Annotated in this window: 109 protein-coding genes, 2 tRNA genes and 2 pseudogenes (1 of these 113 only partly in view); 62 read left to right on the forward strand and 51 right to left on the reverse strand. The window is 67.8% G+C overall.

The window, feature by feature from the left end; translation table 11 throughout:
- The 3 genes and pseudogenes from K2F54_RS08690 to gabT all read right to left on the reverse strand — a co-directional run.
- Positions 1-233 (reverse strand): annotated as a pseudogene (locus tag K2F54_RS08690) (hypothetical protein); the annotation flags it as partial.
- A 127-nt stretch (positions 234-360) separates the two neighbouring features.
- Complete coding sequence (locus K2F54_RS08695) at positions 361-1,398, reverse strand: asparaginase (RefSeq protein WP_220605481.1); 1,038 nt, start codon at positions 1,396-1,398, stop codon at positions 361-363.
- Between the two features lie 2 nt (positions 1,399-1,400).
- Positions 1,401-2,783 (reverse strand): 4-aminobutyrate--2-oxoglutarate transaminase, encoded by a 1,383-nt coding sequence (gabT, locus tag K2F54_RS08700; RefSeq protein ID WP_220605482.1) that lies wholly within the window; start codon positions 2,781-2,783, stop codon positions 1,401-1,403.
- An 89-nt stretch (positions 2,784-2,872) separates the two neighbouring features.
- Here gabT and K2F54_RS08705 point away from each other — a divergent pair, with 89 nt between their 5' ends.
- A complete protein-coding gene (locus K2F54_RS08705) occupies positions 2,873-3,361 on the forward strand; it encodes an OsmC family protein (RefSeq protein WP_220605483.1) in 489 nt (162 codons plus the stop codon).
- On the opposite strand, the gene K2F54_RS08710 is transcribed toward K2F54_RS08705, so the two are convergent.
- Positions 3,358-3,894, reverse strand: a complete 537-nt coding sequence (locus K2F54_RS08710) for a MarR family winged helix-turn-helix transcriptional regulator (protein WP_220605484.1) — start codon at positions 3,892-3,894, stop codon at positions 3,358-3,360. The two genes, K2F54_RS08705 and K2F54_RS08710, sit on opposite strands and share 4 nt — an antisense overlap.
- 86 nt (positions 3,895-3,980) lie before the next feature.
- Between K2F54_RS08710 and K2F54_RS08715 the strand changes: the two genes are divergently transcribed.
- Positions 3,981-4,571 (forward strand): NAD(P)H-dependent oxidoreductase, encoded by a 591-nt coding sequence (locus tag K2F54_RS08715; protein WP_220605485.1) that lies wholly within the window; start codon positions 3,981-3,983, stop codon positions 4,569-4,571.
- Positions 4,572-4,679: 108 nt separating this feature from the next.
- On the opposite strand, the gene K2F54_RS08720 is transcribed toward K2F54_RS08715, so the two are convergent.
- Positions 4,680-6,023, reverse strand: a complete 1,344-nt coding sequence (locus K2F54_RS08720) for an aminotransferase class III-fold pyridoxal phosphate-dependent enzyme (protein WP_220605486.1) — start codon at positions 6,021-6,023, stop codon at positions 4,680-4,682.
- Positions 6,024-6,074: 51 nt separating this feature from the next.
- Here K2F54_RS08720 and K2F54_RS08725 point away from each other — a divergent pair, with 51 nt between their 5' ends.
- Positions 6,075-6,728 (forward strand): IMPACT family protein, encoded by a 654-nt coding sequence (locus K2F54_RS08725; protein WP_220605487.1) that lies wholly within the window; start codon positions 6,075-6,077, stop codon positions 6,726-6,728.
- Between the two features lie 51 nt (positions 6,729-6,779).
- Here K2F54_RS08725 and K2F54_RS08730 read toward each other — a convergent pair whose 3' ends face one another.
- The 3 genes from K2F54_RS08730 to K2F54_RS08740 form a co-directional block, all read right to left on the reverse strand.
- Entirely contained in the window at positions 6,780-7,247 is a 468-nt protein-coding gene (locus tag K2F54_RS08730) for an SRPBCC family protein (protein WP_220605488.1), read from the reverse strand.
- On the reverse strand, positions 7,244-7,618 hold the full coding sequence (locus K2F54_RS08735) for an ArsR/SmtB family transcription factor (protein WP_220605489.1): 375 nt from the start codon (positions 7,616-7,618) through the stop codon (positions 7,244-7,246). Before K2F54_RS08735 ends, K2F54_RS08730 begins: the two co-directional genes overlap by 4 nt.
- Positions 7,619-7,681: 63 nt before the next feature.
- Positions 7,682-8,512: a lysophospholipid acyltransferase family protein gene (locus K2F54_RS08740; protein ID WP_374107277.1), complete on the reverse strand. Its 831-nt coding sequence runs from the start codon at positions 8,510-8,512 to the stop codon at positions 7,682-7,684.
- A gap of 66 nt (positions 8,513-8,578) precedes the next feature.
- Here K2F54_RS08740 and dxr point away from each other — a divergent pair, with 66 nt between their 5' ends.
- Positions 8,579-9,667 carry a 1-deoxy-D-xylulose-5-phosphate reductoisomerase gene (dxr, locus tag K2F54_RS08745; protein WP_220605490.1) on the forward strand — a complete coding sequence of 363 codons (1,089 nt, stop codon included), beginning with the start codon at positions 8,579-8,581 and terminating at the stop codon, positions 9,665-9,667.
- Positions 9,668-9,683: 16 nt separating this feature from the next.
- Here dxr and K2F54_RS08750 read toward each other — a convergent pair whose 3' ends face one another.
- The 3 genes from K2F54_RS08750 to K2F54_RS08760 are packed head-to-tail and all read right to left on the reverse strand — an operon-like array spanning position 9,684 to position 12,600.
- Positions 9,684-10,598, reverse strand: a complete 915-nt coding sequence (locus K2F54_RS08750; protein ID WP_220605491.1) for an NAD-dependent epimerase/dehydratase family protein — start codon at positions 10,596-10,598, stop codon at positions 9,684-9,686.
- A gap of 59 nt (positions 10,599-10,657) precedes the next feature.
- Complete coding sequence (locus K2F54_RS08755) at positions 10,658-11,266, reverse strand: prolipoprotein diacylglyceryl transferase (RefSeq protein ID WP_220605492.1); 609 nt, start codon at positions 11,264-11,266, stop codon at positions 10,658-10,660.
- Positions 11,263-12,600 (reverse strand): serine/threonine-protein kinase, encoded by a 1,338-nt coding sequence (locus tag K2F54_RS08760; RefSeq protein ID WP_308287596.1) that lies wholly within the window; start codon positions 12,598-12,600, stop codon positions 11,263-11,265. Before K2F54_RS08760 ends, K2F54_RS08755 begins: the two co-directional genes overlap by 4 nt.
- A gap of 94 nt (positions 12,601-12,694) precedes the next feature.
- On the opposite strand from K2F54_RS08760, the gene K2F54_RS08765 reads away from it, so the two are divergent.
- From K2F54_RS08765 to K2F54_RS08775, 3 genes are all read left to right on the forward strand, one after another.
- Positions 12,695-14,074, forward strand: coding sequence for a M50 family metallopeptidase (locus K2F54_RS08765; RefSeq protein WP_220605494.1), 1,380 nt, complete (start codon positions 12,695-12,697; stop codon positions 14,072-14,074).
- 84 nt (positions 14,075-14,158) lie between these two features.
- Entirely contained in the window at positions 14,159-15,319 is a 1,161-nt protein-coding gene (gene ispG, locus K2F54_RS08770; RefSeq protein ID WP_220605495.1) for a flavodoxin-dependent (E)-4-hydroxy-3-methylbut-2-enyl-diphosphate synthase, read from the forward strand.
- Between the two features lie 82 nt (positions 15,320-15,401).
- Complete coding sequence (locus tag K2F54_RS08775; protein ID WP_255576918.1) at positions 15,402-17,171, forward strand: proline--tRNA ligase; 1,770 nt, start codon at positions 15,402-15,404, stop codon at positions 17,169-17,171.
- A 109-nt stretch (positions 17,172-17,280) separates the two neighbouring features.
- On the opposite strand, the gene K2F54_RS08780 is transcribed toward K2F54_RS08775, so the two are convergent.
- The gene (locus K2F54_RS08780) at positions 17,281-18,114 is read right to left on the reverse strand and encodes a DUF1206 domain-containing protein (RefSeq protein WP_220605497.1); all 834 of its coding nucleotides are present in this window, start codon (positions 18,112-18,114) and stop codon (positions 17,281-17,283) included.
- A 164-nt stretch (positions 18,115-18,278) separates the two neighbouring features.
- Between K2F54_RS08780 and nusA the strand changes: the two genes are divergently transcribed.
- The 4 genes from nusA to rbfA all read left to right on the forward strand — a co-directional run bounded on the left by nusA (position 18,279) and on the right by rbfA (position 23,210).
- Positions 18,279-19,289 (forward strand): transcription termination factor NusA, encoded by a 1,011-nt coding sequence (gene nusA, locus K2F54_RS08785; RefSeq protein ID WP_220605498.1) that lies wholly within the window; start codon positions 18,279-18,281, stop codon positions 19,287-19,289.
- Between the two features lie 8 nt (positions 19,290-19,297).
- Positions 19,298-19,555: a YlxR family protein gene (locus K2F54_RS08790; RefSeq protein ID WP_110126028.1), complete on the forward strand. Its 258-nt coding sequence runs from the start codon at positions 19,298-19,300 to the stop codon at positions 19,553-19,555.
- 76 nt (positions 19,556-19,631) lie between these two features.
- Positions 19,632-22,490 carry a translation initiation factor IF-2 gene (gene infB, locus K2F54_RS08795; protein WP_220605499.1) on the forward strand — a complete coding sequence of 953 codons (2,859 nt, stop codon included), beginning with the start codon at positions 19,632-19,634 and terminating at the stop codon, positions 22,488-22,490.
- A 186-nt stretch (positions 22,491-22,676) separates the two neighbouring features.
- Positions 22,677-23,210, forward strand: coding sequence for a 30S ribosome-binding factor RbfA (rbfA, locus tag K2F54_RS08800; protein ID WP_220605500.1), 534 nt, complete (start codon positions 22,677-22,679; stop codon positions 23,208-23,210).
- A gap of 174 nt (positions 23,211-23,384) precedes the next feature.
- Here the strand turns inward: rbfA and K2F54_RS08805 are convergent, their stop codons facing one another.
- The 3 genes from K2F54_RS08805 to K2F54_RS08815 are packed head-to-tail and all read right to left on the reverse strand — an operon-like array spanning position 23,385 to position 26,563.
- The gene (locus K2F54_RS08805) at positions 23,385-24,365 is read right to left on the reverse strand and encodes an aldose 1-epimerase family protein (protein WP_220605501.1); all 981 of its coding nucleotides are present in this window, start codon (positions 24,363-24,365) and stop codon (positions 23,385-23,387) included.
- A complete protein-coding gene (locus tag K2F54_RS08810) occupies positions 24,358-25,629 on the reverse strand; it encodes a D-arabinono-1,4-lactone oxidase (protein WP_220605502.1) in 1,272 nt (423 codons plus the stop codon). The genes K2F54_RS08805 and K2F54_RS08810 overlap by 8 nt, the downstream gene beginning before the upstream one ends.
- Positions 25,630-25,663: 34 nt before the next feature.
- Positions 25,664-26,563, reverse strand: a complete 900-nt coding sequence (locus tag K2F54_RS08815) for an HhH-GPD family protein (RefSeq protein ID WP_220605503.1) — start codon at positions 26,561-26,563, stop codon at positions 25,664-25,666.
- A 23-nt stretch (positions 26,564-26,586) separates the two neighbouring features.
- Here K2F54_RS08815 and K2F54_RS08820 point away from each other — a divergent pair, with 23 nt between their 5' ends.
- Positions 26,587-27,189 (forward strand): nucleoside/nucleotide kinase family protein, encoded by a 603-nt coding sequence (locus tag K2F54_RS08820; RefSeq protein ID WP_220605504.1) that lies wholly within the window; start codon positions 26,587-26,589, stop codon positions 27,187-27,189.
- On the opposite strand, the gene K2F54_RS08825 is transcribed toward K2F54_RS08820, so the two are convergent.
- On the reverse strand, positions 27,173-28,174 hold the full coding sequence (locus tag K2F54_RS08825) for a ketopantoate reductase family protein (RefSeq protein ID WP_220605505.1): 1,002 nt from the start codon (positions 28,172-28,174) through the stop codon (positions 27,173-27,175). The genes K2F54_RS08820 and K2F54_RS08825 overlap by 17 nt on opposite strands.
- A gap of 125 nt (positions 28,175-28,299) precedes the next feature.
- Here K2F54_RS08825 and truB point away from each other — a divergent pair, with 125 nt between their 5' ends.
- From truB to K2F54_RS08845, 4 genes are all read left to right on the forward strand, one after another.
- Positions 28,300-29,310 (forward strand): tRNA pseudouridine(55) synthase TruB, encoded by a 1,011-nt coding sequence (truB, locus tag K2F54_RS08830; protein ID WP_308287584.1) that lies wholly within the window; start codon positions 28,300-28,302, stop codon positions 29,308-29,310.
- Positions 29,307-29,675 carry a hypothetical protein gene (locus K2F54_RS08835; RefSeq protein ID WP_220605507.1) on the forward strand — a complete coding sequence of 123 codons (369 nt, stop codon included), beginning with the start codon at positions 29,307-29,309 and terminating at the stop codon, positions 29,673-29,675. The genes truB and K2F54_RS08835 overlap by 4 nt, the downstream gene beginning before the upstream one ends.
- A 69-nt stretch (positions 29,676-29,744) precedes the next feature.
- On the forward strand, positions 29,745-30,209 hold the full coding sequence (locus tag K2F54_RS08840; protein ID WP_220605508.1) for a hypothetical protein: 465 nt from the start codon (positions 29,745-29,747) through the stop codon (positions 30,207-30,209).
- 20 nt (positions 30,210-30,229) lie between these two features.
- Positions 30,230-31,171 carry a bifunctional riboflavin kinase/FAD synthetase gene (locus K2F54_RS08845; protein ID WP_220605610.1) on the forward strand — a complete coding sequence of 314 codons (942 nt, stop codon included), beginning with the start codon at positions 30,230-30,232 and terminating at the stop codon, positions 31,169-31,171.
- On the opposite strand, the gene K2F54_RS08850 is transcribed toward K2F54_RS08845, so the two are convergent.
- On the reverse strand, positions 31,168-31,851 hold the full coding sequence (locus tag K2F54_RS08850) for a maleylpyruvate isomerase family mycothiol-dependent enzyme (protein WP_220605509.1): 684 nt from the start codon (positions 31,849-31,851) through the stop codon (positions 31,168-31,170). The two genes, K2F54_RS08845 and K2F54_RS08850, sit on opposite strands and share 4 nt — an antisense overlap.
- 23 nt (positions 31,852-31,874) lie before the next feature.
- Between K2F54_RS08850 and K2F54_RS08855 the strand changes: the two genes are divergently transcribed.
- Positions 31,875-33,101: an MFS transporter gene (locus K2F54_RS08855; protein WP_220605510.1), complete on the forward strand. Its 1,227-nt coding sequence runs from the start codon at positions 31,875-31,877 to the stop codon at positions 33,099-33,101.
- An 88-nt stretch (positions 33,102-33,189) separates the two neighbouring features.
- Complete coding sequence (locus K2F54_RS08860; protein ID WP_220605511.1) at positions 33,190-34,137, forward strand: sugar-binding transcriptional regulator; 948 nt, start codon at positions 33,190-33,192, stop codon at positions 34,135-34,137.
- 18 nt (positions 34,138-34,155) lie between these two features.
- Here K2F54_RS08860 and K2F54_RS08865 read toward each other — a convergent pair whose 3' ends face one another.
- Positions 34,156-35,523, reverse strand: coding sequence for a zinc-dependent metalloprotease (locus tag K2F54_RS08865; RefSeq protein WP_374107278.1), 1,368 nt, complete (start codon positions 35,521-35,523; stop codon positions 34,156-34,158).
- A 141-nt stretch (positions 35,524-35,664) separates the two neighbouring features.
- Between K2F54_RS08865 and K2F54_RS08870 the strand changes: the two genes are divergently transcribed.
- The 3 genes from K2F54_RS08870 (at position 35,665) to K2F54_RS08880 (ending at position 40,009) form a co-directional block, all read left to right on the forward strand.
- Positions 35,665-36,768, forward strand: a complete 1,104-nt coding sequence (locus K2F54_RS08870) for a YlbL family protein (RefSeq protein WP_220605512.1) — start codon at positions 35,665-35,667, stop codon at positions 36,766-36,768.
- Positions 36,769-36,877: 109 nt separating this feature from the next.
- Positions 36,878-39,796: a UPF0182 family membrane protein gene (locus tag K2F54_RS08875; RefSeq protein WP_220605513.1), complete on the forward strand. Its 2,919-nt coding sequence runs from the start codon at positions 36,878-36,880 to the stop codon at positions 39,794-39,796.
- Between the two features lie 139 nt (positions 39,797-39,935).
- Positions 39,936-40,009 (forward strand) — tRNA-Met (locus tag K2F54_RS08880).
- 57 nt (positions 40,010-40,066) lie between these two features.
- On the opposite strand, the gene arsA is transcribed toward K2F54_RS08880, so the two are convergent.
- Positions 40,067-41,902: an arsenical pump-driving ATPase gene (gene arsA / locus K2F54_RS08885; protein ID WP_220605514.1), complete on the reverse strand. Its 1,836-nt coding sequence runs from the start codon at positions 41,900-41,902 to the stop codon at positions 40,067-40,069.
- Positions 41,902-42,300: an arsenite efflux transporter metallochaperone ArsD gene (gene arsD, locus K2F54_RS08890; RefSeq protein WP_220605515.1), complete on the reverse strand. Its 399-nt coding sequence runs from the start codon at positions 42,298-42,300 to the stop codon at positions 41,902-41,904. The genes arsA and arsD overlap by 1 nt, the downstream gene beginning before the upstream one ends.
- 205 nt (positions 42,301-42,505) lie before the next feature.
- Between arsD and K2F54_RS08895 the strand changes: the two genes are divergently transcribed.
- The 3 genes from K2F54_RS08895 to K2F54_RS08905 are packed head-to-tail and all read left to right on the forward strand — an operon-like array spanning position 42,506 to position 45,052.
- On the forward strand, positions 42,506-42,940 hold the full coding sequence (locus tag K2F54_RS08895) for an arsenate reductase ArsC (RefSeq protein WP_220605516.1): 435 nt from the start codon (positions 42,506-42,508) through the stop codon (positions 42,938-42,940).
- Positions 42,941-42,971: 31 nt separating this feature from the next.
- Complete coding sequence (locus tag K2F54_RS08900; RefSeq protein ID WP_220605517.1) at positions 42,972-43,640, forward strand: arsenate reductase/protein-tyrosine-phosphatase family protein; 669 nt, start codon at positions 42,972-42,974, stop codon at positions 43,638-43,640.
- A 38-nt stretch (positions 43,641-43,678) separates the two neighbouring features.
- Positions 43,679-45,052, forward strand: a complete 1,374-nt coding sequence (locus tag K2F54_RS08905; RefSeq protein WP_220605518.1) for an arsenic transporter — start codon at positions 43,679-43,681, stop codon at positions 45,050-45,052.
- Between the two features lie 97 nt (positions 45,053-45,149).
- Here the strand turns inward: K2F54_RS08905 and adhE are convergent, their stop codons facing one another.
- The 9 genes from adhE to K2F54_RS08950 all read right to left on the reverse strand — a co-directional run bounded on the left by adhE (position 45,150) and on the right by K2F54_RS08950 (position 56,886).
- On the reverse strand, positions 45,150-47,903 hold the full coding sequence (gene adhE, locus K2F54_RS08910) for a bifunctional acetaldehyde-CoA/alcohol dehydrogenase (RefSeq protein WP_220605519.1): 2,754 nt from the start codon (positions 47,901-47,903) through the stop codon (positions 45,150-45,152).
- Between the two features lie 205 nt (positions 47,904-48,108).
- On the reverse strand, positions 48,109-49,251 hold the full coding sequence (locus tag K2F54_RS08915) for a cysteine desulfurase family protein (protein WP_220605520.1): 1,143 nt from the start codon (positions 49,249-49,251) through the stop codon (positions 48,109-48,111).
- A 43-nt stretch (positions 49,252-49,294) separates the two neighbouring features.
- Positions 49,295-50,170: a carboxylating nicotinate-nucleotide diphosphorylase gene (gene nadC, locus K2F54_RS08920; protein ID WP_220605521.1), complete on the reverse strand. Its 876-nt coding sequence runs from the start codon at positions 50,168-50,170 to the stop codon at positions 49,295-49,297.
- On the reverse strand, positions 50,164-51,780 hold the full coding sequence (gene nadB, locus K2F54_RS08925) for an L-aspartate oxidase (RefSeq protein ID WP_220605522.1): 1,617 nt from the start codon (positions 51,778-51,780) through the stop codon (positions 50,164-50,166). Before nadB ends, nadC begins: the two co-directional genes overlap by 7 nt.
- 2 nt (positions 51,781-51,782) lie before the next feature.
- On the reverse strand, positions 51,783-53,114 hold the full coding sequence (gene nadA, locus K2F54_RS08930; RefSeq protein WP_220605523.1) for a quinolinate synthase NadA: 1,332 nt from the start codon (positions 53,112-53,114) through the stop codon (positions 51,783-51,785).
- Positions 53,111-53,854 carry an NUDIX hydrolase gene (locus K2F54_RS08935; protein ID WP_220605524.1) on the reverse strand — a complete coding sequence of 248 codons (744 nt, stop codon included), beginning with the start codon at positions 53,852-53,854 and terminating at the stop codon, positions 53,111-53,113. The genes nadA and K2F54_RS08935 overlap by 4 nt, the downstream gene beginning before the upstream one ends.
- A gap of 124 nt (positions 53,855-53,978) precedes the next feature.
- Positions 53,979-54,734 (reverse strand): polyprenol monophosphomannose synthase, encoded by a 756-nt coding sequence (locus K2F54_RS08940; RefSeq protein WP_220605525.1) that lies wholly within the window; start codon positions 54,732-54,734, stop codon positions 53,979-53,981.
- 84 nt (positions 54,735-54,818) lie between these two features.
- Positions 54,819-56,198 carry a HAMP domain-containing sensor histidine kinase gene (locus tag K2F54_RS08945; RefSeq protein ID WP_220605526.1) on the reverse strand — a complete coding sequence of 460 codons (1,380 nt, stop codon included), beginning with the start codon at positions 56,196-56,198 and terminating at the stop codon, positions 54,819-54,821.
- Between the two features lie 13 nt (positions 56,199-56,211).
- On the reverse strand, positions 56,212-56,886 hold the full coding sequence (locus tag K2F54_RS08950) for a response regulator transcription factor (RefSeq protein WP_220605527.1): 675 nt from the start codon (positions 56,884-56,886) through the stop codon (positions 56,212-56,214).
- A gap of 106 nt (positions 56,887-56,992) precedes the next feature.
- Here K2F54_RS08950 and K2F54_RS08955 point away from each other — a divergent pair, with 106 nt between their 5' ends.
- Positions 56,993-57,823: a carbon-nitrogen hydrolase family protein gene (locus tag K2F54_RS08955; RefSeq protein ID WP_220605528.1), complete on the forward strand. Its 831-nt coding sequence runs from the start codon at positions 56,993-56,995 to the stop codon at positions 57,821-57,823.
- A 24-nt stretch (positions 57,824-57,847) separates the two neighbouring features.
- Here the strand turns inward: K2F54_RS08955 and K2F54_RS08960 are convergent, their stop codons facing one another.
- Both K2F54_RS08960 and K2F54_RS08965 read right to left on the reverse strand, forming a co-directional pair.
- Positions 57,848-58,243 (reverse strand): DUF7882 family protein, encoded by a 396-nt coding sequence (locus K2F54_RS08960; RefSeq protein ID WP_255576894.1) that lies wholly within the window; start codon positions 58,241-58,243, stop codon positions 57,848-57,850.
- Positions 58,244-58,393: 150 nt separating this feature from the next.
- Positions 58,394-59,356 carry an alpha/beta fold hydrolase gene (locus tag K2F54_RS08965; RefSeq protein ID WP_220605529.1) on the reverse strand — a complete coding sequence of 321 codons (963 nt, stop codon included), beginning with the start codon at positions 59,354-59,356 and terminating at the stop codon, positions 58,394-58,396.
- A 188-nt stretch (positions 59,357-59,544) separates the two neighbouring features.
- Between K2F54_RS08965 and K2F54_RS08970 the strand changes: the two genes are divergently transcribed.
- Complete coding sequence (locus K2F54_RS08970) at positions 59,545-60,618, forward strand: alkene reductase (RefSeq protein ID WP_220605530.1); 1,074 nt, start codon at positions 59,545-59,547, stop codon at positions 60,616-60,618.
- Positions 60,619-60,702: 84 nt separating this feature from the next.
- Here K2F54_RS08970 and K2F54_RS08975 read toward each other — a convergent pair whose 3' ends face one another.
- Complete coding sequence (locus tag K2F54_RS08975) at positions 60,703-61,893, reverse strand: aminotransferase class I/II-fold pyridoxal phosphate-dependent enzyme (RefSeq protein WP_220605531.1); 1,191 nt, start codon at positions 61,891-61,893, stop codon at positions 60,703-60,705.
- Between the two features lie 288 nt (positions 61,894-62,181).
- Between K2F54_RS08975 and K2F54_RS08980 the strand changes: the two genes are divergently transcribed.
- The 7 genes from K2F54_RS08980 (at position 62,182) to K2F54_RS09010 (ending at position 69,861) form a co-directional block, all read left to right on the forward strand.
- A complete protein-coding gene (locus K2F54_RS08980; RefSeq protein ID WP_220605532.1) occupies positions 62,182-62,724 on the forward strand; it encodes a hypothetical protein in 543 nt (180 codons plus the stop codon).
- A gap of 95 nt (positions 62,725-62,819) precedes the next feature.
- Positions 62,820-63,644, forward strand: a complete 825-nt coding sequence (locus K2F54_RS08985) for a PKD domain-containing protein (protein ID WP_220605533.1) — start codon at positions 62,820-62,822, stop codon at positions 63,642-63,644.
- Between the two features lie 181 nt (positions 63,645-63,825).
- Complete coding sequence (locus K2F54_RS08990) at positions 63,826-65,544, forward strand: S1C family serine protease (RefSeq protein WP_220605534.1); 1,719 nt, start codon at positions 63,826-63,828, stop codon at positions 65,542-65,544.
- Positions 65,545-65,687: 143 nt separating this feature from the next.
- Positions 65,688-66,761 (forward strand): glycosyltransferase family 2 protein, encoded by a 1,074-nt coding sequence (locus K2F54_RS08995; protein ID WP_255576895.1) that lies wholly within the window; start codon positions 65,688-65,690, stop codon positions 66,759-66,761.
- Complete coding sequence (locus K2F54_RS09000) at positions 66,758-67,570, forward strand: CDP-alcohol phosphatidyltransferase family protein (protein WP_220605535.1); 813 nt, start codon at positions 66,758-66,760, stop codon at positions 67,568-67,570. The genes K2F54_RS08995 and K2F54_RS09000 overlap by 4 nt, the downstream gene beginning before the upstream one ends.
- A gap of 8 nt (positions 67,571-67,578) precedes the next feature.
- Positions 67,579-68,475 carry a glycosyltransferase family 2 protein gene (locus tag K2F54_RS09005; RefSeq protein WP_220605536.1) on the forward strand — a complete coding sequence of 299 codons (897 nt, stop codon included), beginning with the start codon at positions 67,579-67,581 and terminating at the stop codon, positions 68,473-68,475.
- 102 nt (positions 68,476-68,577) lie between these two features.
- Positions 68,578-69,861 (forward strand): hypothetical protein, encoded by a 1,284-nt coding sequence (locus K2F54_RS09010; protein WP_220605537.1) that lies wholly within the window; start codon positions 68,578-68,580, stop codon positions 69,859-69,861.
- Positions 69,862-69,866: 5 nt separating this feature from the next.
- Here K2F54_RS09010 and K2F54_RS09015 read toward each other — a convergent pair whose 3' ends face one another.
- The 4 genes from K2F54_RS09015 to K2F54_RS09030 form a co-directional block, all read right to left on the reverse strand.
- A complete protein-coding gene (locus K2F54_RS09015; RefSeq protein ID WP_374107279.1) occupies positions 69,867-70,694 on the reverse strand; it encodes a hypothetical protein in 828 nt (275 codons plus the stop codon).
- 216 nt (positions 70,695-70,910) lie between these two features.
- Positions 70,911-71,657: an ABC transporter ATP-binding protein gene (locus K2F54_RS09020; RefSeq protein ID WP_220605538.1), complete on the reverse strand. Its 747-nt coding sequence runs from the start codon at positions 71,655-71,657 to the stop codon at positions 70,911-70,913.
- Positions 71,657-72,457, reverse strand: coding sequence for an ABC transporter permease (locus K2F54_RS09025; RefSeq protein ID WP_308287586.1), 801 nt, complete (start codon positions 72,455-72,457; stop codon positions 71,657-71,659). The genes K2F54_RS09020 and K2F54_RS09025 overlap by 1 nt, the downstream gene beginning before the upstream one ends.
- Before the next feature lie 70 nt (positions 72,458-72,527).
- A complete protein-coding gene (locus K2F54_RS09030; protein WP_220605539.1) occupies positions 72,528-73,220 on the reverse strand; it encodes a phosphocholine cytidylyltransferase family protein in 693 nt (230 codons plus the stop codon).
- Between the two features lie 303 nt (positions 73,221-73,523).
- Between K2F54_RS09030 and K2F54_RS19545 the strand changes: the two genes are divergently transcribed.
- Genes K2F54_RS19545 through K2F54_RS09045 form a run of 3 tightly spaced genes read left to right on the forward strand, consistent with a single transcriptional unit; the run spans position 73,524 to position 77,587 of the window.
- A complete protein-coding gene (locus K2F54_RS19545) occupies positions 73,524-75,722 on the forward strand; it encodes an ABC transporter ATP-binding protein (protein WP_308287588.1) in 2,199 nt (732 codons plus the stop codon).
- A 47-nt stretch (positions 75,723-75,769) separates the two neighbouring features.
- Positions 75,770-77,272, forward strand: a complete 1,503-nt coding sequence (locus K2F54_RS09040; protein WP_308287589.1) for a hypothetical protein — start codon at positions 75,770-75,772, stop codon at positions 77,270-77,272.
- Positions 77,273-77,290: 18 nt separating this feature from the next.
- Positions 77,291-77,587 carry a DUF3039 domain-containing protein gene (locus K2F54_RS09045; RefSeq protein WP_220605540.1) on the forward strand — a complete coding sequence of 99 codons (297 nt, stop codon included), beginning with the start codon at positions 77,291-77,293 and terminating at the stop codon, positions 77,585-77,587.
- A 136-nt stretch (positions 77,588-77,723) separates the two neighbouring features.
- On the opposite strand, the gene K2F54_RS09050 is transcribed toward K2F54_RS09045, so the two are convergent.
- Together K2F54_RS09050 and K2F54_RS09055 are read right to left on the reverse strand one after the other, a co-directional pair.
- Complete coding sequence (locus K2F54_RS09050) at positions 77,724-79,058, reverse strand: nicotinate phosphoribosyltransferase (RefSeq protein WP_220605541.1); 1,335 nt, start codon at positions 79,056-79,058, stop codon at positions 77,724-77,726.
- An 81-nt stretch (positions 79,059-79,139) separates the two neighbouring features.
- Positions 79,140-80,441, reverse strand: a complete 1,302-nt coding sequence (locus tag K2F54_RS09055; RefSeq protein WP_220605542.1) for a beta-ketoacyl-[acyl-carrier-protein] synthase family protein — start codon at positions 80,439-80,441, stop codon at positions 79,140-79,142.
- Positions 80,442-80,550: 109 nt separating this feature from the next.
- On the opposite strand from K2F54_RS09055, the gene murI reads away from it, so the two are divergent.
- From murI to K2F54_RS09075, 4 genes are all read left to right on the forward strand, one after another.
- Positions 80,551-81,423, forward strand: a complete 873-nt coding sequence (murI, locus tag K2F54_RS09060; RefSeq protein ID WP_220605543.1) for a glutamate racemase — start codon at positions 80,551-80,553, stop codon at positions 81,421-81,423.
- Positions 81,420-82,154: a ribonuclease PH gene (gene rph / locus K2F54_RS09065; RefSeq protein WP_308287590.1), complete on the forward strand. Its 735-nt coding sequence runs from the start codon at positions 81,420-81,422 to the stop codon at positions 82,152-82,154. Before murI ends, rph begins: the two co-directional genes overlap by 4 nt.
- 1 nt (position 82,155) lies before the next feature.
- Positions 82,156-82,746 carry an RdgB/HAM1 family non-canonical purine NTP pyrophosphatase gene (gene rdgB, locus K2F54_RS09070; RefSeq protein WP_220605544.1) on the forward strand — a complete coding sequence of 197 codons (591 nt, stop codon included), beginning with the start codon at positions 82,156-82,158 and terminating at the stop codon, positions 82,744-82,746.
- Positions 82,747-82,832: 86 nt separating this feature from the next.
- Positions 82,833-83,753, forward strand: coding sequence for a cation diffusion facilitator family transporter (locus K2F54_RS09075; protein WP_220605545.1), 921 nt, complete (start codon positions 82,833-82,835; stop codon positions 83,751-83,753).
- A gap of 27 nt (positions 83,754-83,780) precedes the next feature.
- Here the strand turns inward: K2F54_RS09075 and K2F54_RS09080 are convergent, their stop codons facing one another.
- The 4 genes from K2F54_RS09080 to K2F54_RS09095 form a co-directional block, all read right to left on the reverse strand.
- A complete protein-coding gene (locus K2F54_RS09080; protein ID WP_374107281.1) occupies positions 83,781-84,512 on the reverse strand; it encodes a DedA family protein in 732 nt (243 codons plus the stop codon).
- Between the two features lie 110 nt (positions 84,513-84,622).
- Positions 84,623-85,300: a DedA family protein gene (locus tag K2F54_RS09085; RefSeq protein WP_220605547.1), complete on the reverse strand. Its 678-nt coding sequence runs from the start codon at positions 85,298-85,300 to the stop codon at positions 84,623-84,625.
- 2 nt (positions 85,301-85,302) lie between these two features.
- Complete coding sequence (locus tag K2F54_RS09090; protein ID WP_220605548.1) at positions 85,303-85,983, reverse strand: biliverdin-producing heme oxygenase; 681 nt, start codon at positions 85,981-85,983, stop codon at positions 85,303-85,305.
- Between the two features lie 128 nt (positions 85,984-86,111).
- Positions 86,112-86,193: transfer RNA gene (locus K2F54_RS09095), tRNA-Leu, on the reverse strand.
- Positions 86,194-86,334: 141 nt separating this feature from the next.
- Between K2F54_RS09095 and K2F54_RS09100 the strand changes: the two genes are divergently transcribed.
- The 8 genes from K2F54_RS09100 (at position 86,335) to K2F54_RS09135 (ending at position 91,300) form a co-directional block, all read left to right on the forward strand.
- Positions 86,335-87,567 (forward strand): TadA family conjugal transfer-associated ATPase, encoded by a 1,233-nt coding sequence (locus K2F54_RS09100; protein ID WP_220605549.1) that lies wholly within the window; start codon positions 86,335-86,337, stop codon positions 87,565-87,567.
- Positions 87,564-88,424 carry a type II secretion system F family protein gene (locus K2F54_RS09105; RefSeq protein ID WP_220605550.1) on the forward strand — a complete coding sequence of 287 codons (861 nt, stop codon included), beginning with the start codon at positions 87,564-87,566 and terminating at the stop codon, positions 88,422-88,424. Before K2F54_RS09100 ends, K2F54_RS09105 begins: the two co-directional genes overlap by 4 nt.
- Positions 88,421-89,356, forward strand: a complete 936-nt coding sequence (locus K2F54_RS09110; RefSeq protein WP_220605551.1) for a type II secretion system F family protein — start codon at positions 88,421-88,423, stop codon at positions 89,354-89,356. The genes K2F54_RS09105 and K2F54_RS09110 overlap by 4 nt, the downstream gene beginning before the upstream one ends.
- A gap of 61 nt (positions 89,357-89,417) precedes the next feature.
- Complete coding sequence (locus K2F54_RS09115; RefSeq protein WP_220605552.1) at positions 89,418-89,603, forward strand: hypothetical protein; 186 nt, start codon at positions 89,418-89,420, stop codon at positions 89,601-89,603.
- A 6-nt stretch (positions 89,604-89,609) separates the two neighbouring features.
- Complete coding sequence (locus K2F54_RS09120) at positions 89,610-90,017, forward strand: TadE/TadG family type IV pilus assembly protein (protein WP_220605553.1); 408 nt, start codon at positions 89,610-89,612, stop codon at positions 90,015-90,017.
- On the forward strand, positions 89,986-90,519 hold the full coding sequence (locus tag K2F54_RS09125; RefSeq protein ID WP_255576900.1) for a hypothetical protein: 534 nt from the start codon (positions 89,986-89,988) through the stop codon (positions 90,517-90,519). The genes K2F54_RS09120 and K2F54_RS09125 overlap by 32 nt, the downstream gene beginning before the upstream one ends.
- Positions 90,516-90,977, forward strand: a complete 462-nt coding sequence (locus K2F54_RS09130; protein ID WP_220605554.1) for a pilus assembly protein TadG-related protein — start codon at positions 90,516-90,518, stop codon at positions 90,975-90,977. Before K2F54_RS09125 ends, K2F54_RS09130 begins: the two co-directional genes overlap by 4 nt.
- 38 nt (positions 90,978-91,015) lie before the next feature.
- Positions 91,016-91,300, forward strand: coding sequence for a hypothetical protein (locus K2F54_RS09135; protein ID WP_220605555.1), 285 nt, complete (start codon positions 91,016-91,018; stop codon positions 91,298-91,300).
- A 335-nt stretch (positions 91,301-91,635) separates the two neighbouring features.
- Here the strand turns inward: K2F54_RS09135 and K2F54_RS19135 are convergent, their stop codons facing one another.
- Positions 91,636-91,794 (reverse strand): hypothetical protein, encoded by a 159-nt coding sequence (locus K2F54_RS19135; RefSeq protein WP_255576901.1) that lies wholly within the window; start codon positions 91,792-91,794, stop codon positions 91,636-91,638.
- Between K2F54_RS19135 and K2F54_RS19140 the strand changes: the two genes are divergently transcribed.
- Positions 91,780-92,265 carry an EamA family transporter gene (locus K2F54_RS19140; RefSeq protein ID WP_308287591.1) on the forward strand — a complete coding sequence of 162 codons (486 nt, stop codon included), beginning with the start codon at positions 91,780-91,782 and terminating at the stop codon, positions 92,263-92,265. The two genes, K2F54_RS19135 and K2F54_RS19140, sit on opposite strands and share 15 nt — an antisense overlap.
- Before the next feature lie 409 nt (positions 92,266-92,674).
- Here K2F54_RS19140 and K2F54_RS09145 read toward each other — a convergent pair whose 3' ends face one another.
- Together K2F54_RS09145 and K2F54_RS09150 are read right to left on the reverse strand one after the other, a co-directional pair.
- Complete coding sequence (locus tag K2F54_RS09145; protein ID WP_220605556.1) at positions 92,675-94,000, reverse strand: DNA recombination protein RmuC; 1,326 nt, start codon at positions 93,998-94,000, stop codon at positions 92,675-92,677.
- 64 nt (positions 94,001-94,064) lie between these two features.
- Complete coding sequence (locus K2F54_RS09150) at positions 94,065-94,682, reverse strand: exonuclease domain-containing protein (protein ID WP_220605557.1); 618 nt, start codon at positions 94,680-94,682, stop codon at positions 94,065-94,067.
- A 154-nt stretch (positions 94,683-94,836) separates the two neighbouring features.
- On the opposite strand from K2F54_RS09150, the gene ychF reads away from it, so the two are divergent.
- Complete coding sequence (gene ychF, locus K2F54_RS09155) at positions 94,837-95,910, forward strand: redox-regulated ATPase YchF (RefSeq protein ID WP_220605558.1); 1,074 nt, start codon at positions 94,837-94,839, stop codon at positions 95,908-95,910.
- A 57-nt stretch (positions 95,911-95,967) separates the two neighbouring features.
- Here the strand turns inward: ychF and K2F54_RS09160 are convergent, their stop codons facing one another.
- The 3 genes and pseudogenes from K2F54_RS09160 to K2F54_RS09170 form a co-directional block, all read right to left on the reverse strand.
- A complete protein-coding gene (locus K2F54_RS09160; RefSeq protein WP_158052323.1) occupies positions 95,968-96,402 on the reverse strand; it encodes a hypothetical protein in 435 nt (144 codons plus the stop codon).
- A 193-nt stretch (positions 96,403-96,595) separates the two neighbouring features.
- A pseudogene (locus tag K2F54_RS09165) lies at positions 96,596-96,970 on the reverse strand (tetratricopeptide repeat protein); the annotation flags it as partial.
- 269 nt (positions 96,971-97,239) lie between these two features.
- Positions 97,240-98,420, reverse strand: a protein-coding gene (locus K2F54_RS09170; protein WP_374107280.1) for an IS3 family transposase whose coding sequence is annotated in 2 segments (ribosomal slippage) — positions 97,240-98,151 and positions 98,154-98,420 — 1,179 coding nt in all. Because the reading frame shifts where the segments join, the coding sequence is not laid out codon by codon here.
- 477 nt (positions 98,421-98,897) lie between these two features.
- On the opposite strand from K2F54_RS09170, the gene K2F54_RS19695 reads away from it, so the two are divergent.
- The 4 genes from K2F54_RS19695 (at position 98,898) to K2F54_RS09190 (ending at position 100,635) form a co-directional block, all read left to right on the forward strand.
- Positions 98,898-99,263: a DUF2695 domain-containing protein gene (locus tag K2F54_RS19695; protein ID WP_374107282.1), complete on the forward strand. Its 366-nt coding sequence runs from the start codon at positions 98,898-98,900 to the stop codon at positions 99,261-99,263.
- A 209-nt stretch (positions 99,264-99,472) separates the two neighbouring features.
- Positions 99,473-99,925: a hypothetical protein gene (locus K2F54_RS09180; protein ID WP_220605560.1), complete on the forward strand. Its 453-nt coding sequence runs from the start codon at positions 99,473-99,475 to the stop codon at positions 99,923-99,925.
- A 183-nt stretch (positions 99,926-100,108) separates the two neighbouring features.
- The gene (locus K2F54_RS09185) at positions 100,109-100,312 is read left to right on the forward strand and encodes an antitoxin MazE family protein (RefSeq protein ID WP_220605561.1); all 204 of its coding nucleotides are present in this window, start codon (positions 100,109-100,111) and stop codon (positions 100,310-100,312) included.
- On the forward strand, positions 100,309-100,635 hold the full coding sequence (locus K2F54_RS09190; protein WP_220605562.1) for a type II toxin-antitoxin system PemK/MazF family toxin: 327 nt from the start codon (positions 100,309-100,311) through the stop codon (positions 100,633-100,635). The genes K2F54_RS09185 and K2F54_RS09190 overlap by 4 nt, the downstream gene beginning before the upstream one ends.
- Positions 100,636-100,716: 81 nt before the next feature.
- Here the strand turns inward: K2F54_RS09190 and K2F54_RS09195 are convergent, their stop codons facing one another.
- Positions 100,717-101,301, reverse strand: coding sequence for a DapH/DapD/GlmU-related protein (locus K2F54_RS09195; RefSeq protein WP_255576904.1), 585 nt, complete (start codon positions 101,299-101,301; stop codon positions 100,717-100,719).
- Positions 101,302-101,521: 220 nt separating this feature from the next.
- On the opposite strand from K2F54_RS09195, the gene K2F54_RS09200 reads away from it, so the two are divergent.
- The 6 genes from K2F54_RS09200 (at position 101,522) to K2F54_RS19550 (ending at position 108,555) form a co-directional block, all read left to right on the forward strand.
- Positions 101,522-102,016, forward strand: coding sequence for a hypothetical protein (locus K2F54_RS09200; RefSeq protein ID WP_220605563.1), 495 nt, complete (start codon positions 101,522-101,524; stop codon positions 102,014-102,016).
- Entirely contained in the window at positions 102,016-103,047 is a 1,032-nt protein-coding gene (locus K2F54_RS09205; protein ID WP_220605564.1) for a DUF6545 domain-containing protein, read from the forward strand. Before K2F54_RS09200 ends, K2F54_RS09205 begins: the two co-directional genes overlap by 1 nt.
- Positions 103,028-103,498 (forward strand): hypothetical protein, encoded by a 471-nt coding sequence (locus K2F54_RS09210; RefSeq protein WP_255576905.1) that lies wholly within the window; start codon positions 103,028-103,030, stop codon positions 103,496-103,498. The genes K2F54_RS09205 and K2F54_RS09210 overlap by 20 nt, the downstream gene beginning before the upstream one ends.
- Before the next feature lie 468 nt (positions 103,499-103,966).
- The gene (locus K2F54_RS09215; protein ID WP_220605565.1) at positions 103,967-104,383 is read left to right on the forward strand and encodes a nitroreductase/quinone reductase family protein; all 417 of its coding nucleotides are present in this window, start codon (positions 103,967-103,969) and stop codon (positions 104,381-104,383) included.
- 28 nt (positions 104,384-104,411) lie between these two features.
- On the forward strand, positions 104,412-106,007 hold the full coding sequence (locus K2F54_RS09220) for a cryptochrome/photolyase family protein (RefSeq protein ID WP_220605566.1): 1,596 nt from the start codon (positions 104,412-104,414) through the stop codon (positions 106,005-106,007).
- Positions 106,008-106,077: 70 nt separating this feature from the next.
- Positions 106,078-108,555, forward strand: coding sequence for an AAA family ATPase (locus tag K2F54_RS19550; RefSeq protein WP_220605567.1), 2,478 nt, complete (start codon positions 106,078-106,080; stop codon positions 108,553-108,555).
- Positions 108,556-108,727: 172 nt separating this feature from the next.
- On the opposite strand, the gene K2F54_RS09230 is transcribed toward K2F54_RS19550, so the two are convergent.
- On the reverse strand, positions 108,728-109,303 hold the full coding sequence (locus K2F54_RS09230) for a GNAT family N-acetyltransferase (RefSeq protein ID WP_220605568.1): 576 nt from the start codon (positions 109,301-109,303) through the stop codon (positions 108,728-108,730).
- A 70-nt stretch (positions 109,304-109,373) separates the two neighbouring features.
- A complete protein-coding gene (locus K2F54_RS09235; RefSeq protein WP_220605569.1) occupies positions 109,374-110,252 on the reverse strand; it encodes a LysR family transcriptional regulator in 879 nt (292 codons plus the stop codon).
- A gap of 115 nt (positions 110,253-110,367) precedes the next feature.
- Between K2F54_RS09235 and alsS the strand changes: the two genes are divergently transcribed.
- On the forward strand, positions 110,368-112,134 hold the full coding sequence (alsS, locus tag K2F54_RS09240) for an acetolactate synthase AlsS (protein ID WP_220605570.1): 1,767 nt from the start codon (positions 110,368-110,370) through the stop codon (positions 112,132-112,134).
- Positions 112,131-112,716 carry the 5' portion of an acetolactate decarboxylase gene (gene budA, locus K2F54_RS09245; RefSeq protein ID WP_308287592.1) on the forward strand. The gene runs 161 nt beyond the window's last position, so 586 of the gene's 747 nt are visible here — the first part of the coding sequence; its start codon is at positions 112,131-112,133; its stop codon lies beyond the right edge, outside the window. The genes alsS and budA overlap by 4 nt, the downstream gene beginning before the upstream one ends.

The following is a 112,716-nucleotide window of genomic DNA, read 5'->3' on the forward strand; positions in this document are numbered from 1 at the left end:
GCTTTCTCCAGCGCACTGCGCTTACCCGGTGGAATAGTCATACGACCATCTTCGCGCGGGATCAGGCCACGTTCGAGGTCACCGTCATACACCGCGGCGCTCCACCGCCTCAACCTGTTCCGTGAGATATCCCGCTCAAGCAACCACACGGCTTTCCGCCCGTACGAAAGCCCGTGGTACTCGTGGACCAACTCGCGGATCTCCACCGCCGTGAACCCTGGCGTAATCGACATGTTCCTGCCTCCTGCTGATCGTGAACTGACTCACAACCAGATTGACGCAGAGGGACTGCGGACAAATGGTCCCGGTGTGCCGGACGCAATTGTCCGCAGCGGCAACAGTTACGGGCGCAGCGGGCGGCTACACGTAGCTCGCGCGGATCTGGCCGATGGGCTTACCGCCGCCGTGCACAGCGAGCTTGAGCTCTGGCGCGATGGCGTCGACATCGGCGCGACGCACGGCACCGGCATCCGCCAGCAGGCTGAGCGCCACAATGCTGGCCGCCCGGAGGTTGCCGTCGAGGATCTTCAGCGCCACCGTGGTGCCGTTCTCGGCCGAGGCCACCATGATGCCCTCCGCACCACCCTTGACGAACAGGCCCAGGCGTTCGATGGCGATCGAATCGGGCAGGCCAGGCCCGGCGATGACCCAACCGTTTTCCCGCACCGCCTCGGCCAGGAAACCGGCCTCCCGGTAGATCGCGAACGGGGAGCTGGACTTCGACGTGGCGATGCGGGCGATGCCGCGGGCCAGCGCGGTCAGTGACAGCGCGTGCACGGGGGCGCCGCAGCCGTCAACACCGCTGGCGGCAGGCCGTTCACCGGTGAACCTCTCGACGACGTCGAGAATGCGCTTCTGCAACGGATGTTCGGGGTCGAGATAGCCGTTCGTCACCCAGTGATTCTGCACGCAGGCGGCGAGCATGGCCGCGTGCTTGCCGGAGCAATCCGAGTAGATCGGGGCGGGGCCCAGGCCCTGACGCACCAGGGCATCCCTGGTGCCGGAGTCGCCGGGCCAGGTCGGCGTGCAACCCAGGTCGGCCTCGGAGAGGCCGGCGCGGGCGAGCAGCCCGCGCACCAGGTCGGTGTGCTTCTGAGTGCCGGAGTGGCTCGACGTCGCTATCGCGGCATCCTCACCGCGCAGCACCACGCCGCTGGCCATCACCGCGATCGCCTGGAATGGTTTCATCGACGACCGCGGAAACACCGGAGCGGTCACGTCGCCGAGCGCGCGCAGCACAGCGCCGTCGCCGCTGAGGACGACGGCCGCACCGGCGTGGCGGGACTCGATGAAGCCGGAGCGTTCCACGACGGCGAGTTCGACGGCGTCGATGACCTCGATGGTGCCCGCGGTGGCGGGGGCTGCCGCGCTGAAAGCGGCCGGAGTCGATGTCGTCACGGTTACAGGGTCGCCATCGCGTCGTCGATGACCGACAGGGCGTCGGCCAGCAGCGCATCCGTCACGGCCAGGCTGGGCAGGAACCGCAGCACATTGCCGTAGGTGCCGGCCGTGAGCAGCAGCACGCCGTGCTGCGCCGCGTACGCGGCAATCGCGGTGACCGCTGGGGCGTTGGGCACCTTGGCGGTGTCCTTGGTGCCGGACTCCACAAGCTCGATCGCGATCATGGCCCCACGACCGCGGATGTCGCCGATGATGTCGTACTTCTCGGCCAGGGCGGTGAGGCCGGCCCGGAGGGTCTTCTCGATGCGGGCGCCCTCGTCGAGCAGGTTGTTGCGTTCGATCGCCTCGAACACCGCGATCGCGGCGGCACAGGCGACCGGGTTGCCACCGAAGGTGCCGCCGAGCCCGCCGGGCTGGGACGCGTCGAGGATCTCGGCGCGGCCGGTGACAGCGGCCAGCGGCATTCCGCCGGCGATGCCCTTGGCCACGAGCACCAGGTCGGGCTCCCAGCCGAAGTGCTCGCTGGCGAAGTACCGGCCGGTGCGGGCCATGCCGCTCTGGATCTCGTCTGCGATCATCACCACACCGTTGGCGGTGCACCATTCCTGCAGCAGCACCAGGTAGCCCTCGGCCGGCACCATGAAGCCGCCCTCGCCCTGGATGGGCTCGACGACCAGGCAGGCCAGGTCGCTGGCACCGATGACCTTCTCCAGATACGCGATGGTGCGGGCCGCGGCCTGCTGGCCGGTGAGGCCGTCGTGATAGGGGTACGAGTTCGGGGCGTGGTAGACATCGCTGGCCAGCGGGCCATACCCGGTGGCGTACGGGGCGGCCTTGTAGTTCATCGCCATGGTGAGCACCGTACGCCCGTGGTACGCGTGATCGAGCACGGCCACGGCGCGACGGCCGGTGTACTTGCGGGCGATCTTGACGCCGTTCTCCACGGCCTCGGCGCCCGAGTTGATCAGCACGGTCTTCTTCGGGAAGCTGCCAGGGGTGTGCGCGGCCAGGAGTTCGGCCACCCGCACGTACTCCTCGTATGGCGTGATCGTGAACAGGGTGTGCACAAAATCGTTCAGCTGCCCGGTCGCCGCGGCGACGACGCTGGTCTCGGAGTGGCCGACGGTGGTGACGCCGATGCCCGCGCCGAGGTCGATGAACTGATTGTCGTCGAGGTCGACGACGATCGCCCCGCTGGCCTTCGTGATGTACACGGGCAGGGCCGAACTGACACCCGTGGACACCACCGCCAGGCGTCGCTCGTGCATAGCCGTGGATCGCGGGCCCGGAATGGCCGTGACGATCTTGCGTTCCTGGGTCACCGAATAGACCGGGGACGAGGGGGAGGAGGCGGCTGCGGGATCAGTCAACGTGTCAGTCATGATCCGGCCAGTTTACCGCCAGCCCGGCGCGGCACCCGGGCTATTCCCTGCGAGAATTGACAGTAAGCGTGAAACCCGAAGGAGACACCATGATCGGCGCACATCACTACGCGGTGCAGATCCAATGGACCGGCAATCGGGGAACCGGCACCAGCAGCTATCGGGCCTACGGACGCGAGCACACCCTCTCGTCACCGGGCAAGCACCAGATCCTCGGTTCGGCCGACCGAACCTTCCACGGCAACGCTGACCGGTGGAATCCGGAGGAACTGCTGCTGGCCGCCCTCAGCCAGTGCCACCTGCTGTCCTACCTGCACGTGGCCGCGAACCACGGGCTGGTCGTTCTCGGCTACACCGACAATGCCATCGGCACCATGGCCCAGACGACGGATGGCGGTGGCCACTTCACCGCCGCCACCCTGCGTCCTCGGGTCATCATCGCCGATCCCGACCAGGTCGAGCTGGCTCAGTCCCTGCACGCGGAGGCCGCCAAGGCCTGCTTCATCGCCGCATCGGTCAATTTCCCGGTCGGACACGAGCCGGTGACCACCGTCGCCGAGCCGGCCTCGCTGCTCTAAGCGGGAGCCTGCGGGCCGAGTGTCGCGCCGGTGGCGGCGAGTGCCTCGCCCAGCTTCGTCGTTGTCGTCACCGCACGGTCCAGCTCGGTGCGGGTGAACCGCGCGGCCGTCTGCAGCTGGGCGGCGCAGATCGCGTCGTCGGCCGCACGAACCGTCGAGCGACCGGCATCGGTCAACCGGATGCGTCGCTCCCGCCGGGAATGCGGCGCCGGGTCCGGTTCGACCAGCCCGTCTGCCAGGGCGGCATCGACCAGCCGGCTGATGGTGGACTTCGTCAGGTTGAGGAGTGTGGCGATGTCCTGCTGCTTGAGGCAATCGTTCTCGGCGTCAAGGGTGCGCAGCACCGCGAACTGGCTTAGATTCAGCCCGGTGGAGCGCCTGACTGCATCTTCGGCCTGGCGGTCCAGCAGGGCGGCACTGTGACGCAGGGCCAACCACCACTCGACGAACGGGTCGCTGTTCGTCGACGCGGCCGGCTGGGCCGGCGGGTCCATCGACCCTGGATCCTGAGGTTCGGCTGCGCTGTTCGTCACCGGGCCAGTCTACGCCGCGAGCACCACTAAACAGTTGCGCATCGAATGGTTGCACATCGAACGGTTGCGAGTGTAACGTTTGCTGCATGCGAACACTTTTCATCATCGATCATCCCTATCAGGGCAGTTTCTCCCGAGCGCTCTTGGCGGCGGCGATGGCCGGCGCGGAGCAGGCCGGTCATGACGTCGACCTCATCGACCTCGCCGCCGACAAGTTCAACCCGGCGATGACGGCGCCGGAATTGAACGCGTGGCGATCGGGGGAGTCACTGGATCCGCTCGTGCTCGACTACCAGGCCAAGCTCGGTCGGGCGGATCACGTGGCCTTCGTCTTCCCGATCTGGTGGATGAACATGCCGGCTGGCACCAAGGGGTTCCTCGACAAGGTGCTGCTGCCCGGTGTCTCGTACGACGAGCCCAAGCCAGGCGGCCGGCTGGTGGGGCGCTACGGGTCGCTGACCTCGGTGACGTTGCTGACCACCAGCACCACGCCGACGCTGTGGTATCACCTCTTGTTCGGGCGTCCGGCGGTGCGTGCGCTCTTCGCCGGCACCTTCGGGCTGATCGGCGTGCGCAGGCTCCGGTGGCTCAGCCACGGCAACATCTCCCGCTCCGACGCGCTCACCCGCACGGCCTGGTTGCGCCGAGCCTCCCGCCGCTTCGCCAGGCTCGCCTGACCGGCTGCCCCGCCCCGCGCCCGCCCGCCCGCACAAACCGCCAAAGCGGCCCTGTGGCTGCCTCCGCAAGCGGAGGTGACCACAGGACCGCTTTCGCGAGATATTGAGCTACTTCTGGGCGGCCGCGAACAGCGTGAAGGCCTCTTCGAGCACCGAGGCGGCGTCGTCGATCAGGGCTTCGGAGATGACCACGGACGGCATGATCCGCAGCACGGAGTCCCAGCTGCCGGCATCCAGCGCGATCACGCCGTTGGTGGTGGCGTGCTTGAGCACGAACGCGAGCGCCTCGGGGAACGGCTTCTTGGTGCCGGGGTGCACCAGCTCGACGCCGAACATGGCGCCCTTGCCGCGCACGTCGCCGACGATGTCGAACCTGTCGGCCCAGTCGCCGATCCGGGCCCAGAGGGCCTTCTCCACCCGCTTGGCCTCGTCGAGCAGGTTGTCGCGTTCGATGATGTCGAATACCGCCAGGGCCGCCGCGGTCGAGACCGGGTTGCCGCCGAAGGTGCCGCCGATGCCGCCGGGCTGCACGGCATCCATGATCTCGGCGCGGCCGGTGACGGCGGCCAGTGGGAAGCCGCCGGCGATGCCCTTGGCGGTGGTGACCAGGTCGGGCACCACACCGTGGTGCTCGATGGCGTACCAGGCTCCGGTGCGGGCGATGCCGGCCTGGATCTCGTCGGAGACGAAGACGATGCCGTTCTCGGTGCAGAACTCGCTGAGGCGCTTGAAGTAGCCGGGAGCGGGGATGACGATGCCGCCGTCGCCCTGGATCGGCTCGACGAAGAACGCCGCGATCTCGGAGGCGCCGATGTGCGTCTGGATGTAGTCGATGGTCTTCTCGGCCGCTTCCTCGCCGCTCAGGCCGTCCTGGTATGGGTAGCTGGTGGGCACGCTGTAGATCTCACCGGGGAACGGTCCCATTCCGGCGCGCTCCGGCCAGGGGCGGTAGGTCATCGCCATGGTGAGGTTGGTGCGGCCGTGGAAGGCGTGGTCCAGGCTCACGATGGCGCGACGGCCGGTGTACTTGCGGGCGATCTTGACCGCGTTCTCGACGGCCTCTGCTCCGGTGTTCACCAGGATCGAGTGCTTCTCGAAGTCACCCGGGGTGATCTCTGCAAGCTTCTCGGCCACGCGCACGTAGTTCTCGTACGGGGTCACGGTGAACAGGGTGTGGGTGAGCTTGCCGGCCTGCTCGGCGGCGGCAGCGGCGACCTCCGGGTGGGCGTGGCCGATGGTGGTCACGCCGATGCCGCAACCCAGGTCGATGATCTGGTTGCCGTCCACATCCACCAGGATCGCCCCGGCGCCGTGGTCCATGTAGATGTTGGCGAGAGTGCCGGCACCGGCAGACACGGCGCGAACGCGTCGTTCCTGCAGCGCGATTGACCGTGGGCCCGGGAGGGCGGTGACGAGCTTGCGCTCCTGGCTGATCGAGAAGGAAGAAGACATGGCCCCAGCTTACGGACGTCGGCTGGGTCGGGCATGCGAGAGACTGGGCCCATGCCGGATCTCACATTGCGCGGCGGCGTCGGCAGCCAGGTCACGGCCGAGACGGACGTGAAGAGATCCCGATTCCTCTGCCGGCTGGTCAGGGTCGACACCGAGGATGCGGCGCGCACCGTGATCGACACCGCGCGCTCTGAGCACTGGGCCGCCCGCCACCACTGCTCGGCCTTCGTGGTCAAGCCGAACGGCAGCCCCGATCAGGTGCGCCGATCCAACGACGACGGCGAGCCATCCGGAACCGCGGGCCGACCGATGTTGGAGGCACTGTCCGGGCGTGGGCTGGTGGACTGCGTGGCGGTGGTCACGCGCTATTTCGGCGGCACGCTCCTCGGTGCCGGCGGCCTCGTGCGCGCATACTCCGACGCCGTTCTCAGCACGATCGACCTGGCCCAGTCCCGCAGGCTGCTGGTGGCGCGTGAGCGCCGTGAACTGTTCCGGCTCGCCCTCTCCCACGCGGATGCCGGTCGTATCGAGGCCGAATTACGCCAGCGCGGGGTGCTCATCCTGGGCACGAGCTACGCCGAGAAGGCAATGCTGAGCATCGCCGGCGACGATGCGGAGAAGCTCGGCGCGATCGTCGCCCAGGTGACCGCGGGGGCGACAGAGTTGCAGGCTCTCGGGCACGAGTGGGTCGACGTCGAGCGGTAGTGGCGAGACGGCCGTCAACATGTTCACCGGGGGATGACGGCGGGCAGGCCGCTATTCGACGAGTTCGGCGAGCTGACGGATGACCGTGCCCCAGCCGTCATGAAAGCCGAGGTCGGCGTGCTGGTCGCGGTCTGCGACGCTGCGGTGCATCGCGGTCGCGGTGTACTCGGTGCCGTCGGGGTGGTCCGCGAAGGTCATCACGGCGGTCACGAACGCGGTTTCGGCTGGGCGCCAGCCGGCGACGAGGGCATCCGTGAAAACTATCCGCTCGAGTTCGTCGACGGCGAGGAAACAGCCGGTGATGTGCGAACCGAAGGCGAGACCGTCCTCGCTGATCTCGGTGCGGAAGGAACCGCCGGCATGCAGTTCCATCGCGCGCACCTTGCAGGCCGTGGGCGCAGGCACCCACCACTTTTCGAAGCTGGCGGGGTCGGCCCAGGCGTTCCATACCGCGGCGCGCGGGGCCTTGATGATGCGGGAGACGGTGAGGTCGAGCTCGGGGTGAACGGAGGCGGTCATGCGGGGGACTCCTTGTCAGGATCGGTTTCGAGATTGTCATGGCCGGTTTCGAGGGCGGATGCGACGAACTCCTCGAGCCGGTCGGTGCGGCCCGTCCAGATGCTGCGCTGCTCGCCCAGCCACTTCTCGATCAGCGTGAAGGTGTCGCGCTCGAGGGTGCAGATGCGCACGCGTCCGGACTTTCGGGTGCGTATCAGCCCACATCTCTCGAGGTGGCCGATGTGCTTCATGAACGACGGCAGCGCCATGTCGAAGGGTGCGGCCAGCTCGCCGATGCTGGCCGGGCCTGTGCCGAGGCGGCCAATCACGGCCCGGCGGGTGGGATCGGACACGGCCTGGAAGACACCGTCAAGGGTTGAATGCTGAGCCATACGGCTAAGTTAGCGGGCGCTGTCACTAAGCGCAACGGCTAAGTGACGTGTGATCGATCGTCGCTAGCGCAGCTCACGCCACCAGATGGCCCGCTTCACCCGCTGTACCACGGTCGTCGGCGGGGATTCGTTGTAGCTGTGCGCGAGTTCCTGACCGGTCAGAGCGTGAATCGCGGTCATGATCTCGTCGGTGGCCTTGCGCCTTGCGCGGCCGGAGTCGGCCGTGCCGTGCACGCTCACGTCGATCGGCTCGCCGAACTTCACGCTGATGCGACGGATGCGCGGCATCTTCGAGCCCACCGGCATGATCTCCTGCGTACCGATCAGGCCCACCGGCACCACCACGGCTCCCGTGGTCAGCGCCAGCCAGGCCACGCCCGTGCGGCCACGATAGAGGCGGCCGTCCAGCGACCGGGTGCCCTCGGGGTAAATGGCGAAAGCGCCGTCAACGTCGAGCACTTCCTTGCCGGCGTCGAGGGCCACCTGGGCGGCCTGACCCGCGCCACGCTCCACGCCGATGGCGCCGATGGACGTGAAAAACTGCTTCGACACCCAACCCTTGAGACCGGTGCCGGTGAAGTAGGTGGACTTGGCCAGGAACTGCACGCGGCGCGGCGCGGTGAGGGGGATGACGATGCTGTCGATGAAGGACAGGTGGTTGCTGGCGAGAATCACCCGGCCCTCGCGGGGGATGTTCTCCTTGCCGGTGATGCGCGGTCGGAACACCAGACGGGCGATCGGGGCCATGATGCCGTAGCCGAGGAAATAGACGAAGCCCGGCCGCTTGGGTTTTGCGGGCAGCTCGACGATCTCGTCGGCGGCCGGCACATTCTCGACCGGAACAGCCGGCGTGGATTCGGGCTCGGCTGCTGGGTCGTGCTTGGCTCCGGTCACTCCACGACCCTACAGCGCAGGTAAGTCGCACCCGGCATATATCGACGGTGCGCCTAGCATGGGCTCGTGCAGCGAATCATCATTCTCGGGTCCACGGGCTCGATCGGTACCCAGGCGCTCGACGTCATCAAAGCCAACCCCACCCGGTTCGAGGTGGTCGGCCTCTCGGCGGGCAGTAACCGCGACCTACTGGCCGAGCAGGCCGCAGAGTTCCACGTCGACGACACCGCCATCGGGGCCGCAGAGGCCGAGCAGTTGGTGCGGGATGTCGATGCCGACGTCGTGCTCAACGGCATCACCGGTTCGGTGGGCCTGGGCCCGACCCTCGCCGCGCTCACGGCCGGCCGCACCCTGGCGCTGGCCAACAAGGAGTCCCTCATCGTCGGCGGCGACCTGGTCAAGGCCCTCGCCGCCCCCGGTCAGATCGTGCCGGTCGACTCCGAGCACTCCGCCATCGCGCAGGCGCTGCGCTCTGGCACCGCAGACGAGGTGCGCCGGCTGGTGCTCACGGCATCCGGTGGCCCGTTCCGCGGCCGGTCCCGTGCCGAGCTGACGGATGTGACGCCCCGCGAAGCCCTCGCCCACCCCACCTGGGACATGGGGCTGGTCATCACCACCAACTCCGCCACCCTGGTGAACAAGGGCCTGGAGATCATCGAGGCGCACCTGCTCTTCGACGTGCCGTACGAGAGCATCGACGTCGTCGTGCACCCGCAGTCGCTCATCCACTCGATGGTCGAGTTCATCGACGGCTCCACCATCGCCCAGGCGTCGCCGCCGAACATGCGCCTGCCCATCTCACTGGGCCTGGACTGGCCGAACCGGGTGGCCGCCGTCGGCGTCCCGATCGACTGGACCACCGCGCACACCTGGACCTTCGAACCGCTCGACGATGAGGCCTTCCCCGCGGTGGAGCTGGCCAAGGAGGTCGGCCGCGCCGGCGCCACCTACCCGGCCGTGTTCAACGCGTCGAACGAGCAGGCCGTTCTGGCCTTCCACGCCGGCCGGATCGGCTACCTCGACATCGTCGACACCGTACAGCGGGTGGTGGAGGCGCACGAGAGTCAGGGAAAGCTCACCCTCGAGTCCCTCGCCGAGGCCGAAGACTGGGCTCGCGCCGCCGCAGACACCATCATCGACCGAATCGCCCGGTGAACCGGGCCCGCCGGCGTCACCGGCGGTAACTCTCCGCCACGGTGACCAGGGCCTCATCCCATGCGGTGGCGGCCACGCCCAGTTCCCGCTCGGTTTCGAGGGAATCGATCACATAGGGCACCTGGAACTGGTAGCTGGACCGGTAGACCTCGCGCATCAGTGGGCTGACCGCGCCGAGCGAGCGCAGCATCCAGTCGGGGTAACCGGCCACGACACCGTGGCTGGTGTAGCGGGCGTTCAGCTGGGTGGCGATCTCGGTGCGGCTGTGTGCGCCGCTCGGCACGTGCCAGATCCGACCCCACGATCCGGTGTACCCGGCCGCGGCGATCAGGGTGGCGGCGATGTCCGGGATGTAGCTCCAGCTGTGCACGAGGTCGCCGCGACCGACGACCCTGGCGGTCTTGGAGGCCAGCACCGCGCTGAAAAACGCCTGACCGAGGTGGGCGGTGCCGCTGACACCTGGGCCGAAGTAATCGCTCGCGCGCACCTCGACGGCGCGGATCTCCCCACGCTCGTGGGCGTCCAGCATCCGTCGCCAGCCGGCGCGGCGGATCAGGCCCTTCGACTCCGTCGTGGTCTCGGGGGAGTGCTCCGTCATCGGGCCGGTGGGTGAACCGTATGGATAGAGGTTGCCCATCGACACCAGCGTGGCTCCGGTGACGGATGCCGCGGCGATCGCCGCAGCGAACACCGGCGGCCACCGCCTGGCCCAGTCCGGGTACGGCGGATTGGTGCACAGGAAGATGGTGTCCATGCGTTCCGCCGCGAGGACGAAGGCCACCGGATCGGATGCGTCGAGCATCCGGGCGGTGCCGCCGGCAACGGCCGTACCCGACCGCGTGGCCACGGTCACGTTGTCTCCTCGAGCAACGAGCTGGCGGGCCAGTTCGCGCCCGATCCAGCCGGCACCGACGATGAGATGTGTGGGCATTGCGGCCTCCGGCTCTGGTGTGACGGGTATGGCTGGTGCGGGGTGGGGCGCCGAAGCGCCTACTCGCAGGTGTCCTTCTTGCCGCAGGGGCCGGTCTTGTCCTTGCCGGGCTTGTCCTTGCCGGGCTTGTCGGAGCCGGGCCCTGGCGCGTCCTCGACGTCTTCGGAGTCCTCGGAGTCCTCGGAATCTTCGGAGTCCTCTGGGTTTTCGGAATCCTCCGAGTCCTCAGGAATCGCGGGGTCTTCGGTGACCACAGGGGTGGGCTCGACGGGTTCCTCCGTCGGAGTGTCGACGGGCTCTGGAGTCACCGGGGCGTCCTCTGGTGTCTCCACCGGCGTCTCTGCCGGTGCTTCGGTGCCCAGAGCGGCCGCGAGGTCGGCGGCGACGAGGTCGATCGCGGACTGGATCTGCGTGGCCTTGGCCTCCGTGACTCCCTCGGCGGCGCTCGCCGCGGTCAGGTCGGCCTGAACGTCCGCGAGCGCGGCCTGTGCGCCGGTGAAGTCCGCGGCGGCGGCGGCCGTGCTCACCGCGAGCACGCCGTCCTGCAGGCCGGCAGCCGTGTCGGCGTTCAGTCCGGATGCGGCGCAGCCGGTGAGCATGCCGCCGACCAGTCCCATGCCGGCCACGGCCAGCACAACCCGGGTGCGGAAGGTGGAGGTGTTACTCACGGGTTCACGCTTTCCTGAAGCTGCTCGAGGTGGGTGCCAAGGTCGCCCTCGACCGCCGGGTAGTCCGGAGGCGCCGTGGCCGGATCGGTCGGCTGGACGAAGAACACCAGAGCGATCACCGCGGCCACGGCCAGCAGCGCCCCGATGATCAACGGCCGGCGGCCGACACGGGGCCGGGATCGGTCGGTGGACGAGGGCCGTTCAGCGCTCAGCCCGCGGCCGGAGGGGGCGGGCGTGGCCGGAGCCGGCCGGGCGAACCGTTCCGTCTGGGCGGTCTGGGCGGTCTGGGCGGTCTGTGCCGTCTGGCCGGCGTGTGCCATCACCCGGGTGGCTTCGTCGCCGGTGGCGGTCGGATACACCTGGGTCTCTGCGGTGCCGGCGGCGGGGGCGGCCATCAGAGCGGTTGCCTGATCAACGGGCCGTGCCACGGGTGCGCCCTGGTTCCCACCACCGGGAACGAGGTCGCGCAGGAGCACGGCGGCATCCGCAGACGACAGTCGCTCGGCCGGGTCGCGGGCGGTCATGCCGGCCAGCACGGCCTGCCAGTCGGGGCCGAGCTCTGCGGGAATCTCGGGCTGACGCTGCAGCCTGGCCATGGCCGACTCGACTGCAGTACCGGGGTAGCTGCGGACGGCGGTGAGGCTCTCCAGCAACACCAGGCCCAGCGAGTACACATCGCTGGGCGGGCCGATCGGGTGGCCCAGGGCCTGCTCGGGGCTGAGGTAGCCGGCGGTGCCGAGTACGGCACCCGTGCGGGTGAGGTGAGTGGCGTCGAAGAGCCTGGCGATACCGAAGTCTGCCAGTTTCGCGTGCGACACCCGGCCGGGAAAGTCCGACGGCGCCAGCAGCACGTTGGCGGGCTTGATGTCGCGGTGGATGATGCCCTTGGCGTGCACGTAGTGCAGCGCCTCGGCAAGGTCTGCGCCCATTCTCGCCACCTCGACGGAGGCCACCGGACCGTCGCCGATTCGGCTGCGCAGGTCGGAGCCGTCGATGTACTCCATCACGATGAACGAGCGCGAGGCCCCATTCACGTACTCGGCGCCGGCGTCGAAGAGGGTGACCAGGGCGAAGTGGTTGAGGCTGGCGAGCACCATGACCTCACCGCTCTGCCGCTCGGGTCCGGAGTCGTCTGAGGTGTCCATGCGGAACAGCTTCAGCGCGACAGTGCGGCCCAGGGCCAGATCGGCGGCCTGATACACCGTGGCCATACCACCGGTGCCGATCAGCCGGTCGAGGCGGAAGCGGTCGGCGAGGACGAGTCCGATCAGGCCGTCGGTCCGCGTCGAATCATCGGCGGGCTCGGTTGGAACAGACAGGGAATCCTCCTGGATTGGGCGATGCGCGGGTAGTGGGCCAGTCTTGCGCCTGCCTCGCTGCCGGTCAACGACCAGCAGCCTTGCAGCTAGAGAAGGATAATCTACGACTGTGGAAAACGTGCTGCTGTACATCTTGGGCGTCGCCGTGGTCGTCGTGGGCCTGGCGCTCTCTATCGGCCTGCACGAGATCGGCCACCTGGTGCCCGCCAAGCTGTTCGGGGTCAAGGTCACCCAGTACATGATCGGCTTCGGGCCCACCCTCTGGTCCAAGCGCAAGGGCGAGACCGAGTACGGCGTCAAGGCCATCCCCATGGGCGGTTACATCTCCATGATCGGCATGTTCCCACCGGCCAAGGACGGCGCGGTCGCCCGGTCCAACAGCACGGGGTTCTTTCAGCAACTGGTGCAGGAGGGTGAACCGGAGAAGAAGCCCGGCGCACTGGGCACCCTGGTCGAGGATGCCCGCCAGGCCAGCGCAGACACCATCGGCGAGGGCGAGGACCACCGCGCCTTCTACAAGCTGCCGGTATTCAAGCGTGTGATCATCATGCTCGGCGGCCCGTTCATGAACCTGCTCATCGCCGTGGTGATGTTCACCGTGCTGCTGACCGGGTTCGGCAGCACCCAGGCCACCACCACGGTCGGCAGCGTCAGCGCCTGCGTGCTGCCCGCGACCAGCGACCGGCAGACCTGCGCCGACGGTGACGAAGCCGCGCCGGGCGCCGCCGCCGGCCTCGAGCCCGGTGACCGGCTGGTGAGCATCGACGGCACCACCATCACGACGTGGGAGCAGTCCACCGCGATCATCCGCGAGTCCGCCGGCACACCGCTGCAGGTCATCGTCGACCGCGACGGTGCCGAAGAGAACCTCGTCATCACCCCCAAACTCACCGAACGCTACGTCACGGATGACGCGGGCGAGACCGTCATGAACGCCGACGGAACGCCCCAGACCGTGGATGTCGGCTTCGTGGGCATCGGCCCCGCCGGTGAACTCGTGCCCCAGCCGATCACCGCGGTGCTGCCCGCCATCGGGGAGAACATCGCCGGGGTCGTGCACATGATCCTGAACCTGCCCGAACGGCTCATCGACGTGGCCAACGCCGCGTTCGGGCCGGGGGAGCGCGACCCGAACGGGCCGATCAGCGTCGTCGGCGTCGGCCGGGTCGCCGGCGAGATCGCCAGCATCGACACCATCCCGCTGGCCAGCAAGACCGCCAGCCTGCTCGGCCTGCTCGGTTCGTTGAACATCGCCCTGTTCGTGTTCAACCTGGTGCCTCTCATGCCCTTGGACGGCGGCCACGTCGCCGGTGCGCTGTGGGAGGGCATCCGCCGCTGGTTCGCCAAGCTGTTCAAGCGCCCAGACCCCGGACCCATCGACACCGCCAAGCTGATGCCGCTCACCTTCGCCGTGGTCATCGTGCTCGGCGGGATGAGCCTGCTGCTGATCTACGCGGACATCGTCAAGCCGGTCAACCTCTTCGGCTGACCCGGCGCGGGCTGATCCGGCGCGGCGGCAAACCGTTCGGGAAGGGTTCAGCTTCACTGGATCGACGACGCGTAAGCTACATCCGTGGCCGCTATAAACCTGGGTACGCCCAAAGTCCCCGTAATCCTCGCTCCCCGACGCAAGTCCCGCCAGATCAAGGTCGGCAAGGTCCTTGTCGGCGGAGACGCGCAGGTCAGCGTGCAATCGATGACGACGACGCCGACAACGAACATCAACGCGACTCTGCAGCAGATCGCCGAGCTCACCGCCTCCGGCTGTGACATCGTGCGCGTCGCCGTACCGAGCCGTGACGACGCCGAGGCGCTGCCGATCATTGCCAAGAAGAGCCAGATCCCGGTGATCGCCGACATCCACTTCCAGCCGAGCTACGTGTATCAGGCCATCGACGCCGGCTGCGCGGCCGTGCGGGTGAACCCGGGCAACATCCGCAAGTTCGACGACCAGGTCGGCAAGATCGCCGCCGCCGCGAAGGCCGCCGACGTCTCCATCCGCATCGGCGTCAACGCCGGTTCGCTTGAGCCCAGCCTGCTGCAGAAGTACGGCAAGGCCACCGCGGAGGCCCTCGTCGAGAGCGCCGTCTGGGAAGCCAGCCTGTTCGAAGAGCACGACTTCCACGACTTCAAGATCTCGGTCAAGCACAACGACCCTGTGGTCATGGTCAAGGCCTACCGGATGCTCGCCGAGCGCGGCGACTGGCCGTTGCACCTCGGTGTGACCGAGGCCGGCCCGTCCTTCCAGGGCACCATCAAGAGCGCCACGGCGTTCGGAATCCTGCTCGGCGAGGGCATCGGCGACACCATCCGGGTGTCGCTGTCGGCACCGCCGGCCGAAGAGATCAAGGTGGGTCTGCAGATCCTGCAGTCGCTGAACCTGCGCGAGCGCAAGCTCGAGATCGTCTCCTGCCCCAGCTGCGGCCGGGCCCAGGTGGATGTCTACAAGCTCGCCAACGACGTCACCGACGGTCTCGAGGGCATGACCGTGCCGCTGCGCGTGGCCGTGATGGGCTGCGTCGTCAACGGACCGGGCGAGGCCCGCGATGCGGACCTGGGCGTGGCATCCGGCAATGGCAAGGGCCAGATCTTCGTGCGCGGCGAGGTCATCAAGACCGTGCCGGAGTCCGAGATCGTGCAGACCCTGATCGAGGAGGCCAACCGCATGGCCGCCGAGATGCCGCCGAGCGAAGACAGCCTCGGCGCCCCCGTGGTCACGGTCGGCTCCCGCTAGCGAGATCTCGCCGCGGGCGGTGAGATGCCGCGCGCCGACGGGCGACCGGCGCGCGCCGTAAAGTAGGTGCGTGCCTATTCGTATGTCGAACTACTTCCTCCGAACCCTTCGCGAAGACCCCTCTGATGCCGAGGTCACCAGCCACCGCCTGCTCGTGCGGGCCGGCTACATCCGCCGTCAGGCTCCTGGCATCTTCGCCTGGCTGCCGCTTGGCCTCAAGGTCAAGGCGAAGATCGAGACCATCATCCGCGAGGAGATGGCCGCAGCCGGCGCCTTCGAGGTGCACTTCCCGGCGCTGCTGCCGCGTGAACCCTACGAGGTCACCGGCCGCTGGGAGGAATACGGCGACGGCCTGTTCCGCCTGCAGGACCGCAAGGGCAGCGACCTGCTGCTGGCCCCCACCCACGAAGAGGTCTTCACCCTCATGGTGAAGGACCTGTACAACAGCTACAAGGACCTGCCGCTGTCGATCTTCCAGATCCAGGACAAGTACCGCGACGAGGCCCGTTCCCGCGGTGGCCTGCTGCGTGGCCGCGAGTTCACCATGAAGGACGCCTACTCCTTCGACATCAGCGACGCCGGACTCGACCTGAGCTACCAGGCCCAGCGCGACGCCTACGAGCGCATCTTCACCCGCCTCGGCCTCGAGTACGTTGTGGTGCAGGCGGATGCCGGTGCCATGGGCGGGTCCAAGAGCGAAGAGTTCCTGCACCCCACCCCGGTCGGCGAAGACACCTTCGTGCGCAACGACGCCGGCTACGCGGCCAACGTCGAGGCGTTCCGCACCCTGGTTCCTGAGGCCATCGACTTCACCGGCGTCCCGGCCGCCGAGGTGCACGACACCCCGGACACCCCCACCATCCAGACCCTGGTCGACTCGGCCAACACCAACCACCCGCGCCCCGACGGTCGCGAGTGGACGGGAGCGGACACGCTCAAGAACGTCGTGCTCGCTCTCGTGCAGCCGGACGGCACCCGCGAGATCGTGGTCATCGGCCTGCCGGGCGACCGTGAGGTCGACCTCAAGCGCGTCGAGGTGGCCGTCGCTCCCGCCGAGGTGGAGGCCGCCAATGACGGCGACTTCGCCAAGCTCAACAAGATCGAGGGCCGCCCCGGCCTGGTCAAGGGCTACATCGGCCCGTGGGCCGCGGCCGGCGCGATGCTGGGCGAGAAGTCGGCCACGGGCATCCGATACCTCGTCGACCCGCGCGTGGTCGACGGCACCGAGTGGATCACCGGCGCCAACGAGGCCGGCCGGCACGTCTTCGGACTCGTCGCCGGGCGCGACTTCATCGCCGACGGCACCGTCGAAGCCGCAGAGGTGCGCGCGGGTGACCCCGCCCCCGACGGCTCTGGCCCGGTGGAACTGGCCCGCGGCATGGAGATCGGTCACGTGTTCCAGCTCGGCCGCAAGTACGCCGAGGCGCTGGGGCTCAAGGTGCTCGACGAGAACGGCAAGCTCGCCACCGTCACCATGGGTTCGTACGGCATCGGCGTCACCCGCGCGCTGGCCGTGATCGCCGAACTCAACAACGATGCCAAGGGCCTGATCTGGCCGGAGGCGGTTGCCCCGTTCGACGTGCACGTGATCGCCACCGGTCGCGACGAGATCGTCTTCGAGACCAGCGAAGCCGTGACCGCCATGGTCGAGGCCTCCGGCCGCGACGTGCTCTACGACGACCGCCGCAAGGTGTCGCCCGGCGTGAAGTTCGGTGACGCCGAACTGATCGGCATCCCCACCATCGTGATCGTGGGCCGCGGCGCGGCCGACGGCATCGTGGAACTGTGGGACCGCCGCTCTGGCGAGCGCACCCAGGTGGCCGTCACCGAGCTGGCCGCGCACTTCGCCTGACCGCTCGCTCGCTGGTCGAGCTTGTCGACGCCGTGCTGAGCCTGTCGAAGTAGACCTCGTGCGGGGTCTCGACAAGCTCGACCAATGTCTGGTCGCCTCGCGCCCGTAGTCAGAGGCGGGCGAACCGGGCCCGGAAGAGGCAGTACAGGCCGTACGCGATCAGGCCCAGACCGACGAGCACCAGGATGGCCACGCCGAACGGCAGTGCGGCAAGCGAGCGCAGCGCACCGTCGAGCCCGGTGGACTGACTCGGGTCGACCGTGAAGCCGGCCACGATCACCAGGATGCCGACAACGCCGACGGCGATGCCCTTGGCGATGTACCCGGCCACGCCCAGCCCCACCGTGACCCGGCCCAGCGTGCCAGTCGGCACGGCCAGGTCTTCGGTGAAGGTCTTCGCCACACCCTTGTAGACGAAGTAGCCGCCAATCGCCAGAACGGCCAGTCCGGCGATCACGAGCAGCACCGGCCCGCCGGGCAGGGCGAGCACGGATGCGCTGGCCGACGACGTGCTGCCCGACGAGTCCGCAGACCCCGTCAGCGCCACCGTCAGGGCCGTGCCGGCCACGAACAGGTACGCCACGCCCTTGCCGATCTCCTTCAGCCGGTGAGCCCAGACCTTCTTCGGGTCGCTGCCTGGCACCAGGAACGCCTGCAGCAGCTGCCACAGGCCGAGGGCGGTGAGCCCGACGACGATGGTCCAGATCACGAACACGCCACCGGGGGACTGGGCGAGCTGGCCGAGCGCGCCGGACTGGTCGGCGCTCTCGCCGCCCGCACCGACGGCGAGGCCGATCGCGATGGCGCCGATCAGGGCGTGCAGCAGCCCGTTGACGGCGTAACCCACCTTGGCCAGGGTCTTCAAATGCGGGTTGTTGCCGGCGCTTTGGGCTGCGCGGCCGGCCGATTGCGCGCCGGACTCTGCCGAGGATCGAGTGTTCATCGGGTTATCGTAACCGTGCGGGCCCGCGCAACCGCCAGAATGCGGCTGGTGAGTCGCCGCTAGTGGCACCGTACGGGTGACGGGCACCGCGGGATTCCGGTACCGTAGGGAGAAGCCCGCTGCGCGGTTTCGCGGCGGCAAGATCTGAATAGAGGAGGCCGGCCATGGACATCGACCTCAGCGTGTTGCGGCTGATGGAGCGCGAGAAAGAGATTCCCTTTGAGGAACTCGTGCAGATCATCGAGCAAGCAATTCTGACGGCCTACCTCAAGCACACCCACCAGGGTGAGCCACTGAAGCAGGCTGCGGAAGAAGAACCCGGAGCTCGCGTCGTACTCGACCGCAAGTCCGGTCACGTCGACATTTACATTCCTGAGCGCGACGACGAGGGCAATATCATCGGCGAAGCCGTTGACAACCCAGACGACTTCGGTCGTATTGCCGCATTCGCGGCCAAGCAGGTCATTAACCAGCGTCTGCGCGACATCGCGGATGACGCGGTGCTTGGCGAATTCAAGGGTCGCGAAGGCGAGATCGTCGCCGGCGTGATCCAGCAGGGGCCCAACCCCCGCATGATTCACGTCGACCTCGGCACCATCGAGGCGATCCTTCCCCCAGAAGAGCAGGTGCCGGGCGAAAGCTACGTGCACGGTGCACGCATCCGGGTGTACGTCACGGCCGTCGGCCGCGGCATGAAGGGCCCGCAGATCACCGTCTCGCGCACCCACCCGTCGCTGGTGCGTCGACTGTTCGCCCTGGAGGTCCCCGAGATCGCCAGCGGCGTCGTGGAGATCGTGTCGCTGGCCCGCGAGGCCGGCCACCGCACCAAGATGGCCGTGCGCGCCACCGAGCCCGGCGTCAACGCCAAGGGCGCCTGCATCGGCGAGCTCGGCCAGCGCGTTCGCGCGGTGACCGTGGAGCTCAACAACGAGAAGATCGACATCGTCGACTACTCGCCAGACCTGGCCACCTTCGTGGCCAGCGCCCTCTCCCCGGCCAAGGTCACCAGCTCCTACGTCATCGACGAGTCGATCAAGGCGGTGCGGGCCCTGGTTCCCGACTACCAGCTGTCGCTCGCGATCGGCAAGGAGGGCCAGAATGCCCGCCTCGCCGCCAAGCTGACCGGTGCCAAAATCGACATCCAGCCGGACAGCATTCTGGAGGATGACGAATAGGGGGTACGATGGATCCCGTTAGAACGTGCATTGGATGCCGTTCCCGCGCCTCGCGATCCTCTCTTCTGAGGGTTGTCGCCCAGAATTCGCTGCTGGTGGTCGATGAGACCGCCACCCTGCCTGGGCGAGGTGCGTGGATTCATCCCACCATCGCGTGCTTCCAGGAGGCCGTAAAGAGGCGCGCTTTTGGGCGTGCCCTCCGCGTGACCAGCCCCCTGGACGCAAATCAACTAGAGAACAGGCTGACTTGGCTAATGGATAACTAATGAGCGGCTCGAAATGAGACCCGTCCGTTACTAACGGCCTGCCCCTTTCCGGGTGCAGGCCCGGAACAGGAGAATTGTGGCTGCGAAACCACGCGTACACGAGATCGCAACTGAGCTCGGTGTCGACAGCAAGGTAGCCCTTGCTAAATTGAAAGAAATGGGCGAGTTCGTCAAGGGACCGTCCAGTAGCGTTGAGCCCCCCGTTGCGCGCCGTCTGCGTGCAGCACTCGAGGCCGATGGGGCCGCCACCGGCGGTGCCGCAGCTGCGACCCCCGCGGCACCCGCCGCCGCCGCGAAGCCGGCGACGTCGGCCAAGCCCGGTGGCGCACGTCCGTCCCCCGCACGTCCCGCCGCACCGGTGCCCGCACCCGTCGTCGAGGCTCCCGCAGCGGATGCCCCGCCCATGCCCGCCGCGCCGCTCACCGTAGCGGAGCGTCAGGCCGCAGCAGCCGAGAAGGCCGCAGCAGCCGAAAAGGCCGCTGCGACCGAGAAGGCCGCCGCAGAGGCGCCCGCCAGCACGAGCACCGAGACCACCCCCGACGCGGCCAAGCCGGCCGCCAAGGCCGACGGCGACGCTGCTCCGGCCGCCAAGCCGGGTGGAACCGTCCCGCGTCCGGGAGCTCGTCCGGGTAACAACCCGTTCGCCAGCAACCAGGGCATGGGCAAGACCCCCACCCCGCGTCCGGGCAACAACCCGTTCGCGAGCGCGCAGGGCATGGGACAGCGTCCGCCGTCCTCCGCCTCGCCCAGCAACATCCCGCGCCCTGCCGCACCCCGCCCCGGCGCCCCGCGTCCGGGTGGACCCGGCCAGGCACCCCGCCCGACCGGCTTCGGCCAGCGTCCGGGTGGCTTCCAGCGCCCCGGTGGCGCTCCGGGCGGCGCCGGTGGCGCACGCCCCGGCTTCACCCGTCCAGGTGCACCTGCCGGTGCTCCCGGCTTCGGCCCGCCCCGCCCCGCCGGTGGCGGCGGCGCAGGCGGTCGTGGCCGTGGCCCCGGTGGTGGAACCGCTGGTGCGTTCGGTCGCGGAGGCGGCAAGAACAAGGCACGCAAGTCGAAGCGGACCAAGAGGGCCGAGTTCGAGCTGCGCGAGGCCCCGTCGCTGGGTGGCGTCAGCGTCCCCCGCGGCGACGGCGGAACCGTTGTGCGTCTGCGCCGCGGTGCCTCGATCACGGACTTCGCCGACAAGATCGACGCGAGCCCGGGCAACCTGGTCACCGTGCTGTTCCACCTCGGTGAGATGGCAACGGCAACCGAGTCGCTCGACGAGGCCACCTTCGACGTGCTGGGCAGCGAGCTGGGTTACAAGATCCAGATGGTCTCGCCCGACGACGAGGACCGCGAACTGCTGCTCGCCTTCGACATCGACATCGACCAGGAACTGGCCGACGAGACCGACGAAGAGCTCGAAGTCCGTCCTCCCGTCGTCACGGTCATGGGTCACGTCGACCATGGTAAGACCGCGCTGCTCGACGCCATCCGTAACGCCAAGGTGGCAGCGGGCGAAGCCGGTGGCATCACCCAGCACATCGGTGCCTACCAGGTCGTCACCGAGCACGAGGGCATCGAACGTGCCATCACCTTCATCGACACCCCCGGTCACGAGGCGTTCACCGCCATGCGTGCTCGTGGTGCGCAGGTCACCGACATCGCGATCCTCGTGGTCGCCGCCGATGACGGCATCATGCCGCAGACGATTGAGGCGCTCAACCACGCGCAGGCCGCCAACGTGCCGATCGTGGTCGCAGTGAACAAGATCGACAAGGAAGGCGCCAACCCGCAGAAGGTGCGCCAGCAGCTCACCGAATTCGGCCTCGTCGCCGAAGAGTACGGCGGAGACGTCATGTTCGTCGACGTGTCTGCTCGGAACAAGGTCGGCATCCAGGAAGTTCTGGACGCCGTTCTGCTCACCGCAGACGCCGGACTCGACATGCGCGCCAACCCGAACAAGGATGCCCGCGGTGTGGCCATCGAGGCCAAGCTCGACAAGGGCCGCGGTGCTGTCGCTACTGTGCTGATCCAGTCCGGAACGCTGAGGGTCGGTGACTCGATCGTCGCCGGTACCGCCTACGGACGTGTTCGTGCCATGGCCGACGAAAACGGCAACTCCGTTCTCGCCGCCGTGCCGTCCCGTGCCGTTCAGGTGCAGGGCCTCTCGAGCGTTCCCCGCGCCGGTGACACCTTCCTCGTCATTGAGGAAGACCGCACCGCGCGTCAGATCGCCGAGAAGCGCGAAGCCGCCGAGCGCAACGCCCTGCTGGCCAAGGCCCGCAAGCGCATCAGCCTCGAGGACTTCACCCGTGCACTCGAAGAGGGCAAGGTCGAATCGCTCAACCTCATCATCAAGGGTGACGTGTCCGGTGCCGTTGAGGCGCTGGAAGAATCGCTGCTCAAGATCGAGGTCGACGACTCCGTTCAGCTGCGCATCATCCACCGCGGTGTCGGTGCGGTCACGGAGAGCGACGTCAACCTCGCCACCGTCGACAACGCCATCATCATCGGCTTCAACGTTCGCCCCGACACGAAGGCGCGCGAACGTGCGGCTCGTGAAGGCGTGGACGTGCGCTTCTACTCCGTCATCTACAACGCGCTCGAGGACATCGAGTCTTCCCTCACCGGAATGCTCAAGCCCGAGTTCGAAGAGGTGCAGAGTGGTGTCGCCGAGATCCGCGAGGTCTTCAGCTCGTCCAAGTTCGGAAACGTCGCCGGTGTCATCGTGCGTTCGGGAACGATCACGCGAAACGCCAAGGCGCGGGTCATCCGCGACGGCATCGTCGTGGGCGACAACCTGGCCATCGAATCGCTGCGTCGCTTCAAGGATGACGTCACCGAGGTCCGTACGGACTTCGAGGCGGGTATTGGACTGGGTAAGTTCAATGACATTCAGATCGGCGATGAGATCGAGACGATCGAATTGAAGGAAAAGCCGAGAGGTTAATAACCTCTCGGTGGTACGGGGTCTCCGCTTGATCCCCCTAAAAAGGGAAGAGAGCGGGGACCCCTACCCCGATTCCCTTTTTAGGGGGATCAAGCTACGACCCACACTCCCCGAGACATCATCCGTCAATCGATGGTGGGGGAGGGCTTAAGAGCTATTGAAGTACCCACAAACTAGGAGTTCGACATGGTAGATCCGGCACGCGCTAGGAAGATGGCGGACCGCATCAAGGTCATCGTGGCCAAGCGGCTCGAACGCGGCATCCGCGACCCGAGGCTCGGCTTCGTGACCATCACCGACGTCAAGGTCACCGGCGACCTGCAGCACGCCTCGGTGTTCTACACGGTCTACGGCTCCGACGAGGAGCGCAAGGACAGCGCCGCGGCGCTCAAGGCCGCCACCGGAATGATGCGCAGCGAGGTCGGCAAGAACATCACCGCCAGGCTCACGCCGTCCATCGAATTCATCGCAGACGGCATCCCGGAGAACGCCGCCCTCATCGACGACCTGCTGCGCGAGGCCCGCGAACGCGACACCCAGGTTGAAGAGATGGCCCGTGCCGCCGTCTACGCCGGCGACGAAGACCCGTACGTCAAGCCCCGCGAATGGGCAGACGAGGACGACGACGTCGAGGACGACGACACCGACGAGGACGAGGCGCCTGCCGCCCCGGCCCGCACCGGCCGTCACGTCGCGGACACAGAGCCCGACGCGCAGTAACCACTCGCGACCTGCCGCAGAAGGCCCCTTGACGACTCGTCACGGGGTCTTCTGCGTCATCTCGGGGTGCGATGTTCCCGCGAGTTGCCGCGAAGTGCCCCTTCAGCGCTTATGAAAGGGGCGTTCGGCGGATGTCGCGGGCGCGTTCTCGCTACCGGCCGGCGGCAGTTGGGGTCAGGCCTCGGTTGCCGCGATGGTCCAGCTGGCGGAGTGGGAGGCTCCGGGGGCCAGACGAACCAGGTCCTCGCCGGTGGAGAAGGCATCCGGTGGGCAGGTCATCGGTTCGACGGCCAGGCCGATGCGGCTGGGCTCCGGTGCCGGCCGGTCGGCGGTGTGCACCTGCAGCCAGGGCAGCTCGGCGCCGAAGCTCATGCGCACCCCGGTACCGACCGGGCTGGTCACTGTGACGCTCGCCTCGCCATCCGCGTCTCTGGCGATGGCGGTGAAGGCGTGATCGATGAAGGTGTCACCGATCAGCCGGGGAGCGCGGAAATCGAACTCGGGGGTGGAATCGACCGAGGCCACCGCCACCGGGCTGAGCCTCTCCGGCGTCACCGTGAGGTAGCTGTCGGCCGGGAACTGCAGCGTCCAGTCGTCGACGGAGCCTGGGCCGGCGACGAGGTAGGGGTGCGGGCCCGTGCCGTACGGGGCGGTGGTGGCGCCGAGGTTGTCGGCGGTGACCCTGCTGGTCAGGCCGTCATCGTCGAGGCGGTAGGTGACCCCAACCGTGACCCGATGCGGGTAACCATCGCTGGGCACGATGGTGGTGCGCAGTGTCACCGCGTCGGTGGTGCGGGCTTCGAGCGACCAGTCCGCCCAGCAGACCAGGCCGTGCAGGGCGTGCGAGCGGCTGGGCTCGGTGAGGGGTAGCTGGTAGGCGACGCCGTCGAAGGTGTAGCTTCCGTCGACGACCCGGTTCGGCCAGGGCGCCAGCACGGCGCCACGGTAGCCGGGGCGCACCTCGTCCACGTCGAACGGCACCACCAGATCGCGACCCTGCCAGGTGAACCGACGCAGGCTCGCGCCGATGCTGGCGATCGTGGCGGAGTAGTCACCGTGGCTGATCGTGTACTGCAGGCCGGAGAGGGGCAGCACGGACGCATCCGCGCCGGTGCCGGTCAGATCGGTGTCGGTGGTGACGGCGGCGTCAGTCATGGGGCAGCACTCGTTTCAGGTAGGGGTTCATGAACCGGCCGGCCGGGTCGACCCGGCGCACGTGCGCCGCGAAATCGCCCAGACGGGGGTATGCCCTGGCGAGGCCCGCCGGGGACATCGTGGCGACCTTGCCCCAGTGCGGGCGCGGCGCGAAGGGCTCGAGGGTGTGTTCGATCAGGGGCAGCACGGCCAGGATGGCCTCGGGCAGCGGCTTCCAGGTGAAATGGATGGCGAGCGAGTCGCGGGCGTAGCTCGGGCTGAGCCAGGCGGTGTCGGCGGCGACGCTGCGCAGCTCGGAGACGTGCAGCAGCGGGGCGATCCGGTCGCCGATGGCGCGGAGCGCCGTGATCGCCGCGACGGCGTGCTCGGCGGGAATCAGGTACTCGGACTGGATCTCCTCGCCGTGGCTGGGCTGGAACTCGCTCCGGAAGTGCGCGAGACGTTCGTTCCAGGGGCCGGGTTCGCGCAGCTGGGCGGTGACACTGTCAGCGGCGACACCGGGCAGGGGGTGCACGGTCACGCTGGCCTCTGTGGCGCCGAGGGCGACCAGGTCGACCTCTGGCCCGTCCACGTCCGGCCGGCGCTTCGACCAGATCTGGTGGGTGTTCTCGCCCTGGAAGGTGGTGAACACGCTGACGCTGTAGCCGCCGGACATGATCGCCGACCAGTTCGACAGGGCGGCCGCCCACGGCAGACCCTCGTGCACGTGTTGAGCGACCTCGAAGTGCGGCTGCACCCTCAGGGTGACCGCGGTGACGATGCCGAGGGCGCCGAGTCCCACCACGGATGCGGCAAAGTCCGGGTCGTGCTCACGCACGATCTCCAGCTGCCCGGAGGCTCGCACGATCTCCAGCGCCAGAACCGACGAGGCGAGCGAGCCGTTGCGCACTCCCGAACCGTGTGTGCCGGTCTGCACTGCTCCGGCCACGGAAATGTGTGGCAGGGAGGCGAGGTTGGGCAGAGCCAGGTCGTTGGCGGCGAGGAACGCGCCGACCTGGGCGTAGGTGCTGCCGGCACCCACCCGAACGCTGACGGCGACGCCGTCGTCGCCGAGCTGCAGGGTCGGCTCGACCACCAGCTCGTCCAGCGCCACGAGGGTGCCGGCCGTGTCGGCGATGAGGGAGAACGAGTGCCGGGAACCCAGGGCCTTGAGCTGTCCGTCAGCGGCGTCCACCGCGGCCACGATCTCCGCCACCTCGGCCGGAGTGGTGGGATGCCTCACGTCGTGTGTCGAGTACTCGACGTTGCCGGCCCAGTTCTTCATCGAAACCACTTCTCTCGGAGTATGCGCGGGGTTGTCACCCCTGCGAAAGAGCGTACATCCCCGCCTCGACGGTGACAGCGAGGCCGTCGCTCAGCAGCCCGGCCAGAGCGCGTTCGAGTTGCACGGGTTCAGCCCACAGCCCGTCGATCTCGGCACGGGTCACCGGGTGATGGGTGGCGCGCAGCTCGGCCATGATCAGGCCGCGCACCTGCCGGTCGCTGCCCTCGAACTTCTTCTGCACCGCCTTCTTCGGTCCGGTGTACTGCGGGTACCCGTCCGCGCGCCAGGCGCAGGCATCCCGAATGGGGCAGGCCTCGCAGCGCGGGCTGCGGCTGGTGCACACCACGGCGCCCAGCTCCATGATCGCCGCGTTGAACACGGCGGCAGCGACGGGCTCCTGCGGCAGTAGCGCCGACATCGCGTCGAGATCGCGGGCGCGGCTGGGCGGCGCCGGTTCGCCCTGCCCGCCTACGGCCCTGGCGATCACCCGGCGGGTATTGGTGTCGACCACCGGATGCCTGTGGCCGAACGCGAAGGCGGCCACCGCCCTGGCCGTGTAGTCGCCGATGCCGGTGAGGGCCAGCAGTTCGTCGATGTCCTCAGGCACAACCCCGCCGTGCCGCTCGGTGATCTGCACGGCGGCGGCGTGCAGCCACAGCGCCCGCCTGGGGTAGCCCAGGCTGGACCACGCCCGCACGGCCTCGCCAGGTGGCACCGCGGCAAGGTCGGCCGGCGCCGGCCAACGCTCCAACCACTCGGTCAGGCGGGGAATCACCCGACTGACCGGCGTCTGCTGCAGCATGAACTCGCTCACCAGGGTGCCCCAGGCGCTGAAGCCGTCGCGCCGCCACGGCAGGTCGCGGGCATTCTCGCCGAACCAGGCGCTGATGGTGTGGCTGAGGTCGGGGGAGACGCTCCGGGCTGTGACGTTCATCCGTTCTAACCTAGGCTCGATTCATGAAGCTCGTTTCCACCCCGCGCGTCGAGTACCTACGTACCCTCGCGGCCGAGATCCTCAACCTGAACGGTCGGGGCCGGGTGATCGTGGCCGTGGACGGCGCGGACCACGCCGCCCGCACCGCCTTCGCCGACGACCTGGCGGCAGTGTTCGACGAGGCCGAGAAGCCGGCGTTCCGGGCGTCACTGCGGTACTTCCAGCGCTCCAGGGATGGGCAGTCCGAGTTCGGGCCTGAGACGCCCGAGCGTTTCTACCGGCACGGCTACGACTATTCCTCGCTGCGCCGGGTGCTGCTCGAACCGTTCCGGCTGGGCGGAAGCACCGCGTTCGTCACCCAGGTTTTCGACCCCGACCGGGATACCTGGATCGAGCCCACCTGGACGACCGCCCCGACGGATGCCTTCCTCGTGATCGACGGCGAGTTCGCCCTGCGCAGTGAGTTGCGGGACGGCTGGAATTACCGGATCCTGCTGGAGAGCGAAGCGACCTCTGAGGCCGATTACCTCTACCAGAAAGAGGAACGCCCCCGCCAGGTGGCGTCTGCGGTGATCGACCTCAGCGAGAGGCACCAGCCGCAGCGGGTCTTCAGCGACTCCTGCTGAACCGCGCCAGCACCTGCTCCGGCCGGTAGAACGTGCCCCGTTCCTCCACCTCGTGCACCAAAGCGGTGAGCAGCGCGTTCACCGGCGTCGGCACGCCGGCGACACCGCCCTCACGCACCACGGCGCCGTTGAGGTAGTCGACCTCGGTGCGCTGGCCGCGGGTGACGCTCTGCAGGGTCGAACCCAGGTTGGGCACATCGCCCATACGGGCGCGCATCCTCAGCGGCAGCACCTGACCGGCCCAGGCCGGCGCCAGCGAGAACAGCCGCAGTCGGCGGTCGCCCAGGGCCTGCATGGCGCCGAAGCGGATGCCGCGGCGGATGCCGACCCGCACGGCTTCACGCATACTCAGGGTCATCACGCGGCGCAGACCCCGATCGGCGACGACGGCCTGAACGCTCAGCCCGGTGATCGCCGGCAGGGCATTGAGCATGTTCACCACGAGCTTGGTCCACTGGGCGCCCACGAAATTGTCGATGACAACGCAGGGAACGGCCTCCGCGAGCACGCCCTGCCAGCGGCGGGTGGCCGCATCGGCCGCTCCGGCGCCGCGGCCGAGGTAGGTGGGCGCCGCCGTCGTGACGGTGACCAGGCCGGGCTCGGTGTAGTTGGCGGCGATGATCGACAGCGCGCCGAAGCAGTCCGAGCGCGGCAGCAACCGCCTGGCGGTGTCGACACCGTCGAGGCCGTTCTGGATGACGATGACCGCCGCCCCGTCGAGCACGGCCGCGTTCTCGCTGATGGCCGCCTCGGCATCCTGCGCCTTGGTGCAGACCAGGGCCAGATCGGGTGTCTCGACCAGCCGCTCGAGGGCACGCGGATGCGCCGTCGCCTGGCCGAATCCGCCCTCCAGCCGAATGCCCCGGTCGCGGATCGCGGCCAGCCCGGCCCCGCGGGCCGTGACGGTGATCTCGTGGCCCGCCGCGCTGAGCAGAGTGGCGAATGTTCCGCCGAGGGCGCCGGCACCGATCACAGCAATTCGCATGCACTCAGCCTAGAGTCACCGCTCTCGCGAGGTGCTCCGCGCCCGGGGTGGTCGGGTTCCGTGGCAAGCTCGATGTGTGTGCTTCCAGAGGAGCACGGCCTGACCCAGCCCACGAAGGACCCCCAGTGAACGCGCCCCGCCGTAAACCGAGCAGCACCACGAGCGGCCTCGTACTGATCGACAAGCCGCAGGGCTGGACCAGCCACGACGCCGTCGCCCGCACCCGCCGCCTGGCCAACACCCGCAAGGTCGGCCACGCCGGCACCCTCGACCCGATGGCGACGGGCCTGCTGATCCTCGGCATCAACAGCTCCACCCGGTTGCTCACCTACGTGGTGGGCCTCGACAAGGAATACCTGGCCACGATTCGGCTCGGTGCCGCGACGACCACGGACGACGCCGAGGGGGAGGAGCTCACCCGCGCGCCCGCCGGCGCGATCGACGCCCTGGCCGCAACAGCCATCACCGCCGGCATCCGCGCGCTCACCGGTGACATCAGCCAGCGGCCCAGCGCCGTGAGCGCCATCAAGGTGGACGGCAAACGTGCCTACGCCAGGGTGCGGGCCGGCGAAGACGTGGAACTGCCAGCGCGGCCCGTCACGGTCACCGAATTCGAGCTGGTCAGCAGCACCCCGGTCGACGCTTTCCTCGATCTCGAGGTGCGTGTGGTCTGCTCCTCCGGCACCTACATCCGGGCGCTGGCCCGCGACCTCGGCGCCGGTCTCGGCGTCGGCGGGCACCTCACGAGCCTCCGCCGCACCCGCATCGGCCCGTTCGGCATCGCTGACGCCGACCCGCTCGACCAGCTCGACGTGGGCCGGGCCATGATCGGTCCGGCGGATGCGGCCAGCCGGCTCTTCGACAGGTTCGACCTGGATGAGCAGCAGGCCATCGACCTCAGCCAGGGCAAACGCATCGCCGCGCCGGCCGGCGCCGTCGACGGCGGTCCCGTCGCCGCGGTCGACCCGCACGGTCGGCTCGTCGGCCTGGCCGAATACCGCGACGGCCGCGCCAAGTCGATCGTGAACTTCCCGCCGGATGCGCCGCCTGCCGCTCCGACCGACTCCGCGGACACCGCCGAACCGGAGGCATCGGCCGAACCGGCCGCCTCCGCCGAGGCAGGGGCCGCCTCGTGATCGAGTGGTTCACCTACCTGCAGCTGGGTGTCGCCATCATCGCAGGCCTCCTCTGCCTGGGCCTGGGCATCGCCGGCCGCAAACCCACCGACCTCAGCATGGGGGCCACGGCACTGGTCGAACTGCTGCTGATCGTGCAGCTCGTGGTGGCCATCGTGGCGCCGTTCACCGGCAACCAGGCCACGGGCAGCCTGCTGGAGTTCTACACCTACCTAGTCAGCGCCATCCTGCTGCCGCTGGCCGGAGCCGCGTGGGCCCTGATCGAACGCAGCCGCTGGAGCACCATTATCCTGGGTGTGGTGTGCCTGTCTGTGGCCGTGATGGTCTACCGGATGCTGCAGATCTGGACGGTGCAGGGCGTCTGATCCGCCGACGAGCGCGCCCGGCCGCGGCGGCGACACGGCGGTCGCGGATGCTGCGATAATTACTGAGCGATGAATGAGCTGCGAACCGACTCCGGAGACACGTCCACTGGCACGAAGACCCCCGCCAGGGTGACCGGTATCGGCCGTGTGCTGATCGCGGTCTACGGCGTGCTGGCCCTCGCGGCCACTGGGCGCTCGTTCGTGCAGATCGTGAGCAAGTTCGACGAGGCCCCCGTGGCGTATGCCCTGTCGGCCCTGGCCGCCGTGGTCTACATCGTGGCGACGATCGCCCTGATCAACCGCGGCGCGGCCTGGTACCGGGTGGCCTGGATCACCATCGGCTTCGAACTTCTCGGTGTGCTCGTCATCGGCACCCTCAGCCTGGTCGACCCCGAGCTGTTCCCGCACGACACCGTCTGGTCGTTCTATGGCCGCGGCTACCTGTTCATCCCACTGGTGTTGCCGATCCTGGGCATGTGGTGGCTGACCAGACACGCGCCGGCCCGCACCGCCCGAGACGGTGCCGCCGCATGACCGCCGCACCGAAGTCGCCCATGACGGTGCTCTACGGGCTCGACGACGTGCCGGCAGAGTGGCCGGCCTCCGCCGTGAGCATCGGCAAGTTCGACGGCGTGCACGCCGGCCACAGGGCCATCATCGGCGAGCTCAAGACCCTCGCCCGCCGGGAGGGCCTGGCCGCTGTCGTGGTCACCTTCGACCGGCATCCGCTCGCCCTGCTCAACCCGGAGCGGTGCCCGACCGAGCTGATCAGCGTGCAGCAGAAGCTCGACCTGCTCGCCGAGACCGGCCTCGACGCCACCCTCCTGCTCACCTTCGACACGGCGTTGTCGTCGCTGCCGCCGGAGGATTTCGTGCGGGACATCCTCGTGAACACCCTGCACGCGCGGCACGTGTCCGTCGGCCGGGACTTCAGGTTCGGTGCCCGCGGCGCCGGCGACGTCGAGCTGCTCACTGCTCTCGGCCGGCAGTACGGTTTCGACGTGCGACCGATCGACGACGTGATGCCGCAGGGGGAGCGCCGGGTATCGTCCACCTGGATCCGCGAGCTGCTCGCGGAAGGGGATGTACGCAGCGCCACCCGGCTGCTCGGGCACGCCCCGACGGTGCGCGGCGAGGTCGTGCACGGCGCGGCCAGGGGCCGCGAACTCGGTTTCCCCACCGCGAACCTCTCCAGGCTGTCCGAGGGGCTGATCCCCGCCGACGGTGTCTACGCCGGCTGGCTCACCGACGACGGTCAGCGCTACCCGGCCGCCATCTCCATCGGCAACAACCCCACCTTCGACGGTGTGGCGCAGAAGCAGGTGGAGGCGTATGTGCTCGATCAGGAGATCGACCTGTACGACCACGTCGTCGAGGTGTCCTTCGTCGAACACATCCGTGGCATGGTCGCGTTCACCGGTATCGAACCGTTGATCCGGCAGATGCAGGACGATGTCGTGAAGACCCGCGCGATCCTGCACCGCCCCCTCGACTAGGCCGGTTCTGGCGGGATGCCGGCCGTTTCCGCCGGCAGCGGGCCGCGACCGAACAGGAACACGATCAACTCGGCGGCGGTTCCCCGCAGGGGAGCGCCGTGGCCGACGCTCCACTCGGCATCCGTCGCCACCAGCCGGCGGATGCGCAGCACGCCCTTGATCTCGGTGGGCGCGGTGAGGCTGCGCCGCAGCGCCACGGCCCCGCCGGCGGTGGCGTGGATGGGCAGGTTGAGGCCCAACGGCCGCGCCAGGTCGAGGCCGTGCACCACGGCCTCGGTCAACTCGCTGATGCCGCCGCGGCCCACACCGGCGGTCTTGGCGGCCGCGATTTCGCGCAGGCTGGCGATCAGGGCGTCGGGTTCGGCCTCCGCGGCCGCCCGGCTCACGGCGTCGATGGCGCGGCCGGGGTGCCAGACGTCGGCCAGGTACGCGCGGGCGGCGCTGCCGAGCAGTTCGCGGTTGCTACTGCCGAGCCGCCAGACCAGGTGACCGGCCACATCCCGCACCCGCCAGCCGCCGCATAGGCTCGCCGTCTCCCACTGCTCGGGGGTGAGCTCGGCCAGGAGGTCGGCGATGGCCGTGACGGTCGCGCCGACGTGCCCTGACCACCGCGCGTTCACACCGGATTCGTTCCCGACGCTCCGCAGGCTCAGGGGGAGGTGACGCGCGAATTCTGCCATGCCGTCCAGCCTAGACTTGCTGAGTGTCAGCCACCCCGCCCCGCTCCCTCTGGGCCGGGCGCACCCTGGCGCTGGTCGGCATCATCCTCGTCGCCGCCACCCTGCGCACCGCGGTGGCGGGCATGTCGCCCATCGTCAGCCAGATCTCCGGCGACATCCCGCTGAGCTCAACCGCCATCGGCGTGCTCGGCATGCTGCCGCCGGTGTGCTTCGCGGTCTTCGGCATCTTCACCCCGGTGTACACCCGCCGGCTGGGGCTGGAGAACGTGCTGGTGCTCGCGCTCACCGCGATGCTGATCGGGCACCTCACTCGCGGCCTGGCCGGCTCCCTCACCATCCTGCTGATCGGCAGCGTCATCACCTTCGCCGGGCTCGGCGTCGGCAACGTGCTGCTGCCGCCGCTGGTGAAGAAGTACTTCCCCGACCGGGTCGGCCTGATCACCTCCCTCTACGTCACGACGTTGTCGCTGAGCACCCTGTTCCCGCCGCTGATCGCGGTGCCGGTCGCGGATGCCGCCGGCTGGCGGGTGTCTCTCGGCATGTGGCTCGTGCCCGTGGTCATCGCCCTCGTGCCCTGGCTGACCATGTTCGTCAGGCACCGCGTGCAGGTCACCCCTGGAGCCATCGTCGAGGAGGCCGAACCGGCCCTGGTCGGCCGAATTTGGCGCTCCTCGATCGCCTGGGCCCTCGCCGTGGTGTTCGCGGCATCATCGTTGAATGCCTACGCCATGTTCGCCTGGTTACCGCAGCTGCTCATCGACACCGCAGGAGTGACCCCGGCCCAGGCCGGAACGCTGCTGTCGGTCTACGCGGCGATGGGCATCCCGTGCGCCCTGTTGATTCCCTGGCTGACCGCGCGGCTGAAGAACGTCGCGGTGCTGGTGTACCTCGGGGTCGCCGTGTTCCTCATCGGCGACCTGGGCCTGCTGCTGGCGCCGGCCACGCTGACCTGGCTGTGGGTGGTCATGGCCGGACTCGGGCCGCTGCTCTTCCCGCTGGTGCTGGTGCTGATCAACCTGCGCACGCGCACCCACGCCGGTTCGGTGGCTCTCAGCGGGTTCGTGCAGAGCGTCGGGTACACGCTCGGCGCCCTCGGTCCACTGAGCGTGGCCCTGCTGCACGAGCTCACCGGCGGCTGGACGGCACCGTTGATCTTCCTGATCTGCACGGCGCTGGCCATCAGCGTCGCCGGCGCCGTGATCGCCCGCCCGCACCTGCTCGAGGACGACCTGGAGCGCCGCCACAGCTAGCAGCTGCTCATATGAGCAAGATCGCCAACGTGTGTTGCCCGGTATGCGGGCACAACCCTACGCTGGGGTCATCGGGAAGGCATCAGGAATGAGCGACATCGACGAACTCCTGTCCATTCGGGCGGCAGAGCTGTACTACGAAGAAGACAAGACCCAGGACGAGATCGGCACGATCCTCCGGCTCACCCGGTGGAAGGTCGGCCGGCTGCTCGCGCAGGCCAAGGCCAACGGCTTCATCCGCATCGAGATCGTGCATCCCCGAGCCAGAAGACTCGGCCTGGAACGCGCGCTCCGGGAGAAGACCGGACTGACCGATGCCATCGTGGTGTCCACGGCCGGCCTCGTCGATGAGACCGATCTGCACAAGCGCACCGCGCTGGCCGCAGCCGACTACCTCACCGCGCTCCGCCCGGTGCCGCGCACCCTCGGCATCAGCTGGGGCCGCACCCTGCACGACATCTCCGTGCAGCTCAAGCCCGGCTGGGCCAGCGGTGTCGACGTCGTGCAGATCAACGGGGGTGTGAGCCTGAACGCCCGGCCGGGCACGGCGGCGGCCACCGCGGTGAACATCGCCCAGAAGGGCGGCGGCCAGTTCACCCTGCTGCCCAGCCCGGCCATCCTGGAACGCGTCGAGACCAAACACGCCATCGCAACCGACCGGTCGGTCACCGCCGTGCTCGAGATGGGGTCGGCCGCATCGGCCTACCTGTTCAGCGCCGGGCAGGCGGATGCCGGCTCCGCCCACGTGGACAGCGGCTACCTGACCGTCGACCAGATCGACGAACTCGTGCGGAAGGGCGCCGTCGGCGACATCGTCGGCCGGTTCATCGACAGTGCGGGGCAGATCGTCGACCCGGCCCTGAACGAACGCACCTTCGGCATCCCGCTGGAGCACCTGCGCCGCGCCACCACCGCCATCGCGGTGATCGCCGGTCCACGCAAGCACGCCATTGCGCGCTCGGTGGTGCTCTCCCGCCTGTGCACGGTCCTGATCACCGACGAAGACACGGCCGCGGCTCTGCTCCAGACGCCCTGACCGCCCGCGAGCGGAGGACTAAGCCTCGTGCGGGCGGTCGGGGGTGTCGTCGCGGAGCAGGTCGGCCAGGGCCTGGTCGACGTCATCGAGCACGGGCGGCTCGCCCTTCGCGGCGCTGCTGAGCCGGGCGACCAGGGCCGCTGGGTCGTCGAGGTCTTCGTCGCGAGGCAGGATGTCGGGGTGTGCCCAGAGGGCGTCCCTGGCCTCATTGCCCACGGCATCCGTCACGGCCTGCCACATTGCGGCGGCCTCACGCAGCCGGCGCGGCCGCAGTTCGAGGCCCATCAGGGTGGCGAAGGCCGACTCGGCCGGTCCGCCGGATGCGCGGCGCCGTTTGACGGTCTCGTTGATGGCGTCGGCGCGGGGCAGCCGGCTGGTGGCCTCGAGGGTGACCACGTCGACCCAGCCCTCGACCAGGGCCAGCATGGTCTCCAGCCGGCCGAGCGCGGCGAGCTGCGCCTCGGTCTTGGGCGGGATCAGCGAGCCGTTGACCATCGCGTCGCGCAGTTCCTCCGGGTTCGACGGGTCGAAGCCGTCGGCCAGGGATTCCAGCCGTTCGGTGTCGATGCTGATGCCGCGGGCGAAGTCGGTGATCGAGCTGATCATGTGCAGGCGCAGCCACCTGGCGTGCCGGAACAGGCGGGCGTGTGCGAGTTCGCGCACGGCCAGGTAGATCTGCACCTGGTCGACGGGCACGTCCAGGCCCTCGCCGAACTCGGCGACGTTCTGGGGGAGAAGCGCGGCCTGCTGGTCGCCGAACAGAGGGATGCCGATGTCGCCGCCGGAGACGACCTCGCTGGAGAGCTGGCCGACGACCTGACCCAGCTGCATGGCGAACAGGGTGCCGCCGAGGCTGCGCATCATTTGGCTCGCACCGGCCAGCATGCCCCTGAGCTCCTCGGGGGCCTGCTCGGTGAGCACCTTGGTGAGCGAGTCGGAGATGCTCGTGGCCACGGGCTCGGCGAGCTGGCTCCACAGCGGCATGGTCGCGGTGACCCATTCCTTGCGGGTCATCAGCCGCGGCTCCACGGTGAGTTCGGCCACCGAGATCACGTCGTCCAACCAGAGGGCCGCGATGTGGAAGGCCTGCTCCAGCTCGGCGCGCTGCGCCGGGGTGGTGCTCTGCTGCCCGGTGGCCGCGCGTTCCTGGCCCTGCTGCAGCGCGATGTCCCAGTTGATGCCGCCGCTGCCGTCGCCGCCGGCGCGCAGAGCGCCCTGCAGCTGCTGCATCAGTGCGGCCACACTCGCCGGATCGTTGGGCAGCCCGGCAGCACCGGCCAGCTGGCTCGGGTCGATAGACGACTTGCCCGACAGTATGTCGCGGAGCATGTCCTGGAATTCGTCTTCTGGGTTCTGACCGTCGTCGGGTCGGGAGTCATCGGCCACTTCAGGCACCTCTCAGTTGCTTGCCTCTACGCTAGCCCGAGAACCCCGGCCAGAACTGGGAAATGACCTACGCTGGGTCCTTACGGTGTCCGCCTGTCGCGAACACCCGGCAGACCCCGTACACGCCTCTTAAGGAGCCTGGTGGCCCTCTTCACCGATGATTCACCCCGAGGCCCCGGCCGTACCCACCGTGGCTCCCGGCCGGGCTGGGTGGTGCTGGGCATTGCGCTGGTCACCGGGCTGGCCCTGGCGATCGTGCCGTCACCGTACGTGGTCGAAAAGCCCGGCCCGGTGTACAACACCCTCGGCGCTGCGGACTACGAGGGGGAGGAGCGGGACCTCATCTCCATCCCGGACGAGACCGTCTACCCCACAGAGGGTTCCCTCGACCTGCTCACGGTGTCGGTGCTGGGCAACCCGGAGAACCGCCTGAACTGGCTCACCGTCGCTGCCGCCTGGCTCGACCCCAGCCAGGCCGTCGTGCCGATGGATGCCGTCTTCCCGGCCGACGAGACCACCGAGGACCGCGAAGAGGCCAACCAGGTGGCGATGGTCAACTCCCAGCAGGACTCCATCGCCGCGGCACTGACCAGCCTGGGCTACGAGTACCCGAGCGAACTCAGCGTCGTGTCGCTGGCCGATGACGCCGCCGCGACCGGCCTGATCGAACCCGGCGACCTGATCACGGCCGTCAACGGCGAGGGCGTGGCCGACATCACCGCCCTGCGCGAGGCGCTGACGGCCAGCGGCGCAGACCGGCCGGCCACGATCGGCCTGACCCGGGACGGTGCCGACCTGAGCGTGGACGTGACCCCCGTCGAGGTCGACGGCGCCGTGGTGCTGGGCATCAACGTCAAGTCCGACTACCAGTTCCCGGTCGACGTCGAGATCCAGCTCGACAAGGTGGGCGGCCCGAGCGCCGGCATGATGTTCGCACTGGGCATCATCGACAAACTCACCCCGGGGGCCATTCAAGGCGGGGCGGATGTCGCCGGCACCGGAACAATCAACCAGGCCGGCGCCGTGGGCGCCATCGGCGGCATCCGGCAGAAGCTGTTCGGCGCCCAGGACGCCGGGGCCGAGTGGTTCCTGGCCCCGACCGCGAACTGCGACGAGGTCACCGGCCATGTGCCGGACGGGCTGACCGTGCTGGCCGTGAGCACCCTTGACGAGGCGCTTACGGCGCTGGAAGCCATCCGCACCGACGCGGATACCAGCGCCCTGCCCACCTGCCCCGCGGCCTGATAGCGGAGGCGGTTCTGGGTGAGCCCTCAGCGAACTGGGGGTTTGCCCAGAGGAGGCTTGCATAGAATGAGGGTCTGACCCCCGATCTATCAGAGCAAGAGGCCAATTCGTGACCACATCATCCGCCGGAAGCGCTCCACGTCGGAGCCGTGCCCCGCTCGCCATCACGGCAGCGATAATCGCCGGGTTGGTGATCTTATTCTTCATCTTCGCGGGGTTGTACGCGGATGTGTTGTGGTTCGATCAGCTCGGCTTCCTCAGCGTCCTGACCACCCAGTGGATCGCCGGCGCCGCTCTGTTCGTGATCGGGTTCCTCGGCATGGCCGTGCCGGTCTGGGTGAGCATCCAGGTCGCCTACCGGATGCGCCCCGTCTACGCGAAGCTGAACTCCTCGGTTGATCGCTACCAGCAGGTGATCGAGCCGCTGCGGCGCCTCGCGATGTACGGCATCCCCGCCCTGCTCGGTCTCTTCGCCGGCGTCGCCGCCGCGACGCGCTGGCAGACCATTCTGATGTGGCTCAACCGCACGGAGGCCGGCACCACAGACCCGCAGTTCGGCTTCGACGTGTCGTTCTACCTCTTCGACCTGCCGTTCTACCAGTCGGTTCTGGCGTTCAGCTCGGCCGTGGTGCTCATCTCCGCCCTCGTCGCGCTGGCCACCTCGTACCTGTACGGCGCCATCCGCGTCACCGGCCGTGAGGTCTACGTGGCCAAGGCCGCCCGCGTGCAGATCGCCGTCACCGCGGCCGTCTACCTGCTGCTGCAGGCTGTGAGCATCTGGCTCGACCAGTACTCCACCCTCACCCAGGCCAACGAACTCATCACCGGCGCCGGTTACACCGACGTCAACGCCACCATCCCCGGCCGGGCCATCCTCGCCGGTGCCGCGGTCTTCGTCGCCATCCTGTTCCTCATCACCGCCTTCATCGGCCGCTGGCGTCTGCCGGTGATCGGCACCGCGCTGCTGATCGTGAGCAGCCTGCTGATCGGTTCGCTCTACCCCTGGGTCGTGCAGCGCTTCCAGGTCGACCCGAGCGCCAGAACCCTCGAGGCTCCGTACATTCAGAAGAACATCGACCTCACCCGGGACGCCTACGGTGTGGCCGACATCGAGGAGATTCCCTACACCGCCGAGACCGAAGCCACCGCGGGCGCCCTGCGCGAGGACGCCCAGACCACGGCCAACATCCGAATCCTCGACCCGGCCCTGGTCAGTGACGCGTTCGCCCAGCTCGAGCAGTTCCGCCAGTTCTACCAGTTCCCGAGCAACCTCGACGTCGACCGCTACACGATCGACGGCGAATCCCAGGACACCGTGGTCGCCGTGCGTGACCTCGACCTCTCCGGCCTGAGCAGCGAGACCTGGGTCAACTCCACAGTGGTCTACACGCACGGGTACGGTGTGGTCGCCGCCTACGGCAACCAGCGTTCGGCCGACGGCCAGCCGGTCTTCCTCGAGGGCGGCATCCCCACCTCCGGTGCGCTCGGCGACTTCGAGCCGCGGGTGTACTTCGGCGAATCCTCGCCCACCTACTCCATCGTCGGCGCCCCAGAGGGCACCGACCCGGTCGAGCTGGACTACCCGTCCGGTGAGGACGGCGCCCAGCAGACCTACACGACCTTCAGCGGCGACGGTGGGCCCAGCCTGAACGGTGCCTTCAACAAGCTGATCTACGCGCTCAAGTTCCAGTCCGAGCAGATCTTCCTCGCGAACGCCGTCAACGACGAGTCGCAGATTCTCTACGACCGTGACCCGATCACGCGCGTGCAGAAGGTGGCGCCGTACCTCACCCTCGACTCCGACCCGTATCCCACGGTCGTCGATGGTCGGGTCAAGTGGGTTGTCGACGCGTACACGACGTCGGCCACCTACCCGTACTCCACCGGAGTCAGCCTGAGCGACGCGATCGCCGACACCGAAACGCCCGAGCAGCCGTTCGCGCTGGACAACATCAACTACATGCGCAACTCGATCAAGGCCACGGTGGACGCCTACGACGGCTCCGTCACCCTGTACGCCTGGGACGAGGAGGACCCGCTGCTGCAGACCTGGCAGAAGATCTTCCCGTCGACCGTCGAGCCGATGAGCGAGATGAGCGGTGACCTGATGAGCCACGTTCGCTACCCGGCGGACATGTTCAAGGTGCAGCGCGCCATCCTCGGCAAGTACCACGTCACCGACCCCGGTACCTTCTACTCCGAGAACGACGCCTGGACCACTCCGAACGACCCCGTGTCGCCGAGCACCAACACCACTCTGCAGCCGCCGTACTACCTGACGATGCAGATGCCCGGCCAGGAGTCGCCGTCGTTCTCGCTGTACTCCACGTTCATCCCTGACGCCACCGGCGAGACCACCCGTAACGTGCTGACGGGCTACCTGGCAGCGGATGCCGACGCGGGCAATGTCGACGGCGAACGGGACGAGGACTACGGCGCACTGCGGCTGTTGACCCTGCCGAACGACGTCACGGTGCCCGGCCCCGGCCAGGTGCAGGCGCAGTTCAACGGTGATCCCACCATCTCCGCCGAGCTGAACCTGCTGCGTCAGGGCCAGTCCACGGTGCTCAACGGCAACCTGCTCACCCTGCCCGTCGGTGGTGGCCTGCTCTACGTGCAGCCCGTCTACGTGCGGTCCACCGGTGAGACCAGCTACCCGCTGCTGCAGAAGGTGCTCGTCGCGTTCGGCGACCAGATCGCCTTCGAGGACACCCTGGACAGCGCGCTCAACGTGCTGTTCGAGGGCGAATCGGGAGCGAACGCCGGCGACACGGACGTTCCGCCGGCCGTCGAGACCGACGGCGAGACAGCCCCCGAGACGGATGGCGACGGCACCGAGACGCCCAGCACCGACACCGGTGACCCGGCGACGGATGCGCAGCTGAAGACGCTCCTCGACGTGGCCAAGCAGGCCATGGCCGAGAAGCAGGCCGCGCTGACGGCCGGCGACTTCGCCGCATACGGTGTCGCAGACGAGAAGCTCTCCGAGACCGTCGACAGCATGCTGGCACTGCTCGGCGAGCAGTAACCAGCACGCCCCTAGCGGGTGTCGCACCGGGGTTCCTCCCGGCGCGGCACCCGCTTTGCTGTGGCCCGGAGCGCGACGCGCCCGGGACGGGGCACCGATTCGAGGGGCTTGGGGAACTGTGGTAACTTAGTTCTTGTAGCGCGGGGTGGAGCAGTTCGGTAGCTCGCTGGGCTCATAACCCAGAGGTCGTAGGTTCAAATCCTGCCCCCGCAACAGAAACAAAAATCCCGGTCTCGAAAGAGGCCGGGATTTTTGCGTTAACCACGAGTGCTACGCCCTGGAGAGGGCGGCCAGCGCGGGGATGCCGATCGGCTCTTCCGGCAGCAACGGCACGATCGCCGTGCGCTCGGCCAGACGAGAGCACACCTCGTCGATCTCGGGCAGTTCGTTCGCGGCCCTACGCTGCAGCAGCGCCGAGGTGGGCGCGGCCGCTGCGATGGAATTGTTCACGATCCATGCCCACGGTTCGATCCCGGCCCGGCGCAGGTCGTCCTGCAGGCCGGCGGCCTCCAGTACCGGGGTCGTCTCGGCGAGGGTGACCAGCAGCACCTTGGTCTGGGCCGGGTCCTGCAACTTCATCATCGGGGTGACGAAGTGCATCGTGCTGCCCATCTGACGCGAGACCTCGCGGTGGTACGAACCGGTCGCATCCAGCAGCAGCAGCGTGTGCCCGGTGGGCGCGGTGTCGAGCACCACGAACTTGTTCTTGGCCTCCCGGGTCACCCGGGAGAAGGCCTGGAACACGGCGATCTCCTCGGTGCACGGCGATCGCAGGTCTTCCCGCAGCATGTCCAGGCCCTGCTCGTCGAGCTGTGCGCCCTTGGTGGCCAGCACGTGCTCGGTGTAGCGCTCGACCTCCACCGCCGGGTCGATCCGGGAGACCTCGAGGTTGGCGAGTTCGCCGGAGAGGGTGTCGGACAGGTGCGCCGCCGGGTCGGTGGTGGTGAGGTGCACGGCGAATCCGCGATCGGCCAGAGCCACCGCCACTGCGGCCGCCAGGGTGGTCTTGCCCACCCCGCCCTTGCCCATCAGCATCACCAGACCGTGGCCGTCGGCGGCGATCTGGTCGACCAGCGCCGCCAGGCTCCGCTCGCCGACCTGCCCCGCTTCGGACGAGCTGCCCCGGTGTGCCGGCGCGGCTCGCCCGGATGCGGGCAGGTCGGTGGTGGGCGCGGCGGCGTGGGGGAGGAGCGCGCGGAGCGCGGGCAGCCCCACCATATTGGTGGCCATCAGCGGCAGGTAGTCCGTGGGCAGATCGACCAGGGTGGGGTCGCGGGCGTCGAGGGCGCGCTGCTCGCGTCGACGGATGGCGGCGGCCAGTGGATCGTCTGCTGCCTCGCCGGGCAGAACCCCGTTCACCACCAGGTACTGCCTGGCCATGCCCATGGCAGCCAGCTCGGCGTGAGTGCGGGCGGCCTCGGCCAGGGTGGACTGCTGGGCCCGGGCGACAAGAACCAGCCGGGTGCGCTCCGGGTCGCCGAGCGCGGCCACGGCCTGCGCGTACACCGCACGCTGCTTCTCCAGGCCAGACAACGGACCCAGGCAGGACGGGTCGCCCTTGCCCGCGGTGAGGAACTCGGTCCAGTCGCCGGGCAGCTGCAGCAGCCGGATGGTGTGCCCGGTCGGCGCGGTGTCGAAGACGATGTGATCGTACGCGGCCGTCCAAGCGGCATCCGTGAGCAGATCGGTGAACTCGTTGAACGACGCGATCTCGGTGGTGCAGGCGCCAGAGAGCTGCTCCTCGATCGAGGCGACCTCCGCGGCGGGCAACAGCCCACGCACCGGGCCCACGATGCGTTCGCGGTACTGCTCAACGGCCTGCTCCGGGTCGATCTCCAGCGCGGCCAGGCCGGGCACGGCCGCAATGGGTGTGACGGTGTTGCCGATGCTGACGCCGAACACCTGGCCCACGTTCGAGGCCGGGTCGGTGCTGACCAGCAGCACGGATGCGCCGCTCACCGCCAGCCGGATCGCACTCGCGCAGGCGATCGAGGTCTTGCCCACGCCGCCCTTGCCGGTGAAGAAGAGGAACCGCGGGGCATCGGTCAGGAAGGCCGGCGCAACGCGGGCGTCGGTGTCGGAGAGGGTGGCGCTGCCGAGGGACATCAGCAGCAGCTCTCGGCGGCGGCCCCGCCACAACAGCCGTCGGCGGCGGCCGGAGCTGCGGTGAGCAGCGACGGCCGATCCTCGGCCGCGGGGGCACCCAAACCGGCCCACTTCGCCAGCTCGGGGCGGGACGGGTACCGACCGGTGAGCACGGTGGCGCCGTCGACCATCGTCACCGGCAGGCCCTCCTGGCCCACGGTGTGCAGAAAGGCGCGCACGGTCTCGTTCTCGGCGAACGCGAGCGGCTCCTGGGCCAGGTTGAACCGGCGCACGCTACCGCCGACCGAGGTGGCCCAGTCGATGTCGGCCGACACCGTGACGAGCTGCTGGTCGACGTCGACGCCGCAAATGCCGGTGCCGCAGCACAGGCCGGGTTCGAAGATCTGGATGGTCGTCATGGGAGCCTCTGATCCGCCGGATGCTTCGACACGGTGTCGCCCGTCCAGCACTCCCATCATATCGATGCCTATCGATTTAGGGCGACAGGTGAACGGCCGTTGAACAACGGGTGTCGAGTGGTGGTCGAAGCTTCCGACGCCGCCGAACCGATCGTGAACCGTCTATATTGACAGGTGTCGATCAATCTCCACCGAAGGAAGCCCCATGTCTGACATCAGCACCGACCCGTCCGCGGCCAAGCCCACCGTTCTGTTCGTCTGCGTGCACAACGCCGGCCGATCCCAGATGGCTGCCGGATACCTTGCCGCGCTCTCCGACGGTCGCGTCGAGGTCCTCTCCGCGGGCTCGGAGCCCAAGGACCAGATCAACCCCGTCGCCATCCAGGCCATGGCCGAAGACGGCATCGACATCGCCGACAACGTGCCCAAGATCCTCACCGTCGAAGCCGTCAAGGACTCCGACGTCGTGATCACCATGGGCTGCGGCGACGCCTGCCCGATTTTCCCCGGCAAGCGCTACGAGGACTGGGAACTGGCGGACCCGGCCGGCCAGGGCATCGAGTCGGTGCGGCCGATCCGCGACGACATCAAGGCGCGCATCCAGAAACTGCTCACCGAGATCCTTCCCGCCTCGGCTTAGTCCCACTCCCAACGACAAGGCGCAAACGCACATGGATGTTTCGGACCGTCGCCCCCTGCCCGGCCTCACCTACCCGGAGGCGTACCTGCACCGTCTCGCCGACGAGCTGTCACTGAAGTTCTCCGGCATTTTCGGGCTCGAGACCGTGGAACGCTACGTGCTCGAGTCGTACACCAGTCTTCTGCGGGGCTCCACGGTGCGGGCCCACGTGGCCGCACGCACGGTGCGGTTCGCCACCGACCGGCTCACCGCTCTCGCCCAGGCCAAGGGCGCAATCGCCAGGGACGTTCCGGAGGTGCTCTTCGTCTGCGAGCAGAACGCCGGTCGCTCCCAGATGGCCGCGGTGCTCACCGCGCACCTCTCCGGTGGTCGGGTGCACGTGCGCAGCGCCGGGTCGATGCCCTCGGGCGAGATCCACGCCACCGTGGTCGAGGCCATGCGCGAACTGGGTCTGGACCTGGGCGAGGAATTCCCCAAGCCGCTCACCGACGACGTGGTGCAGGCCGCCGACGTCGTGGTGACGATGGGCTGCGGCGACGCCTGCCCGGTCTACCCGGGCAAGCGCTACCAGGACTGGGAACTGGCCGACCCGGCCGGCCAGTCCCTGGACGCCGTGCGAGGCATCCGTGAAGAAATTCGTGCCCATGTGGTTGTCTTGCTGAACAGCGTCGGCGTCGAGCCGCAGGCCTTACCCGCCTGAGCCGCTCGCACACGTAGCCCTACCGCAGGAGTACCACCATGGCCGTCGTCGCCATTCTCATTTTTGTGCTCACCCTCACGCTGGTCATCTGGCAACCCAAGGGGTTGGGCATCGGCTGGAGCGCCCTGGGCGGGGCTGTCCTGGCTCTCGTGACCATGGTCGTGCAGCTCTCCGACATCCCCACGGTCATCGACATCGTCTGGAACGCCACCCTCGCCTTCGTGGCGATCGTGCTGATCTCGCTGATTCTGGACGAGAGCGGGTTCTTCGAGTGGGCTGCCCTGCACGTGGCCAGGTGGGGGAGAGGCAACGGGCGGCTGCTCTTCGTTCTGATCGTGCTGCTGGGCGCCGTCATCGCGGCCGTGTTCGCCAACGACGGTGCGGCGCTGATCCTCACCCCGATCGTGATCCAAATGCTCCTGGCGCTGAAGTTCCCGCCGTCGGCAGCACTGGGCTTCGTCATGGCCACCGGGTTCATCGCCGATGCCGGCAGCCTGCCGCTGGTGGTGTCGAACCTGGTCAACATCGTCTCGGCCGACTACTTCGACATCAGCTTCGCCCGATACGCACTGGTCATGGTGCCGGTCGGCATCGTCACCGTCCTCGCCAGCCTGGCCGTGCTGTTCCTCTACTTCCGGAAGACGATCCCCAAGACCTACGACGTGTCCCACCTGCCGGCGCCGGCCACCGCGGTCACCGACGTGGTCACCTTCCGGGCCGGCTGGATCGTGCTGGCTCTGCTGCTGATCGGTTACTTCAGCGCAGACCCCCTGGGCATCCCCTTGTCGGTGATCGCCGGCAGCGCAGCCATCGTGCTCATCCTGGTCGCGGCCCGCCAGCCCCGCTTCCTGTTCCGCCGCGTCGTCGCCGACGCCGAGCGTTCGGCGCTGGCCGCCGAGGCCGGCGTCACGGTTCAGAAGCGCATCTCGGTGCTCACCGTCGTGAAGAACGCACCGTGGCAGATCGTGCTGTTCAGCATCGGCATGTACCTCGTGGTCTACGGTCTGCGCAACCAGGGGCTCACCGATGAACTCGCCAAGGTCTTCGGCTCGTTCAACGACCAGGGTGTGCTCGTGGCCGCCCTCGGTACCGGCATCGTCGTCGCGGTGCTCGCCTCGATGATGAACAACATGCCCACCGTGCTGATCGCCGCCCTGGCCATCGGCGCCGTCGGGGCGAGCGGTCTCACCCATGAGGCCATGGTCTACGCCAACATCATCGGCTCCGACCTGGGCCCGAAGATCACCCCGATCGGCAGCCTGGCCACGCTGCTCTGGCTGCACGTGCTCGACAAGAAGGGCATGCACATCGGCTGGGGTCGGTACTTCCGCACCGGCATCGTGCTCACCATCCCGGTGCTGCTGATCAGCCTGGTCACCCTCGCCGGCTGGCTGATGGTGGTCGGCGTCTAAGACAACCGCGGGCGCCCGCACACGCAGAACGGGCCCGCACGTGAGTGCGGGGCCGTTGTGGTGCAGGTCGAACGGATGCTGCCGTAAGCGGTGAAGCCTACTTGCCGGCCTTACGGGCCGGCTTCTTGGCGTCCACGGCCGGGGCGGCACCCTCTGCACCGGTCTCGAGCGCGGCGTCAACCACGGCTGCGCGTCCGGCGCGAACCTCGGCGAACGACGTGCCGTAGTACGCGGCCTCCATGAGGGTCTTCATGTCGTCCAGCATCGGCATCCGCGGGTTGGCGGGTGCGCACTGGTCGCCGTATGCGCCCATGGCGAGCGAATCGAGACGGCCGATGAACTCGGCCTCCGGCACGCCCTGCGCCTGGAAGGACGGCTTGATGCCGACCTGGTCGCGCAGCTTCTCGACGGCCTTGGCGTACGACTCGACGCCCTCGGCGGGAGTCGAGGCCGGGAGGCCGAGGTGCTTGGCGATCTCCTGGAAGCGCTCCGGGGCGATGTAGTGCTCGTACTTGGGCCAGCTGGTCAGCTTCGTCGGGACGGTGCCGTTGTACCGGATCACGTGCGGCAGGTAGGTCGCGTTGACCCGGCCGTGGATCAGGTGCAGCTGCGCGCCGGTGACGTGCGCCATGGCGTGGACTATGCCCAGGAACGCGTTACCGAAGGCCATACCGGCGATCGAGGCGGCGTTGTGCATCTTCTCGCGTGCCTTGATCACGGTGTCATCGGTGCTGCCGACGGTGCCCTTGACGCTGGCCTCGATGTTCTCGAAGATCAGCTTGATCGCGTGCAGGCAGAGACCGTCGGTGAAGTCGTTCGCGTATACCGACACGTACGCCTCGGTGGCGTGGGTCAGGGCGTCGAAGCCGGAGTCGGCGGCGAGGAACGACGGCATCATGGCCGTGAGCACGGGGTCGATGATCGCGACGGACGGGATCAGCGCGTAGTCGGCCAGCGGGTACTTGACTCCGGTGACGTCATCGGTGATGACGGCGAACGGGGTCATCTCGCTACCGGTACCCGAGGTGGTCGGGATGCAGACCAGCTTGGCGAGTTCACCGAGGTCGGGGAACTTGAACGCGCGCTTGCGCACGTCGAAGAACTTCTCCTTCATGTCGGCGAATTCGATTTCGGGGTGTTCGTACAGCAGCCACATGACCTTCGCGGCGTCCATGGGCGAACCTCCACCGAGGGCGATGATGGTGTCCGGCTTGAAGGCGCGCATTTCCTCTGCGCCCTTCTCGACGGCGGCAACGGTGGGCTCGGGGAGCACGTTGTCGATGATCTGCAGGGCGACGCGGCCCTCGCGGCGGTTGAGCACGTCGAGGATCTTGTCGACGAAGCCCAGGCGGGTCATGGTCGAGTCGGTGACGATGGTGACCCGGCTGACGTCGCGCATGTCGGCCAGGTAGCGCACCGCGTTCGGCTCGAAGTAGGTCTTCGCGGGGATCTTGAACCACTGCAAGTTGTTGTTCCTCCGGCCGATGCGCTTGACGTTGATCAGGTTGATGGCCGACACGTTGTTCGAGACGGAGTTGTGTCCGTACGAGCCACAGCCGAGCGTGAGCGAGGGGATGAACGCGTTGTAGATGTCACCGATGCCACCGAGCGAGCTGGGGGCGTTGGTGATGATGCGAACGGCCTTGACGCGCTTGCCGAACTCCTCGATGATCGCGGGGTTTTCGCTGTGGATCGAGCCGGAGTGGCCGAGGCCGTCGAATTCCACCATCTGCTCGGAGAGCGAGATGCCCTCTTCGGCGTCCTTGGCGTGCATGACGGCGAGAACCGGGGCCAGCTTCTCGCGGGTCATCGGCTCGTGCGGGCCGACTCCGGAGACCTCGACCAGGATGATCGACGTGTCGTCAGGAACGCTGAAACCGGCCTGCTGGGCGATCCACACCGGCGACTTGCCGACGACGTTCGGGTTCAGCTTGGCGCCGGCGCAGTTCTCCGAGTGGGCCTGCACACCGAAGATGAACTCCTCGAGGAGGGCCTTTTCTTCCTTGTTGGTGCGGTAGGCGTGCAGGATGGCGAACTCGGCCATGGCCTCGTTGTAGAGGGGCTCTTCGATGATGACGGCCTGCTCCGAAGCGCAGATCATGCCGTAGTCGAAGGCCTTGGAGAGCACGACGTCGTTGACGGCACGCTTGAGCTTGGCGCTCTTCTCGATGAAGGCGGGCACGTTGCCGGCGCCGACGCCCAGGGCGGGCTTGCCGCAGGAGTACGCGGCGCGGACCATGGCGTTTCCGCCGGTGGCGAGGATCAGGGCCACACCGGGGTGGTTCATCAGTAGGGTGGAGGCCTCGAGGGAGGGCTGTTCGATCCACTGGATGCAGTTGGCGGGTGCGCCTGCTGCGATGGCGGCGTCGCGGACGACGCGGGCGGCGGCTGCGGAGGACTCCTGCGCGGCCGGGTGGAAGCCGAAGATGATGGGGTTGCGGGTCTTGAGCGCGATGAGCGACTTGAAGATCGCGGTGGAGGTACAGTTCGTGACCGGGGTGATGCCACAGATGACGCCGACGGGCTCGGCGATCTCGGTGATGCCGGTCAGTTCGTCGCGGCTGATGATGCCGACGGTCTTGAGGTTCTGCATGGAGTTGGTGACGTGCTCGCACGCGAAGAGGTTCTTCACGGCCTTGTCTTCGAAGACACCACGGCCGGTCTCGGCGACGGCGTGAACGGCGAGCGTGGCGTGCTGGGACAGCGCGGCGACGGAGGCCTTCTTGACGATGAAGTCGATCTGCTCCTGAGTGAAGTCAGCGTAATCCTTCAGCGCGACGTTGCCGGCGGCAACCAAGGTGTCGATCTGCGTAGCTATGGGAGTGGCGACTGGTTGGTCTGTGATCGTCATAGTTTTCCTCCTGGACAACCCGATCTGGGATCTTTGTCTCTGGTTCAAACATAGGCTCCATAAACGCCGGAAACACGGGCCAAAGGTCCCACGTCCAGCCATCCGCAACTGTTGCCCGTGCGGACATTTGCGCCCGGCGCACCGGGACCATTTGTCCGCTTCGGGAACAGTTACGGGCGGGCCGGGCGGGGCGGGCCGGGCGCGGCTAGCGGGCGAGGCCGCGCACGGCGAGCACGGCGTCGTGCACGCGGGCGGCGGTCTCGGTGAGCTCGGCGGCCGTGGTGGTGGCCGAGAGGGTGAAGCGCACGGCGGTCTGGGCGAGGTCGGCCGGGATGCCCAGCGCGGTGAGCACGTGCGACGGCTCGTCGCTGCCGGCGGCGCACGCCGATCCGCTCGAGCAAACGATGTCGAAGCGCTCCAGCTCGAGCAGCACGGCCTCCCCGCCGGTGCCGGCGAAGGTGAACGAGGCGTGGCCGGGCAGGCGGTGCACGGGGTCGCCGGTCAGGGCGGCACCCGGGGTGCCGGCCAGCACCGTGGCCACGAAGGTGTCGCGCAGCCCGGCCAGCCGCTCGGCCAGTTCGAGGCGTTCGGTCTCGGCCAGATCGAGGGCTGTCGCCAGGCCCACGGCGCCGGCCACGTTCTCGGTGCCGCTGCGTTTGCCGCGCTCCTGGCCGCCGCCGTGCAGCACCGGTTCCACGGTGAGCCGGCCGCGCATGAACAGCGCGCCCACGCCCTGCGGCGCGCCGAGCTTGTGCCCGGAGATGCTCAGGGCATCGACACCGAGGTCGGCGACGTTCAGCGGTAGCCAGCCGGCGGCCTGCACGGCATCGGTGTGGAACGGCACACCGTTCGCGCGGGCGACCGCGGCCAGGTCGGCGATCGGCTGCACGGTGCCGATCTCATTGTTGGCGTAGTGCACGGTGACGAGGGTGCTGTCGGGGCGGATGACCCTGGCGAGTTCGACCGGGTCGACGCGGCCGGCGGCATCCGTGGCCAGCATCGTGATCTCGAAGCCGTGCAGCCGGTGCAGGTAGTCGCAGGATTCGAGTACGGCCTCGTGTTCGAGGGCGGTGGTGATGATGTGGCGGCCGCGCGGGTTGCCGAGGGCGAGGCCCTTGATCGCCAGGTTGTCGGCCTCTGTGCCGCCGCTGGTGAGGGTGATCTCGCCCGGGCGGCAGCCCAGCACCCTGGCGATGCGGGTGCGGGCAGACGTGAGTGCGGCCGCGGCCGCCTCGCCCACCCGGTGGTGGCTGGACGGGTTGCCGAAGCCGCGGGTCAGGAGGGGCCAGATCGCCTCGGCGACCTCGCGGCGCAGCGGCGTTGTCGCGGCGTTATCGAGGTAGATCATGGCGGCTTCCTGGCGGCTGGCGGGTGGATGGACGGGGCGGCGGTCAGGCCGTGGGGAAGACGGCCTCTGGCAGGATGACGACGTCGAGGCCGAGGTCGAGGGAACGCACGCTGTGGGTGAGCGCGCCGACGGAGATGACGTCGACACCGGACTCGGCGATGCGTTTCACGGTCTGCAGGGAGACACCGCCGCTGGCCTCCACGATCGCCCGGCCGGCGATGCGCCGCACGCCCTCACGCAGGTCACCCTGGTCGAAGTTGTCGAGCATGATCGTGTCGATGCCGGCCGCGAGCACGGGTTCGATCTGCTCGAGGGTGTCCACCTCCACCTCGAAGTGCGTGGTGTGCGAGAGCTTCGCTCGCACGGCCCGCAGCGCCTCGGTGAGGTCGGTGCCGCCGGCGCTGAGCACGGCCAGGTGGTTGTCCTTGGCCATCACGGCGTCGGACAGGCTGAAGCGATGGTTGTGGCCGCCGCCGTCGCGCACGGCCTGGCGTTCGAACGCGCGGAGGCCGGGTGTGGTCTTGCGGGTGTCGACGATGCGGGCGTTGGTGCCGGCGACCTCGGCGACGTACCGGGCGGTGAGGGTGGCGATTCCGCTCATCCGCTGCACGAAGTTCAGGCCGATGCGTTCGGCCTGCAGAATGCCCCTGGCCGGGCCGGATGCCTCGGCGAGCAGATCGCCGGCGGCGAAAGTGCTGCCGTCGCGGGCGAGCAGGCGCACGGTGATGCGCGGGTCGACCAGCCGGAAGGCGGCGTCGAACACGGCCCCGCCGCTGAAGACGCCGGGCTCCCTGGCCACCAGCTGGGCGGTGGCGACGGCGTCTTCGGGAATCAGCATCTCGCTGGTGAGGTCGCCCCAGGGGGCGTCTTCGTCGAGGGCCGCGCGAACGACGGTGTCGATGGCGGACGTGGTCAGCATGCGATGGCCTCCGAGGCGGTTGATGAAGCGGTGACCAGGGTGCGGGCGTCGGCGCGCACGGTGAAGCGCGGCCGGGCCAATTCCAGGCGGGTGTCGGGGAAATCGGCCCGGTGGTGGGCGCCGCGGGATTCCTCGCGGGCGAGGGCGGCGGCCACGATCAGCCGGCCCAGGTCGAGCAGGTTGCCGGTCTCGAGCTCGGCGACACCGGCCTCGGCCCGGTCGACCGAGCGCCAGCCGGCCAGGGTCGCGGCGGCGTCGGCGAGGCCGGCGCCGTCGCGGTGCACGCCGGCGGCTTCCCAGAGCAGGTTCTGCAGGGTGGTGCGCTCCACGACCACGGGCTCGGCATCGGCGCTGCCGGCGGGGGGCTCGTGGTGCGCCGGGTGCAGTTCGGTGTCGAAGTGCGGATGCCGGCCGGTGGTCTCAGCCAGCGCCCGCACGGCCCGGTCGGCGAAGACCGCGGCCTCCAGCAGCGAGTTCGAGGCCAGTCGGTTGGCGCCGTGTGCTCCGGTGCGGGCGACCTCGCCGACGGCGAACAGGCCGGGCAGGGAGGTGCGGCCCCAGACGTCGGTGGCGACCCCGCCCATCCAGTAGTGCGCGGCGGGGGCGACGGGGATCGGTTCGAGTGCCCAGTCCAGGCCGGCGGCTCGGCAGGCGGCCGTGATGGTGGGGAAGCGGCTTTCGAGCAGGTCGCGGCCGAGCCCGGTGGCGTCCAATAGCACCGGGGCGCCGCCCTGGGACTGCATCTGGGCGGCGATGCTGCGGGCCACGATGTCGCGCGGCGCGAGCTCGGCATCCGGGTGGATGGCGGGCATGAAGCGCTCGCCCGTGCTGCCCAGCAGCACCGCCCCCTCGCCGCGCACGGCCTCGGAGACCAACGGGGTGCCTGGCACCGCGAGGGCGGTGGGGTGGAACTGGTAGAACTCCACGTCGGCGATCACCGCACCGGCCCGCCAGGCGGCGGCGACGCCGTCACCGGTGGCGATGGCCGGGTTGGTGGTGTGCCGGTAGAGTGCGCCGGCGCCGCCGGTGGCGAGGATCACCGCGTCGGCGGTCACCGTGCGCCGCCGGTCGTGCGGGCCGAGCAGCGTGGCCCCGGACACCCGGCCGGCGTCGACCACCAGGTCGACCAGCATGGTGTGCTCGTGGATGGTGATCTGGTCGCCGCCGAGGGCGTGGGCGCGGTTGGCGCGCTCCCGCACCGTGGCCACCAGGGCGGCTTCGATGGCGGCACCGGTGGCGTCACCGCCGGCGTGCAGCACGCGGGAACGGGAGTGCGCGGCTTCGAGGCCGCGGGTGATACCGGATTCGTCGCGGTCGAAGTCGACGCCGAACCGGATCAGGTCCCGCACCCGGGCCGGGCCTTCCTCGCAGAGCACGGTGACGGCGGCCGGGTCGCAGAGGCCGGCACCGGCGCGCAGGGTGTCGAGGATGTGGGCGTCGGTGGAGTCATCGGGGAACAGGGCGGCGGCGATCCCGCCCTGGGCGTAGCGGGTGTTGCTCTCTGGCAGCGCCGCCTTGGTCACCAGGGTCACCCGGTGGCCGGCATCGGTGGCCCGCACCGCGGCGAGGAGGCCGGCGAGCCCGCTACCGACGACCAGCACGTCGGTCATGGTCAGGCGCCCGCCGACACGGGGGCGACGGGACCGGCCGCTGGCGGCTTGGCCGCGAGCATCCGTTCGAGTGCCACTCTGGCGTGCCCGGCGACGTCGTCGGCGACCGTGATGCGGTTGAGCACCTCTGCCGGCACGCCGTCGCCGCCGACGAGCGCCTCGAGTACCCAAGCCAGGTAGCCGGAGTGGATGCGGTACATGGTGCTGCACGGGCAGACCACCGGATCAAGGCAGAAGATGGTGTGCTCGGGGTGCTGGGCGGCGAGGCGCTGCACGAGGTTGATCTCGGTGCCGATCGCGAACGTCGACCCGGCCGGGGCGGCCGCGATGGCCTTGGCGATGTAGTCGGTGGAGCCGTATTCGTCGGCGGCGTCGACGACGGCCATGGGGCACTCGGGGTGCACGATCACGCGCACGCCGGGGTGCTCGGCGCGGGCGGTGTCGATCTGGTCCACGGTGAAGCGGCGGTGCACGCTGCAGAAGCCGTGCCAGAGGATCACCCGCGAGTCCTCGAGTTCGGTCTCGGTGTTGCCGCCGAGGGGCTTGCGCGGGTTCCACATCGGCATCTGCTCCAGGGGCACGCCCATGGCCTTGGCCGTGTTGCGGCCCAGGTGCTGGTCGGGGAAGAACAAGACCCGCTGGCCGCGTTCGAAGGCCCACTCCAGCACGGTTTCGGCGTTGGAGGAGGTGCAGACGATGCCGCCGTGCTCGCCGCAGAAACCCTTGAGGGCGGCGGAGGAGTTCATGTAGGTGACCGGGATCACGGGCACGCGACCTGAGGCATCCGGTTCGGTGCCGTAGAGCTCTTCGAGCTGCTCCCAGCACTCGGTGACGGAGTCGATGTCGGCCATGTCGGCCATCGAGCAGCCGGCGGCCAGGTTGGGCAGGATCACGGCCTGCTCCGGCGTCGAGAGCAGGTCGGCGGTTTCGGCCATGAAGTGCACACCGCAGAAGACGATGGCTTCGGCGTCCGGCTTGCTCTGGGTGGCGACGGCGAGCTGGAAGGAGTCGCCGATGAAGTCGGCGTGCTGGAGCACCTCTTCGCGCTGGTAGAAGTGTCCGAGCACCACGACACGGTCGCCGAGGGTGGCCTTGGCGGCGCGGATCCAGTCGCCCAGTTCGCCGTTGGACGCTGTGCGGTACTTGGCCGGCAGCTCGCCCTGGCGGGGAGAGCCGGTGGGGATGACATCGCCCATCGACGAGCCAGGACCGTAGCCTGGCTCCTTGGCGTCGAAGTACCAGGGATCGACGGCGAGGTCGGGCGTGCAGGTGCTGCCGTCGGTCTTGCCGGTGCTGATCAGACGGATGGTGCGGTCGACCGATGCGATGGTCATGTCGTGCTCCTCGGGGGGTGCGGTGTGGATTGGAGGGGAGTGTCGTTCAGGCCGAGTGCCGGCGCGAGCGGGCCCTGTTCGGCGAGGGCCTGCAGGTCGTTGTACCGGTAGAGCCGGGGCGGCCGGTGCGGCACCCCGGCGAGCCGGAGACCGGTATCGACGACGGTGCCGGATGCCTCGATGGTGCGCCGGAAATTCGCCGGGTCAAGGGCGCGGCGCAGAACGGCCTCGTGCACGTCGCGCAGCTGGGCCAGGGTGAAGGTCTCGCCGAGGAAGGCGTGCGCGATGCGGGAGTATTCCACCTTGGTGCGGAGGCGCCAGAGCGCGTAGTCGACGATCTGATTGTGATCGAAGGCCAGCGCCGGAAGGCGGTCGGCGGGGAACCACTGCACGTTGTCGTCGACCGCGGCGAGGTCGGCCTCGCCGGATTGCACCAGCGCCCAGTAGACGACCGAGATCACCCGGTTGCCGGGGGAGCGGCCGACGTCGCCGAAGGTGTACAGCTGCTCGAGGTATTTGGGGGTGAGCCCCGTCGTCTCGCGCAGGGTGCGGGCGGCGGCCGCGGACATCTCTTCGTCGCTGGGCAGCCATCCGCCCGGCAGCGCCCAGAGGCCAAGGTGCGGCTCGCGAGTGCGGCGCACCAGCGGCAACCAGAGCGTCATGAAGCCGGACTCGAGGTCTGGCCGCAGAGCGAAGATGACCGTCGACACCGCGAGTGCGGGTGGCTGGATCTCGGTCATCGGAACATCCTCTACTAAGAGTCAGTGTGACTCTAACGTGATGCCCATCATATAGTCATTTTGACCAAAAGGAGAACCGCGCCCAGGGGCGCCCCGGTGCAGACGGCCGCTGATGGTCGCCGATTCAGCGGTCCTCGGTGGGTCGTGGTGCGATGGCGGGGTTGGAGTGCCGGGCGCCATGCCCGGTCAGGCCCCACATTGTCACCCGGCCCATGGCCTCGAGCACGATGCCGCCGCTCATCTTGGAGCTGCCCAGGGTGCGTTCGACGAAGGTGATGGGAACCTCCACCACGCGCAGGCGAGCGCGCACGGCGTGCAGCAGCATGTCGATCTGGAAGCAGTAGCCGAGGCTGTCCACGCTGCCCAGCTGCATCCGTTCGAGCGCGTCCGAGCTGTATACCCGGTAGCCGCCGGTGACGTCGTGCTGCGGCAATCGCAACAGCAGGCGCGAATAGAGCGATCCGCCACGGGAGAGCATCCGGCGGTGCCACGGCCAGTTCTCCACCCGGCCGCCGGGGATCCAGCGGGACCCCATCACCACGTCGGCGCTGCCCGCTGCCGCGAGGAGGGCTGGCAGCTGCTCCGGCAGGTGCGACCCGTCGGCGTCGAGCTGAACCAGGTATTCGAAGCCGCGCTGCCGTGCCCAGATGAAGGCGTCGAGGTAGGCCGCTCCGAGGCCGTTCTTCGCGGTGCGGTGCAGCACGTGCACCAGGTCGTCGTCGGCGGCGAGACGGTCGGCGATGGCGCCGGTGCCGTCGGGGGAGGCGTCGTCCACGATGAGGACTTCGGCGTCGGGCACGCTGGCCCGCACGCGGCCCACGATCAGGCCGACGTTCTCGCGTTCGTTGTATGTGGGAATGATGACCACAGTGGCTGGCATGAATCTACCTTGTCAGTTTGAAGATCGAACGGCGGGGCGCGGATGCTGTTGAAGAGTAGAACGCCCAGGTGAACGTTGACCCCGTCACCGGGTGTGTCGGGGGAGCCGAATCGTGACCGCAAGGCCGCCGCCGGTGTTGCGCAGCACGATAGTGCCATTGGCGCGTTCGACGATGGCGTGCACGATGGCCAGGCCGAGGCCCGAGCCGCCCGCACTGCTCGACCTGGCGTTGTCTGGGCGGGAGAACCTGTCGAAGGCCAACTCGATGAAATCCTCTGGAAGGCCTGGGCCGGTGTCGACGACGGTGAGGAGGACGCCGTCGCCCTCGCGTCCGAGGGTGACGGTGATGCTGCCGTGCCCGCCCATCGCGGTGGCGGCGTTGGAGATGAGGTTGTCGAGGAGCTGGCCGAGGTTCGTCCCCGAGATGCCGTACCGGCCCGTGTCGTCGTCGCCGTCAATGCGGTAGACGACCTCGAGTTCCTGACCGGCTCGCATGACCCTGGCCCGGTCGACCGAGGCCGTGATCTCTCCGACGAGCTCAGCCCAGTCGGTCTCCGGCGGCACCTGTTCGCTCTCCAGCTTGCTCAGCTCGAGCAGGTTGGTGGCCAGCCGGCTGAGCCGTTCCGCGGTGACCGCGGCGTCGCGGATGTCCCGCTCCAGCGCCGGGGCATCCCCGGAATCCAGGTGGGCCAGTTCAAGCTGGGCGCGGAGTACGGCGAGCGGGGTACGCAACTCGTGGCTCGCATCCGATACGATCTGCTTCTCGCGATCGACACCGCGCCGCAGCCGCTCGATGAAGACGTTCAGGGTACGGGCGAGCCGGCTCACCTCGTCGTGTCCGGCGGGTACGCGCAGTTGGGCAGACGATCCGGTGGCGCTCAGGCTTTCGGCCTCTTCGCGCAGCCGGGTGACCGGGCGCAGGGCCGCCCCGGTGAGCAGCCAGGACGCCCAGCCGAACCCGATTGTGAGAACCAGGGTTCCCAGGGTCAGCACCCCGGTGAGCTCGTCGAGCAGCAACCCGGATGACTGCTGGCTGCGGGCGGCGACGACCACCCAGTCGCCGCCGTCCGTGTTCACCGTGGTGGCCGAGACCAGGTACGCCGCCGCCGGGGTGTCCACGGTCTGCGGGTCTGGGCCGAGGTCGGCCAGGGCCTCGAGCTGCCGGTCGAGGCTGCGCGGCAGCGACGTCTTGCGCACGGTGCCGCCGGGGTCGACGATGGCGAGCAGCTGGCCCTCTGAGGCGGCCTCGATGGCGTCGGTCGGTGCGGCGGCCAGCTGGCTGATCCAGGGCTCGGCATCGTTTTGCAGCATGGTCTCGTTCGTCTCCGTGAGGATCGACTCGACCTCGAGACGGAAGAAGAACGCGGCGATGCTGAACAGCACGGTCGCGACGATCAGGCTGCCGGCGGTGATCCGGGCCCGGATCGACAGGGGGCGTAGCCATCGGCGGCGAAACGGCTTCACCGGCCGTGCCGCCTCATTCGACGAGCTCCACGGCGTAGCCGGCTCCGCGCACGGTGACGATGCGCACGCCGGCGGCATCCGTGTCGATCTTGCGGCGCAGGTAGCTGATGTACTGGTCGACGATGTTGGGATCGATGTGGTCGGTGCCGTTCCAGATCTCCTCGAGGATGGTGGTGCGATCCACGGTGCTGCCGGCTCGGCTGCAGAGCAGCCGGAGCAGGGCGACCTCCTTGGGGCTCATCGAGACCGGCCGGCCGGCCACGGTGACGCGCAGGTCGCGGGAATCCAGCACGAGGTTGCCGATCTCCACCGTGAGTGGGGCGCCCATGGAGTGCCGGCGTAGGAGCGCACGCACCCGGGCGGAGAGTTCGGCGAACGCGAACGGCTTGGTGAGGTAGTCGTCCGCGCCGCTGTCGAGGCCGAAGACCCGGTCATCGACGGTGTCCCTGGCGGTGAGCAGCAGCACGGGCATCGTGCTGCCCGATTCACGGATGCGCCGGCAGATTTCGAAGCCGGACATCTGCGGCAGCATCACGTCGATGGCCGCCAGGCCGAAGCCGTCCCCGGACAGCGCGATCAGCGCATCGACACCGTTGGACACCCGGGTGGTCCCGTACCCCTCTGCCTGCAGTCCTCGTTCGATGAGTGCGCCCATCTGGTCATCGTCTTCCACGACCAAGATCTTCATTCGGCCACCCTTCGCTCACCTCAGGTTCTCATGCTGACACGTTGCCCCGCGAACTGCTTGCGACCGGCCGCCGCACTGGCTGGGAACCCGCCGGTAGGCTGACGCCATGGTGGAATCGAGCAGCCCAGGCGACCTCGGCGTGGCGGTGGCGCAGTTCGCGCCAGGCACCGACCCGTCGGTGAACCTGGCCCAGATGCGCACACTGGCCCAGACCGCGCGGTCCCGCGGGGCGCGCCTGGTGGTCTTCCCCGAGTATTCGTCGTTCTTCGAGGGCGCGCTCGGTGAAGCCTCCCTGGCGGCCGCCGAGGAGCTGGACGGCCCCTTTGTCACGGCGCTGGCCCGGCTGGCCGTCGACCTCGACCTGCACATCGTGGCGGGGCTTCTGGAGAGCAGCCCAGACCCGACCCGGGTGCAGAACACCATCGTCGCCATCGACCCGACCGGCGGAATCGTGGCCCGGTACCGCAAGCTGCACCTCTATGACGCCTTCGGGTCGCGGGAGTCGGACCGGGTGCGGGCCGGCGCGATCGAGGCGCCAGAGACGTTCCAGGTGGCGGGCTTCACCGTGGGCTTGCAGACCTGTTACGACATCCGGTTCCCCGAGGTGACCCGCAGGTTGGTCGACGCCGGTGCCGACCTCGTGCTCGTGCCGGCCGAGTGGGTGCCCGGCCCGCTCAAGGAGCAGCACTGGCGCACCCTCGTCACGGCCCGCGCGTTGGAGAACACGATCTACCTGGCCGCCGCCGACCACGCCCCGCCCGGCGGGGTGGGGGCGAGTATGGTGGTTGATCCAATGGGGGTGGAGCTGGCCACGCTCGGGGTGACGACGGATGTCGCGCTCGCGTGGATTTCACACACCCGGCTGGCCGAGGTTCGCCGCATCAACCCGGCTCTGGCTCTGCGCCGGTTCGGAGTCGTCCCTGTGCCCGAGGACTGACGCGGCCTACTCCGCCTACTCCGCCTACTCCGGCGAGGCGATCGACGACTTCGGCAGCGTCGCCGCAGACTTGACCGCGAACGACACCTCGGTGCCGCCGGAGTGCCCGGAGTGCCCGGAGTCGACACAGCGTTCCTCACTGGTGGCGATGAGCCCCTGGGAGCTGTTCGCCGAGCGAGTCAATTGCGCGATCCAGTCCGGATTGAGGGTGGGGGTATGGCCGCCGGTGAACTTGAAGTACAGCGGAATCGCCGGATTCATCCACGCCGAACTGCGCCCGTCACCAACCTCGACGGCGTTGCGCCACGAGAACAGGAAGCTCTCACCTCGACGGAGTTTCTGCACGATCACAACCTGCAGGTGCGTCAGGATTCTGTCGTCAAACTCCACAACGACCCGGTCATACGACAGGGTTCCCATGAGCTGTCACGTTCACTTTCACTTGTGTGGTGCGCGGTGCCGGGAACGGGTGGGAGCGGTGATGGGTCACTGACAGAAGAACCGGAGTATTTGTCAATTCTCCTCCGTTGCGGTGCAAAGAGCAAGCGATTCGGCGAATGATCGAGACCGTCACGGCCGGGCCGGCCACACGCCGCGCAGAGCGGCGAGCGGGCGCTCGATGTGCCCGAAATGACCGGTGTCGGCGAGCTCGGTCACCGCGAAATCGGCGATGACCGCGGCCATCCGCCGATCGTCACCTGTCGTGACGAAGACGTCACGGTCACCGTGCACGGCCCGAACCGGGCACACGATGCGGGCCCACGACCGGTCGGCGTCGTAGCGCCCGGCCAGGGCCGCGGCCAGTGCGAACGCGCGCGGCCGGGCCTCGGCGGCCAGCGCGTCGACGACGGTGGCGTCGATCCTGTCGGTGTGGGCGAACAGCGGTGCTACGAGAGCCCGCATCAGGCCACGTCGGTGCAGCGCGCCGACCAGCCCGCGGCCCTCGTCGCGGAGACCCGCCAGCGCCCGCATCACACCGAGCAGACCCGTGAACCCGGGCAGCACGGCCAGTCCAGCCCACGGCTGCCGGGCGCTCGCGATCACGCCGTATGTGGTCGCGGACACCAGGCCCACATGCTCGGTGCGGTCGGGGGCGCTCGCCGCGAGCTCCAGTGCCACGAACCCACCGAGTGAGTGGCCGATGACCCGCCACCGCTGATAGCCCAGGAACTGTGCGATGTCCGCCACGTCGACGGCCAGGGCCTGAATGGTTTCCGTGGCGGCGTCCTCGGGCAGCGGGGTGTCGCCCCAACCGGGCAGATCGGGAATCACGACGTCCCGCAGCGGGGCAGCGTCGCCCTGGTCAGCGGCCTCGAGCACGGGCGTCCAGGTGGTCCACGATCCGGCCGCACCGTGCAGCAGGATGGTCGCCACCGGCCCACCGGCTCGGCCGTGCCGCACGGTGACCGGGCCGAGCGCGGTGGGGATCAGACTGGTGTGCAGGCCCCATCTTGTCGGGTCGCCGCCCAGCGGAAACGGGCTGTAGTCCGTTTCGGTGGCGATGGTGACCGGTTCGGCCGTGGGGATGCGCATATCCAGGGTTCGTCGCCGCGCAGGGTCCGGATTGCCCGCCGGGTGAGTCTGGCCGAGGCCTGGCCGTTCTGGCGAACCCGGAATAGCCGGAGGGGCTGCACTGTTGCCAGAACGGGACGCGGATTCGTCGGCGCTGAATTGATCGTGCACGCACCGCGCCCATCCCCACCATCTACAAGGAGCACTACGTGAGTCTTTTCACCCCGCTGACACTCGGCGCCCTCGACCTGCCCAACCGACTGGTGATGGCACCCCTGACCCGGATGCGTTCCGGCGTTGAGGGCATCCCCGGGGCACTGAACGTGGAGCACTACGGACAGCGGGCGACCCTCGGGCTCATCGTGTCTGAGGGCGTCTACCCCGACCAGGCCGGGCAAGGCTTCCCTGGCCAGCCCGGGCTGGTCACGCCCGATCAGATCGCCGGTTGGGCCAAGGTGGCCGACGCCGTGCACGCGGCCGGCGGCCGCATCGTCGCGCAGGTCATGCATGCCGGCCGGGTCACCCACGAGGAGACCAACGGCGGCCTCACCGTCGTCGCCCCGAGCGCCATTGCGATCCAGGGCGAGAGCCACACCTACAAGGGCAAGCTGCCCTACCCCGTGCCGCACGCGCTCACGGCCGATGAACTGCCCGGCATCATCGCCGGCTTCGTGCAGGCCTCCCGCAACGCCATCTCGGCCGGACTCGACGGTGTCGAGATCCACGGTGCCAACGGGTACCTCCTGCACGAGTTCCTCTCCCCGGCATCGAACGTGCGCGACGACGTCTACGGCGGCTCGCCCGAGAACCGGGCCCGGTTTGTGATCGAGCTGGCCACGGCCGTGGCGGCCGCGATCGGCGCCGACCGGGTCGGCATCCGTATCTCGCCCGAGCACAACATTCAGGATGCGGTCGAGACCGACTCCGCCGATGTGCTGGCCACCTATGGTGCGCTGGTTGACGGCCTGGCGCCGCTCGGCCTGGCCTACCTCAGCGTGCTGCACCAGGATCCCGCCGGCGAGCTCGTGCAGACCCTCCGCACCCGCTTCGGTGGACCGCTGCTGGTGAACTCGGGCTTCGGCACCGTTACCACCCGTGACGAGGCCGCGGCGATGCTGGCCGACGGCCACGGCGATGGCGTGGTCGTGGGCCGCGCCGTGATCGCGAACCCCGACCTGGTGCGCCGCTGGCTCGAGGACCTGCCGCTGAACGAGCCCAACCCGCTGACGTTCTACGGCCCGGATGCCGTGGGGTACACCGACTACCCGGCCTACGCCGGCTAAGTCCCGCCGAGTTGCCAAACTGCCCCATGAACCTCGTTCATGGGGCAGTTTGGCGTCAGTCGACGCTGTTGTGGCGTGTGGCGGCTACAGCCGGGCGAGGCGGGAGGCCGCCTCTTCGAGCACATCCACGCGCTTGCAGAACGCGAACCGCACCAGCGACGCGTACTCCGGCTTGTGCTCCGGTAGGCAGAAGGCGCTGATCGGGATGCCCACCACCCCGGCCAGGTCGGGCAGGGCGCGACAGAACTCGACCCCGTCGGCGTGACCGAGCGCGGCGGCATCCGCCACGATGAAATAGGACCCCTGCGGCACGGTGAGCGTGAACCCGGCCGCGGTGAGCCCGCCGGCGAGCAGGTCGCGTTTGGCCGCCAGGTCGTCGGCGATGCCGGTGAAATAGGAGTCGGGCAGGTCGAGTCCGAGCGCCGTGGCGGGTTGGAACGGCGCACCGTTGACGTAGGTGAGGAACTGCTTGACGGCGAGGATCGCCGTGACGATCGCCGCCGGGGCGCTCAGCCAGCCGATCTTCCAACCGGTGGTGCTGAAGGTCTTGCCGCCGGAGGAGATGGTGACGGTGCGTTCGCGCGCGCCGGGCAGGGTCGCGATCGGGACGTGGGCGACACCGAAGGTGAGGTGTTCGTACACCTCATCGGTGACGATGAGCGCGTCGTGCTTGTTCGCCAGTTCCACGAGCAGGTCCAGGGTCTCGCGGCTGAAGACGGTTCCGGTGGGGTTGTGCGGGTTGTTCACCAGGATGATCCGGGTGCGGTCGGACACGACGTTCGTGAGTTCGTCGAGGTCGGGCTGAAAATCGGGGGAGCGCAGTCGCACCGTGCGGTGCACCCCGCCGGCCAGGGCGATCAGCCCGCCGTACGCGTCGTAGAACGGCTCGAAGGTCACGACCTCGTCGCCGGGTTCGAGCAGGGCCAGCAGGGTGGCGGACAACGCCTCGGTGGCGCCGGCGGTGACCAGTACCTCGCTGTGCGGGTCCAGGGCGATGTCGTAGAAACGCTGCTGGTGGCGTGCGATCGCGTCGAGCAGCACGGGCATGCCCCGCCCGGGTGGGTACTGGTTGAGGCCATCGCTGATGGCCTGGCGGGCGGCCTCGAGCACGACGGCCGGGCCGTCCTGGTCGGGGAATCCCTGGCCCAGGTTGATGGCCCCTGTGCGCATGGCGAGAGCGGACATCTCGGCGAAAATGCTGGCGGAGATGCTGCCGTCGGCGCCCAGGAGGCCCGCGCCGCGGGCGGTGCGCTGCCAGGCGCCTGAAATCGTCATGTGGTGACCTGCATGCCCCAAATTTACGACATCCCCGCCCGGCCCCCGCCCACCTCCCTCGTCGTGCGTGCATAACTCCGGCAATTTTCTGCCCCGCAGTCTGCCGACCCCGGAATCACGCGGGTGACTTTCTGCCGGAGTGGATGCAGCAGGAGTTGTGCACCGCAGACCCTGATGAGGGCAGCGGATTCGCGGCGGGGTTGTGGATAACTTGCACCGGGGTGGGGCGCTTACGCATACGGTGACCTCATGACGATCCGCGGGGGTACGAGACAGCACAGACGACGGATGGTCGCGGTCGCCGGTGCCGGTCTACTCCTGTTCGCCGCCGCGGGGTGCGCCACCGCTCCGGAGCCGGTGCAAACCTCCACTGTTCCCACGGCCGCGCCCGTCTTCGCCTCTGACGAGGAAGCGCTCGCCGCGGCGACCGAGGCCTACGCCAACTACCTAGCGCTTTCGAGCGCTATTGCTCATGCGGGTGGGAATGACGCGCAGCGAATCTCCGAAGTCACCACTGGAGAGGCGCTGGATACTGAGATTCAGTCAATGGAGCGCTTGTCCGAAGCCGGGACTACGGGCGTTGGCGAATTGAAGTTCGATACGTTCACGATTCAATCGGCCGAGCTATCTTCAGGCTCCGTCTCCGCGTACGTGTGCCTTGATGTTTCTGCGACTGATGTGGTCGATGCAACTGGCACGAGTGTCCTAACTGGCGACCGCAGAGAGCGACTTCCCCTTGAGATTGCTTTCATCTATGACGATGAAAGCCGCCAGTTGCTCCTGGAAAGGACTCGAACATGGGATGGCGAGAGCTTCTGCTCACCGCAGTGATTTCTGCAGCGCTCGCAGGATCGATGTCGGCTCAGAGCATGCCGGCAAGACCCGGGTGTGGTGCCTGGGATGGCGCGAGCGGTGAGTGCCCGGAGGTGGAAGCTGCAGTGGGCGACGGTGGGGTCGATGTGAGCGCGGGTTGGGAGGAGGTGTCGCCGGGGAGCGGTGCTGGCGGCGGTGGCGGTGACTGGTTCGGCGGGGGCGGCTTCGGCAACGGCAACGGCAACGGCTTCGGCTCCGGCAATGGCGGTGGCGCAGGCGCAGACGAACCGGTGCCGGACGGGCTGAGCTGGGTGCCGGTGGCGGCAGATGCAGACGGCGGCGGGCCGGTGAACGGCACCGTGCCCCGGCTGGTTCTGCCGGTGCCGGGTGACCCGGCTGCCGCGCCCGAAGCCCCGGTCTGTCAACCGCAGACGCCGTGTGACCCAGCACTGGTCGTTCGGGTCAACGACCTGGTGAGTATTGACGCTGATCCACCCACGCAGGGGATGGAACCCGACGGCTGGTTGGTCGTGGGGGTCCCGACGAATTTCTACGCGTCGGCAGCGCCACACTCGCGGTCCGGGCCGCTGCTCGGCTCTCCGGCCGAGGTGCGCTTCATGCCGGTCGGCTACACCTGGGACTACGGTGACGGAACCTCCGGCAGTACGGCGACCGGTGGCGCGAGTTGGGCGGCCCAGGGCCTGCCGGAATTCTCGGAGACCTCCACTAGTCACATCTACGAGAGCACCGGCACCCTCACGATCGGGCTCACCGTGTCCTATGCGGCCGAGTACCGTTTCGACGGCGGTGCCTGGCGCCCCGTCGACGGTCTTCTCGAGGTGTCTGGCAGCCCGATGACAGCGATCGCGGACCGCTCGGGCACGGTGCTGGTGGCCGAGGAGTGCTCGGCGAACCCCGGCGGCCCGGGCTGCCGGTGACGAATTGATGCGGCCCTCACGACAAAGTGTCGGGCAAGAGTGCGACCATGAACGTGCCGCCGAATTTCTGCGGTGCGCGGACCCGGCAAGGTCACGGCTTCGTCATTGACTGCTCCCAGTCTGCGCATATCAAACGTTCAGGTTCAGGCGAGAAGCTAATTTCGCTTGGAAGGAGCACACCATGACCGATAGCACTCAGGACCCGGACAAGACTCCGGACCAGCCGCAGGACACCACGCCGTTCGAGGTCAATTCGTCCGGCGAGGCAGCCGCAGCGACCCCAGACTCCGCAGCGGCCCAGAACACGACCGCCGCGTCGGCGAACACCCCTACCGCAGACCACACCACCGCCGTGCAGCCGAGCGTTCCGCACCCTGCCGACAACCAGGCCACCGAGGTCATCGGTTCTGCAGACGGCACCGTCGCCGCACAGCCCGCTGCTCCCCAGGCCGGCGCCCCGCAGGCGAACACTCCGCCTATTCCCGTTCCGGCACCTGCCGCCCAGACCCAGCCGGCGCAGCCCACTCAGTCCTACGGCCACCAGCAGCAGGCGTACGCCACGGATGCCTTCGGTCGGCCCATTCCGGGCCCCGACGGTCGCACCCCGATCTACGCTCCCACCCCGGCGCAGCAGCAGGCCTACGCGAACGCGAACGCCAATGGCTACGCCCCGCAGCCCGCCCCGAAGGCTCCCAAGGACCCCAACCGTCGTAGGGGCGGCGTGGCCCTCATTGCCGCGCTCGCCATCGGCGCCCTCGTCGGCGGCGCATCCGGTGCCGGCGTCACGGCCTATGTGGTCTCCAACCAGAGCAACGGCACCCCCGCCAGCCAGGCCGAGGGCCCGAGCACCGTTGTGGTCAACAACACCGACAGCGTCAACGAGATCACCGCAGTGGCCGCGAAGGCATCGCCCAGCGTCGTCACGATCGAGGTCGCCTCCGCCGATTCCGGCGGTACGGGCTCCGGTGTCATTCTCACCGAGGACGGCTACATCCTCACGAACACCCACGTGGTCACCCTCGACGGTGCTTCGTCCGACGCGGCCATCGAGGTCAAGGCCAGCGACGGCAAGCTCTACACCGCCACGTTGGTCGGCACCGACCCGGTCTCCGACCTCGCCGTGATCAAGCTCAACGACGCCTCCGGCCTGTCCCCGATCAAGTGGGCAGACTCCAGCGAGCTCAACGTGGGCGACACCGCCATCGCGATCGGCGCACCGCTGGGCCTCTCCGGCACTGTCACCAACGGCATCGTCAGCGCACTCAACCGCAGCATCACGGTGGCGTCCTCCGCGGCCCCCACCACGCCGGACGAGACGACCCCCGATGAGAACGACGACAACTACTTCAACTACGACCTGCCCGGTACGCCGGCGCCGCAGGGCGCGCAGAGCAGCATCTCGCTGTCGGTCATCCAGACTGATGCGGCAATCAACCCCGGCAACTCCGGCGGTGCCCTGCTGAACAGCAAGGGCGAGCTGATCGGCATCAATGTGGCCATCGCCAACGCGGGCGGCGACTCGTCGGCGGCTACAGCGGGAAGCATCGGCGTGGGCTTCTCCATCCCCGCCAACCTGGCCAAGCGGGTCTCCGACGAGATCATCGAAACCGGTTCGGCGTCGCACGGGCTGCTCGGCGCCAGTGTGACCAGCGCCTCCAGCGAAGACAGTGCCACGGTCGGCGCCCTGATCAGCGAGGTTTCGCCCGGGGGAGCGGCCGAGGATGCCGGGCTCCAGGCCGGTGACGTGGTGACGAACCTGAACGACGTGCCCATCACCGACGCGACCGACCTCACCGCGCAGGTTCGCAGTCTCGCCGCCGGCGACACCGCCGAACTCACCTATGTGCGCGACGGCGAGTCCGTCACCGTCGAGGTCACGGTCGGCGAGCTCACCAGCTAAGCCCCCCAGCACGCTCCTTCCTTCTGCGCCGCCGGCCTCGTGCCGGCGGCGCAGTGCTGTGTGCGGCGAGTGCGTCGCGTGACCCGGAGCGTGTGCACAGTCGAGAGAAAAGGCTCGGCTGCTAGGCTCAGTCGATTGTCCGAATGAGTGGAAAGATGGCCAGCCCCGTGCAGGAGAGTGCAGACACAGAGTTGACCGGTGTCTCTTACATCATGCCGGTTCTCAACGAGGCCAGTCATGTGCGTGCCGCCGTGCAGAGCCTGCTCGAGCAGGACTATGACGGTCCCTTCGAGGTCACCCTGGCCCTCGGCCCGAGCATCGACGGCACCACCGAACTCGTCGAGGAGATGGCCGCGGTCGACCCGCGCATCCGCGTCGTGGCCAACGACGTCGGCTCAACGCCCGCGGGCCTGAACATCGCCATTCGCGCGTCCAGCTACCCTGTCGTGATTCGCGTCGACGCGCATTCCGTACTGCCCCGCGACTACGCCCGCATCGCGGTCGAGACGCTCCAGCGCACCGGTGCAGACAACGTCGGCGGCATCATGGATGCGCAGGGCACCGCTCCGTTCCAGCAGGCCGTCGCCCGCGCATACGGCACCCGCATCGGCCTGGGTGGCACGCCACTGCACGTCGGCGGCCCAGAGGGCGAGGCCGAGACCGTGTACCTCGGCTGCTTCCGCCGCGACAGCCTGCTGCGCGTGGGCATGTTCGACGAGGGCATCAAACGCGGTCAGGACTGGGAACTGAACCGTCGGCTGCGCGAACACGGCGGCTCGGTCTGGTTCACACCCGCGCTCAAGGTCATCTACCGCCCACGGCCCAGCCTGTCGCGTCTGGCCCGCCAAATGGTCTCCACGGGGCTCTGGCGCGGTGAACTGGCTCGTCGGTACCCCGAGTCGAACGGCCTGCGCTACTTCGCACCGCCGGTGATGGTGCTCGGGGTCACTGCCGGCGTCCTGGTCGGTCTGGTCGGGCTGGTGCAGCTGCTGCTGGGCGGCCCGGGCTGGCTGCTGCTCGGTTTCCTGATCCCGCTGGCCTACTTCCTCATCGTCGCCGCCGCCACGGTCGCGTCCACCCGAGCCGACGGGGTTCGTGTCGCGCTCTGGTTTCTCGTAGTCTTGCCCTGCATTCACTTCTGCTGGGGAATCGGCTTCCTGCTCGGTTACCTCAAGCTCACCACCAACATCTCGGCACACACGGGAAGACATCAATGACGTCTGGTTCGCCCATCACGGCTCGGCCCTCTTCAATCGCCGAGCTTCGTGCCGTCGCCCAGCCACCAGAGGTGCGGTTGCGCGCCAACGCCGAGCACTGGACGGCGTCGCTCTACCTGCGTGACCTGTCGCCGTACCTCACCTGGATGCTGCTGAAGACACGCATCTCGGCCAACGGTGTCACCGGCCTGATGATCCTCGTCGGCTGGTCCACGGCGGCGGCCCTGCTCATTCCCGGCATCTGGGGGGCGCTGCTCGCCCTGGTGCTCGGTCAGCTGCAGATGCTCATCGACTGCTGCGACGGTGAGGTCGCCAGGTGGCGCAAGACCTCCTCGCCGGCCGGGGTGTTCCTCGACAAGGTCGGGCACTACTCCACCGAGGCCCTGATCCCGATCGCCCTGGGCATCCGCGCCGCCGCCTACCCGTTCGAGGCGCCCGCCGACTTCCTGTTCACCACGCTGGGGCTCGCCCTGGCCCTGGTGATCGTGCTCAACAAGGCCCTCAACGACATGGTGCACGTGGCCCGCGCCAATGCCGGCCTGGCCAAGCTCGCCGACAACAAGGGTGAGAAGGTGCCGCAGGCCGGCCTGATCGCCACGCTGCGCCGCCTGGCCCGATTCCTGCCGTTCCACCGTCTCTACCACTCGGTCGAGATGACGATGGTGATCTTCGTCGCCGCGGTGATCGGTCTTTTCGTCGGCCAGCCCATCACCGACCGGGTCTTCCTGGCCGTACTCCTGCCGCTCGCCTTCCTGGCATTGATCGGCCACTTCCTCGCGATCATGGCGTCCAAGCGCGTACGCCCCTGATCCGCACCATGCCCGATTCGCAGCCGCCGACAGCGTCGGCACCCGTCACTATCGGCGTGGTGGTGCTCACCCAGGGGCGCCGTCCAGACGACCTGGACCGCGGCATCCGCAGCCTGCTCGCCCAACAGGATGTTCAGCTCGACATCGTCTGTGTCGGCAACGGCTGGCAGCCCACCGGGCTGCCCGACGGGGTCGCCGCGCTCGCCCTGCCAGAGAACCTCGGCATTCCGGCCGGACGCAATCGCGGAGTCGAGCACGTCACCGGTGAGTACCTCTTCTTCCTCGACGACGACGCCAGCCTGCCAGACCCCGCCTTCCTGATCGAGGCCGTTGGCGTGCTCCGCGCCGACCCGACCATCGGCCTGCTCCAACCGCAGGTGGTCGACCCGGCTGGGCTCACCGCGCCGCGGCGCTGGATTCCCCGCATCCGCAAGGGCGACGCCGGGCACTCGAGCGCCGTGTTCTCGGTGTGGGAGGGGGCCGTGCTGCTGCCCCGACCGGTCTTCGACGGCACGGGCGGCTGGGCCGAGCCGTTCTTCTACGCTCACGAGGGCATCGAGCTCGCCTGGCGGGTCTGGGATCAGGGCTTGCGCACCTGGTACGCCGGCAAACTGGTCGCCAACCATCCGGTGATCCTGCCTACCCGGCACGCCGACTTCTACCGGCTCAACGCCCGCAACCGGGTGTGGATCGCCCGCCGCAACCTGCCCGTGCCCCTGATCCCCGTCTACGTCGCCTCTTGGACGGCCATTCAGGTGCTGCGCGGCGCGCGCAACCCGGCCGCCCTCGGAGCATGGTTCCGGGGCTGGTGGGAAGGCTGGCGCACCGACCCGGGCGAACGGCGCCCGCTGGCCGCACGCACCATCTGGCGGATGACCCGCGCGGGCCGCCCTCCCGTCATCTGAATCGGCCGTCATCTGATCCGGGCGCCTAACGATTGGCTACCGGTGAACCTCGTTCGGGGGTGGGCAGGCCACAGGTCCCACCCCGGTCGGTAGGCTGGAGCAGTGGTAAGCAGCAAAGACATCCGACTCGCAGTGAAGCTCGTGAAGGATGTGCTCGGTTCACGCAAGGCCCAGCGCCTGCTCACCGAGCGCCTCGCCGTTCGCGGGCCGCTGCCCGCGCATACCTTCAAGGTCGCCGTGTACTTCGCGGATGGGCCGGTGAACCTCTACCAGATGCGCCAGTGGTACAAGCCGCTCGCCACGTTGGCCGAGACCTGGCCGGTCGTCATCCTCAGCCGCACCGCCGGCGGCACGCGCAAGCTGCTCGACGAGAGCCCGGTCCCTGTCGCCTATGTGCGCAAGGTCGTCGACCTGGAGAGGACGATCGCCGAGCAGGACATCCGCGTGGTCCTCTACGTCAACCAGAACTCCCGCAACTTCCAGATGATGCGCTACGGGCGCCGCTGGCACGTTTTCATCAACCACGGTGAGAGCGACAAGATGTACATGACGACGAACCAGTTCAAGGCCTACGACTACTCGTTCGTGGCCGGGCAGGCTGCGGTCGAGCGCCTGCGCAAGGTGCTCTGGGACTACGACTTCGACAAGCGCGCCGTCATGATCGGCCGTCCGCAGGCCGACCACTACTCCGGCGTGCTGCCGTACACCCCGGATGCCCGCACCGTGGTGCTCTACGCGCCCACCTGGGAGGGCGACAGGGCCGCCGCGGCCTACGGGTCCATCGCCACGCACGGCGTCTCCCTCGTCACCGCCCTCTTGGCGAGCCCCCGGCACCGCGTGATCTACCGCCCGCACCCGCGCAGCGGCGTGGTCGACCACGAGTACGGCGTGGCCAACCGGCAGATCATCGCCGCGATCACCGCGGCCAACGCCCGTGACGCATCCGCCCAGCACATTGTCGACACCGGTCCCGAACTCGGCTGGCAGCTGTCCGCCGCCGATGTCGCGATTGTCGACATCTCCGCCATGGTCTACGACCGGCTCGCGTCGGGCAAACCGCTCATGGTCACCCGGCCCGCGAATCCGCTCGCGGCCATCGACACCAGCGGTTACCTGTCCGCGTGCGAGTGGCTCGGCGCGGGCGACACCGCCGGAATCGTGGCGGCCCTCGATCAGCTCATCGGCGACGACTCGGCAGAGGAGCGGCTGCGCGGCTGGGTCGAGCAGTACTTCGGCGATCCGACGCCCGGGGCCCCGACCGCGCGTTTTCACGCCGCGATCGGTCACCTGATGACCGAGTGGGAGCGGTTCGCCGCCCTGCACGCCGCCGACGACGACGGCCTCGCCGAGTTCATCGAGGACATCAGCGAGATCGAAGAGGTCTGACGCTCCTACGAGGTGGGCTGCGCCGGTACCGTCGGTTCGGGCGCAGGAGTCTCGTCGGAGTCGGCGCCGGCCTTCTCGACCGGGGTACGGCGGCGTGACGGCCGGGGGAGCGCGCGGAGCGCACTGTGACCCAGGCGGGACATCCGGCCACCCGACGGCAGAGCGCCGTCCTGCAGTGTGATGGTGTGGCCCTTCGGGTCGAGCTCGAGCCGGAACACGTCCGGGGCTTGACCGAACGCGAGCCGGGAGGAGCTGACGACTCGTTTGCCGAGGATGTGGTTGCCCATGCCGCCGATGACGGCACCAATGCCGAAGGGCACGGCCTTGCCGATCAGGCTGGCCCCGCCCTTGGCGGCGAACTGACGGATGAAGGTGCGCTTGAGCTTGTCGGTGAGCGGGCCCATGATCGCGCGCGGCAGGCTGGTGGTGACGAGTTCGCCCCAGTAGGCGTTGCGGGCCACTCCGCCACCGCTGACCTGGCCGGCCAGCTGCCGCACGAGGTCTGAACCCTCGTGGCCGAGCATCATGGTCATCACGAGCGCGCGAGCACGTTCGGGATCGTCGACGGTGATGCCGTGCACCTCGCTCACGGACTGCGCGTAGAGCGCCGTCGCCTCGAGGAATCCGGCGGTCTCCACGCCGGAGAGGGCGAGGGTGATGCCGGTGCCGACGCCGGGGATGACGGCGGTCGCGCCGACGGCGGCACCGCCGCTGGTCACCGCGGCCAGGTAGCGGCGTTCCAGAATGCGCACGATCTGCTCAGGCGACGCATCCGGGTGACGGCGCCGGATACTGCGGATGTGCGCGAGCACGGCGGGGCGATGAATGGCCATGACCCGATCGAATCCGGTCACGACTCCGGAGGGGAGCGGGCCGCCTCGCGGAGTCCCGCCGGTGGGAGAGAGCAACGGTGTGGGCTTCTTAGCCATAAAGCAGTCCTCCTCGGGTGCGCAAAGCACGAGTTTACGGGCCGAAACTGAGCATCCTCGTGGTAATTCCCAGCGAGATTGGTGGGCATCCGGCGTGACGAATCATGCTCTCGGTACGTCTCAGGCGGGTTTGATCCCGTACTGCTCGTTGTACCGCGCCAGCACCTCGTTGATGGGGCCGTCCAGCACGAGTGCGCCCTTGTCGAGGTAGAGCCCCCTGGCGCAGAAACGGCGCAGGTCCCGCTCGTTGTGCGACACGAAGAACAGGGTGCGGCCGCCGGCGAGGAGCTCCTCGATGCGGCGGTAGCACTTCTCCCTGAACGCCTTGTCGCCCACGGCGAGGACCTCATCGACGAGGATGATCGGTTCCTCGAGCCTGGAGATCACGGCGAAGGCGATGCGCACCTTCATTCCGCTGGAGAGATGCTTGTACGGGGTGTCGATGAAGTCCGCGATCTCGGCGAATTCGATGATGTCGTCGAACCGGGAGTCGATCTGCTTGCGGGTCATGCCGTGCAGGCCGGCGGTGAGGTAGACGTTGTCGCGCACGGTGAGGTCGTCGACGAAGCCGCCGGTGATCTCGATCAGCGGGGCCACTCCCTCCTCGACCGTGACGGTGCCCTCGTCGGGCAACACGACACCGGTGACCAGCTTGAGCAGGGTGGACTTGCCCTGGCCGTTGCGACCGACCACGCCGATGGCTTCGCCGCGTTGCACGCTGAAGGACACGTTCTGCAGCGCCCAGAACTCGCCGGACCGGGTGCGGCGGCGGCGGCCGGCGAAGAGGTCCTTGAAGCTGCGGCGGCTGCGGCGATTGCGGCGAAAGCGGATGCCGACGTCGTGGAGGGAGATGACGGTGTCGCTCATCAGATCTCCTTCAGGACGGCACGTTCGGTGCGGGAGAAGACCAGCAGCCCGATCGCCAGGAACGCCAACGACATGGCGGCGCTCACGCCGACGACGAACCAGTCGAGTTCGTCGGGGAAGAACGCGGCCCGGTAGAGACTGAAAATTCCGCTGAGCGGATTGAAGGCGGCCCAGAAGTGCAGCTGCTCAGGCAGGTCGCTGGTTCCGTAAATGATCGGCGACGCGTAGAACAGGAAGCGCAGGATGAGCTTCACGGCGCGTTCGAGGTCGCGGAAAAACACCACCAGGGGAGCGACGATGAGTCCCACACCGGCGGTGAGCACGGCCTGGATCAGGATCGCCAGGGGGAAGTACGCGGCTTCCACATGGACCTGGGCTTCGGTGATGATGGCGAAGATGACCAGGACCGGGACCGCGGCGATGAATTCGATGCCCTTGGAGAGCACCAGACGGTTGACCCAGATGGTGCGGGGGATCCGGGTGGACCGGATGAGCTTGGCTTCCCTCAGGAAGGCCCTGGTGCAGTCGGAGATGGCGCCGTTGAACCACATCCACGGCAGCAATGCGGCGAGCAGGAAGACGATGTACGGCTCGTTGCCGACACTGCGTTGAAAGACCTGGGTGAAGACGAACCAGTAGATACCGGCCATGACCAGCGGGTCCAGGATCGACCAGAAATAGCCCAAGACCGACGTTGAATACCGAACGCGGAGGTCACGCTGGGTCAGCAACCACAGCGAATGACGGTAACGCGCAAACGGGGTGCGCTGTTCAGGACGCACCTGAGCGTAACTACTCACGCGCTCTATCGTATGGGAGCAGATCGGGGCACGACGCCAACGGCGACCGTGCCCCACCCGCGAGAGACGATTAGACGAAGAGGTTGGCGCGCTCGAGGTCCTCGGCGAAGTCGACCTCGACGGCGTAGAAGTCGGAGATGTCGACGGGCTCGACGAGCAGGCGGTTCTTCTCGATGGCGAGCTCGATCGCGCGCTCGAAGTAGTCCTGGTCGTCCACCTTGCTGAGGTGGTGGATGAGCATTGCCTTGTCGGCGGCAGACACGTAGTTGATGCCGACGGCCTCGCCGAGACCGTTCTTGACGGTCTTGGAGAGCTCCTTGATGTAGCCCTCGGCGCTGGTGGTGTACTTGACTTCCTCGTCGGAAACCTTGGACGTGTTGACCGTCACGAACGACTGGTCGCGCTTCATCATCGAAGCGGCGCGGTCGAGAATTGCGGGGTCGAAGACAACGTCACCGTTCATCCACAGCACACCGCCGGAGCCGGACGCGCGCAGGGCGCGGAGGAGGCTCTTCGACGTGTTCGTCACGTCGTACTGCTCGTTGTACACGAAGGATGCCTGCGGGAACGCTTCGATGATGTGCTCGAGCTTGTAGCCGACCACGATGGTGACCTTGGTCTTCTTGCCGAAGGCGTGCTCGATGTTGTCGAACTGCTGCTGCATGATGGTGCGGCCGTCGTTCAGTTCGGTCAAGGGTTTGGGCAGCGAGCGGCCGAGACGGCTGCCCATTCCTGCTGCAAGTATTACTACCTGGGTGGTCACGAATATCTCCTAAGAAAGATCTGGGTGGCCCCGCGGCACTGGCGTTCCAGCCGAGTTTGCCTGCGGTTCACCCCTAAGTTCACGTATAGACACTCCGTTATGCCACCCTCAGACTAGCCGCATACCCTCTACTGGGGGAAGAGAAACCACGATGCGTGTCCTGATCGTGACGATTCGCAGCCCCGTTACGGTATCGGTCGAGGCAGACGAATCTGCCCGGGAATTCCGCGGGAATACCGCCTCGAGCCGGTCTGCGACCCAGCGAGGTCAGACGGTACTTGGTAGGTTAGCGGGGTGACTCCAGTGCCTCCGAACTCCGAGCCCGACGAGCAGACCCCGGTCTTGCCCGTTCCCGATACGGAGCCGGAACGCGAGGGTAGCGCCCCTGAAACGGACGCCCCTGCGGACCGCCCCCATGAGCCTGCTCTACCTGTTGCGGCCGAGCCGACAGCCGGCGTCAAGCCACCCCGCAAGACCCCGGTCAAGCGTGCGCCGCGCACCAGCGTGCCCCGCGTCGCTGCCCCCGCAACCCCGGATGCCGGCGCGCCAGCGGCGGATTCCGATGAGGCCGCCGCGCCGAAGCCGGCGCCGCGCAGCACCACCCGCGCACCGCGCACTCCCGCGACGCCGCGCTCATCCGCCACCGGCACCCGCGCCCCCGCCAAGAAGAAGGCCGCACCGGGGACGGCAGCAGGGTCACCTGCAGCGTCTGAGACAACCGCAGTACCGGAGGCAACAGCGTCGCAGTCTGCCGACGAGGATCGCTCCGAACCCGCCACAGCCGCCGCCCGGGTCGCGGTTGCGCGTACTCCCGCCGCACGCAAGACCCCGTCGAAGTCGCCCGCCAAGGCGCCAGCGGCACGTGCCACCCGACTGCCCGCCACGACAACTCCGACGGCAGACACCGCCGACGCCGTCGAGGCCGCCGCCGAGGCGACCGCGACCGATGCCGCCTCGACCGCCTCACCCGCGAGCGGCCAGCCCGACACCGCCCGCCCCGCAACTGGTCGGCCCACCGCAGCCAAGGCCGCGGCCGCGAAGGCAGCGGCAGCCAAGTCCGAGTCAGCCGCGAAGGCCGGCGCAGCGCGCGCCGCAGCGACCAAGGCCGCGGCCGCGAAGGCCGCCGCCGCTAGAACCTCGGCGACCGCTGCCTCGCGGGCCGCCACGGCTGCCGCCGCCGCCGCGACGGCACGCGCCACCGCGGACGGTGCCGCCGACAAGCCCGTTATCGACGAGACAGCAACGCCGGACGGCTCTGCACAGGACACCTCGGTGCCCGACAGCCCTGTCCAGCACAGCCCGGTGCAGCACAGCCCGGCACAGGACAGCACTGCGAACGACAGCGTCGGCGCTGAAACGGCCGTCGAAGTCAACGCGATCGAGGAGATCACCGCTGCCCTCGCGCCGACAGCAGTTGCCAGCGACCGCGACACTGCCGATGGCGCGTCCACGCCAGGCACCGCCGCCGAGCCGGTGCGCACCGAACGGCGCCCGTTCTGGCGGCTGAACCGGACTGCGTCCAAACAGGGTCAGCCCACGCAGGACGCCCCGGTCGCGGCACCCGCCGTCAGCAGCGTATCCGCCGACTCAGCGACAGCCGAAGCGCCCGAAGCGACCACCGCACCCGAGCCAACGGAAGCGCCCGCTGCGCCCGTCACGAAGACGGCGCCGCCCGCGGCTCCTGTCGTCCGCAAGCCGATGGCTCCGCGCACCGCCGCAACCCCCGTCGTCAACGCCAATGCGCCCGTCGAGATCGCCGTGAGCGGTCTCAACAAGCGGTTCGGTCAGAACGTGGCCGTCGCCGGCGTCGACCTCGAGGTGCGGGCCGGATCTTTTTACGGCATCGTCGGCCCCAACGGAGCGGGCAAGACCACGACCCTGTCGATGATCACCGGTCTGCTTCGTCCGGATTCCGGCACGATCCACGTGCATGGCATCGACGTGTGGGCCGATCCGATCGCCGCCAAACAGGCCATCGGGGTGCTGCCGGACCGGCTGCGCCTCTTCGACCGCCTCACCGGCGCTCAACTGCTGTACTACTCCGGCGTGCTGCGTGGGCTGGAAGCCGAGACCGTTCGCGCCCGTTCGGCCGACCTCGCCGCCGCGTTCGGTCTGGAGAGTGCACTCAACCGCCTCGTCGCCGACTACTCGGCCGGTATGACCAAGAAGATCGCCCTCGCCTGCGCCATGATCCACTCGCCGCGGGTGCTCGTGCTCGACGAACCGTTCGAGTCCGTCGACCCGGTGTCGGCGGTGAATGTCACCGAGATCCTGCAGCGCTACGTCGCCAGCGGGGGGACGGTGATCCTCTCCAGCCACGGGATGGACCTCATCCAGCGCGTCTGCGACCACGTCGCGATCATCGTGCAGGGCTCGGTCCTGGCGTCCGGAACCATCGACGAGGTGCGCGGCAACGTGTCGCTCGAAGAGCGGTTCGTGGACCTGGCCGGCGGACGAAAGGTTGCGGAGGGCCTGGAGTGGTTGCACAATTTCTCGGACTGAAGCTGAGGCTCCTCGCCAACCTCTTCCGGCGTAGTCCTTGGCAGGTCGTGGGAGTTGCGCTTGGCCTGCTCTACGGACTGCTCGTCGCCGGCGCCCTCGTGGCGATGCTGGTGACCTTCCGCTCCGTCGACGACATCCGCACCATTCGGGACGGCCTGATCGTGGCGGGGTCGATTGTGGTGCTCGGTTTCTTCCTCGTCCCGCTGGTCTTCGGTGTGGACGACAGCATGGACCCCCGCAAGTTCAACACCATGGGCATCCCGAACAAGCAACTGGCGTTGGGACTCGCCGTCACCTCGCTCGTCGGCGTGCCAGCGACCACTCTGGCGCTGGTCTTGATCGGCACCATCGTGACCTGGTCCAGGGGTCCGGGGGAGATCCTGCTCGCCATCCTCGCGGCCGCACTGCTGCTGGCCACCTGCATGCTGGCCTCCAGAGTGAGCACCTCGCTGGCAGCGTTCATGCTCTCCACCAGGCGGGCCCGCGAGTTCACCGGCATCCTCGGCATTCTGCTCATCGTCATGATCACCCCCGTCGTCGTGTTGCTGTTCAACGTCGACTGGAGCAGGTACGGTCTCGACCTGCTCGGCGGGTTCGCGGCCATCCTCGCCTGGACACCGCTCGGTGCCGGGTGGGCCGTTCCCGGCGATGCCGCCCTCGGGAATTGGGGGGCGTCGATCCTCCGACTGCTCATCGCCGCGGCGACCACCTACCTGCTCTGGCTGGCCTGGCAGGGCCTGGTGGCCCGTATGCTCGTCACCCCTGGCCGGGAGGCGCAGGCCCGCGCCTATGGCGGGCTGGGCTGGTTCGACCGGATGCCGCACAACGCCATCGGCGCCATAGCCGCCCGCAGCATCACCTACTGGGGTCGAGACCCGCGGTACTGGGTCTCCCTGATCATGATCCCGATCGTGCCCGTTCTGGTGGTTCTGCCGCTGGTCTTCGCTGGGATGCCGTTCGAGTACCTGGTTCTCGTGCCCGTGCCGCTGATGTGCGTGTTCCTGGGCTGGACCCTGCACAACGACGTGGCCTACGACCACACCGCCATCTGGCTGCACGTGGTCTCCGGTCCGCGCGGCGTGGCTGACCGGGTCGGCCGGCTTGTCCCGGCGCTCTTCGTCGGGATCCCGCTGATCGGTCTCGGCTCTGCCGTGAGCGTCAGCGTGCACGGCGATTGGGCGGTGCTCCCCGGGCTGCTCGGTGTGAGCACCTGCATCCTGCTGGCCGGGCTGGGATTCTCCAGCTACACGTCGGCACGGTTCCCCTACCCGGCAACGAAGCCAGGCGACAGCCCGTTCGCCCAACCGCAGTCCTCGGACACCGCGGCAGCGATCATCCAGTCGCTGACCTTCGTGGGATCGATCGTGGTCGCGATTCCGGCCATCGTGTGCGCCGTGCTCGGCATCTTCGTCGACCCGATCTGGAATCTCCCTGCCCTCTACTGGGGCCTGGGCATCGGTTTCGTGATGCTGATCGGCGGCGTGTGGTTGGGGTCCCGCACCTTCGAACGCCGCGGGCCCGAGATGCTCTCCTCCGCATTGCGCGCGTAGCTGCATACACTTGTAGTCATGACACACGACACTCGCGCGAGCATTGCTGACCCCGGCCAGGGCCCCGGAACCGGCGGCGGAACGTCAACCCTGGACCGTGAGCTCGAGGAACTCCTCAATCAGGAGCAGATCGAGCCAGGCGACCACGAACGCTTCTCGCACTACGTTCCGAAGGACAAGATCCTCGAGTCCGCGATGACCGGTAAGCCGGTCAAGGCGCTGTGCGGCAAGAAGTGGCTGCCGGGCCGTGACCCGGAGAAGTTCCCGGTCTGCCCCACCTGCAAGGCCATCTACGAAAAGATGAAGCAGGACTGACCGCGACCTCGCCCTCGGCTCCCTCGCGCAGTCCGTATCGCGGGTGATACGCCGCTTCGCGGGTGGCATGCCACCCGCGAAACAGCGCCTGACCCGCGCATCGCCGAAGTGCCGAGCTGGGGCGGAATCCCGGCGGCTAGCGGTAGACCGTCGGGATGACGACGTCGCCGCGGCCGAGCCGGAACGCGTCGATGGGCAGTTCGCGCATCGACGCGGCGTTCTGCTCGCGGGCGAGTCTGGTACCGGCCGCGCCCAGGTAACGTTCGTCGACGACGCCGGCCTGCATGAGCGGCACGAGCAGGGAACGCTCGCTGGCGCCGGACGCGTCGGTGACGACCGCGTCGGCAGCAGTCGACGGCCCGTCGGCATCCACCCGCACGATCTCTTCGCGGGCGGTGCCGCTGGCGTCCAGACTGCGCACCGCGCTCTTGCGACCGCCGACGGAGGCCTTCGACGCTGAGGTCTTCGCCACCGACACCCACTCGTCGTTCGCGTTCTTGTGCGCCACCAGTTTGTACACCATGCCCGCCGCCGGAGCGCCGGAACCGGTGACGAGCGAGGTGCCCACGCCGAAGGCATCCACGGGCGATGCCGACAGCGCGGCGATCGAGAATTCGTCGAGGTCGCTGGTCACGGTGATTCCCGTGTTCACAGCGCCGAGAGCGTCCAGCTGGGCGCGGGCTGCCGCGGCGACGGTCGGCAGGTCGCCGGAGTCGATCCGGATCATGCCCAGGCCGGTGCCGGCGACGGCGACGGCGAGCTCGATGCCGCGTTCGATGTTGTAGGTGTCGACGAGCAGGGTCGTCGATGCGCCGAACGCGTCGACCTGGGCGCGGAAGGCGTCCTCCTCGCTGTCGTGCAGCAGGGTGAAGGAGTGCGCGGCCGTGCCCATGGTGGGCACACCCCAGCTGCGGCCGGCCTCGAGGTTGCTTGTGGCGCCGAATCCGGCGATGTAGGCGGCCCTGGCCGCGGCCACGGCGGAGTACTCGCCGGTGCGGCGGGAACCCATCTCGGCCAACGGGCGACCCAGACTCACCGACACCATGCGGGCTGCGGCGCTGGCGACGGCGCTGTCGTAGTTCAGCACGCTCAGGATGAGGGTTTCGAGCACGACGCACTCCGCGAAGGTGCCGTCGACCTGGATGATCGGCGAGCCGGGGAAGTAGGCGTCACCCTCGCGGTAACCCCAGATGTTGCCGCTGAAGGAGTAGTCGGCGAGCCAGTCGAGGGTGGGCGGGCGCACCACGTTGTTGTCGCGCAGCCAGTCGAGCTCGGCGTCGTGGAAACGGAAGTCCCTGATCAGGTCGAGCAGCCGACCTGTACCGGCGACGATCCCGTACCGGCGCCCGTTGGGCAGCCGCCGGGCGAAGCCCTCGAACATGCACTCCCGGTTGGCGGTGCCGCTCTGGATCGCGGCATCCACCATGGTGAGTTCATAACGGTCGGTTCGAAGCGCAGAAGACTCGGTCACGCGGCAAGCCTAGCGGGACCCGCATCGCCGGCACCTGCAGATGCTCCGAAGGGGGCGGTACCGGCGTTTCGCGGGTGTTGCCTACAGGGCGCCGAACGCCACGATGCAGTTCTGCCCACCGAAGCCGAATGCGTTCACCAGAGCGTGCTTGATGGGTTGGATGCGCGCGGTCAACGGTGTGTAGTCGAGGGTGCAGTCGGGGTCGGGGGTGCGCAGGTTGATCGTGGGCGGCACGATGCCGTGCTTGATCGACAGCGCCCCGATCATGGCCGAGAGCGCTCCGGCCGCGCCGATCATGTGCCCGGTCATCGACTTGGGCGCGGTGATCGAGATTTTGTCGGCGAAGTGACGCAGCGACTCACGGATGGCGAGGGTCTCGGCCTTGTCGTTGGCCTGGGTCGAGGTGCCGTGGGCGACGATCATGTCGATGTCGGCCGGGTTGAGGCGGCTCTTGTCCATCGCTCGGGTGATGGCCTGGCTGGCGTACTTTCCGGACGGGTCGGGGGCGACGATGCTGAAGCCGTCGCTGGTGAGGGCGCCGCCGAGAACTTCCGCGTACACGCGGGCGCCGCGGGCACGGGCGTGCGAGAGCAGCTCCATGACGAACACCACGGCGCCCTCGCCGAAGACGAGGCCGTTGCGGTTGGCGTCGAAGGGCCGGCTGGCCTCTGCGGGTGCGTCGTTGTTGGTGGATGCGGCGTGCATGGCGTTGAGGCCGGCGAACATCACCGGGGTGATCGCCGCTTCGACGCCGCCGGCGATGACCACGTCGGCGTCTCCGGTCATGAGCATGGTGCGCGCCTCGAGGAGCGCGTAGGCGCCGCTGGCACAGGCCAGTGCGCTCGCGTTCACCGGCCCGTGCACGCCCAGATCGATCGCGATCTCGCACGCGGCCATGTTCATCAGCGACGACGGAACGAAGCGAGGGGAGATGCGGCGGGGGCTGCCGGCGTTGACGTGTTCGGTGGCATCCTGGATCTCGGCGTAGCCGGAGACGGCGCTGTTCACGATGACGCCGGTGTGGATGCCCTCCATGGACGGTCCGAAGCCGGCATCGGCGACGGCCTCCCTGGCTGCGGCGATCGCCAGCTGCGAGGCACGGGAGGCCCGCTTCACCTGCTTGATCGACATCCGAGTGGCCGGGTCGAAGTCCTTGACCTCGCCGGCGATCTGGGTGGGCAGGTCGGTGGCGTCGAACTGGGTGATGCGGGCAACGCCGCTGCGGCCGTTGGTCAGGCCGTCCCAGGTCTCGGTCCACGAATTGCCGAGGGGCGTCAGTGCGCCCAGACCAGTGATTACGACTCGATCATTCATGACGATCATCTCCTCAGACGGCGCGAGGGACGTCTCCGGTGCGGGCTCTGCCTGGTTGGCCTGGCCCATATGCCGAGTGTAGTTACGGCTATATTCCGGCCCACGTACGTTGGGCGGTTCTCGGCATATAAGGGGTGTCACATCGCCGAACGGTCGAACCCGGCTAGGCTTGATCGACGTGACTGATGCACCGATTGGGATTTTCGACTCAGGGGTCGGCGGACTAACCGTCGCCCGGGCCATCAAGGACCAACTGCCCAATGAGTCGATCCTCTACATCGGCGACACGGCACATTCACCATACGGACCCAAGAAAATCGCCGATGTGCGCGAGTACGCCCTCGCCGTTCTTGATGACCTGGTGGCCCAGGATGTGAAGTTGCTGGTAATCGCCTGCAACACCGCATCCGCCGCCGTGTTGCGCGACGCCAGGGAGCGCTACAGCGTGCCGGTGATCGAGGTCATCCAGCCCGCCGTACGCCGCGCCGTCGGCACCACCCGCAATAGCCGGGTCGGAGTGGTCGGCACCGCTGGCACCGTCAACTCCCGCGCGTACAACGATGCCTTCGCCGCCGCCACCGACATTCAGCTCTTCTCCCAGGCCTGCCCGCGGTTCGTGGAGTTCGTCGAATCCGGCGTGACCACCGGCGATGAGGTACTGCGGGTCGCCGAGGAATACCTGGCGCCACTGAAGGCCGCCGATGTGGACACGCTGGTGCTCGGTTGCACCCACTATCCGTTCCTGCGCGGGGTGATCTCCTACGTGATGGGGGACGCCGTGACGCTGGTCTCAAGCCACACCGAGACGGCGAACGACGTGTACCGGGTGCTGGTCGGCCAGGGCCTCGAACGGGTTGTGAACACGCCGCCCAGCTACCGCTACGAAGCCACCGGTGCCAGCGCGGATGACTTCCTCCGCCTCGCCCACCGTCTGCTCGGCCCGGAGATCGCCCGTGTCGACCTGGTAGCGACGGGCACCATCAGCCTTCACGAGGTGGCCAGACTGGCCGCCGCGTCCACCACGCCCCGTCTTTTCAAGGAGAACCCGTGACCGACATCCTGCGCGCCGATGGCCGCACCAACGACCAACTGCGCCCCGTCACCATCGAACGCGGCTGGAGCGACCAGGCCGAAGGATCTGCCCTGATCTCGTTCGGTCGCACCAAGGTGCTCGCCACGGCGTCGTTCACCAACGGCGTTCCGCGCTGGATGGCTGGAAAGGGCAAGGGCTGGGTCACCGCCGAGTACTCGATGCTGCCCCGTTCGACGAACTCCCGCATGGACCGCGAATCGGTCAAGGGCCGCATCGGCGGCCGCACCCACGAGATCAGCCGGCTGATCGGCCGGAGCCTGCGCGCCGTCGTGGACATGAAGGCGCTCGGCGAGAACACCATCGTCATCGACTGCGACGTGCTGCAGGCGGATGGCGGCACCCGCACCGCGGCGATCACCGGTGCATACGTGGCCCTGGCCGACGCCATGGAGTGGGGCAAGGAGAAGAAGTTCATCGCTCAGAAGGCACAGCCGCTCACCGACAGCGTTGCCGCCGTCTCGGTCGGCATCATCGCCGGAGTGCCGATGCTCGACTTGGCGTACACCGAAGACGTGCGTGCCCAGACCGACATGAACGTCGTGGTCACCGGGCGGGGCAAGTTCATCGAGGTGCAGGGCACCGCCGAGGGCGCACCGTTCGACCGCAGCGAACTGGATTCCCTGCTCGACCTCGCGCTCGGTGGGGCGATCACGCTCACCGAACTGCAGAAGACCACCCTGGGCCGCTGACGTGCGCGTCGTTCTCGCCACCCACAACGCCCACAAGGTCGAGGAGCTGCGCCGAATCCTCGCGCCGATGCTGCCCGGCCTCGAGGTGCTGGCCTACGACGGCCCTGAGCCGGTCGAGAACGGCGCAACGTTCACCGAGAACGCCCTGATCAAGGCGCGCGCCGCCGCCGCGCACACCGGGTTGCCCGCCATCGCCGACGACTCCGGCATCTGCGTCGACGTGCTGGGCGGCGCCCCCGGCATCTTCTCCGCTCGGTGGGGCGGCCCGGCCAGGGACTCCGAGGAGAACCTGCGCCTGCTGCTCTGGCAGATCAGCGACATGACCGACGAGCACCGGGCCGCCCACTTCACTTGCGTGGCGGCCTTGGCGATGCCGGACGGGGTGGAGCGAGCCGTGACGGGGGAGTGGCCTGGCCGGATCCTGCGCGAACCCGCCGGCGGCGGAGGGTTCGGCTACGACCCGATTTTCCAACCGGACGGGCACGACATCTCGGCCGCCGAGCTGCCGGCAGACGTGAAAAATGCCGTGAGTCACCGGGCCATCGCCTTCACCGCCCTCGGACCGGTCCTGACGGAGCTCCTGGCCGGCTAACGCGCTTCTGGCGAGCTGAGAACGGCACTCATTCCCAACTAGCGGCCGGGCTGGCTTTCCCTCCTTGGGGCTCGTAGCGTTGAATCATGGGCCACGACCACGCATCCACGTCGACGAGCAATCGCTCGCGTTTGTCGATCGCCATCGGCCTGGTCGCGACGGTGCTCGTGGTGGAAATCGTGGGTGCCTGGTTCACCGGGTCGCTGGCCCTGCTCGCGGACGCCGGGCACATGTTCTCCGACCTGGCCGGCCTGATCATCGCTCTCACCGCGACCGTGGTTGCCGCCCGGCCGGCCACCGACCGGCAGACCTTCGGCTACCAGCGGGCCGAGGTGTTCGGCGCGATGATCAACGGGCTGATCCTGCTCGTCGTGGCCGGGTTCGTTGTCTCCGGCGCCGTCGGTCGGCTGTTCTCCGACGCTCCCGCCGAGGTGCTGGCCGCGCCGATGCTGGTCGTTGCCGTGATCGGCCTGCTCGCCAACGTGGTCGGCATCCTGCTGCTGCGTCCCGCCGCCGCCGGCTCCATCAACATGCGCGGCGCCTACCTCGAGGTGCTGGCGGATGCGCTCGGTTCGGTGGCCGTGATCATCGCGGCCGTCGTCATCCTCACCACCGGATTCGCACAGGCGGATGCCATCGCCTCACTGGTGATCGCAGCGATGATCGTGCCGCGGGCATTCGGGCTGCTGCGCGATGTCGTGCAGGTGTTCAGCGAGTCAGTGCCGGCTGACACCGATATGCGCGCCATCCGGGAGCACCTGGAGGGCACCGCGGGAGTCGTGGCGGTGCACGACGTGCACGTGTGGGCGATCACATCGGGCTCGCACGTGTTCAGCGCCCACATCGTGGTCGAACCGGAGGTGCTGGCCGCGGGTCGATCGGGGGAGCTGCTGCGTGAACTCTCGGGGTGCCTGTCCGGCCACTTCGACGTCGACCACTCCACCTTCCAGCTCGAACCGGCCGACCACGCGGCGGATGCGGAACACGAGCACCACTCGCACCGCTGACCGCTCGAGCGGGTCGGTCAGCCGGGGTCAGGCCTCGTGCTTGCCGTCGTTGTTGGTGTCGAACGTGTCCGGGTCGAGCACGAGCTTCGCCGGGTCGACGGTGACGCCGGCACGGGCTTCGCGGCGGGCCTTCACCGTGGACTGGACGTAGTGGTAGATCGTGGGGATCAGGGTGAGCACGACGGCGCCGATGAGGATCAGGTCGATGTAATCGCGCACGAAGTCGGCCAGCGGCGGGATGTAGCCCAGGAAATAGCCGAAGAAGGTGAGGCCGGCGCCCCAGATCATGGCGCCGATGAAGTTGTACAGGGTGTACTTGCGGTAGTTCATGTGTCCCACGCCGGCGGCGACCGGGGCGAAGGTGCGTACGATCGGCACGAATCGGGCGGCGATCACGGCGAAACCGCCGAAGCGGACGAAGAAGGCGTTGGTTCGCTGCACGTTCTTGACGCTGAACAGCCCGGATTCCTTGCGTTCGAACACCCGCGGGCCCAGCCTGTGCCCGATCAGGTACCCCACTTCACCACCGATGAAGGCGGCGGCGCCGATCGCGAGAGCGACCCACCAGATGTCGATGGTGATGATGTCGAAGAAGACGAACAGGCCGGTGATCACCAGCAGAGTGTCGCCGGGCAGCAGGAATCCGATCAGAAGACCGGTCTCGGCGAACACGATCGCGCACACGCCCAGCAAAGCCCACGGACCGAATCCATTGATGAGCACCTCAGGGTCGAGCCACGGGATGAGTGCGGTGTTAATCACGAAGAAAACTCCAGTCGTCGGCGGCTAGATCGGCCAGTCGGCGGTGATCGCTTGCGTCGCTACAGGTTACCGCGTTCTGGCATCGGAAGCCCTGATGAAGGGGTGGGCTAACCCCCCAATGTGTTGGGAGGTCCTGTGCCGGTGCGGACCTCGAGCCGGTTGTTCGCCCGGTCGGCGAGCCAGGTGCGTAACCCGAAGACTATCGATGCCGTGATGAAGAAGGCGGCGATGATGTACGCCGCGCTTTTCACCCCGGGGATCGCCGCAGCGTAGTAGCCGGTGAGAGTGATTCCCACGCCCCAGGCGAGGGCGCCGACCAGGTTGCTGGAGACGAACTTGTAGTAGTTCATCCGGCCGACACCGGCCACGACGGGCACGAACACGCGCGCCCAGGGCATGAATCTGGCCACGACAACGGCCCACCAGCCGTACTTGAGGTAGAACGACTCGGTCTTCACGATCGCGGCCTGGGTGCGCCGGCCGCCGCGTTTGTCGAGGTAGCCGCGACCGTACCGTCGGCCAAGCAGGAAGCCGACCTGGTCGCCGAGGAAGGCGGCGACGCCGACGCCGACCGCGAGCACAACGATGTTCAGGCTCGCTGTGGACGCGGCCACAAGGCCGGCCCCGAAGAGGAGGGAATCGCCCGTGATGAAGGGAATGAACACGCCCAGGAACAGGGCGGTACCGGCGAAAACGAGCGTCCAGACGAGCAGATAGAACACCACTACGCCTGCGCTCGCGACGAAATCGCTGAGCTGCCCGTCCAGCGCCGCGGCACGCAGCATGGTTAGCGGGCCAGCCCGTCGAAGACGGCGCCGTTGTAGGTGAACGCCGCGTCAACCTCGGCGACGAGGGTGTCCACCGCGCCGGGCTCGAGGCGCAGCTTGTTCAACCTGTCCCGGTACGCGCGCTTGTACTCCACAATGTTGTTGATCGCGTCGAATCGGTAGAAGCCCAGCTGTTCCGGAACGGCCCCGTAGTGACGGGCCACCAGCGCGGCGATGGCCTGACCGCCGGAAAGGTCGCCGAGGTAGCGCGTGTAATGGTGGGCCAGGCAGCGCACGCTGTCGGCGCTGGTGAGGGACTGCAGGTGCGTGATGTACGCCGTCGTCGACGGAAGCGGCGGGTGTTCGCGGCGCCAGTCCTGCACCCCGAGCGCGGCCAGGTCGCTCTCAATGGCGGGGAGTCGCTCCAGGGCCGGGTCGAACACCTCGATGCGATCGACCTGCGATACCCGGTCGACAAGTTGTTCGAGGGCCTCGTAGACCCAGGCGTACTGTCCCAGGTAGCGGGTGTAGTCCGCGAGGGAAAGCTCGCCGCTGAGCAGCTCGGTGATGAACGAACGCGTCTCGGTGTCGCGGTGCTGGCCGCTCGAACTTGCCCGGAGGTGTTCGGCCAGACCGGGCTGCGCCTCTGAGACGGGCTGAGTGCCATCGGAATGCTGGGGGCTGACGGGGATCGCGGTCATGAGAACCGATCTGCTGGTGGGAGTAAGGCAATCCTAACTTACCCGCTCCGCGGTCGTCGGAATTGGAGAGAATTCTCGTTTACAGCGGAGCCGGACGGCATCTGAGCGCCGGTTCCGGAGCCCGTCGGTGCGGGAGAAGGGACTTGAACCCTCACGCCTTTCGGCACAGGTACCTAAAACCTGCGTGTATACCAATTTCACCACTCCCGCGAGTGCCGCTCCAGTCTACGGCGCGTGCGGGCCGTCGAATCGAGGGCTCGCCCGGCCGGCGTCGCAGCCGCGACGACCAACCTCCCGGCATCCTGTGGATAACTTGCACACGCCGGCGTGCTCGTGCCGCAGGATTCCACTATGAGTGAGGCCGTGCGCATCATCACCGAGCAGGTCCGGCTGCGCGTGCGCCGCGACGGCGTCGATCTTGCCGCCGACGTGGGTCTGGCCGACCAATACGTGCGCGATGAGGTGCGCCGCTACAGCGAGCGGGCCCTCGGCGGGTCGATGCCGCTGATCACCGACGAGTTCCAGGCGGCTAGGGAAGTGGTCGCATCGCTGACCGGCTTCGGAGCCCTGCAGCCGTTCTTGGACGACCCCGAGATCGAGGAGATCTGGATCAACTCACCCACCCGGGTGTTCGTTGCCAGGGACGGCGTGCCCGAACTGACCACGATGGTGCTCACCGAACGCGAGGTGCGCGACCTGGTCGAGCGGATGCTGCAGGCCTCCGGGCGGCGGGTGGACCTGTCCTCTCCGTTTGTGGACGCCTCCCTGCCGGACGGGTCGCGGCTGCACGTGGTGATCCCCGACATCACGCAGAAGCACTGGGCGGTGAACGTGCGCAAGTTCACCCGCCGCATCCGCGACCTCACCCAACTCGTGGCGCTGGGCGCGCTCACCCAGCCGGCCGCCGATTTCCTGCGGGTCTGCGTGCGCGGCGGGCAGAACATCCTGGTCTCCGGGGCCACCCACACCGGCAAGACCACCATGCTCAACGCCCTGTTGACGGCCACCCGCCGCACCGAACGCATCGTGACCGTGGAGGAGACCTTCGAACTGAGTGTGGGCGCGCGCGACGTTGTCGCGATGCAGTGCCGGCAGCCGAGCCTGGAGGGTGCGGGCGAGATCACCCTGCGCCGGCTGATCAAGGAATCACTGCGGATGCGGCCCGATCGTCTGGTCGTGGGGGAGGTGCGCGAGGCGGAGAGCCTGGACCTGCTCATCGCCCTCAACAGCGGGCTCCCCGGCATGTGCTCGATCCACGCCAACAGCGCCAGGGACGCCCTGGGCAAACTGTCCACCCTGCCGTTGCTGGCCGGACGCAACATTGATTCCTCATTCGTGCTGCCCACCGTGGCCGGCTGCATCGATCTGGTCGTGCACTGCGAAATCGACCGGTACGGCCGCCGCCGGGTCACCGAGATCATCGCACCGAGTGGAACGCTGACCGGTTCGACGATCGAGGCGAGCCCGCTCTTCCTGATGAAGGACGGGGTGCTGGAGCACACCGGCGGGTTTCCCACGAAGCTCGCCAAGTTCCGAGCCGCCGGCCTTGACCCGGTCGAGGTGTTGCGGAGGGGGTCGGTATGATCCTGGTGTTGGGCAGCCTGCTCGGTGCCGGGCTGGTGTTGATGAGCGCGCCGCTGCTGTGGCCGACCACCCGAAGCGACACCCGCAGCGGCAGGATGCTCGCCGCCTGGCGGGCCCGTCTCGCTCAGGCGGGTTTCGCCAGCCTGCCGCTGTCGGTGTTCGCCACGCTCTCCGGGTTGCTCGCCGTGGCGGCGGCAGCGCTCGCCGAGGCGCTGCTGGGCGTGCGCGCCCTGACCGCGGTTGCGGGACTGGTCTGGCTGGTGCTGCCGACCCTGATCGTGCTGTGGCGGGCGCGCTCCCGGCGCAGGCTCAACCGAGCCGTCTGGCCAGACGTCGTCGACCACCTGGTCTCGGCGGTGCGGTCCGGCCTGGCCCTGCCCGACGCGGTGAGCAGCCTTGCCCAGGCCGGTCCGGTTGTCACCCGCACGGCGTTCGCCGAGTTCGAACGGGAATACCGGGCCACCGGAAACTTCGGTTACAGCGTCGACAGGCTCAAGGCATCCCTCGCCGACCCGTTCGCGGACCGGTTGCTCGAGACCCTGCGGATGGCCAGGGAGGTCGGCGGCAGCGACCTCACCGTGGTGCTGCGCAGCCTGTCCAGTTGGCTTCGCCAGGACGCCGCCGTGCGCGCAGAGGTGGAGGCCAAACAGTCCTGGGTGGTGAACGCCGCCAGGCTGGGAGTGGCGGCGCCGTGGATCGTGCTCGTCCTGATCAGCTCCCGGCCAGAGGCGGCACAGGCGTTCAACACGGAGGCCGGCACCGTGGTCATCCTCGGCGGCCTGACGGTGTCGGTGATCGCGTACCGAGTGATGCTCGCCCTGGGACGCCTGCCGGAGGAACGGCGGTGGTTCCAATGAGCGCGCTTGCCTGGGGAGCCTTCTTCGGTTCGGTGCTCGGCCTCGGGCTCTGGTCCCTTGTGAGCCTGACGCCGAGATTGAGCCGGCCCAGGCTGGCGAACCGACTCGCGCCGTATCTGCTCGACGTCTCTGCCGAAGCCCGCCTGTTCGTCGGTCGGCGGTCGGTCGACCCGATTCCGGTGCTCGGCACGATGTTCTCGCCAGTGTTCGACGCTCTCGCGCAAGCCCTCGCCGGTGTGCTCGGCGGTGCCGACGTGATCGAAAGACGGCTGCGCCAATCGGGGTCGACCCGGTCGGTCGAGGCTTTCCGGTCGGAGCAGCTGGTCTGGGGACTGCTGGGCCTGGCGGGTGCGGTTCTCACGGTTTTCGGCACCCCGGTTGGTCGCGCCTGGCCGGTGGTGGTGCAGGTGGCCACGCCGTTCCTGGCGGCGGCTGCGGGAGTCATGTTGCGAGACCTGCAACTCACCCGCGCGGCCACCGCCAGGCTCGCGCGGATGGACAGCGAACTGCCCACCATTCTCGAGTTCCTGACCCTGTCCCTCGCGGCAGGGGAGGGCATCTTGGATGCACTGCGCCGGGTCGCGCGCAGCACCTCCGGTGAACTCTCCCGCGAGTTCGCCGGTGTGATCGGCGATGTGCACGCGGGAGTCTCCGTGACCGAGGCCCTCACCGACCTCTCCCGCCGGATGCGGCTCACCTCGCTGACCAGGTTCGTGGACCAGGTCGTCGGGGCGATGGACCGTGGCTCCCCGCTCGCCGAGGTGCTGCGCGCGCAGGCGCAGGACGGCAGGGAGGAAGCCAAGCGTCAGCTGCTCGAGGCGGCCGGCAAGAAGGAGGTGGCCATGATGGTGCCGCTCGTGTTCCTCATCCTGCCGATGACCATCGTCTTTGCGATCTTTCCCGGACTGTTCGTTCTGCAGACCGGCTTCTAGACCAACCCGACCCGAACCATCCCGTACCAGCCGTGCACCACCCAGAAGAAAGCAGGACACCGTGAGTCTCATCAACCAGTTGAAGAACCGTTTCCGCAGCGGGCTGCACGACGAGAGGGGGGACGTGCCCGGGTGGGTATTGATCACCCTGATGACAGCGGGGCTTGTCATGATCATCTGGGGCCTCGCCGGACCCGCCCTCAGCGGCATCTTCGAGCAGGCCATCGACCGGGTCAGCGGTATTTAGCCGGCCATGCGGCATCGTTGGCGCTGGCCTGAGGACACCGAACGGGGCTCGGTGGTCGCCGAGTTCGTGATGGTGACCGCCCTGCTGACCGCGCTGACCCTGGCCGTGCTGCAGCTGGCGCTGGCGCTGCACATCCGCAATACCGTGCTCGACGCCGCCGCGGAGGGAGCCAGGTACGCCGCCCTGGCCGACAGCGGGCTCGACCGTGGTGCGGCGCGTAGCCGGGACCTGATCACGGCGGTGCTCGGCCCGGCCTACGCCACTGAGGTCTCGGCCAGCTACACCGAGGTCGCCGGTCAACCCGGGGTGAGGGTGCGGGTGCTGGCCCCGCTGCCGGTGTTCGGCCTGCTCGGCATGACCCGTGGGTTGGAGGTGGAAGGACATGCTGTCGTCGAGGGGCTGGACGACGAGTGAGCAGCTACAGCGGAGTGTGCCGCGGCGACCCGTGCGATGGCGCGAGCGATTGGCCGGCTGGCAGACCCAGCTCGCCGGCGACACCGGATCCGCGTCGTTGGAGTTCATCACGGTGGGCCTGATCCTGTTGGTGCCGCTGGTCTACCTCGTCCTGGCGATGTCGGTGCTGCAGGGCGGCGCGTTCGCCGTGGAGGGCGCGGCCAGGCAGGCCGCCAGGGTCTACGTGCAAGCGCCCACCGCGGGCGAAGCCGAGGCCCGCGCGGAGCGGGCGGTTCTGGTGGGCCTGGCCGACTACGGCATCGATGCGGCCGCCGCCGAGGTGAGTATCGCTTGTGCGGCCGGCGCCGAGTGTCTGTCCCGCCGCAGCGTCGTGACCGTGACGGTGCGTGTGCGGGTGGACCTCCCGTTCGTGCCCGCCGTGCTCACGCAGTCACACGGCGGGAGCGTGCCGCTCCAGGCGTCGGCGACGCAGACCGTGTCCAGGTTCTGGAGCGAAGGATGAGGCCACCGGCACGTCCCGCGAACCGGCCTGCACCGCACGGCGAGGAAGGGTCGACCCTGCTGCTGACGATTTTCTACGGGTTCCTCGCCCTGGTGGTAGTGCTGATCGTGGTCGCCGCCACGAGCCTGTACCTCGAACGCAAGAAGCTGTTCACGCTGGCGGATGGTGCGGCGCTCGCCGGCGCGGAATCCTTCGCCCTCGACGCGGTCGCGATCGATTCCGGCGAGTTGCACGCCGCCCTCACCAGCCCGGAGATTCGCGCAGCGGCCACGGCGTACCTCGCCGCGGCGCCGCATCCGAACCTGGAGAACGTGGTGGTGACCCGCGCCGACACGGTGGACGGGCAGAGCGCGACGGTCACGCTGCAGGCCTGGTGGAGACCGCCGGTGCTCACCCTGTTCGTGCCGGATGGCCTGCCGATGGACGTGACCGCCGTCGCCCGCTCGGTGTTCCACTGACCGGTGTTCCACTGTCTGCGCTCGGTAGAGTTCCAACCATGAAACGCATCGACTACTACGGCAGAAGCTTCACCGTCTCCAACCGATTCGCGGACTCCCTGGTGAGCTACCTGAACGACGCCGTCACCGCGGGCAAGCCGCTCGGAGAATTCTTCCCCATTCGCTGCTACACCACCGACCCCGACCGACTGCTGGACGTCACCATCCAGGTCGTGGCGGGCGTGCCGCTGCTGGTTTACCCGGCCGACGCGGCGTTCGACGGTGTTGCCGAGATCGAGGACGACCCGGCGGCGCTGGGGCGACTGGGCTACCGGCGCGGCTGACCCGGCGCGGCACGGGGCGACCGGTTGCCAGCTGGCCGGTAATGTCGTCGGAGGGCCGCATCCGCTCGGCGAAGGAGAACAGTGACAGCCAAGCGTGACCGTCTCACCGGCGCCGGAGCCCAGCTCGTCACAGAGGTGACCATCAACTACGGTTCGTCGCTGGCCGGTCTGCTGATACCGATGGTCGGCTCGCCCGTGGTCGTGGCGGTGCGCCAGCTCGTGATGGCGATCACCGTGCTGCCGTTCTACCGACCCAAGTTCGTCACCTTCACCTGGGCCAGGCTGTGGCCGGCGCTGATGCTGGGTGTGGTACTCGCGGTCATGAACCTCACCTTCTACGAGTCCGTTGCCAGGCTCGGGCTGGGCGTGGCGGCGACCATCGAGTTTCTCGGCCCGTTCGCCGTGGCACTGGCGGCGTCGCGACGGTTCGTCGACTTCGTCTGCGCGGCGGCGGCGGCGGGCGGCGTCTTCCTGCTGACGTGGTCGGATGGCACGCTCGACCCTTCGGCATCGTCCTGGCGCTCACCGCGGCGGCGGCATGGGCGGGCTACATTCTGCTCACCCGGCGGGTGGCCACTCAGCTGCCCGGCCTGGAGGGCATCACCATCGCCAGTCTGGTCAGTCTGGTGCTGCTCGTGCCGCTGGCTGTGTTCACGGTGGACTACTCGACGCTGAACTGGGGTGTGATCGGGCTGCTCGTGGCCGTGGGCGTGCTGTCCTCGGCGTTCCCGTACACGCTGGACACCTTCATCCTGCGGCGGATCACCCCGCGGCTCTACGCCATCATCACCAGCTTCGGCCCGGTCATCGCGGCGGTCTTCGGGGTGCTCGTGCTCGGCGAGAGCCTGCTGCTGCAGCAGCAGGTCGCCATCCTCGTGGTCTGTGTCGCGGCCGGAGCGGCGATCGCCACCCAGCGCGAACAACCGGTCTCTGACCTGGAGCGAACCGCCCGCGCCATCCCGTAGCCGGCGCCCCGCGTCATCCGTGCGCGCCGGTTCGCAACGACGCCCGTAGCGCCCGCCCCGCGCACCCGGCTCGGAGGGAGCCCCCGCCGACTTGCCGCATAAGTGCTCTTCCCGGGCGCTGAAGGGGCACTTTGGGGCATGTCGCCGGGGCACACCACCTCCACTTGCCGCAAAGGCACCCTTCGCCGGCGTGGAAGGGGCATCTTGCGGCATCTCGGCGAGAGGTCGGCCTGCCGGCGATATGGTCGTTGGCCCCCGTCGCGGCCGGTGAAGGGGCCTGACCGGGCAACTCATCTGCGAGTTCCGACTCATGCGCCCAGCGCGCGCATCGCCGGGCGGAAGGCGCCGCGGAAGCGGGTTCGCCCGGTTGGGGTCTGCGCGGCTCCGGTCGGGAGTGGAGCCGAGCTGACTAGTCCCGGGTGGGGATCGACTCGAGCGCGTCGGTCTCCAGCGCGGCCACGAACTCGTATGCGGCCAGCTCGCGCGGGGTCTCTTCGATGCCCACCAGGGGAGCCAGCACCTTGGACTCGTCGAGCGCGTTGAGCTTGCGCGCGGTGGGCAGCACCTGGCGCTCCATTGAGCCGACAAAGCCGTTGTAGTCCTTCACCGTGCGCTCGATGGCGCGGCCGAGCTTCTCGATATGAGTAGCGGTCGTGGCCAGCCGAGAGTACAGCTCCCGGCTGAGATCGAACAGCACCTGGGCGTCGTGGGTGAGCACGTCTTGCTGCCAGCTGAACGCCACGGTCTTCAGCACCGACCACAGGGTGACGGGGGAGGCCAGCGCCACCCGTCTGCTGAACGCGAACTCCATCAGCGACGGGTCGGCTTCCAGCGCCGAGGACACCAGCGATTCGCTCGGGATGAACGCGATCACCAGCTCCGGCGAGGCCTCCAGGCCCTGCCAGTAGGCCTTGCTGCCCAGGGCGGTGACGTGGTCGCGCACGGCCTTCACATGCGCCTTCATGAACACCGCGCGCTGGGCGCCATCGGCCCCGGTCGCCGTGGCAGGGATTTGGCTGGCCTCGAGGAACGCGGTGAACGGAACCTTCGCGTCGACGGCGATGTTCTTGCCGCCGGGCAGGTGCACGACCATGTCCGGCCGGCCGGCGCCGGCATCCGAGCTGATGCTGGACTGCACGTCGAAGTCGACCCGTTCGATGAGCCCGGCGGCCTCGACCACGCTGCGCAGCTGGGTCTCGCCCCAGACCCCGCGGGTGTTGTTGGCGCGCAGGGCCGAGGCCAGCGATTCGGCGGTACTGCGCAGTCGCTCCTCGGACTCGGTAGCCGCCCTCAGCTGTTCGGTGAGTTCACCGTGCTGCAGGCTGCGCTGCTGCTCCAGCTCGGCGACCTTCTGCTGCATGTTCGCCAGGCTGTCTTTCACCGGGGCGAGGGCCTGCAGAACCTGGCTCTCCTGCCGGTCCAGTTGCGCCCGGGCGGCCTGGTCGTCGCGCTGCCGGTCGACGATCTCCCGGTACTGCCGCTTCTGGTCGGCGATCTGGTCGCGCAGGCCGTCGGCGGTGGCCTGCATCGAGGCGAGTTCCTCCCGCAGCAGCGACTGCACGCCGGCCTCTCTGGCGCGGGTCTCGGTGAGCAGCATCTGGTGCCGGGCCTCGAGTACGGCGGGGTCGTCGCCGGTCGGGCCGGCCGACCGGCGGCGCATCAGGAGCACGGCGCACAGCAGCGCACCGAGCACCACGCCGAGGATCAGACCGAGGAGAAGCGCGAGGATGTCCATGCGGCCAGTCTGACAGCGGGCACCGACACGGCCGGCAGGCCGCGCGCGCGTCGCGAGGGCGCGGCTAGTTCAGCGCCATCGGGCCGTGCGTGGCACGGTGCTCACGGGTGGCGACCGGGCCGATCACGCCCACATTGACACCGCAGATGCGGGCCAGGTCTTCGATGCTGTCGACGCCGTGCCGATCGGCCGCGTGGATCATGATCGCCGCGCAGGCCTCGGAGTCGGCCAGGGCATTGTGGTGCGAGAAGTCCTCGAAGCCGGCGGCCATCGCCGCGACCGGCAGCCGGTAGGAGTCGAGGTGGTAGGTCTTGCGGGCCACCTGCAGGCTGCAGACGTAGCGGAAATCCGGCACGGTCATGCCCGTGATCGCGGAGGCGGTCTTGATCACGCCGAGGTCGAAGCCGGCGTTGTGCGCCACGAGCAGGTCACCGTCGGCAAAGTCGACCAGGTTGGGCAACTGCTGCGACCAGCTGAGCGCCGCCGCCACGTGCTCGGGGCGGATGCCGTGGATCTTGATGTTCCATTCCTGGAAGAGGTCGTGGCCGAGGGGCGGCTTGATGAACCAGCCGATCTTGTCGACGACAACGCCGTCACGCACCTTCACCAGGCCGACCGAACAGGCGGAGGCGGCCGAGGAGTTGGCGGTTTCGAAATCGATGGCGGTGAAATTGACGGGCACGCCTCATGCTCTCACGCGCCACCGACGCTGCCGGAATCCGAAGGTCCCTGCGCCGCCCTACCGGCCGCATCCGTCGCCCCGCTCGCCGGCCGGCGCGAGCCCCGAAATGACGCGGCAGAACGCCGAAGGGGCTGAGCCGGTACCATGGACTCTCGTGGCTCTTACTATTGCAATCGTCGGACTGCCCAATGTCGGCAAGTCCACCCTCTTCAACGCGTTGACCAAGAACAACGTGCTCGCGGCGAACTACCCGTTCGCCACCATCGAGCCCAACGTTGGCATCGTCAACCTGCCCGACCACCGCCTGGCGAAGCTGGCCAAGGTGTTCGGCAGCGAGCGTCTGCTGCCGGCCCCGGTGTCGTTCGTCGACATCGCCGGCATCGTGCGCGGCGCGAGCGAGGGTGAGGGCCTGGGCAACAAGTTCCTCGCCAATATCCGTGAGGCCGACGCCATCGCGCAGGTCATCCGCGGTTTCGCCGACCCCGACGTGGTGCACGTCGACGGTGCGGTCAACCCCGCAGGCGACATGGAGACCATCAACACCGAACTCATCCTCGCCGACCTGCAGACCTTGGAAAAGGCCATCGTGCGGTACGAGAAGGAGACCAAGGGCCGCAAGCTCGACCCCAGCGTGCTCAAGACCGCGCTCGAGGCGCAGACGTTCCTCGACAACGGCAAGCCGCTGTCGGCGTCGAAGATCGACGTGGAGCCCATCCGTGAACTCGGCCTGCTCACCACCAAGCCGTTCATCTACGTCTTCAACGTCGACGAGGCCGTGCTGCAGGATGCCGAGAAGCTCGCCACCCTGGCCGCCCTCGTCGCTCCGGCCAACGCCGTGTTCCTCGACGCCAAGCTTGAATCCGAGCTCGCCGAACTCGACGAAGAGGACGCAGCCGAGATGCTGGCCTCCACCGGCCAGGAGGAGAGCGGGCTCAACCAGCTCGCCCGCATCGGCTTCGACACCCTCGGTCTGCAGACCTACCTCACCGCCGGTCCCAAGGAAACGCGGGCCTGGACCATCCACAAGGGCTGGACCGCCCCGCAGGCCGCCGGAGTCATCCACACCGACTTCCAAAAAGGCTTCATCAAGGCCGAGGTCTTCGCGTTCCAGGACCTCATCGACGCCGGATCCGTTGTCGAAGCCCGCGCCAAAGGCAAGGCCCGCATCGAGGGCAAGGAATACGTCATGCAGGACGGCGACGTGGTTGAATTCAGGTTCAACGTGTGAACTGCCGCTTCTGCGTGCATCGCCCCGGTCGTCGATGACGGCCGGGGTGTTCGCCTTCTACCAGGCCCGCGGGTAGTCGAGCGTCAGCAGCATGTCGTCGCGGATGTCGCGCAGAGTCGTCTCATTGAGTTCGCCGATCCGGATGCCGCGAGAGCGCTGCGGGGTGACGACATCGTCGTCGGGGCTCCACGCGCGGAGGACGGCGATGCGGGAGACATGCGGGACATGATCGGGCAATTCGCGAAGCCAGCCGAGCCAGCGTTCCGCGCTGATCTCGTCCTCGCACGCAGGATCGGCCCGCCGGCCGATCAGTGAGTCGCAGTCGCACATGCGTGTTGTCAGGGTGAAGACGCGCGAAGAACCGCGCACACGGCTCGAGCCGATGCTCATCTCTTCGTCGACGGGCGCGACGCCGAGCCGTTCCGTGGTGAATTGCTGGAACTCGGTGGTGAAGGCCGCGGCGTTCACCGCCCAGAGATTGATCGCGCACATGGACGTTCACGCTACCAGCTCGGCGGGGGCGTGGCCCCACGATAAGCGCGCCGCGGAGGTGGACAGCGAGTCGGGATACTGAGACCTGATGAAAGGCGGAGAGCCGCGCAGGTCCTGCGGGAAGGGATGCATAGCGAATGGCACTGGTGGCAGTTAGATGGCTGTACGTACCGGAATGCGACCGAGTTCCGCGTCAACGTTTGGCCGATTCGTCTGACGTTGCAGACTCGGTGAGTGCGGCGGCGTAGTTGTGCATCGAGCGCTGGTAGCGCGGCAATGCGTCTATCTGTGCCTCGATCGCGACCCGGAGGGCTTCGTCCTGGCGTCCAGCTCTGTGGAGAGCCAGAGAGAGCCCGACACGAGGCGCTGAGCCCGTCGTTGCGTGCATCGGGGCGGCTTGCAGCACGGCGATTGCCTCGTCGAGGCGGCCGAGATTACGGAGTGTCGATCCATACTGGACGGCGAGCTGTGCATGCCTGTCCTGGTTGAGACCGAGCTCAAGAGCGCGCTCGTACTCTGTGCCGGCTTCAGTCTCGAATCCCATGGAGTCGTACATGCCCGCGAGTTCGAACGCCGCCCTGCCGCCCTCAGCCGGTCATCTATCAGCCAAAGCCTGCATCGCTGCCACGCCGCCTTCTCGATCGAAGGAGTCGAAGCGCCCCCAGAGATCGGCGACGGCTGCTTCCCGCTGTTCACTTTCTGCTGTCATCGCACGAACTCTGCCACGACGCGAAGCCTGTCGACGGTTTTTGTCGAGCGGGCGGCACCATCGCCGCTCGACCCAGAGGTTGCTCCGTGCCGGAAGGGCGTGAGGAACGAACTGGTGACAGGTTCGGTTTAGGCCGCGAGCGTGAGCGGCTCGGTTAGTTTCGCTTCGAACTCGATGGGCGTCAAGCCGCCGAGGGCGTCCTGGGCTCGCTGGCGGTGATACTTCCTCTCGATCCACACGACGATCGCCAGCCGCAGCTCCTGCCGCGTCGTCCACCGTTGCTGATTGAGCACGTTCGTTTGAAGCAGGGACCAGAAGCTATCCATGGCCGCGTTGTCGCCGGCCGCGCCGACGCGGCCCATCGAGCCGACCATGTCGTGAAGTCGCAACTCGCGAGCCATCGCCCTGCTTCGAAACTGGCTGCCCCTATCGGCGTGCAGGATGCAGCCGGCAACCTCACCGCGGCGAGTGACGGCGTTGCGGACGGCGTCGACGGCCAGCTTCGCGGTCATCCGATCCGAGATCGAGTAACCGACGATGCGGTTGGAGAACACGTCCTTGATCGCGCAGCAGTAGAGCTTGCCCTCGGTGGTGGTGCGGTGCTCGGTGATGTCGGTCAGCCACACCCGGTTCGGTGCGTCGGCGCGGAAGACGCGCTTCACGTGGTCATCGAACACCGGAGGGCCAGCCTTCTTACCTTTCCCGCGCCGGCGGCGCTGCGCGGACGAGAGGATCCCAGCCTGAGAACACAACTTCCACGCCGTCCGGCGGCTCATCCGCCACCCAGCCCGCCGCGCTTCGTCAGCGAGGTATCGGTAGCCGAACGTCGGATCGTCGTGATGCGCGTCGTGCAGCGCGTTGATCCGATACGCGCGGAGCACGTCCGCATCCCGGATCGGGGCGTTGCGCCACCGATAGTAGGGCTGGCGAGCGAGCTTCAGAACCCGGCACGACACCGAGACGGGGATGCCGTCCGCGGCGAGCTCAGATACGAGCGGGTACGTCATTTTGGGGAGCCACCGAGTTTCAGGTTCGCCTGCGACAGATACGTCGCCGCCCGCCGGAGAACCTCGTTCTCCTGCTCGAGCAACCGGACCCGCTTCTTCAACTCGCGAGCCTCGGCAGCGTCCGCAGCCGTCTGACCGGGACGGTTGCCGTCCTCGACGTCTGCTTGGCGGAGCCAGTTCTGCAACGTCGCTTCGCTGATACCGAAGTCGACGGCGATCTGCTTGATGGTGATGCCGCTTTCGCGGCTACGAGCGACCGCGACGACATCCTCGCGGAACTCTCTGGAATAGGGACCGGGCATGATGACATCCTCCCCGTCAGCGCCTCGCGGCGCTAACGATCAGTTGTCACCGATCCGTTCCTCACGCCCGTCCTCGGGATGACCTCGACGAGCCCCGGATGCTAATCTGGTCTCTGGTGCTCCAACTGGCGCAGGTCTCCCTCTGCGTAGTTATTCCTCGCACTAAAGACCCAGGTCAGACTGCATCTGTTAGCCGGGGAACAGCCTTAGCACCAAATGTTCCGAAATCATCGGAACGCGGTGGAGTTCCGCTTCAACGTGTAGTTCTGGCTGGACACTAACGCAGCGCAGCCGGTCACTTCGACTGCGCTGCTTTTCTCTGTAACCGCACCACCGACAATCCGTGTCCGAGTCGCCACAGCCAGTCACGTGACCTTCAGAAGCGATGTCTGTGGTTCGTGGCACTGTGTCCGCATGGAACCCACATCGATCACCGAACAGGCCGAGCGGATCCTTCACGACGTCGCCTCGACGCTCATGACTCCCGCTGCCGGCGAATGTCTCGTCTGCTTCGTGGCTCGCCAACTCGACGAGTTCGGGTGCAACAGCACCCACCGATTCGCATCCCACTATCGAGATCGCGTTGCCCCTCGCGCCACCGCACTGCTCGCGCGGCTCTCGGCGATGGGCGCGTGCTGTTGCGATTGCGAGATGTTCATGAATACCTACGAGCCCGCCCCACGACTGTGGACGCAGGCGTATGAATCCGTCGACTCGGACGGTTATGGCGCGTGGGCTGATGCCAAGCCGCCCGACACGATGCCCCCGTGCGCAACAACGCGACGGGGCTCGACTAAACCGTGTGCGAACTGGGTACGACTCTCCCGCTCGCGGGACCGGTGATTCGACTTCGGAATGCGCTGGAGGTCAGCGTTCTGAGTGCGTATGTCGCACTAGGCAATGCAGAGTGACGTCTCGCCTCGCAGGTTATCCACTCCGCGGCATACCGAAGGGTTATCCACAGATCCCCGGTTAGGCCCGGTGAGATGTCGCGCACTCGGCAGGATCGACACATGGGAATCAGATACTACGCATACGCATTCGACGCAGACATGACCGCACTCGCGCTGGCAGATCCGCTGAGTTTCATCAGCGACGACCCACTGGCTGACGCCTGGGGCATGCCTCACGGTGCGCAGGTGGCCGTCACGAGCTTCGTGCAGTCGGTGCCTAAGGCGGACATGTTGTACCTGGACAAGGCATGGTCCTCGATGCAGGTGCTGACTGCTCCGAGTAGGGCAGGTGAGACGCCCCGACCCGCTTACCGAATGTTCGAGGGGCAGGTCACCATGAACGGCCATGGATGGCTTCCCTGGACGCGAGCGATTACACCTGAGGAGGCCGTGGAGATTGCCGAAGATCTCGTTGAATTCCAGCACAGTGTGAGCGACGACAGGGCGACGGACCAGGACGTGCGTTACGTTCTCGACTTCCTGCAACGCGCTGTGGAGTTCCTGACGCAGGTCGCGGCGTCGAATCGCGGGTTCGTGTACATGATCGGTTAGCGACTGGGCCGACGGCTCTGCTGCACGAAACCTGGCAGTCCGATCACCCATGCGCAAGATCCCGAGATCCCGGGCCGTGGCGCGCCAGATGCTGCTCAGTGTGGCGACGTCGTTGAATTCAGGTCTTACAACTCAGCACCTGCCCCCCTCGCCACGGCCTGACGTTACATGTAACATCCGGCTATGGCAGTCAACGAGCGGGTAGGAGCGCATCGGGATCGGATGCGCCAACGAGGGTTTCGACTCGTGCAGGTGTGGGTTCCTGATGTGCGGTCTGACACATTCGCCTCAGAAGCCCATCGGCAGTCCATAGCGATAGCTGCTGCGGAACGTGCGACCGACGACCAGTCCTTCATCGAAGCCGTATCGGTCGAGTGGGACGAATGATCAGGGGCGAGATCTGGACGGTCGCGGGTGGAGTTTACAGTTCCAAGCCGTGTCCCGCGGTTATCCTGCAAGACGATCGATTTGACGGCACAGACGCTGTAACCGTGTGTCCGTTGACGTCGACAGATGTTTCCGCTCCTCTGATGCGATTGCCGCTCGGGGCGGATGTCTTGTCCGGTCTCGACGCCGCAAGTTTTGTCATGGTCGACAAGATGACAACGGTGCGACGGTCGAACGTGTCACAGCGCGTCGGGCGTCTATCGGCCAGGCAGTTGGTTGACCTCGAACGCCTGGTGATGGTGTTTCTTGGACTTGCAGACTGACCCGCCCCAAGACTTTGGCTGTACCGCAAAGCGGTGGAGTTCCGCTGCAACAACCTGTTCTTGCTAGGCGTAGTGCTTCGATTACCGGTCAGGAACGGTGCTCACTTGCTTCGCCGGTACGCCAACGACCACGGCCCTCGCCGGCACGTCCTTGGTGACGACGGCCCCTGCGCCCACGACGGCGCCATCGCCGATGGTCACACCCGGGAGCACCGTCACGTTGGCCCCGAACCAGACGCCCCGGCCGATGACGACACGCGCTGGATGCATGTCAGCTCGTCGGCTCGGCACCATGTCGTGGTTCAACGTCGTGATGACGGCGTTGTGACCGATGAGGGATCCGTCGCCGATCTCGATTCCACCCTGGTCTTGGAATCGGCAGCCGCTGTTGACGAAGACATCCTCACCGAAACGGATGTTCTTGCCGAAGTCGGCGCTGAACGGCGGGAAGAGCCGGAAGGAGCCGGCGACTGGGCGCCCGGTCAACTCGCTCATGAGGGCCCTCACCTCATCGGGGGAGTGATAGCGCCCGTTGAGCTCGGCTGTGATCCGCAGCGACTCCTGGCTTGCAGCGTGCATGGCCGCGTGGTGAGGCGAGCCTCCGGGGATCGTCTCCCCGGAGTTCAACGCCGTCAAAAGGGCGTCCAGTCCGTGAATTTCAGCCATGTACCCACGGTATCGCGCCGTAGAACGCCAGGCACGTGTCCCTCTCCAAGGATGTCTGCGGACCCAGAAGCCCTACTTCGTGCTGCGGAGGCCATCGGCGGCGGCTCGTCGCTATCATAGGGACCTTGAGGAATCACATGCTGACGGCCGTCACACATGTCTCAGGTGCGCTGGATCCGGTTCGGGGACACAGCGGATCGACACGAGAATCGGATCCAGAGTGGACTACGCGGCACGGCAACAACGGGCTCAACAACTCGTGCAGGAGATAGGCCTTCCGCGTCCCCTGAACTCGGAACTCCTGCACCACCACATGGAGCAGATCCGTGAGAAGAAGATCGTCATCATGCAGGCACCGCAGGGGATGGTCGACCAAGGAATCTGCGCGCTCTGGCTCGAGGTATCGGGTGAGGGATTCGAGCGAATCCACTACGCGCCAACGGACTCGGCCGTACACCGGCAGCAGTTCGTGAATCATGAATTCGGTCACATGATCCTCAATCACAAGAAGGTGATCATGCCCGCCGACAGAGTCGCACTTCTCGCACCCCTCGTCCCGATGCACGCCATCGTCTCTGCCCTCTCCAGAGGGAGCTTCACCGACGAAGAAGAAGCACTGGCGGAAGCCATCGGGGACGAACTCGCGATGATCCTTCGGAAGGACGCATCCATGAGCCGGCGCGACGCCGAGACCGGATTCGGGCAGATTCTCTGATGTTCGCGCTGATCGAAACTGCGATGCTCGCAGCGCTGTGGGGCACGACCCTTCTGCTTGCGCCCAGCGCGCTCCGCGGGAAACGACGTCTGCTGTTCTGGTTCATGCTGGCCTTCGCCGTCACCATGTCGCTGGTCTCCGACGAACCGTATGCGGTCGTCGATGAGCTCCTGGGCGGAGCCGACATCACATATTTCATCCTCCATGCGACGGTGATCATTTGTGTCGCCCTCTTCGACACCCTCATCCAAACGGCTGTCTCCCGGGCCGGGCTGACCTCGATTCGAAAACGATGGGCCCTGTGGGGAGCGACCGGACTGATCCTTCTCCAGGCCGGTCTGTTCTTCGCCAACGATTGGGAGATCGACAATATCCAGTTGATCGGCCCCGGCGACTGGAGTCAGCTGGTCTACAGTTTCACGACCTGGATTGCCCTGATCGTTCTCGCGTTTTCGACAATCGCCGCGTGCTCGACGGATTTCAAGCGTCAGTCGGACACATCGCTCAAGAGCGCCCTCGTGATCATCTCAGCCGGTTGCGCGGTCGTATCGCTCTACGTCGTCATCCAGATGGGTGTGGCGATTGACCGGGCCACAGGCGGCACCACTCTCAGCCCGACGGTTGACTTCTTGTCCGTGACCAGCTCGCTTCTCGCTCCCCTCTTTCTGGCGCTCGGCCTCGGTCTCCGCCTGCTGATCGGAGCTTCCCAGAACCTGAGCGATGCGGCCAGGAGCCGGCGGCTGCTGTGGCAGGTCACCCCCCTCTGGGAGCGGTTGCTTGCTGATCGACCTGAACTCAGCATTGAAGTATCGACATCGCGGGTTGCGCTCTGCATCCGCGGAAGCCACGCTGTGCACCTCCACCGACGCTACGTCGAGGTGCGCGACTGTCTTCTTCTGAACCCCGACATTTCACTGTCGGCAGGCGAGGTCACACTCATCGAGAGAATCGAAGAGCACATTCGTCTGGCATCAGCTGCATCCCGCGGAACCACCAAGGACTCGAGGACCGATGATTACCAAAATGCCTGATGGAGCGGGTGGGGCGGGATCCCCACCGCCCACGCCGCAACAGGAGCTCGCACGCAAGCTGAACCTGTTGCTTGACGTCGTCGTTGCCGAAGGAAACACGCCCTATACCTATCGGGAGATCGCCGCCGGTCTCACCACCAAGAAGGTTTCGCTTTCGAGGGCCCGCTGGCAGTACATGATCAGGGGAGAGGGGCCGCTGGTCAGTGACGTGCCGCTTCTCACTGAGATCGCACACTTTTTCGGGATTGCCCCGGAGTACCTGCTCGGGTCAGACGATGATCTGCCGGAGCGTATCGACTCACAGTTGGAGTTGGTCCGCATGATCCGAGTCAAGCGAGTCATCAACTTCGCGGCCCGCACCCTGGGGGATACGTCACCAGAAGCTCTTCGAGAGATCACGAAGCTTCTTGAGAACGGGTTGCCCGACCGCTCGGACCTGACCGACAAGTAGCCGCACGCCCCCACCGAATAGAAACCGCTTAGAACGCGGCGCCGGACCAGCGGTAGGCAGGGTGGTGGTCCCCGTGCCGATAGAGGTAGGGTTAGACATGTCCAAGGGGGGACAAGGGCAGAGGTGCACCGGGAACCAGGGGACGGTTCTTGGGGGGACGGCGCACTCTGTGATCAACGGTTTTGTGGTGGGCTGCGTTCCATCCAGAACGTCCCGCCGCGTGGGGGGACGCGGCGGGACGCAACGCGACCAGTGGCGTGGGGGGACGCCTCAGGTCGCTCACCAATTCTACGGGCGACCGCAGAAGTTCCGGGTCAGATTCTTGTCGGAGTGATCCGTGGGCCACGGTTCGTTGTCTCACGGGTTGTGGGCGTGGCGGCGCGGCTCGGAGAAGGCCAGCATTGACGTATGCCTGGACGGACTCTTCGACGCCTTGCCCAACGTCTGGGTGGCACCCGCCTGGGCGTCGTGGCGATTGGCCGCGTGGTCTCGCCGCTCCAGCGCTGGCTGTATCGCACCACCGGCGGACGCATCTCGTTGACCGGCCGGGCACCAGTATTGCTGCTGACAACGACTGGACGTCGCACCGGACTTGAGCGCACGGTCCCGCTGCTCTATCTGCGCGCCAGCGGGTGCCTCGTAGTCTGCAACGTCAATCCAGGCTTTGAGGGTCCCAACCCGTGGGTGCTCAACCTGCGAGCCCGGCCTCGCGCCACGGTGCAGGTGGGTAGGGAGACCTTTGCGGTGACCGCGCGCGAGGCGACCGCTGAGGAGATCGACCGCTATTGGCCGCGGCTGACACAGATCTGGCCCGCCTACCGGGCTTTCTTCGAGGCCGGCGGAAAGAGGTCAGTCTTCATCCTCGCCCCGACCCAGCCGCGTTGATCCGGCGCTGTCCGTCTATCGTGAGGGTATGAGTCCCGGCCCGAGCGTGCGTGTCGTGTTACCGCACCAGCTCTTCGGTCAACATTTCGACGCTGCCGACGGCGCGGTGTTCGTGTTGATCGAGCACGACCTGCTCTTCCGTCAGTACCGGTTCCACTCTCACAAGCTGGTGCTGCACCGCGCCTCGATGGCACGCTTCGCCGACCGCTTACGCGAGCACGGCTACGAGGTTGTCGAGCTCCAGAGTGATGCCTCCCGTAGCTCGCACGACCAGCTCGCCGAGTTCGTGCGCCACCGCACGCCGGCTCGGGTGACCTGGTTCGACGTCGTCGACGACTGGCTCGAGAAGGACCTGCTCGCAGCTCTGGCTGACGGCGGCTACCGGATGCGCCGCGACGACCTGCTGGAGACGCCGAACTTCCTCACCGATCGGGCTCAGATCGATGAGTGGTTCTCCGAGAACAACCCCCGCATGCAGGAGTTCTACATCTGGCAACGACGTCGACTCGACATCCTGCTCGACGACGGCAGGCCGGTTGGCGGCAAGTGGTCCTTCGACGCCGACAATCGCAAGAAACTCCCGCGCGGGTACACCCCCCAACCCGTGGGCCGCTTTGCCCGTCACCCCGTGCTGCAGCGCGAGGGCACCTTCGACTTCGACGCGCTCGCGGCGGACGCGGCGGACGCGGTGGTCGTCGACGTGCCCGACGAGGTCACCCGCGCGATCGCGTGGGTCAGCGCCGAGTTCCCGGATGCGCCGGGCGACCCGCACCTGTTCGCCTGGCCGACCACGGCCGCCGAAGCCCGTGAGCACCTGCAGGAGTTCGTGCGGGACCGCTTGACCGACTTCGGCCCGTACGAGGACGCGATCTCTGCCACGCATCCGTTCATCAATCACGGCCTGCTCACCGGCGCGTTGAATGTCGGGCTGCTGGACCCGCGCGATGTTGTTGACGCGGTCCTGGAGGGCGCCGACGGCAACACCCCGCTCGCCTCGCTGGAGGGGTTTGTACGGCAGGTGATCGGCTGGCGGGAGTACATGCGCGCCACTTACCGAACCCGCGGCCGTGAGATGCGCACCGCCAACCGACTCGACCACCAGCGGGCGCTCGGGGACGGCTGGTGGGATGCCAGCACCGGGCTGGCGCCGGTGGACCTGGTCGTGTCCCGCGTGCTCGACACCGGGTACGCCCACCACATCGAACGGCTGATGGTGCTCGGCAACGCCATGGCACTGCTGCGCATCCACCCCGACGCGGTCTACGAGTGGTTCATGGAGATGTTCATCGACGCCTATGACTGGGTGATGGTGCCCAACGTCTATGCAATGAGCCAGTTCGCCGCGGGCGACGAGATCACCACCAAGCCCTACGTGTCCGGCAGTAACTACCTGCGCAAGATGTCCGACCTGCCGGCCGGCGAATGGATGGCCGACTGGGACGGGCTGTACTGGACCTTCATCGAGGACCACCGTGCGGTTTTCGCGGCGAACCCGCGCACGCGGATGGTCGTCTCGTTGCTGGACGGGATGGACGCGACCAAGCGCGACGACCACCGCCGCCGGGCCGCGGCGCTCCTGGACGCGGGGCAGGACACCGGGTTGCTGGCGTTGTCGCCGCGCTGAGCGGCCGCAGCGCCGGGCAATCGTGTGGGAGGCTGAGGCCAGCGGACGATGAGGCACGAAGGAGATCTGTGTGGCGAAAATTCGGGTGAGCAACGGTCGATTCGGGCTCAATTTTCTCGACGCCTTGAAGAAATCCAAGCCCGGCGACGTGCTGGTTCTGAGCGAGGGCGAGCACAGGGTGGACTCGGTGTACATCGCGAATCTGGAGATCATCGGTAGCGGTGATCCGAGCAAGGTCGTCTTACGCGGCTACTTCGATATCCAGGGCAGGTGCAAGATCACCAACGCCACGATCTGCGCGCCGCCCTTTCACAACGCCATTCATCTCAAGACCGCCGACGCCCATGTCGAGCTTGACGGCACCACCGTGTACGGCGAGCCGACATGGAAATACCCGGCGATCTACAGCAGTGCGGGCACTGTGGTGATGCGGCGCAGCACTGTCAGATTCAGCCCTTCGTCGGCGGGGGTCGTTATCGAGAACAACGCGCTGCTGCACGCCACCGATTCGACTGTTGCCGGGCTGCGCGTCATCGGCGCCAAAGCTGTGCTCATCAATGCCAGCGCCTTCAACATTGTTGGCCAGATGCGCGGTCAGATTGAGGCGTACGGCGTGCTGTCGGTCACCCCAGCCGAGGGTGAGCGTTCCCTCATCATCGAGAACGAGTCCGTCTGCGCGGTGGAGTCGTTGCGTGCTGAACAGGGGCCCTGGGAGGGACTCTGCGATGCCAGTGTGCTGCGGATCGGTCGGGTGGAGGTGCCCGACGATCAGACCTACGTGGTCTACAAAAAGGGGCGCGCGCTCGTCGAGACGGACAGCCCCGTCGTGACGATCTTCGACCCTGATGCCGAGCCCGCGCCAGAGCCCGCGATCGAGGGGACCGAGACCGCGCTCGACCGAGCCGTTGAAGTCGAGATCGCCCCACTGCTCGACCCCCTCAACGAGATCCTGGCGCTGACCGGACTGGCGACGGTCAAGGACCAGATTCAAGCGTTCACCCGGATGGTGCAGTTCAACCAAATGCGTGCACAGCGAGGGTTCAAGAGCACCGACATGACCATGCACAGCATGTTCTTGGGCAACCCGGGCACCGGCAAGACCACCGTGGCGCGTCTGCTCGGCACGGCACTGTTCCACGCCGGCGCGACGCAACGGGACGTGTTCGTCGAGGTCGGGCGCCGAGACCTGGTCGGTCAGCATCTCGGAGCATCCGCAAACCTGACTTCGGACGTTCTCGAGAGTGCGCGCGGGGGAGTGCTCTTCATCGACGAGGCCTACGCGCTTCACCAGAAGAACAACAACGAGTTCGCGCAGGAGGCTGTCGATACCATTCTCGCGTTTATGGAGAATAACCGCGACGACATTGTGATCATCTTCGCCGGCTATACCGACCGGATGCAGGACTTTCTGACCATGAACCCGGGCCTCAAATCCAGAGTTCCGAACCGGTTCGACTTCGAGGACTATTCCCCGGCCGAAGTCGCTGACATCGGTTACCAGAGCCTTCTGCGGGAGGACTACACAATCGACGAGGATCTGTACCAGCGCGTGGTCGCCGACAGATATGGCCGAACCACCGATAAGAGCAACGGCAGGTGGGTTCGGAACTTCAACCAGGATCTGATCACTCAGATGGCGCGCCGCGTGGTGAATGACCGGACGCAGGACTTCGACGACTTGGCCCGGATAACAGACGACGACATCTACTTGGTTGTCGGAGGCGACTCCGGCCAGAAGGACGCAAACGTACAAGTGCTCCTCGAACAGCTGGATGCCCTGACCGGGCTGACGGTTGTGAAGGACTGGGTGCGGAAACTAGTGAACCGGGTCGCGGTTGACCAACAGCGCATGCGGCTGGACGGTAGCGTGGCCCGGCCCACATACCACATGGTTTTCGCAGGAAACCCGGGCACTGGCAAGACAACTGTGGCGAAAATCATCGCGCAGCTCTTCTACAACCTCGGCATCCTCGAGACGGCCACCGTCAAAGTGGTAGACCGCAGCAGCCTGGTCGGCAGCTGGATCGGCCACACCGAGGAGAACACCACCAGGGCCGTCGACGAGGCTATGGGCGGGGTGCTTTTTGTCGACGAGGCCTACCAGCTGTATGTCGAGGACTCGAGGAATGACTTCGGCAGGCAAGCGATTGAAACGTTCATGACCCGTCTGGAAAACGATCGGGACAAATTCGTCGCCATCTTCGCCGGGTACACCGAGAACATGGACCGGTTCCTGAGCGCGAATCCGGGTTTGCGGTCCCGAATCCCGCTGACCATCGAGTTCCCCGACTTCAGCCCAGAGGACGTCGGCGAAATAGTCGTCGCCCGACTGAATGCGAGTTGGACGTTCGACGAAGTGTTGGTAGCGGGGTGCGCAGCGAAAACTTACGCGGCTCTGGACGAGAAAGACAGATCGAACGGGCGTTGGGCCCGCACCTTCGCCGAGCGCATCGAGGCGGAGCAGATCGAGCACGTTGCCGCACATGGCATCACCGGTGCCGAGATGACGCGCATCCCCGCCGAGGTCATCCAGTCACTGGTGTTCTAGCCGACGAGCAGCCGGTGCCGCTCGGTGGTGCCGTGGGATCGAAACCCTGCTCGATGGATGCCATCACGTCGCCTTCTGTTCGGGAACGGAAACCGGTCCTGCCAGTGAAGCCTTGGGCACGCAGGAATTCAAGGCCGACCGGCATGGCCGTCTCCGGTCGGGAGCAATGCGGTCAGTCGAGCATCCGCCGCATCAGGATGCGCGGGAAGCCGCCGGCGACGGAGCCGGTGTCTGCGGCCTTGACGAAGCCGGCTCGTTCGAACATGGCACGGGTGCCCACGTACGCCATGGTCAGGTCGACCCGCTTGCCGCCGTTGTCGACCGGGTAGCTCTCGACGCACGGTGCCCCGGATGCGCGGGCGTACGCCACGGCGCCCTCGATGAGCGCCGGTGTCACTCCCCGTTTGCGGTAGCCGGGGCGCACGCGCAGGCACCAGAGTGACCAAACCGGCAAGTCGTCGAGATGCGGGATCTTGCGCGAGGTGGCGAAAGGATGCAGCTCGGAACGCGGCGCGATACCCGCCCAGCCGGCCACCGCGCCGTCGATATGGGCGAGCACACCGGGTGCGAGCGGGCGGGCACACAGTTCCCGCACCTTGTCCGCCCTGGCGGTGCCGGTGAGGGCGCGGTTCTCGGTGGAACTGAGCCGCCAGGACAGGCACCAACAGACCGAGGATTCGGGCTTCTTCGGTGCGAACATCGTGGCCATGTCGGCGAAGTCGTGCGCCGGTGTGACCTCGATCACCATGGTGTCCCCTCCGTGCGCGTGGCTGCCTGAATGATAGGCAGACGCTCCCGCCCGCGGCAAGGGCGGGCGGCTACTCGCCGGAGAGGGCCAGGTTGACGAACGCGCGCACGGCCGCGGAGGCGTGGCGTTTGCGGGAGGCGGCCAGGTAGACGGTGAAGTCGGGCACATGGGCCACCGGCACGAGACGCACGTTCAGGGCCGTGTGGGCGGCGAACTCCGGCAGCAGCGCCACCCCGAGACCGTTGCTGACGTACTCGGCGGCGGTGCCGATGTCGGACACCTCGATCATCACCCGCCGATCCACCCCGGCGGCCCCGAACGCGTCGTCGACGATCTGACGGCTGGCGTAGCCGGGCGGCAGGTCGATGAACTCCTCACCGGCCAGGGCGGCCAGATCGACCCCCGGCGAGGCGGCGAGCGGATGCCGGGCCGGAACCACCAGCACCATGGGGGAGGAGGCGATCGGAACGGCGGAAAGCGTGGCCGGGATCGAGCCGCTGAGGGCGAGGAAGGCCAGGTCCAGTTCGCCGGTGGACAGCTCGTCGACCAGGTCGGCCGAGCCACGCCTGGCCGCGCGCAGCCGCACGCCAACGCCGGGGTGCCCGGTGCGGTACAGCCCGAGCAGCCGCGGCACGTTCACCAGCGTGACCGAGGTCATCAGGCCGATCACGATCGACCCGGTGATGGCCTGGGTGGATTGCTGGGCCACGTCGCGCACCTCGTTCACCGCGTCCAGAGCAGCACGCACCTTGGGGAGCAGCAGCTCGCCGGTGGAGGTGAGCCGGATCTGCCGACGACTGCGGTCGAACAGTTCCACACCGAGGTCGCCCTCGAGGGAGCGCACGCCGGCGGACACCGCTGACTGGGCGATGGTGAGGCGTTCGGCGGCGCGGGTGAAGTTGAGTTCGCCGGCGACGGCGCTGAAGAATTCGAGCTGCCTGAGGTCCATCCGTCAATCATCTCATTTGCAGATCATTGTCATCCGTTATCGGCGTTGTTTCTTATCAGTGGCGGCGGGACGATGGATACAGACGCCGGTGAGGCCGGCACCCTGGAGGCACGACATGGCGACCCCGTCACCCGTTTTGAACACCGGCGCTGCCGAGCGCACCGTGAGCACCGACACACGCTCCGAGCACCACGACGCCTTCGGCTCCGGTGCCCTGGGGGCCTCGCGGCGCTCGGCCGACCGGGTGGTGGAATGCCTGAACGCGTACGGCGTGCAGTGGATCTTCGGCGTGCCAGGCGCCAAGATCGACCCGGTGTACGACGCCCTCCTCGACGGCGGCCCGCAGATGATCGTGGTGCGGCACGAGCAGAACGCCGCCTTCATGGCCGCGGCCGTCGGCCGACTCACCGGCGAGCCGGGTGTCGTACTCGTCACCAGCGGCCCAGGCACCGCCAACCTCGCCACTGGACTGCTCACCGCCACCACCGAGGGCGACCCGCTCGTGGCCATCTGCGGTGCCGTATCGCGCGGCGACCGGCTCAAGCGCACTCACCAGGCGATGGATGCCGTTGGCATGCTCAGCGCCGTCACCAAGTCCGCCGGCGAGGTCGGCACCGCAGACAACGTGCCGGAGGCCATCGCCAACGCCTTCCGCCAGGCCGTGCAGGAGCCCAAGGGCGCGGCGGCCGTGGTGCTGCCGTACGACGTGCTCACCGATTCCACCACGGTGTCGATGACGACGCCGCACCCCGTGCCGCAGATGGGTGCCGCCCCGATGGACAGCATCACCCGGGCCGCCGAGCTGCTGCGCGCGGCACAGTTCCCGGTCATCCTCGCCGGGGCCCGCTCGGGTTCCGACCGGGCCGTGGCCGCTCTGCACCGGTTGCTCGGCGCCGCCAAACTCCCGGTGGTGGAGACCTTCCAGGCCGCTGGTGTGATCTCGCACGAGCTCGAGGAGCACTACCTCGGCCGGGTCGGCCTGTTCCGCAACCAGCCCGGCGACGTGCTGCTGCACAAGGCCGACCTGATCCTGGCGATCGGCTACGACTTCGTGGAGTACGAACCGGCCAAGTGGAACAAGGACCACCTGCGCCGCATCATCCACCTCGACGAACTGGCTGCAGACCTCGACGACTACTACCGCCCCACGGTCGAGCTGCGCGGTGACGTGGCCGAGACGATGGATGCGCTCGCCCGCCAGATCGATGGCCTCGCCCTCTCGGCATCCGCGTCTGCCGTTGTCGCCACCGAGCGCGCCCGCCTGGCCGAGGCCGATGACCCCATCCACCGGGATGACGAGCTGGACGGGGTGCACCCCGCCGAGCTGACCCTGAGGATGCGCGCCCTGCTACCCGATGACACCACCGTGCTGTGCGATGTGGGCTCACACTACATCTACATGGCCAGGCACTTCCGCACCTATCACCCGCGCACCCTGCTGTTCTCCAACGGTCAGCAGACCCTGGGTGTTGCGCTGCCTTGGGCGATCGCGGCCACGCTGGTGCGCCCCGGCACCCCGGTGGTCTCGGTGTCGGGCGACGGCGGTTTTCTCTACTCCGCCATGGAACTGGAGACCGCCGTGCGGCTGGGCTCGACATTCACCCACATCATCTTCAACGACGGCACCTACGACATGGTCGCGTTCCAGCAGCAGGGCAAGTACGGCCGCACCTCCGGCGTGCAGCTCGGCGACTACGACGCCGTGAAGTACGCCGAATCGTTCGGTGCGCATGGCCACCGGGTGACCCATCTCGACGACTTCGCCGCGGTTTTGGAGCAGGCCATGAACGAAGACGGTCCGAGCATCATCGACGTGCGGGTGGACTACCGCAACAACCGGGATGAACTCATGGCCGACCTGGAAAGCGATGTGCTGCTGTGAACGACATCGCGGCACCCGCATTCACGGTGTCCAGGCACGAGATCTTCCAGACCAGCCTGATGAGCGCCCTGCTCGACGGCGTGTACGAGGGTGAGATGACGGTGCGTGACCTGCTCGGTCACGGCAGCTTCGGCATCGGCACCTTCAACGGCCTGGACGGCGAGATGCTCATCGTCGACGGTAAGTGCTACCAGCTGCGTGCCGACGGCGGCGTGACGAAGGCCGACCTGGGCGCCTACACGCCGTACGCCGTGGTCACGAACTTCGTGCCGCACATCGAGAGCCAATTGCCCGACAACGTGGTGCGCTCCGAGGCATCGGCGTTCATCGACCACATGACGGCATCCGAGAACTACATGTACGCACTGCGCATCGACGGTGACTTCGAGTGGATCCGGATGCGCACCGTGGTGAAGCAGGAAAAGCCGTACCGGCCGATGGTGGAGGCGACCGACGAGGACGCCATCGTCGAACTGCACGACGTCTCCGGCTCCCTGGTCGGTTTCCGCACCCCCCTCTACGAGCAGGGCATCGGCGTGCCCGGCTGCCACACCCACTTCATCACCGACGACCGCACCGGCG

Origin of the sequence: Cryobacterium inferilacus (genome assembly GCF_019599185.1) — a bacterium.
GTDB classification, from domain to species: domain Bacteria; phylum Actinomycetota; class Actinomycetes; order Actinomycetales; family Microbacteriaceae; genus Cryobacterium; species Cryobacterium inferilacus.

What these genes read in the sequence shown, in the direction of transcription:
- gabT (WP_220605482.1), bottom strand. Translation starts at nt 2,783, where the DNA reads ATGACTGACACGTTGACTGATCCCGCAGCCGCCTCCTCCCCCTCGTCC.
- K2F54_RS08705 (WP_220605483.1), top strand. Translation starts at nt 2,873, where the DNA reads ATGATCGGCGCACATCACTACGCGGTGCAGATCCAATGGACCGGCAAT.
- K2F54_RS08715 (WP_220605485.1), top strand. Translation starts at nt 3,981, where the DNA reads ATGCGAACACTTTTCATCATCGATCATCCCTATCAGGGCAGTTTCTCC.
- K2F54_RS08720 (WP_220605486.1), bottom strand. Translation starts at nt 6,023, where the DNA reads ATGTCTTCTTCCTTCTCGATCAGCCAGGAGCGCAAGCTCGTCACCGCC.
- K2F54_RS08725 (WP_220605487.1), top strand. Translation starts at nt 6,075, where the DNA reads ATGCCGGATCTCACATTGCGCGGCGGCGTCGGCAGCCAGGTCACGGCC.
- K2F54_RS08730 (WP_220605488.1), bottom strand. Translation starts at nt 7,247, where the DNA reads ATGACCGCCTCCGTTCACCCCGAGCTCGACCTCACCGTCTCCCGCATC.
- K2F54_RS08735 (WP_220605489.1), bottom strand. Translation starts at nt 7,618, where the DNA reads ATGGCTCAGCATTCAACCCTTGACGGTGTCTTCCAGGCCGTGTCCGAT.
- K2F54_RS08750 (WP_220605491.1), bottom strand. Translation starts at nt 10,598, where the DNA reads ATGCCCACACATCTCATCGTCGGTGCCGGCTGGATCGGGCGCGAACTG.
- K2F54_RS08775 (WP_255576918.1), top strand. Translation starts at nt 15,402, where the DNA reads ATGTCGAACTACTTCCTCCGAACCCTTCGCGAAGACCCCTCTGATGCC.
- K2F54_RS08780 (WP_220605497.1), bottom strand. Translation starts at nt 18,114, where the DNA reads ATGAACACTCGATCCTCGGCAGAGTCCGGCGCGCAATCGGCCGGCCGC.
- nusA (WP_220605498.1), top strand. Translation starts at nt 18,279, where the DNA reads ATGGACATCGACCTCAGCGTGTTGCGGCTGATGGAGCGCGAGAAAGAG.
- K2F54_RS08790 (WP_110126028.1), top strand. Translation starts at nt 19,298, where the DNA reads ATGGATCCCGTTAGAACGTGCATTGGATGCCGTTCCCGCGCCTCGCGA.
- rbfA (WP_220605500.1), top strand. Translation starts at nt 22,677, where the DNA reads ATGGTAGATCCGGCACGCGCTAGGAAGATGGCGGACCGCATCAAGGTC.
- K2F54_RS08805 (WP_220605501.1), bottom strand. Translation starts at nt 24,365, where the DNA reads ATGACTGACGCCGCCGTCACCACCGACACCGATCTGACCGGCACCGGC.
- K2F54_RS08810 (WP_220605502.1), bottom strand. Translation starts at nt 25,629, where the DNA reads ATGAAGAACTGGGCCGGCAACGTCGAGTACTCGACACACGACGTGAGG.
- K2F54_RS08815 (WP_220605503.1), bottom strand. Translation starts at nt 26,563, where the DNA reads ATGAACGTCACAGCCCGGAGCGTCTCCCCCGACCTCAGCCACACCATC.
- K2F54_RS08820 (WP_220605504.1), top strand. Translation starts at nt 26,587, where the DNA reads ATGAAGCTCGTTTCCACCCCGCGCGTCGAGTACCTACGTACCCTCGCG.
- K2F54_RS08825 (WP_220605505.1), bottom strand. Translation starts at nt 28,174, where the DNA reads ATGCGAATTGCTGTGATCGGTGCCGGCGCCCTCGGCGGAACATTCGCC.
- K2F54_RS08840 (WP_220605508.1), top strand. Translation starts at nt 29,745, where the DNA reads ATGAATGAGCTGCGAACCGACTCCGGAGACACGTCCACTGGCACGAAG.
- K2F54_RS08845 (WP_220605610.1), top strand. Translation starts at nt 30,230, where the DNA reads ATGACGGTGCTCTACGGGCTCGACGACGTGCCGGCAGAGTGGCCGGCC.
- K2F54_RS08850 (WP_220605509.1), bottom strand. Translation starts at nt 31,851, where the DNA reads ATGGCAGAATTCGCGCGTCACCTCCCCCTGAGCCTGCGGAGCGTCGGG.
- K2F54_RS08860 (WP_220605511.1), top strand. Translation starts at nt 33,190, where the DNA reads ATGAGCGACATCGACGAACTCCTGTCCATTCGGGCGGCAGAGCTGTAC.
- arsA (WP_220605514.1), bottom strand. Translation starts at nt 41,902, where the DNA reads ATGTCCCTCGGCAGCGCCACCCTCTCCGACACCGACGCCCGCGTTGCG.
- arsD (WP_220605515.1), bottom strand. Translation starts at nt 42,300, where the DNA reads ATGACGACCATCCAGATCTTCGAACCCGGCCTGTGCTGCGGCACCGGC.
- K2F54_RS08895 (WP_220605516.1), top strand. Translation starts at nt 42,506, where the DNA reads ATGTCTGACATCAGCACCGACCCGTCCGCGGCCAAGCCCACCGTTCTG.
- K2F54_RS08900 (WP_220605517.1), top strand. Translation starts at nt 42,972, where the DNA reads ATGGATGTTTCGGACCGTCGCCCCCTGCCCGGCCTCACCTACCCGGAG.
- K2F54_RS08905 (WP_220605518.1), top strand. Translation starts at nt 43,679, where the DNA reads ATGGCCGTCGTCGCCATTCTCATTTTTGTGCTCACCCTCACGCTGGTC.
- adhE (WP_220605519.1), bottom strand. Translation starts at nt 47,903, where the DNA reads ATGACGATCACAGACCAACCAGTCGCCACTCCCATAGCTACGCAGATC.
- K2F54_RS08915 (WP_220605520.1), bottom strand. Translation starts at nt 49,251, where the DNA reads ATGATCTACCTCGATAACGCCGCGACAACGCCGCTGCGCCGCGAGGTC.
- nadC (WP_220605521.1), bottom strand. Translation starts at nt 50,170, where the DNA reads ATGCTGACCACGTCCGCCATCGACACCGTCGTTCGCGCGGCCCTCGAC.
- nadB (WP_220605522.1), bottom strand. Translation starts at nt 51,780, where the DNA reads ATGACCGACGTGCTGGTCGTCGGTAGCGGGCTCGCCGGCCTCCTCGCC.
- nadA (WP_220605523.1), bottom strand. Translation starts at nt 53,114, where the DNA reads ATGACCATCGCATCGGTCGACCGCACCATCCGTCTGATCAGCACCGGC.
- K2F54_RS08935 (WP_220605524.1), bottom strand. Translation starts at nt 53,854, where the DNA reads ATGACCGAGATCCAGCCACCCGCACTCGCGGTGTCGACGGTCATCTTC.
- K2F54_RS08940 (WP_220605525.1), bottom strand. Translation starts at nt 54,734, where the DNA reads ATGCCAGCCACTGTGGTCATCATTCCCACATACAACGAACGCGAGAAC.
- K2F54_RS08950 (WP_220605527.1), bottom strand. Translation starts at nt 56,886, where the DNA reads ATGAAGATCTTGGTCGTGGAAGACGATGACCAGATGGGCGCACTCATC.
- K2F54_RS08955 (WP_220605528.1), top strand. Translation starts at nt 56,993, where the DNA reads ATGGTGGAATCGAGCAGCCCAGGCGACCTCGGCGTGGCGGTGGCGCAG.
- K2F54_RS08960 (WP_255576894.1), bottom strand. Translation starts at nt 58,243, where the DNA reads ATGGGAACCCTGTCGTATGACCGGGTCGTTGTGGAGTTTGACGACAGA.
- K2F54_RS08965 (WP_220605529.1), bottom strand. Translation starts at nt 59,356, where the DNA reads ATGCGCATCCCCACGGCCGAACCGGTCACCATCGCCACCGAAACGGAC.
- K2F54_RS08975 (WP_220605531.1), bottom strand. Translation starts at nt 61,893, where the DNA reads ATGACGATTTCAGGCGCCTGGCAGCGCACCGCCCGCGGCGCGGGCCTC.
- K2F54_RS08980 (WP_220605532.1), top strand. Translation starts at nt 62,182, where the DNA reads ATGGTCGCGGTCGCCGGTGCCGGTCTACTCCTGTTCGCCGCCGCGGGG.
- K2F54_RS08990 (WP_220605534.1), top strand. Translation starts at nt 63,826, where the DNA reads ATGACCGATAGCACTCAGGACCCGGACAAGACTCCGGACCAGCCGCAG.
- K2F54_RS08995 (WP_255576895.1), top strand. Translation starts at nt 65,688, where the DNA reads ATGAGTGGAAAGATGGCCAGCCCCGTGCAGGAGAGTGCAGACACAGAG.
- K2F54_RS09000 (WP_220605535.1), top strand. Translation starts at nt 66,758, where the DNA reads ATGACGTCTGGTTCGCCCATCACGGCTCGGCCCTCTTCAATCGCCGAG.
- K2F54_RS09005 (WP_220605536.1), top strand. Translation starts at nt 67,579, where the DNA reads ATGCCCGATTCGCAGCCGCCGACAGCGTCGGCACCCGTCACTATCGGC.
- K2F54_RS09015 (WP_374107279.1), bottom strand. Translation starts at nt 70,694, where the DNA reads ATGGCCATTCATCGCCCCGCCGTGCTCGCGCACATCCGCAGTATCCGG.
- K2F54_RS09020 (WP_220605538.1), bottom strand. Translation starts at nt 71,657, where the DNA reads ATGAGCGACACCGTCATCTCCCTCCACGACGTCGGCATCCGCTTTCGC.
- K2F54_RS09045 (WP_220605540.1), top strand. Translation starts at nt 77,291, where the DNA reads ATGACACACGACACTCGCGCGAGCATTGCTGACCCCGGCCAGGGCCCC.
- K2F54_RS09055 (WP_220605542.1), bottom strand. Translation starts at nt 80,441, where the DNA reads ATGGGCCAGGCCAACCAGGCAGAGCCCGCACCGGAGACGTCCCTCGCG.
- K2F54_RS09075 (WP_220605545.1), top strand. Translation starts at nt 82,833, where the DNA reads ATGGGCCACGACCACGCATCCACGTCGACGAGCAATCGCTCGCGTTTG.
- K2F54_RS09085 (WP_220605547.1), bottom strand. Translation starts at nt 85,300, where the DNA reads ATGCTGCGTGCCGCGGCGCTGGACGGGCAGCTCAGCGATTTCGTCGCG.
- K2F54_RS09090 (WP_220605548.1), bottom strand. Translation starts at nt 85,983, where the DNA reads ATGACCGCGATCCCCGTCAGCCCCCAGCATTCCGATGGCACTCAGCCC.
- K2F54_RS09100 (WP_220605549.1), top strand. Translation starts at nt 86,335, where the DNA reads ATGAGTGAGGCCGTGCGCATCATCACCGAGCAGGTCCGGCTGCGCGTG.
- K2F54_RS09105 (WP_220605550.1), top strand. Translation starts at nt 87,564, where the DNA reads ATGATCCTGGTGTTGGGCAGCCTGCTCGGTGCCGGGCTGGTGTTGATG.
- K2F54_RS09110 (WP_220605551.1), top strand. Translation starts at nt 88,421, where the DNA reads ATGAGCGCGCTTGCCTGGGGAGCCTTCTTCGGTTCGGTGCTCGGCCTC.
- K2F54_RS09120 (WP_220605553.1), top strand. Translation starts at nt 89,610, where the DNA reads ATGCGGCATCGTTGGCGCTGGCCTGAGGACACCGAACGGGGCTCGGTG.
- K2F54_RS09125 (WP_255576900.1), top strand. Translation starts at nt 89,986, where the DNA reads ATGCTGTCGTCGAGGGGCTGGACGACGAGTGAGCAGCTACAGCGGAGT.
- K2F54_RS09130 (WP_220605554.1), top strand. Translation starts at nt 90,516, where the DNA reads ATGAGGCCACCGGCACGTCCCGCGAACCGGCCTGCACCGCACGGCGAG.
- K2F54_RS09135 (WP_220605555.1), top strand. Translation starts at nt 91,016, where the DNA reads ATGAAACGCATCGACTACTACGGCAGAAGCTTCACCGTCTCCAACCGA.
- K2F54_RS09145 (WP_220605556.1), bottom strand. Translation starts at nt 94,000, where the DNA reads ATGGACATCCTCGCGCTTCTCCTCGGTCTGATCCTCGGCGTGGTGCTC.
- K2F54_RS09160 (WP_158052323.1), bottom strand. Translation starts at nt 96,402, where the DNA reads ATGTGCGCGATCAATCTCTGGGCGGTGAACGCCGCGGCCTTCACCACC.
- K2F54_RS19695 (WP_374107282.1), top strand. Translation starts at nt 98,898, where the DNA reads ATGACTCCCGCTGCCGGCGAATGTCTCGTCTGCTTCGTGGCTCGCCAA.
- K2F54_RS09180 (WP_220605560.1), top strand. Translation starts at nt 99,473, where the DNA reads ATGACCGCACTCGCGCTGGCAGATCCGCTGAGTTTCATCAGCGACGAC.
- K2F54_RS09185 (WP_220605561.1), top strand. Translation starts at nt 100,109, where the DNA reads ATGGCAGTCAACGAGCGGGTAGGAGCGCATCGGGATCGGATGCGCCAA.
- K2F54_RS09190 (WP_220605562.1), top strand. Translation starts at nt 100,309, where the DNA reads ATGATCAGGGGCGAGATCTGGACGGTCGCGGGTGGAGTTTACAGTTCC.
- K2F54_RS09195 (WP_255576904.1), bottom strand. Translation starts at nt 101,301, where the DNA reads ATGGCTGAAATTCACGGACTGGACGCCCTTTTGACGGCGTTGAACTCC.
- K2F54_RS09205 (WP_220605564.1), top strand. Translation starts at nt 102,016, where the DNA reads ATGTTCGCGCTGATCGAAACTGCGATGCTCGCAGCGCTGTGGGGCACG.
- K2F54_RS09210 (WP_255576905.1), top strand. Translation starts at nt 103,028, where the DNA reads ATGATTACCAAAATGCCTGATGGAGCGGGTGGGGCGGGATCCCCACCG.
- K2F54_RS09220 (WP_220605566.1), top strand. Translation starts at nt 104,412, where the DNA reads ATGAGTCCCGGCCCGAGCGTGCGTGTCGTGTTACCGCACCAGCTCTTC.
- K2F54_RS09230 (WP_220605568.1), bottom strand. Translation starts at nt 109,303, where the DNA reads ATGGTGATCGAGGTCACACCGGCGCACGACTTCGCCGACATGGCCACG.
- K2F54_RS09235 (WP_220605569.1), bottom strand. Translation starts at nt 110,252, where the DNA reads ATGGACCTCAGGCAGCTCGAATTCTTCAGCGCCGTCGCCGGCGAACTC.
- alsS (WP_220605570.1), top strand. Translation starts at nt 110,368, where the DNA reads ATGGCGACCCCGTCACCCGTTTTGAACACCGGCGCTGCCGAGCGCACC.